Below are 115343 nucleotides of genomic sequence, written 5' to 3' on the forward strand. Positions count from 1 at the left end.
ATTTCTGCACAGGCAAAAAACGCCCCAAGAAGTATTATTAGCACAACAGCCTTAATCCGTAAATACCATGATCAGAAAGAACTAAGCGGTATGCAAAAAGGAGAACTTCTGGAACTATACATCGAACGTATTAAAGTTTTAGTAAAAACTCTGCCTTACATCGCTTTGGTTACTAAACCAGGTGTTACTATGGCCGACTTAGGAATTCCGGATGATGGAGTTCACAAGAAAATATTAGAGAACCAGGCACTTGGTACTACAACTTTCTTGGATACTACAGTAGAGTTTCAAAGAAAAATGATGCCATACTCAGACAAAGGAAATCTTGTTGCGGCAATTTTATTTTACGAAAACACATTAAAATCTTTACACGAGTTCAATGAATTGAACGAAATGTAATTTATAATTTTAAAGCAAAAAAAGTCTATACTGAGAAGTATAGACTTTTTTTTTGCCTTAAAGTGAGTTTCTTTATTCGCTACATTTATGTATAACCTTAAGTTTTGCTTTTTTTAATGCTGGCACTTTCTCGTTTTTAATATAAGATCATTTTCTTCTTCATTTAATACACTTTTCTAATAGTTTTTTTTGGATTAGTAACCGCTAGCAATAATTGGCAAAACAATCCAATTATCGTCATTAATTCTCTCGTAATGCTTTTTCTTGCAATTATATTAGATTTTAAAAACACTTAAAATTTCTATTTTATTTTTATTTGTTTTAGAAAAATTCCTACACGCTGTAAAAATTCCTAAACCGTTTAACTGTTTTGTTTTTAGTGTTTTAAAAATTCAACTTGATTTAATTAACATTTTTTTTTCAAAAAATTCGGTTAAAATTTTGGAACTAATAATTTTAATTTACCTTTGTTCTATCAATTTAGTAGAACTTATAGTAAAATAAGGCTTTAACAGTAATTTACGTAATTATTTTTAGAATATCAGAGCTTAATTTTTTGCATTAAAATCTTATAAGTCTAGCACAAATAATAGTAATCAAAAAAAATAAAAATGAAAAGACGAATGCATAGCTGAAAAAAAAAGGACCATTTCTGTTGCAGCAGAAATGGTGAAGCTTAAAGAAATTGTACATCTCTATAAGGAAGCAGGAGTAAAGTAAATCTTCCAGTGCTCACCTTATTTATTAAACTAAAACAAAGTAATGAAAAAAAAATTAAATAGATATGCATTTGTATGCATTTTGTTGATTTCCATAGGGATTAAAGCTCAAGAAACCAAGCCTTTAATTCAGTCTAAACTTGAAGGAATAGTAGTGGATGCTGTTACAAAAGAACCGGTAATTGGTGCTTCTATCAACATAAAAGGTACTACACACGGTGCTGTAACAGATTTTGATGGAAAATTTTATTTCCAGACAGGGCAGAAATTTCCTTATACACTTGTAGTAAGTTATATGGGGTATAAAAGAACAGAAGTAGTAGTTACTTCAAATCCTGTTACGGTTAGTATTACTCAGGAACAGAATGCATTGTCAGAAGTAGTGGTGACAGCGCTTGGTATCACTAAGGAAAAAAAATCTTTAGGATATACTACTCAGTCTGTAAAAGGTAAGGATTTGGAAACTACAAAGGAAACCAATTTTCTAAACGGTCTTAGCGGAAAATTAGCAGGAGTTCGTATCACTAATTCGCAGGGAGATATGGGGTCTTCACGTATCGTTATTCGTGGTGAAACCTCTATCGCAGGAAATAACCAGCCGCTATTTGTGGTAGACGGAATTCCGGTAGATAACTCGCAGTTAGGAAGCGTAGGCGGGGCTACACGTGATTTCAAAAATGCAATTGCCGATTTGAATCCACAGGATATTGAATCAATAAATGTACTAAAGGGGCCTAATGCTGCCGCGCTTTACGGATCGCGTGCTGCACATGGAGTTGTTCTTATTACTACAAAATCAGGAAAAGGTCAGCAAGGATTAGGTGTAACCGTTAATACTGGTATAACTATTACCGAAGTTTCGCTGTTACCTACTTATCAAAATACATTCGGACAAGGTTCAAACGGAAAATTCAGTTATGTTGATGGTAAAGGTGGCGGTATTAATGATCAAACGGATGAAAGCTGGGGGCCTAAAATGGACGGACGTCTTATTCCTCAATTTAATTCAAATGGTGTAGCAGTACCTTTTGTGGCTCATCCAAATAATGTAAAAGACTATTTTAATACTGGTCTTACTTATGATAATAGTATTTCTGTAGCAAAATCAGATGAAAAATCAGATTTCCGTTTGGGAGTAAACAATCAAAAACAAATAGGGACAGTTCCTAATAGTGAAGTTACCAAAACGAACTTTAGTGTAAATGCCAATTACAAATTGTCAGAAAGGGTTAAGGTAGGTGTAACCGGGAATTATATTGTTACAGATGCTCCAACATTACCTGGTGGGCCATCAGGTAATCGTGCAGCGGGTGTGATGCTTCAGTTTACATGGTTTGGACGCCAGGTCGATATGAATGCGCTTAGAAATAACAGAGACACGAACTGGAACAACAGTTATTACAGCAATCCGTATTGGACCGCTTATTACAATACAACAAGTCAGCAGCGTAACCGCTTAATAGGAGATATCCATTTGGATGTAAAACTTACAGACGACCTTAATTTTAGATTCCGTACTTCTGTTGACAATTATAACGACCGCAGAAAATACACGATAAAATATGGTACAAACGGAACTCCTTTTGGATCGTATGCTGAAGATGCTTATACGGTAAACGAACAAAATACAGAGGGTATTTTTACCTATACTAAAAAAATAAACGATGATTTTACTGTAGATGCTCTTGCCGGATTCAATATTCGTAACCATAGCGACGCAAACAATTATCAAAAAGCACCGCGTTTGGCTGTGCCGGATTTATATACATTGACGAATTCAAGAGATCCGTTAACTTCATCAAATACATTATCAAGATTAAGAGTATACAGTGCTTATGCTTCAGCGCAGTTTGGCTATAAAAATTATGCTTATTTAAACGTAACGGCCCGTAATGACTGGTCATCGACATTGCCAAGCAGTAACCGCTCTTATTTTTATCCTTCCTTTAATGGTAGTTTGATTTTATCCGAAGTCTTTAATCTAAAAGGTAGTACGCTTGATTTTTTAAAGCTTCGCGGTGGATGGTCTGAAGTGGGTAATGATGCAGATCCGTATCAATTGAATACAGTTTACGATTTTCAAACGGCATTCGACGGAAATCCAATTCAGACTTCGTCTAAGAGAAAACTTAATGAGAATTTGAAACCGGAAACAACCCGTTCTACTGAAGTTGGTTTAGAAGCTACTTTCTTTAAAAACAGACTTCATTTTGATGTTGCTTATTATAATACGAATAGTTTCGACCAGATTCTGGAAATCAAAACAACTGCGGGAAGTGGTTATACATCGCAATTGATCAACGCAGGTAAAGTAAACAATAGAGGTATCGAAATTCAATTGGATGGAACTCCTGTTCAAACTGAAAATTTCAAGTGGAATATTGCCGGAAATTATTCAAAGAATACAAGTAAAGTAGATATTCTTGATTATGATAAACAGATCCAAAATTATACAATTGGTTCTTCAGGTGGTGTTGATGTTTTGGCTTCTGTAGGACAAGCTTATGGAGCTCTTTACGGAATAGCTTATGAGCGTGATGCCAATGGGAATATCGTTGTAGGTTCTAATGGATTGCCACAAGCTGCAACGGATAAAAAAGTATTAGGACATTATACTCCGGATTATATAGCAGGTATTACAAATACATTAACCTATAAAAATCTTGAACTTTCGTTTCTTGTTGATGCCAGTGTAGGTGGAGAACTTTTTTCAGGAACGAACAGAGTAGGTAATTATACAGGTGTACTGGCTCAGACTCTTCCGGGTCGTGATGCCGCAAACGGCGGATTAAATTATTACATAACGACCGGCAGTGACGGAAAAGATGTGAAAAATTTGGTATCAGGAGGAAATGCCCCGGCCGGATTACCAGTATATGATGATGGAATGATCTTTAAAGGAGTATATGCAAACGGAACTCCAAATACTACCGTTCTTAGTGCGCAGGAATATTACAAGGCGTCATACAATATTAGTGAAGCGTATATCTACAGTTCTACTTTTGTAAAAATGAGAGAAATTAAGTTGACTTATAATGTAAACAAAAGCTTAGTAAGAAAACTGGGATTGCAATCAGCGAGTATTACTGCAGCAGGTCGTAACTTGTTTTTTATCTACAAAGAGGTACCTAATATTGATCCTGAAACGGCTTACAATACCGGAAATGCACAAGGATTAGAACAGTATTCCCTGCCATCTACGAGAAATTTCAGCCTTAATGTTAATCTTAAATTTTAAAACACACACTCATGCTAAAAAAAATAGCCTATATAACGCTTTTTGCATTGACATTTAGTTCTTGCAGCGATACATTGGATGATATAAATAAAAATCCAAATGCCACCGAAACTCCATTGGCGCCTTACCTGTTGACAGGATCACTAAAGCAGGGTGCTGATTTATATTGGGGTTCAACAAATAACTTTGACTCCTCATTATTATTTGTTCAGCATTGGGCAAAAATCCAATATACAGAACCGGACACATTTAATTTATCAAACAGTTCTTTTGTAACTTTATGGAATACAGGGTACTCAACTTTGATTACCGATTTAAATACTATTATTAATTTTCCGGAGGCTCAGGCAAATTCTAATTATAAAGGAATTGCACTTGCTTTGCGTTCATGGACTTTTTTATTGTTGACAGATGCTTACGGAAGTGTTCCTTATAAAGAAGCAGGCCTGAAAGTAAATCCGGCGTATAATACTCAAAAAGAAATATATACAGGATTATTGGAAGATTTGAAACAAGCTCAGTCTTTATTAGGTACAGCAAACGGAGCTGTAACTGGTGATTTGTCTTATAAAGGAGACATTACAAAATGGAAAAAACTGGTAAATTCGCTTCGTTTGCGTATAGCGTTGAGAATTTCAGACAGAGAGCCTGCATTGGCTAAACAAACTGCTATTGAGGCAACAACAGATGCCGGAGGGTTAATAAGCAGTACCAATGATATTTTTAAGTTTACTTACATCAGTTCACCACAGCAAAATCCGGCTTCGGCCTGGTTCGAAACACGTGATGATTACCGTATTTCGAAAACAATGGTCGATAAGTTATATGAGTTATCAGATCCGCGTTTGCCTGTTTACGCTCAATTACCAACAGATCCAAGCGTGGGTAAATATGTTGGAGGTGGAAACGGGTTATCAACTACTGCAGCCAATGCGCAGGGGCTTGCTAAAACATCAAGGCCAGGTACTTACTTCCTGACTTCTCAATCGCCTGCTGTATTTGCTTCCTATTCAGAAACATTGTTTAATGTTGCAGAAGCAGTTGCGCGTGGTTACATTGCCGGAGATGCAGAAGCACTTTATAAGAGCGCCATTACAGCATCATTCAACCAATTTGGTATTACAGATGCGACCATTATTGCTAATTATCTTAATCAGGCAACTGTAAAATACGATGCGACTAACTATGCCAAATCGATAGGTACTCAAAAATGGATTGCGTTTTACGGGCAAGGTCTTGATGCTTTTGCAGAGTGGAGAAGACTTGACTATCCCGTTTTGGTTGCTGGTCCAAATTCGCTTTTGGAAGGAAAAATTCCTTCACGTTTCTTTTATCCAGGTACAGAGCAATCGCTAAATGGAACTAGTTATAAAGCCGCAGTAGAGGTGCAGGGAAAAGATGTACTGACGACGAAACTATGGTTTGATGTGAAATAAGCCAAGTACTGAAAGAATATAAAGTTGATGCTTAAAAAATACAAATCAAAAATGATTTTTATAATTAATGAAGCAGTCTTATAAAACAAAAACCTCCAAAAATTTTGGAGGTTTTTTTGTAAAAAAGCATTTTCTATTTCCTTACGATTTTAAAAATTCTAAAATGTCTTTATTAATAGTATCTGCTTCTGTTGTTGGCATACCATGTGGAAATCCCGGATATGATATTAGTTTTCCGTTTTTTAATAATTTTGCAGCTTTAGGTGCTTGATTATAAGGTACAATTTGGTCATCTTCTCCGTGCAAAACAAGAACAGGAATATCTAAACTCTTCAAATCTTCTGTAAAATCCGATTCCGAGAACGCTTTTATTCCTTCATAATGAGCCAGTACAGAACCCATCATTCCCTGACGCCACCAGTTGTGTTTAATTCCTTCCTGAACAGTTTTTCCTTCGCGATTCCATCCGTAAAAGGCGATTGGAAAATCATAAAAATATTGCGCTCTGCTAAATCCCGTACCTTTTCTTATCTCATCAAAAACAGACAATGGAACACCATCAGGATTTGCTTCATTTTTTATCATTATTGGCGTTACGGCACTAATGATGATCGCTTTTGCAACGCGGGCTTTTCCGTATTTTGCTGCGTAGCGTATTACTTCTCCGCCACCTGTAGAATGCCCAATATGAATGGCATCTTTTAAATCCAAAGCTTCAGTCAATTCAGCTACATCTGCAGCATAGGTTTCCATATTGTTACCTTCTGAACTCTGACCGGAACGTCCATGTCCGCGTCTGTCATGTGCAATAACACGATATCCCTGTTGAAGGAAAAACATCATTTGTGCATCCCAATCATCAGCAGATAATGGCCATCCGTGATGAAAAACAATAGGTTGTCCTGTTCCCCAATCTTTGTAATAAATTTCTGTTCCGTCTTTAACTGTAATTGTACTCATCTTATTTTGGTTTTAGATTAATATATTTTAATTCAATCTAAGTTTTTGATCTTTTTATTTGACTTAGATTTCTTGTACAAATTTATATAGGATGAGAAGACCTATCCGTTAATCTAGATTAAGTAATGACATTCTCAAAATTAAATTACAACTAATGACGTAAATAGTGCTTGGTTTTTTGTCTTTCAAATTTAATTATATTTTTGTAATTATCTGTAAATTATGTAATTACAAAATTAATTAAATGTAAAATATTTTTTTGAGCATTCTGTTATATTTATCGCCTAAATAATAATCGTAGAAAATGAAACGATACTAAATCATAAAATTGCTGTTATGCTATGGCAACTTTAAATAATTAAACCAAATACTATGACTACAATAGAGGCAAGTAATTTCAGCAGACTTATTGGAATTTGGGTAACAAAAGGGACGATATTTAGCAAGAGTGATAATGTAGCATTAATTGGTATTGATACTTACGAATATATTTTAAACGAAAATTATATCCTGCACAAAGCTGATGTAATGATGGGTGATGAAAGAACTCAGACTTTTGAAATTTTTTCTTTGACCAATTCTAAAGAAAGGGCAAAAATGCAATATTATAATTCGAAAGGCGAAAGCGGGTCTATGACGAGTTATCTGGTCAAAAATGTCTTTAAAATTAAAAGCAGCACCATGAAATTTGAAGGTAAATTTAATGATGAAAATACAGAACTAATAGGGAAGTGGTTTGTAAAGGAAAGCGATAAATGGATCGATTTTATTGATCTTAAACTTAAAAAGCAAAAAAAAAGAGTCGATTTGAAAATTATTCAATAATAGTTATGTTTTGCTTTCAATCTATAGTTTTTCTCAAGCTATTTTTCTAAAATTTCTTTTCTAAAAATAACACCCCAATTCAGAATTTCATCTAATAGTTTTCGCATCGTCAAACCCAAAGGAGTAAGAGAATATTCTACCGTAACCGGCATGCTGTCATAAAGCGTGCGCGTAATAATTTTATTTGTTTCTAAAGCTTTTAGTTCCTGCGATAGCATTTTGGGCGAAATATCTGCGATATCCCGTTGAATTTCTCCAAAGCGTTTGTTGCCATGAGTTAATGAAATAATAATTGGCAAACGCCATTTTCCCTGAATTACTTCTAAAGTATCCCTGGCAACCAGCAATCTATATTGGCAAACATCCTCTTTTTGACTCATAATTATTTGATTTTAAAAAACATCCACTTACGTGAAGGTAACTACTTACTCAAAGGTAACTACTATATTTTGTATAGCAAATCTACATAATTTTGTCCTGATAATAAACATTAAAAAAATAATTATGACAAACAAAACCACTTGGGTAATAGACCCATTGCACTCCGAAGTTTTCTTTAAAATTAAACATTTAGCTATTTCTACTGTAACAGGTTCTTTCAGAAAATTTGAAGGAAATATAATTACAGATGGTACCGATTTTAGCAATGCAAAAGTAGCAATAGCCATCGATGTAAAAAGTATCGATACCAATCAGCCGCAACGTGATGAGCATTTAAAGAACGGTGATTTTTTTGATGCAGAAACTTACCCGAAAATTACTTTTGAGTCGACATCGTTTGTAAACACTGGAGGTACTTATTATAAAATGACTGGAAATCTAACATTGAAAGGTGTAACAAAGCCAATTGAATTAAAAGTAGAATATGGCGGATCAGAAAACGATGGGCATGGTAATATAAAGCATGGATTTGAAGTTCTTGGAATAGTAAATAGAAAAGAATTTGGAATGACATGGAACAAGATGACAGATTCCGGAGGCCTTGGATTAGGTGAAGACGTCAAACTTATCGGAAACATTCAGGTCAGTCAATTAGCTGAATAAACTAGACTTTTTTAATCTCGCAAAGACGCAGAGTCGCAAAGTTTTTAGCTTTATTTCTTAATTTCGCTACGATGCAAATCATCAGAAAGTAAACTTTGCGCCCTTGCGTCTTTGCGAGATTATTTCACTCCAATAAAAAATCTTTAAGCAGTTAAATTATCACAAACCACCTTACCCAAAGCTTTGTGAACTTTGTGTTTTTCAGACCTTCAAAATAACTTTGAGATCTCTGTGTTTAAATTATCCTCAACAACCTTACACAAAGCTTAGCGAACTTTCGCGTTTTCAAACCTTAAAAAATAAATTCTTGCTCCCGATAGCTATCGGGATTGCGTTTAAATTTAAGCAGCAATCTAAAATTTAAACTAATCTTCTATCTTTGAAAAAGTAAAACAAACTATGGAAAAGCTGAGAAAACATATTGAAGAAATAATACCTGTTACTGACGAGGAGTTTGAATCTATTAAACCCTTTTTTACAATAAGAAGAGTATTAAAAAATCAATATCTTGTTCAGCAAGGCGATGATGCGAAATATGAATATATCATTATGAGCGGAATTTTCAGGGTTTTTTATCTGGATGAAGACGGCAAAGAACACATCGTGCAATTTGCTACAGAAAACTGGTGGATGTCTGATTATATTGCCTATTTCAATCAAAAACAAGCCAATATGTATGTGGTTTGTATGGAGCCGGGCGAGGTTTTGTGCCTGACACTTGAGGGCAGGGAACAGCTCTCGGTTACGCTGCACAAAATGGAGCACTTTTTTAGAATAAAGCTTACCAAAGGTTTTATTGCGCTTCAGCAAAGGGTTATATCATTACTTTCTAATAATCCGCAGCAGCGATACAAAGAATTTGCAGATCTGTATCCCAATCTCATGCAAAAAATCCCCAAAAAATATATTGCAGAATATCTGGGAGTGAGCCGCGAAACCCTTAGCAGGCTTTACTCGAACAATAAATAATATAGCTGTTTAAACTCAAAGTGTGATTCCCGTCACACTTTTTTTGTGACTTTGCTCCTCGTATTGAGGAGTAGAGCCGGCATAAATTTGCCCTATAAATAATTCATAACAACTTAAAAATTTATAGCCATGAAAAAATTGATGATTCTAACAGCGGCACTTGCCTTTTTTTCTTCTTATGCCCAAAATCAAAAAGAAAACAAAGCAGTAAAACAAACCACAACTTCTAAAAACGAAACAAAAATGAACAAGAAAATTTTAATTATCGTGTCGAATGCCAATGCCATTGGACCAAACAACAGAAGAACAGGAACATTTCTTCCAGAAGTAGCGCATCCTTATGCTGCATTCGAAAAAGCAAATTACCAGATCGATTTTGCCAGCTTAACCGGAGATACGCCTTATTTAGACGCTCTTAATTTAGCAAGTGATCCTGAAAATCTGGCATTTCTAACAGGAAAAGGCTGGGAAACTATGCAAAAAGCCGTTAAGCTATCCACTGTAGATGTTACTAAATACGATGCCATTTTTGTACCAGGCGGACTAGCACCAATGGTCGATATGCCGGAAAATGAGTTGCTGAAAAAAGTAATTAAAGAAACCTACGAACGAAATGCAGTGGTAGGGGCAGTGTGTCACGGTCCGGTTTCTTTATTAAATGTAAAACTAAGCAACGGAACTTATTTAGTAAACGGTAAAAACATTACGTCTTTTACAGATGAAGAAGAAAGAGGTTACGCCATTGCAGATGTCCCTTTTTTATTAGAAACAGCTTTAACAAAACAAGGAGCAAAATTTCATTCTGCCGCAAATTGGTCTGCCCACAGTATTGCCGATGGTAATTTGGTTACAGGACAAAATCCTGCTTCTGCAAAGGGAGTGGCAGAAAAGATGATTGTTATTTTAGAATCTAAAAAATAATTATAAGCTAGTCTTTTCATTTCGAGGAACGAGAAATCACACAAGAAATTCCGTCCGGAATATCGCCAGTCTTTGTCGAGTTACTAACGGAGATCCCTCGTTCCTCTGGACAAGATTGTGTTAATTAAATAAAAAAACATATTAAAATATAAAAATGGAAAATCAAAATCCGGTTCATGTTTTTGCGACATGGAAAGTTAAAGAAGGTCAGATTGAAAACGTTTTAAATTTACTAAAAAAAGTACATGACGAAAGCGTTAAAGAAAAAGGAAATTTGTTTTACACCATTCATCAAAATAATTCAGATTTAAATAACATATTATTATTTGAAGGATATAGGAACGAAGATGCCGTAACAGCGCATCGAAATTCCACTTATTTTCAGGAAGTAGTTTTGGGACAGATTGTGCCATTATTAGAAAACAGGGAGATTGTATTAGCAACGCCTTTGGATTATTAATAAAGGAAATAAAAAAGTAACAGCACTGAGCTGTTACTTTTTTTTATTAATTCGTCAACGCGACATATTGGTAAAGTCTTGTTGGATCTTCGGCCTCCTTAATTAAATAATCAGCAACATCTGCTCTTGAAATTTTGCCCACTTTTATTCCTCTAGAAAGTCCCGTTATGGTTTTATAAGCCGAACTTTTATCTTTATTGGTAAGCATTCCCGGCCTGATAATTTCCCATCTTAGAGAACTATTAGTGATGATTTCTTCCATTTTTGTTTTATTATTATATTGATCTTTCAGGAATAATGAAATCACGGTTTTCATAAAAAAGCTTAAATACCTTTTACTTTCTCCCGCTCCAAAACCTGTAATTACTAAAACTGGTGAAGAGAAATTTAAATCGTCAACAACCTTTACCAAATTATTTGCAATATCAGAAAAAAGAGTTGTTGCTTTTTTATTTTTTGTGCCAACGGTTATGAGTACAGTATCGGCATCTTTTATGGCATTTTTTAAGTCTGTAGGCGAGGTAGCGCTTCCATTTATTTTAATGAGATTGGGATGATTTGGGATCTGATTTGTATTTGTTGACAAAGCTGTTACGTTATGTCCGTTTTTGAGTGCCTGCGATACCGCTTGTAATCCAATTCCGGCTCCGGCTCCTATAATGGCTATGTTCATTTTAATTTGTAGATTTAATTTGTAGATATTTCTCTGCAATATTTTTTGGTGCAGCCAATACACTTTCGCTTCCCCATTTCCATGGTTTTCCCGCTGCTGTCAGGATTGTTGCACCAGCTTCTTTAGCGATAAGCAGTCCGGCAATCCAATTATAAGTATCAAGATCTTCCTGAACAAACAAATCGATTCTTCCTGCACCAACATACGCCAATTGAAGACCGTGTGGCCCATAATTTCTAACTATTCCGTAATTGCGGATCAGTTTTGTAATTGTAGCACCAATTTTTTCATTTAAATTATTATCTGATTTATCCTGATGACCGTATTCAAAAACAGCAAGCATCACAGCCGGATCTGTTTTACGGCTAATTTTGAGTAATTTGCCATTCATAAAGGCACCTTCGCCTTTTTTTGCCCAAAATATTTCATTAGCCAAAGGATCAAAAATCACAGAAAAGTAAGGCTGTCCATCACGAATAAGTGCCAGATTGATTGTCCATCCTGCAATGTGCTGAAGATATTGAATAGCGCCATCCATCGCATCGCAAAGCCAGTATTCGTCTTGTTTGGCCGGATTTCTTTGTGAATTGGTATCAAATTCGTCTCCAATATGCCAGGGTGTGTTGGGAAATTCCGGAGATAAATCTTCTTTTAAAGAAGTCAGGCACAAAGTGTCGATGTCTTCTAATTGTTTCAAAAGCTCATCCATAGTTTGCGGGATAGCATTTCGCTTATAATCTTTTAAAAAGACGTTACCCACTTTTTGTACTGCGTCGAGTATGATGGGAATGTTGATTTCGTTTTGCATATCAGTTAAAGTATTAATTACAATGCAAAACTACTTGTAGGATGAGGTTTTAATGTAGTTTGAATGATGGGAAGAATAGTTCTAATCACGGAATTTTTTCCGAAACTCAAGAGGAGTGAGGCTGGTTACTTTTTTAAAAAGTTTTCCAAAATAAACAGGTTCTTCGTAACCAACTTCGTAAGCAATTTCCTTTACGCTATTAGCTGTAAAGTAGAGCAATCTTTTGGCTTCCATGATAGAGGCTTCCTGAATATGTACAGACACAGGACTTCCTGTTAATGATTTTACAGTATCATTTAAATGCGCTGTCGAAATAGAAAGTGCCGCCGCATATTGAGCAGGCTGTTTCCAGGTTTTGAAATGTTCTTTTGTTAGCTTCATGAACGATTCCTTAATGATAATGCTTCGGTTTTCTTTTGTTTTATCAAGAGCAAAATCAGAAACTATTTCTCCTGCAATTAAACTTAAAAGCCCATTTAACAAGGAATGAACAGTTTTTTGACTATACTGATTGGTATTTTGCTGTTGTACTTTTTCAATTAAATCCATCATGAGACAAAGCTGCTCAAAAAAAGGAGATTCGTGCTGAAGTAAAAAAGGATTATCAATTTTATTTTCTAAAAGGAGCAATACTTCTTTATTGACGAGCGACGGATCAAAACTAATCATCCATCCTTTTGGATTTTTTACTTCTATAATATGATGTACTTGCTCCGGAAAAATACAAATTAGGGCCGGCGCAGTAAATTCAATGTTTTTGAAATCAATATTGAATTGAAATGTTCCGTTTACTGCCAACATCAATTGGCAATGATTATCCCGGTGTGGCTTCGAGATATCATGTTCTTCAACATCCCGGTCTTCCATATTAACCATAATAATTCCTGCCTTTGCAAGAGGCGACAGTTCAAATTGTCTGATCGTATGGTTTTTATTTTTCAAGATTTAAAATGATAATGTAGCGTGATATCTTTATTTACAGACAAAAATAGCGAATAAAAATTTTACACTGTACTAATTTGTATTACCCCATTTATAAACGATTTAAAGTAATTTTCATTAAAAAAACATTTCTAAAATCGTACTATTTCACTTCCTGATTGCCATTATTAATAAACTCTGATGGCGACATCGAAAAGCTTTTCTGGAAGTTTCTGCTAAAACTGGACTGCGAATTGTACCCTACGATTTCTGAAATTTCATAGACCTTATATTTGCCGGAAAGCAGTAATTCTGCCGCTTTCTTTAAACGGGCATTATTGATAAGCTCGTTTGGACTTAAATTAGAAATGTCTTTTATTTTACGATACAAAGTCGAACGGCTCATGTGCAGAATATCGGCCAATGATTCAACACTTAGATTCGTATCTGCAATATTCTGGTCTATAATTTCATCTAGTTTTTTAATGAAATCTTCGTCAATTTTATTGTGGGCAATACTTTTTAAATGGGATAAAGGAGAACTCGCATAAAACTCCATAACATGGCGTCTATTGGATAATAAATTATCAATTTGCGCCAATATAAAATCAATCGAAAAAGGTTTGGAGATATAAGCATCAGCTCCTGATTCCAGACCTTTAATTCGGGATTGTATGGCGGTTAAAGCGGTCAACAGAATGACAGGAATATGACTCGTTTCGATATTAGATTTAATACGGTCACACAGTTCAATTCCGTCCATTACGGGCATTGTAATATCGCTGATAACAATGTGTATCGTTTGATTGTGAATTACTTTTAAGGCTTCTTCTCCGTTAGTCGCCTTGAAAATTTTATATTCTTTTCCAAGTTCCTTGCTCATAAAATTAAGGAGCTCTAAATTATCCTCGACAATAAGAATCTGCGTTTTTGTGTTTTTTGCAATAATCTCATTTTCCAGTTCTTCGTTATTGTCTTTTAAGGTGTTTTCAGCTGTGTCTTTATAAAGATGAAATTCACTTTGTTGGCGCAGCGGCAATCGCAACACAAAAGTATTCATAGCATCATCTACAAATTGCAGTTTTAAAGTTCCGTTATGCAATTCCGTCAAAGAATGCGCGAGCGACAAACCAATTCCGGTTCCGGTCTGTGTTTCAGATCCTAATATTCTAAAGAAAGGTTCAAAAATTTTGCTTTTAAGACCTTTCGGAATCAGATTACCATCATTCTTCACTATAAATTCCAGAGAATTTTCGTCTCTGAACAAAGTAATAATAACTTCCTTTTTGGCATATTTAACGGCATTACTAATTAAATTGCTTAGAATTTTGGTAATCGCTTCTTCATCAACAAAAGCATAAATATCCTTGTCTCCCAATTCTAATGCTAAGTGAATATTTCTTTCTTCAATAAGAGGTGTAAATTGCGACTGCAATTGTTTCACTAAAAGTGAGATATTGGTTTCAACAAATGTTAGTCCCAAACCTTCCATTTCGGTTTTTCTAAAATCCAGCAGTTCATTAACCAAATTCAATAATCTCGAAGTGTTTTTCTCCATGATGGATAAATTGGGAATGATTTCCGGAGATTCGTAAGTTCTTTTCAGCAGGCTTTCTAAAGGACTTTTTATCAGCGTTAAAGGTGTTCGTATTTCATGCGCCACATTGGTAAAAAACTCAATTTTAGCGTGGTATATTTCTTTCTCTTTTTCGTTATTAAGATTGGCAATTTTTTGGTTGTTTTCCTTGATATTCATGTGATGATACCTGCGTAAAAGCCAATACAGGCATCCCGCAATTACCAGAAAATAAAGGAAAAAAGCATAACCGCTTGCCCAAAATGGCGGTAAAATGGTAATTTCTACAACAGCTTCTTTACTCCAAATCCCGCTGGCGCTCAATGATTTTACCCTGAATTTGTAATTGCCTGAAGGAAGCTCTGTAAAGAACACCTTATTGTTTTTATTCAGATAAACCCAGTCGTCGCTAATCCCGTCGAGTTTGTACCAATATTGCGTAAGTTCAGGAGCTGTATAACTTAAAGCAGCAAAATCAATATTAAAATTAGACTGATAATTTTTTAAAGTGATTTTCCTGATATAGGAAACCGATTCGTCGAGCGGAGAATCTTCGTCATTTACAATTACATCCTGGTTGTTGATTTGAAGCCCCGTAATAAAAATGGGAGGATTGTATTTATAGGTACTAAAATTCTTTGGGTTAAAGCTAATCATCCCATTTAGGTTTCCAAAATACATGTCGCCATTAGCATCTTTAAAAGCCGAACTGTAATTAAACTGATCACTCAGTAATCCGTTTGCTGTGGTAAAAATTTTAACTGATTTTGTTTTATAATTAAATCTCACCAATCCTTTTGAAGTTGTAATACATAGATTTTGCTGATCATCCTGCAAAATAGAATAAATTACATTACTTGAAAATCCGTCTTTGGTGGTAAATTTTTTGAATTCCTTTTTTTCGGTATCAAACAAATTCAGACCATTTTCTGTTGCAATCCAAAGATTGTTTTGCTGATCCTGAAATATCGAAGTGATAAAATCATTACTAATGCTTTTATCATCTTTATAATCGTGCCTGTAAACAGCTTTTTCCTTGGTTTTCGGGTTATAATAAAAAAGTCCGTCACGATAAGATCCTGCCCATAAATTTCCCTTTTTGTCTTTGAACATGCAGGTATAATGGGTAGTTTCTGAAAAAATAGAACAAATTTCGAAACTATCTTTCTGATCATCATACAAATAAATGCCCACAGAAGTTACGACATATAATTTCTTTTCGGGAGTTTCATAAAACGTAACAATAAAATCACTTTTAAAATTACTGGTCGTGTGATCGTAATGTTTGATAACTTTTCCGGAGTTGGCATCCATAACATCCAGTCCGTGCTCAAAAGTTCCTATCCAGATTTTATTTCCTCTTGGCAAAACACCATGTATATTGTAAAAAGAAAGTCCGGATTTTGTTCCGTCAGGCAGGTAATTAACAAATTTCTTTGTGTGGAGGTTAAACTTATTAATTCCTGCATCTTCAGTACCAATCCAGAGATTGCCCTGATCGTCTTTCTGAATTTCGCGCACAGCACTTCCTACAATGGCGTTTTCGCTTTTTCGGGGAAAATATTTCTTAAACTGATCGTATTGTTTCTGATGATAATTTACGCCTCCAAAATAAGTTCCAATCCATACGCCATTTTCTTTATCAATAGTAATACAATAGGCGGCATTATCTGAAATCGCATAAGGATCACTCGGACTTTTACGTAAATTCCGAATCGTTTTATGCTGTAAATTATAGATATAAGCACCGGATTCACTGGCAATCCATAATTCATTTTTGTTTCTTTTAAATTGTCGTACAAAAACAGGTTTTTCTGCACCGTTAATAAACGGAGTAGTTTTACCGCTTGAAACGTCATATTTGTAAACGCCATGATCACGAGTTCCTATCAAAACCGAATTGGCATCTAATGCATATATGACAGATATTGAAAAAGTTGAGTTAGGCAGCTGCACCCTGATTTTCTCAAAACTCTGAGTAGCTTCAGAATAGCGGTATAAATCATCATAAGAAGAAACCCAGATGACACCATTTTTATCACACGAAATTGAAGTAGCATAAAAAGAATCTTTGCCATCGAACATGACAGTTTCTTTGGTATCAACATTGTATTTAATCAATGTCCCGATCGAGATAAACCAAAGATTGTTTTTTAAATCATTGTCGATATCATTAATACGATTCGTAATGGCTTCGTTGATAAAAGCAAACCTTTCTAATTTTTTGTCGTAAGAATACAATCCTTTATCGGTTCCTACCCAAATATAATTTCTGAATTCATGCAGCGATTGAATATAGTTACTACCTAATGATGTTTTAGGATCTCTTGCACTTCGAAATGTCTTGAAATGATATCCGTCAAAACGGTTCAGGCCATCTTTTGTACCCAGCCATAAAAAACCGTCTTTATCCTGAATCGAAGCCAAAACGGTATTGTTAGACATTCCGTTTTCGACTTTATAATGCTTAAAATAATATTCCTGGCTAAAAATTGTAGTCGACAAAAATAAGAGACAGACTAATATCCCAATTTTAAAGAAACGTTGCATGTATGTGTTTTTATTAATTTTTATATAAAAAAATAAATTTTCCGCTGGTGTCATAAGTGTTCATTTTGATTTTTCTAGCGTACTGACCAAGTAATAAAAGGGTATTTGAATCAATTGAACACAATTGTGAAACAAAATGAGATTAAAATAATGTGCTCAATATGCTACTTTGGCCAAAAATTAAAATGATATTTTTTTAATATATAAATTATTGTATTACTAAAAAATAAGCAAAATGTTTTAATAGTACTTAAAATATATAGCAAATGGACGCTTGCAATATTACTTATATTTTTAGTAATACAAAATGAAATTCTTAAAAGTTATTTTTTTAATCTTAAATGTATCACTTGTAACTATTGAGGATTTTATTTTCAAAATTTTAATGAACTGAAGCTTTAACTGAAGGAATAATATCATCAAAATCGCCAAGAAATGAAATTATAAAAATGGACTTGCAGATACACCTGAAGGTTGCCATTGCTTGATAATTAAATCTATTAAATATTATAATTATGAAAAAAATACTACTGTTTGCTGCAGTTGTTTTATTGGGAAGTACATCGATTGCCCAAAAAAAGAAATACTTATTATTTGAGTTTATGAAAGTTGCTCCAGGGCAGGAATCAGCCTACATTGAAACGGAAAGTTTTTGGAAAAAAATACACGTTCAACGTGTTAAAAACAGTGATATTGAGGGATGGCAGCTTTGGCATTTGGTTGGTGAGAATCAGGACTTTCAATATGTAACAGTTCAGGTTTTTAACGATTCAACAAAAATGATTCAAAATGGGAGTAGCGATAATTTTTTAAAAATGTCTAAAAAAGCATTTCCCGCTATGTCTGAAGCAATGTTATTATCAAAAAGAACAGAATCCCTTAGAACAAGAAATGTAGTAGAAACTTTTTATCTGGAACAAATTGACCAGACTAAAGAACAATTTAATGTGTCTTTAGGAGCTGTGATGGAGATTAATTTAATGAAAGTGACGCCGGAAAATTATGCAAAATATGAAAATGCAGAATCCAAAATATTTAAGCCGGAATGGCAAAAAAGAGTAGATGCGGGTAGATTTGGCAGCTGGAGTTTATTTAGAGTGGTAAATCTCAAAGAATATCGTTTAAATAGCGAAATCTCATACGTATCCCTGAATCAGTTTAAAGATTTTAATCAGCTATTTGGAGGGGCGGAAGATAAAAGTATTCTTGGCAAAGCGGATCAGGAAACATGGCAGGAAGCCTATAGCACGAGAGAAATAAACTCGTACAGAGTAGTTTTGATTAAGAAATCAGACAAAGGCTTATAAATTCACAACTATTTAATATTCTTTTCAATAGAAGGAAGCTGCAAGCGATTGTGACCAAAATACAACATAAAAACAATTAATGTTACTCATGAAAAAAAAATCCATTTTAAAACAAACACTTTTATTGATGCTGTTTTGCCTAATCAACAATATTGCATTGGCGCAGGAAATATTTACCAATCCAATTTTAGATTACGGGCCAGATCCTTACAGTACCTATCATAACGGTTATTATTACTACACGCATACCATGCAGGACCGCTTGGTTCTTTTAAAAACAAAAAGTTTAGCCGATTTAAAAAATGCTGAAAAGAAAACCATTTGGATTGCGCCTAAAAATACTGACTATTCCGCTGAAATCTGGGCACCTGAATTTCATTATATCAATGGCAAATGGTACGTTTATTTTGCTGCTGATAATGGTTCTAACAATACGCACAGAATGTATGTTTTAGAAAATGATTCGAAAGATCCAATGAAAGGCGAATGGATTTTTAGAGGAAAAATTGCCGCACAAACAGATAAATGGGCGATTGACGGTAATGTATTTACCTATAAGAAGCACTTGTACATGATTTGGTCCGGCTGGGAAGGGGATACCAATGGACAGCAAAATATTTATATCGCCAAAATGAAAACGCCTACTCAAATTGATGGAGACAGAGTTCGAATTTCAAGCCCGACAAAACCATGGGAATTATATGGCGCGCTGCACGACGATGTCAATCCGCCACAAGTAAATGTAAACGAAGGACCTCAGTTTTTAACGCATAAAGAAAAAGTGTTTATTGTTTTTTCGGCCAGCGGATGTTGGACGGATAATTATAGTTTAGGCCTTTTAACCTTTACAGGAAAAGAAAATTTACTGGATGCTGCAGCCTGGGTAAAATCAGATCAGCCAATTCTGGGACAATCAGATCAGACTAAAGTATATGCTCCGGGGCATAATTCCTTTTTTAAATCGCCAAATGGCAAAGAAGACTGGATTTTATATCACGCAAATTCAAAACCCGGAGAAGGATGCGGCATAAAAAGATCACCAAGAATGCAACAAATAAAATGGGATAAAAACGGAAATCCGGTTATTGGTGAACCCGTTTCCGAGGTTACTAAATTGGCTATTCCGGCATTGTAAAATACTGTATGTCTGGTTGAAAAAATATCGATAACAAGATATTGTTTTGACCATTTCATCAAAAAACACAAATTAAGTCAATATTTTTATAAATATACTAAAACGTTTTAGTATGTTTGCAATGATTGATATCGTTTAATAACATTTAAATTTTTAGCATGAATTTGAAATCAATTTTATTTTCAGCATTTTTTATTGCATTCGGAATATCAAATGCAACAGCTCAGGAAATTCCGTTACTCAAAACTTCATTAGTGGGTAACAGAATTGCAGAATTTATTCCCAAAGGTTTTGATCAAAACAAAACTCCCTCATTAATTCTTGCTGCTGAACCAAAATCCAAAGGGAAACTGCCATCAGACTGGTCATTGATTCCGCAATTCACATTCAAAAACAATAAAGCCGGCGCGATCTTAAACCTAAAAGGAGAAGTAAGCCTTTACGGAGGAGGAGAAGTAACCGGGCCGCTTTTGCGTAACGGACAATCTATAAAATTATGGAATACAGATACAGGAGCCTATAGCGTAGAAGGCGGTAAAAGATTGTATCAAACACATCCATGGGTTATGGGCGTACGTCCGGACGGTTCTGCTTTTGGAATTATTTTCGACAGTACATGGAAAGCAGAGTTAATTACCAACTCAGATCAGATTATTTATAACTCAGAAGGCGCATTGTTTAGAGTGTATATTATCGATAGAAAATCGCCTCAGGAAGTGATCAAAGGACTTTCTGAATTAACAGGAACCATAAAATTGCCTCCACGCTGGGCTCTGGGCTATCATCAATGCCGATTTTCTTATGACAGTGAAAAACGTGTTATGGAAATAGCAGATACTTTTAGAGAAAAGAAAATTCCTTGCGACGTAATCTGGATGGATATTGATTATATGCAGGGTTACCGTGTTTTTACTTTTGATAGTATTAGATTCCGAAACCCAAAAGTACTGAATGATAATTTGCATAAAAAAGGCTTTCGTGCAGTATATATGATCGATCCCGGAGTAAAAGTAGACAAAGAATATTCGGTTTATAAATCCGGTACACAAAGCGATGTTTGGGTGAAGAAAAATGACGGAGAAGAATACCACGGAAAAGTTTGGCCGGGCGATTGTGTTTTTCCTGATTTTACAAATCCACAAGCCAGAAATTGGTGGGGCGGACTTTACAAAGATTTCTTAAACACAGGTATCGATGGTGTTTGGAATGATGTGAACGAACCTGCTGTAAATGATAGTGATTTGCCCGAAGACAAACGCCTCGGAACAATGCCGTACGATACACCACACAAAGGCGGAGGTAATTTGCCTCAGGGTTCTCACTTGCTGTATCACAATGCTTACGGTCGTTTGATGGTAGAAGCTTCGTACGACGGGATTTTAAAAGTAAACCCAACAAAACGCCCTTTTCTTCTTACCCGTTCTAATTTATTAGGAGGTCAGCGTTACGCGGCCACCTGGACAGGAGATAATTATGCGAGCTGGGAACACTTAAAATTATCTGTACCCATGTCGCTTACTTTAGGACTATCAGGTCAGCCTTTTAACGGGCCGGATATTGGAGGTTTCCTTGGTAATACCGATGGCGATTTATGGGCGAACTGGCTTGGTTTTGGAGCTTTTATGCCTTTTGCACGCGGTCACGCCTGTGCAGGAACAAATGATAAAGAACCTTGGGCGTATGGCGCTGAAATAGAAAAAACGTCAAGAATTGCCTTAGAACGACGTTATCGTTTACTGCCTTATATATACACACTTTTTTACGAATCCTCTAAAACCGGAATGCCCGTTATGGCTCCTGTATTTTTTGCAGACAGTAAAGATTCGCGCCTTAGAGCCGAAGAACAGGCTTTTTTATTAGGAGAAAATCTTTTGGTAGTACCCGCATTTGCCAAAGATCCAATATTGCCTTCAGGAATATGGGAAGAATTAAATTTGGTTGAGGGAGAAAAGCAGGATAAATATCAGGCGAAACTGAAAATAAAAGGCGGAAGTATTATTCCGGCTGGTAAAATTATCCAGAATGCAGGCGAGAATTCATTCGATCCGTTAAGTCTTTTAGTTTGTCTGAATCAGTCTAATAAAGCAAAAGGAGAATTGTATCTGGATTCAGGCGATGGATTTGGATTCCAGAACGGAGATTATGCTTTAGTAACTTTTACTGCCGAAAAAAAGAACAATACCGTCATCATCAAAACCAACGGAAAACAAGGAAAAAGAAATATCGATCAGGAAATAAACAAAATAAAAGTACAATTGCTTTTGGATGGTAAAACATATGAAGGTTCCGGTACGCTTAAAGATGGAATTACAATTGCTTTAAAGTAACAACAAACAGGCAAATCGAATAATTATATAAATAGAAAAAAACGGAGGAGCGCTAAAATGAAAGTAGATGCGAAACCCGTAAATAGCTGGTCGAATTAATCCCAATGTTATGAAACAAGTTTTATTTTTTCTTTTCATTATTTTCTGCTCAAAAACAATGGCACAAACCGCCGTTTCTGCTGCAGCAAAAAATAATAATCCCATATTTAAAGGTTGGTACGCTGATCCTGAAGGAATTATTTTTGATAAAACGTATTGGGTGTATCCCACTTTTTCGGCTCCGTATGAAGATCAGGTTTTTTTGGATGCTTTTTCTTCAAAAGATCTCACAAACTGGACAAAACATTCCAGGATTCTCGATACAACAGCAGTAAAATGGGCAAAACGAGCGATATGGGCACCTTCGATCATTAAAAATAAAAAGAAATATTTTTTGTTTTTTGGCGCAAATGATATCCAGAATGACAATGAAATAGGCGGAATTGGCGTTGCCGTGGCTTCAAAACCTGAAGGACCTTATAAAGACTATTTAGGAAAACCGCTTGTAGATAAATTTCATAACGGAGCCCAGCCTATCGATCAGTTTGTATTTAGGGACAAAGACGGCCAGTGTTATTTAATTTATGGAGGATGGAGACATTGTAATATTGCGAAACTAAAAAGTGATTTTACCGGTTTCATTCCTTTTGAGGACAAAACCGTATTCAAAGAAATAACTCCCCAAAATTATGTCGAAGGACCTTTTATGTTCATTCGAAACAATAAATATTATTTTATGTGGTCAGAAGGCGGCTGGACCGGCCCTGATTATTGCGTGGCGTATGCTATTGCAGATTCTCCAATGGGACCCTTTAAAAGAATTGGAAAAATTTTGGAACAAGATGCTACAATTGCTGTTGGGGCGGGACATCATTCCGTCATTAAGGCACCGGATTCTGATCAATATTTTATTGTGTACCACAGAAGACCCATCAAAGAAACCCACGCCAACTCCAGAGAAACCTGCATAGAAGAAATGCATTTTGATGAGAATGGTTTGATCCAACCTGTTGTTATTACCAATGAGGGAGTACAACCGCATATCATTAAATAACTTTAGATGGCCGTAGATCGTGAAATAACTTAAAGTAAAAACTTATTTCACGCAGATTTTTAAAGATTTAGGCAGATAGAAGCAGATTATTTATTTTTCGGATTTAAAAATCTATTTAAATCTGCTTTGATCTGCTTTGATCTGCAGGATCTGCGTGAAATAATTTCAGCATAAGACTAATGATTTCACATAGAACTTAAAAGCTTAAAGCAGACATACCCAAATCTAACTTCAATAAAGAAACTTTGCAACTCTGCGTCTTTGCGAGATTATTACAAATACCTAATTTTCATATAATCTCTAATAAACTTCAATTCATTTAATCAATCAATAAAGTAAACTTTCATTATGGAATCTCATAAATGAGCTTTTTTGTTTCATATCGCTTAGTTTCAGTGTTTTCGGGGCTGTATGAAACATTTAAACATAATTATGAAACAAAATGGGATTAAAATTATGTGGTCATTATCCTAATTTGGTCAGAAATTTAAATGACGTTTTTTAAGAGATAAATTATAGTATCGATAAAAAATAATGAAATATTTTATGATGTATTTAAAAACAGTGTCAAAAACCAGTTGATTTATATTCATAGTATTATTCTGATTTTTTAAAATATTTAATAAAAACGATTAAAAAGAACATTTGAAAAAACTAACTAATAACCAACCAAAAAAATTAAACCAAAATGGAAATTAAACCGACCTGGAAAATGTCATCCATTGTTCTAAGCTTATTTACCTGGAGTAGATGTAAGTTTAGTAAAAGTGGATTGATTTGCTTATTCTTTGTAATGCTCAGTGCAGTAAATAGTTATGCACAAACGGGCAATTCGCAGAATGCTGTAAAAGTAACCGGAACCGTAAACGATTCAAAAGGATTGTCGTTACCCAGCGCTACCGTACTTGAAAAAGGAACAAAAAATGCCGTAACCACAGATTTCGACGGAACTTTTACGATCAATGTATCTTCTCCCAAGGCCATACTTGTATTTAGGTTTATCGGAATGAAAGAGCTCGAAAGACCTTTAAATAATGATAAAAAAATCATCGTAACAATGGCAGATGAAACGAGCGATCTTCAGGCCGTTGTAGTTGTGGGGTATGGTACGCAGAAAAAAGCATCAGTTGTAGGGGCGATTGGTACCATAAAGCCATCGTTATTACAAGTAGGAACTTCCCGTACATTAGGAAACAATCTGGCAGGGCAAATTACGGGTATTATGGCAGTTCAGCGATCCGGAGAACCTGGCTATGATCAATCGGATATTAAGATTCGTGGAATTTCTACTTTTAAAGGAGGAACAAATCCGTTGGTATTGGTAGACGGAATCGAACGAAACCTAAACGACCTTGATCCATCAGAAATTGAGTCTTTCTCTGTTTTAAAAGATGCGGCAGCAAGTGCTGTTTACGGCGTAAGAGGAGCAAATGGAGTAATTTTGATCAATACCAAAAGAGGTTTTGTTGGCGCGCCCAGAATACAGGTCAGAACCGAATATTCCATTCAGGAACCCACTAAATTACCTGAATTTATTGCCGCTGCCCCTTATATGACTTTATTGAATGAATTAGCTGCTGAGCAGGGCAAACCACTTTTGTTTTCAGAAGATCGTATTGCAAAAACAGCCAGTAAATACGATCCTGATTTATATCCGGATGTAAACTGGATCGATGCTATTACTAAAGATTATGCCTTTACTTCAAGATCTAATCTGAATGTTGCCGGAGGATCAGAAATCCTGAGATATGCATTAACAGCTTCTTATTATAGTGAAAAAGGGATGCTGGCAAGAGATCCCAACCAGACATACGATTCAGAAACCAAACTAAACAGGGCCAATGTTCGTACAAATGTCGATGTGAATGTTTCAAAAACGACTTTGTTGCGCGTCAATATTGGAGGTTTTTTACAAAATCTAAACAAAGGAAACAGCAGTACAGATACACTTTTTGGCACTGCTTTCGAAACAACTCCTTTTGTTCATCCTGCCATTTATTCAGACGGAACTATTCCCAGAGTTTTTGCACGTGAAAATCCATGGGCAATGAGTACACAGCAAGGATATTATAAGCAAGGAGGAAGCAAGATAGAAAGTTTAGTTTCATTAGAACAAGATCTTAAAGACCTTACACCGGGCTTAAAAGCAAAATTCACCTATTCGTTTGATTCCTATTCTGAAAACAGAGTTACACGTGGTAAATCACCTGACTATTATAATGTAGCGACCGAAAGAGATCTTGATGGAAGCTTAATACACGGAACTATACAGGCGTACGGACAGGAATATCTGGGATACGATAAAACAGCTGAGTTTGGTAACAGACGAGTTTATCTGGAAGCCAATACGACGTATAACCGCGCTTTTGGTAAACATGATTTAAGCGGACTATTATTATTCAATCAGGACAGTTATAACGACGGAACTGCGCCTCAGGCTTTTAAGCATCAGGGATTAGCAGGAAGAACTTCGTATACATTTGATAGAAAATATGTTGGGGAATTTAATTTTGGTTATAACGGATCAGAAAATTTTGCAAAAGGAAACCGATACGGCTTTTTTCCATCTGTAGCGATGGGCTGGATTGTCACCGAAGAAAAATTTATGGAACCTCTTAAAGATATCTTTAATAAAATCAAACTGCGTGGTTCTTATGGTTTGGTAGGAAATGATAATATTGGTGCCAACAGAAGATTTGCTTACCTCACTACCATTAGTGATACTAACGATTCAGACTATTGGTTTGGCACGGGACAAGGAGTAAAATTTGAAGGAATTGAAGAAGGGCAAATTGGAGTAAACGACCTGACCTGGGAAAAAGTGGCAAAAACAGACATCGGTATCGAATTGGGATTATTTAATATGATGGATTTGACCGTTGATATCTTTCAGGAAAAAAGAAAGGACATTTTTGTAGAAAGAAATACGGTTCCCACTCAGGCAGGTTTTATCAATGCACCATGGGCCAATTTTGGAAAAATGGAAAACAAAGGTATCGAAATAGGATTTAATCTCAACAAACAGGTAACTGCTGATTTCTTCATGAGCTGGCGTTTTAATTTTACTTACGTAGAAAATAAAGTGACAGAAAGAGACGAAGCCGCTGCTGTAAAAGGTACGTACCGTTCCGGAACTGGCATTCAAAACAATACATTATACGGTTATACTGCAACGGGCTTATATACCAGCGACGATTTTGTTGCGCCGGGTGTATTGGCACCGGGCATAGCGGTACCAACATTTGGAACATCTTTACGTCCTGGCGATATTAGATATCAGGATAGAAACAATGACGGAATCATAAGTGGTTTAGACGAAGGTTTTATAGGCGGTACAACAGATCCTCAAATTGTGTATGGTTTTGGAAATAACCTAAAATACAAACAATTCGATTTTAGCTTTTTCTTTCAGGGAGTAGGTAAATCAGAACGAATTATTGGAGGATCGAATTTTATACCAGGAAGCGGTACAGGTACTTTAGGAAATATTTATTCGAATTATAATGACCGTTGGACCGAAGAAAATCCAAGTCAGGATGTGTTTTGGCCAAGATTGAGTTACGGGCCTAATGTAAACAACTCTGTAGCCTCGACATGGTGGAAAAAAGACATGAGTTTTGGACGTTTAAAAACGATGGAAGTAGGCTATACTTTGACTAAAACCATGGCCGAAAAAATGTATTTGCAAGGTTTAAGGATTTACATCAGCGGAAACAATTTATGGTACATCTCTAATTTTAAACTTTGGGATCCCGAGTTGGCTACAGGAAATGGTTTGAAATACCCATCTACGAAATCAGTGCTGTTTGGATTATCAATAGCGTTATAATTTTAAAAAATAAATCAAAATGAAAAATATATACATTAGAGCAATATTCCTTTTTCTGGGACTATTATTATCGACTTCATGTTCTGATTATTTAGATAAAGAAAGCGATACCGAACTTACTCTCGATGGCGTTTTTGAGAGTAAAACAAAAACAGAAAACTGGCTGGCCGGATGCTACTCCAGAATTCCTGATCCTACCTGGGGATATACAAGAAGTTTAGGATGGGAAATTTTAGGAGATGACATGACGCCATCAGAAAGATGGCGCCAATACGACTGGCAGGTAATACCTTTTGTTCTGGGAGACTGGTCTGTAGGATCACAATGGAGTCCTGGGTATTGGAACAATCTTCCGCAAAGAATAAGAGAGTGCAACCTGCTTATCAAAAATATTAAACCATTACCGGAACAAAATCTAAATACCGATGAAGTCAGGCTAATGATTGCCGAATGCCGATTTTTAAAAGCGTATTATTATTCACTTTTAATAAATACTTACGGGCCAATTCCTTTTAGTCCGGATGAAATTACACCCGTAAACTATAATCTTTCAGACTTACAGGTAGGGCAAACACCATATGATGAAATTGTTGCCTGGATCAGTAAGGAACTAAAAGAGGTTGAAACAATTTTGCCTGCATCGTATTCTGATGGAAGAAAATTTGGTCGCGCCACCTCTATTATGTGTAAAGCTGTTAGAGCCAGAATGCTGCTTTTTGCAGCAAGTCCGCTTGTAAATGGTAATTCTGATTACTCGAATCATATGACCAAAGACGGGAAGGCTTTATTTAATTCTTCTTATGATGCCAACAAATGGAAAATTGCCGCAGATGCCAGTAAAGATTTAATCATGAGCGCAGAAGCAACAGGCCATAAATTGTATACGGAGATGAATGCTGCCGGAAAAATCGATCCTTTTTTATCGTGTCAGAACCTGCATCTTATCGAAGCCAGCAGAGGAAATACAGAAGTTTTGTTTGCCCGTCCTAATGTTGATTCTAAAGAATATGACAGACATACAGCGCCAACAGGAGCCGGAGGAGCTGGGGGATATGGCGTAACACAATCTTTGGTAGATGCATTTTTTACCGCAAACGGTTTACCTATAACCGATTCTAATTCGGGATATGTTGAGACTGGTTTTTCTTCTCAGGATGGTTTCTGGCCGAACGGACTAACAAAATTTAATGAAGCAAAAGCTCCGGGACTGGTAACTCTTGCAGGTACTTATAACATGTATTGCAACCGCGAACCAAGATTTTATCTGGCAGTAAATTTTGATGGTGTTTGGTACACTGATGGAGATAATGCAGGAAAAGATAAAGGTAGAAAGCTGGAATTTTTTAATGGAAAAAAAGACAATAACAATACACATGATGCTCCGCAAAATGGCTATCTAGCCAGAAAAAGAACCGATCCGACAAGAAACCCAACCATTGGTTATTTTGCACCGCGTCACGGAATTTTATACAGATTAGGAGAAGCCTATTTAAACTATGCAGAAGCGCTTAATGAATTTGATCCGGGCAATCCTGAAATCCTGCTTTATGTAAATAAAATTAGAGAAAGAGCAGGAGTAAGAACGTATACAACCGGAGGAACTGATGACCAGAATATTCATGTAGAAAGCAATCAGGAAAATATTAGAAAGATCATCAGAATGGAGCGTAGAGTCGAACTTTGTACAGAAGGAATACGTTATGATGATTTAAGAAGATGGAAACTGGCCGAAACAGTTTTAAACGGTCCTTTTTACGGAATGAACTTTAACGGTAAAAACGCGACTGAATTTTATCAAAGAACAGCGTATCAAAACAGAACATACAGAAAATCTTTTTACTGGTTTCCAATATATCTGGCAGAGATCGAAAAAAATCCTAACCTAATCCAGGCACCGTTCTGGGACAAATAACTAAAAATCAAAACAAAATGAAAAATATAAAAAATATTATCTCATTTATAATAATGAGTTTGGTTTTTGTCTCCTGTGAAGACAACGGACTGGAAAATGCAGGATGGCTTAAAGAACCTGATTTTGCCAATCCTTTAACGATGACTCTTTCGGGTAAAGAAATTGTATTGGTTAAAGAAAATGCAGCAGCAAATGCAATCACTTTTACATGGACAAAAGGAAATGACAGAGGAGCCGGAACGACCTTAACCTACTTTTTTCGAATGGATCTTGTAGGCAATAATTTTGGTGAAGGTGCAGCGCCGGGAACCAGCACAACAATTACAGAGCAAATTCCGGATGGTGTTTTTACGAAATCGTATACCGTAGGAGAGTTAAACGCTTTGTTGCTTAAAAACTTCAAACGTCCCGGGGATGTTATCACAAATCTTGAAGTGCAAATAATAGCAAGAGTAGATAATACCGCACAATACCAATTACCGGAAGTATCAACAACGAGTTTTGCTGTTACAAGTTATAGTCCGGGGCCATTACCGCTCTTTATGGTTGGTGATGCCATAAGTGGCGGCTGGGATTACAGTGCAGGAAAAATGCTGCCAGAAAAAACAGAGAGAACGATCTATAATTTTATTGGAAGTTTTACCACTGGTTCATTCAAAGTTATCGAAAAGCCCGGAAGCGATTTACCGTCTTACGATCCTGTAGAGGGAAATAAAATTATTTACAACGAGACGAATCCAAAAACAGACGATAATGTTTTTAAAGTAGCCGAAGCAGGCCGTCATTCCTTTTATTTGGATATCGATCAGAAAATCTATGCTTTTGGTTATGTGCCGTATGAAAATGTTTATATGGTAGGAAATGCGATCACAGGTATAGGATGGGATATCGGGAAAGCCAAGCCAATGATATGGGATGCTAAAAATCCTGAAGTATTTACTTTTAAAGGACAATTTGATGCAGGCGAATTTAAACTTGCTTTAGATCTGGGCAACTGGGGCGGCAGGTTCTTAATGCCTGCTGCAAACGGTACTGTAATTAAAGGCGAAGCGTCTGATAACAAGACAATACAATTAATGCCAAACGGTCAGCCGGATAATAAATGGGTTATTGAAACAGGAGGACAATATGAACTTACTGTTAATCCTGCAAAAATGACAATTGTATTAAAGAAACTGTAATTGTTTTTATAATGAGAAAGACAAAACTTTTCAATCATTTAGTATTGGAAAGTTTTGGATTTTTTTCTTCCATTAGAAGCTTGCTTTCTAAACAAAAATTACAAAGCGATTATTAAAAATAAGATTAAAAACCACAAATTATGATACAAATTAAAAGGCATAGTTATACTCTCAGGAATCAGTTGAGATTGCGTTTTGCAGTATTTTTAATGTTTATAGGTTTAGCCGTTCCTGCACAGGCACAGCTTAGTGGTAATCCTTTGTTTACCGGCGCAGATCCTGAAATTCATTACTTTAACAACAAATATTACATTTATACGACAGCCATTTACGGCACACAGTTTCACGCCTATTCTTCAAATGATCTTACCAATTGGCACGACGAAGGTCTTATTTTCGATCTTTTTCCCGATAGTCCATGGTCGCAATATAATGGCTGGGCGCCGGCAGTTGTTTTTCGAAACAATAAATATTACTTTTATTATACCGCCGAAACCAAAATAGGAGTAGCCGTTGGTAATACACCCATTGGCCCTTTTACAGATATTGGCGCACCGCTTATAGCAACAGATCCTTATACAGATGATATTATCGATGCCAACGTTTTTATTGATGACGACGGGCAAATCTATATTTATTATGGAGGATCAGGCAAAAGCCGAATGGTCGTACGCAAATTAAATCCGGATATGATTTCACTGGCTACCGGACCTACAGATATAACACCACAAAATTATACCGAAGCACCTTATATGGTAAAGCGTAAAGGCATTTATTATATGACGTATTCTAACGGATCCTGGTTTAATGATACGTATAACGTACAATATTCCACTTCAAATTCTCCTCTGGGACCATGGACATACAGAGGAAAAATATTAAGTTCTAATGCCGAAGACAAAGGTCCCGGACATCACGGAGTATTAAAAATGGGCAATTGCGATGAATATTATATCATTTACCATCGATATGAAAATGGCACTTCGGGAGACAGGAAAATTGCCATTGACAGAATGTATTTTAATGCAGCAGATTTAATTGAGCCTGTTAATATGACCAATTACGGTGTTGCTCCCAGAATACCGGATCAATCTTGTCCTACACAAAGTATCGTTTCTGGAGGTATTTATAAATTAACCCATAAAGGAACCAATCAATGCCTGGATGTTTTGAATAACGCAAGTCAGTCAGGAACAAACGTACAGCAAAGTACAGACAACGGCAGTGATGCGCAGCGATGGGTGGTAACACTCGAAGCAGATGGATTTTATAAACTCACCCACAAAGGAACGAATCAATGCCTGGATGTTTTTCAAAACAGCAGCGTTCAGGGAGCTAATGTCCAGCAGTCGGCAGATAGTGGTAATGATGCACAACGCTGGAAAATAGAAATGATGTCAGATGGTTATGCTAAACTCACCCACAAAGGAACCACTCAGTGTCTCGATGTAGACAATAACAGCAGTCAGTCAGGTGCCAATGTACAACAATGGGCAGATTTAGGAACAGATGCCCAAAGATGGAAAATGGATCTTATTGAAGTGCCAATTGTCTCCGGAGGAATTTACAAACTCACTCATAAAGGAACAAACCAATGTCTTGATGTAAGTGATGCAAGTACGCAGCAAGGCGCGAATGTGCAGCAATATACAAGTAACAACAGCGATGCGCAGCGTTGGGTGATTACAAAAGAATCTGATGGTTTTTATAAATTAACGCATAGAGGAACCAATCAATGTCTGGATGTGGATAATAATAGCAGTCAGGCTGGAGCCAATGTACAACAATGGGCAGATTTAGGAACAGATGCCCAAAGATGGAAAATTGAATTGATGAGTGACGGTTATTTTAAACTGACACACAAAAACACCAATTTGTGTCTTGATGTAGCAAATAATTCGGCAGAACCAAGAACAAATGTACAGCAGTGGACCGATAACGCCAACGATGCACAACGATGGAAACTCGATTTAGTAAAACCGATAACCACTTTGGGAACTGCAAAATTTGCGAATTCAGCATTAAATAGCGAAGGTGTTACAGCTGTTTTAAATGTATATCCAAATCCGGTCGGGAATACACTTTCTTTTACTTCAGAAATGACAAACATTCAGATTCGTGTTTTTTCTGAAACAGGAAGTTTAGTGAAGGAGCAAATACTAAAAAATAACAGTTTAGATGTTTCGGGTTTAGCAACGGGAATTTATTTTGCTGTTTTTGAAAAAGACGGAACAAAAATGACCAAAAGATTTATTAAAAAATAAAAGCAGAATAAGCATAAATACTTTCAATAAAATCATTCAGATTACATAAATTCATTGGTTTTAATGACAGCATTGAAAGTATTTATTTTAAGATTAATTTTAAAAGAGAATATGAAAACAAAAAAACTTTTAGTTACCATTTTTTGTCTCGCTTCTACAGTTTTAATGGCTCAGGAATACCAACCTGAAGCCAATCCAAAAGCAGTGGTAGTGTCAGGCAATGCCAGATTTACGGTGCTTTCGCCTCGTGTAATACGTATGGAATGGAGTTCAGATGGTAAGTTTACAGACAACGCTTCGCTAACATTTGTAAACAGAAACCTTCCGGTACCCAAGTTCACAAAAAAAGAGTCTAAAGGCGAACTGCAAATTGTAACTGATGTCTTAAAACTTAAATTTAAAACAGGTCAGGGTAAGTTTACCGATAAAAACTTAAGTGTCGATTTTATGGTGAACGGAAAAACGACTTCCTGGAAACCCGGATTGGCTAACACAAAAAACTTATTAGGAACAACCCGAACTCTTGATGGAGTTGACGGACCCGCGAAAGAACTGGAAAAAGGAATCATTTCCCGTGATGGCTGGTATTTGATAGACGACAGCGAACGCCCTCTTTTTGATAATTCAGACTGGCCTTGGGTAATGGCACGTCCCGGAGATAAACCTCAGGATTTATACTTATTTGCCTACGATTCTGATTATAAAACAGCCTTAAAAGATTATACTGATATTGCAGGTAAAATAGCCATGCCGCCACGATTTGCTTTTGGTGCCTGGTGGTCACGCTACAGAGAATATTCGGATACTGAATTTCGCGATCTTGTTGGCGAATTCAAAATGCATGACGTTCCTCTTGATGTATTTGTAATCGATATGGACTGGCACATAAAATCATTGCCGGAATTCTTCAAAAACGGACAAAGACAAAGAGATCAGGCTGGGGAAGATGCCGGATGGACGGGTTTTACATGGAATAAAAACTTGTTTCCTTCTCCTGAAAAATTCTTAAAATGGACAGATGAACAACATCTTAAAACTTGTCTTAATCTGCATCCTGCTTCGGGAATACAGCCTTTTGAAGAAGTATATCCTGAAATGGCAAAAGCAATGGGAATTGATCCGGCGACAAAAAAATATGTACCTTTTGATATTACCGATAAAAAGTTTGCTACAAATTATATGAATCTGGTATTGCATCCTATAGAAAAAGCAGGAGTAGATTTCTGGTGGCTTGACTGGCAACAATGGGGAAGTACCAATATTCCCGGAGTTAATCCTACCATTTATTTAAATTACGTGCATTACAGCGATATGGAGCGCCAAAACAAAGTACGTCCGCTTATTTTTCATCGTTGGGGAGGACTTGGCAATCACAGATACCAAATCGGGTTTTCAGGTGATACGCACGTATCCTGGGAATCATTGAATTATCAGCCTTATTTTACGGCAACTGCTGCCAACGTAGGATTTGGTTATTGGAGCCACGATATTGGCGGTCATCAGGGCGATGCCGGAACTGCCGAACTGTATACAAGATGGATTCAGTGGGGTGTTTTTAGTCCAATTTTTAGAACGCACGCTACCGCTGCACCACAACACGAAAGACGTATTTGGGCATACCCGCTTGATAATTTCCTGATCATGCGAGAAGCTTATCTTACGAGATATTCTTTGGTGCCGTATTTGTATAATGAAGCACGTAATACTTATGAAACAGGCGTTTCTACCGTTCACCCCATGTATTACGATTATCCGAAAGAAGAAAATGCCTATTCTATACCTAACCAATATATGTTTGGTCGCGACATGATTGTAAATACTATAACAAAACCTATTGAAAAAGGAAATATTGCCGTACAACACGAAACCTGGTTACCGGAAGGAAAATGGTACGAAACCAGCACAGGAAGTATCATAAAAGGCGGTAAAAAAATCACAATGCCATTTACTTTAGGTGATATTCCTGTTTTTGTAAAAGAAGGAGCAATTATTCCGATGCAGCCAAAAGTACAAAGAACAGACGAAAAGCCTTTAAATCCGTTGATTCTTTCCTTTTATCCGGGTAAAAAAGGCACTCTAAAATTGTATGAAGATGAAGGAAATAATAACAATTTTAAGAAAAATGCTTTTACTTTTACAACCATTACTTCAGCACAATCCGGTAATAAAACGAATATTGCAATAGGAGCAGCAGAGGGTTCATTCCCGGGAATGTTAACTTCAAGAGGGTACGAACTTCGTTTTCCTTGCTCTTTTCCGCCAACAGCTGTAACTGTAAACGGGCAAAATATTCCTTATAGTGCAGAGGCTAAAGCGGGAAGCTGGTCGTACGCCGGAAATGATTTCGAAACACATATATATGTATCAGAATTACCAACCAATAAAACCATTTTGGTTGAGGTACAATTTCCTGATTACGATCAACAGCTTTTGTCAGGTAAAAAAGGACAAATTAAATACATGAAAAATTTCGAAGCTTTCCGTTTATTACATGATTGGAATGACGGTTTGCATAGCCCTTTCGAAATAATGTCGCTTTCTCAATTTGGTCAAAGTCTGGAATACAACATTACAACTATTAAAAAAGAAATCGACGGATTTGGAGATCGCTGGAACAATGCACTCCTGACAATTCAGTCGGTTAGTGAAGCAAATAAAGCCTACAAACCGTATTATGAATTGCTTAAAACTTACGGAAGTATTGCAGAAAGACCAGATTTTAAGGAAGAAACAGAGTTGAAATCTGATACCAAAGCACAAGTTGAGTTTGTACAAAAAGGTTCCGATAAAATATATTACACAACAGATGGTTCAGTTCCAACACGCAATTCGCAATTGTACACAAAACCGTTTGAAGTTACAGTACCTGCGCGCGTAAATGCTATTGCATGTCTTGCGGGCGAAGGGTCTAGCAGTTCTGTTATTTCAAAAATATTTTACAATAAAAAAACAGGATTAAATTACAGTCTTTATAAAGGAAAATGGAGTAAAATGCCTGATTTTAGTACATTAACTCCGGTTGATAAAGGATTTGCACCGGATTTTGATTTAAACAAAATCAAACATGATGCTAATAATTACGGTTTGGTTTATAATGGTTTCATTAATATTCCGGCCGATGGAACATATACTTTTTACATCGCATCAGATGATGGCAGTAAATTGTACATCAACAATCAACTGCTAATTGATAACGACGGATTGCATGGTTTTGATGAAAAGAAATCTGAAATAACATTGAAAAAAGGACTTCTGCCAATTCGACTAGAATATTTTCAGGAAAGTTATGGCGAAGGTCTTTCTGTTGAGTTTTCATCAGAGAAAATGGCCAGAACCAGTCTTTTTCCTTCGATTTAATTTGGTGTTTTTTTTAGTTTAATTATAAAAATAAGGATGGGTTTTGGCTCATCCTTATTTTATGTTTTAAAGCCATTTAAATATTATAGGCGAATAAGCAGCTTTTTGCTAATTTTACTCGGAACGGATATTCAATTTATATCTAAAATGAACCATAACAAAACAACCATGAATTTACTGATCGAATTAAAAAATGAGTTTCAGTAAGTTTATACTAAATAGTAAAAAATGAAAAAAGTAATAATTGCAGTAGTGATTTTGTTTGCAGCACAAACGATTCAGGCACAGAAAGGTTTTAAACCTCTTTTTGATGGAAAAACAACAAAAGGCTGGCATTCTTACGGTAAAAATTTCGCCGGAGCAGGATGGAAGGCAGAAAATGGCGTATTGCATTTTGATCCCGATGCAGCAAAAGACGGACAAGGTGGAGATTTAGTAACCAATGTCGAATATGCAAATTTTCATTTAAAATTAGACTGGAAAATCGCTCCCAATGGCAATAGCGGCATTCTTTTTTATGTAAATGAAGATGCTGCAAAATATCCCAATACTTTTAGTACAGGCCTTGAAATGCAGGTTTTGGACAATGATGGTCACCCTGACGGAAAAATTACAAAACATCGTGCGGGAGATTTATACGATTTAATTCAAAGCAAATCAGAACCTGTAAAACCAGTTGGAGAATGGAATTCAGCCGAAATTATCAGCAAAAACGGAAAATTAACTCTTATTTTAAACGGAGTCGTAGTCGTTGAAACCGTACTTTGGGATGATAATTTTAAAAAATTAATTGATGGAAGTAAATTTGCGACCTGGCCTGGTTTCGGAACATTCAAAAAAGGAAAAATAGCGCTGCAGGATCACGGAAATAGTGTGTGGTATCGCAATATTGTATTAAAACAATTATAAGGAAAGAACCGGGAAAATTTATTTCTGATGTAAGTATAACGCAATCCAATAAATAATGAAGAAAAAGTTTTTTTTACTTTTTAGTTGTATCATAATGGCAAGCTGTCAAAAAGATAAAAGTAAACCTGCAATTGTTAGTCCTCCTTTAAAAGTGGAAAAGGAATTTCAAAAAACGACTGTATTAGAACACAATGTACAGGAAAATGACCATGAAATTTACAATCATTCATTGGTAGACTCTGTGCCTAAATATCCGGGAGGTATCAATAAGTTTCATGTTTTTTTAAAGAAGAATTATGTTGCACCAAAAGAAGCAGTCGAAAATGAAGCCTACGGAGGAGTCTTTGTCAATTTTGTAATTGAAAAAGACGGATCGTTGTCTAATATAAAAGTTCTTCGTGATTTTGGTTATAAATCGGGAGAAGAGTTGGTAAGAGTTTTAAAGTTATCGCCCAACTGGAAACCTGCGATAAAAAATGGATACCGGGTAAGATGTTTGTACAGCGTTTCTTATTATGTTCAGTAAATAAAATTTTAAAAATTAGCTATAAAAATAACTGCTAAACGAATGGTTTAGCAGTTATTTAGCTTACTCTTTACAAGATAATTACATCGTTTTTTATTTGTTCATCGCAATATATTCAGATGGCGTCATTGAAAAATGTTTTTGAAAGTTTCTGCCAAAACTTGTTTGCGATTTGTAGCCCACTTTTTCGGCAATTTCATACATTTTAAAATTCTCATTCAAAAGCAGTTCTGCTGCTCTTTTCAAGCGTACAATATTGATGAGTTCATTCGGGCTTAAATTCGAAATATCCTTGATTTTTCGGTATAAAGTCGATCGGCTCATATTCATGATTTCTGCCAGAGATTCAACACTTAAATCAGAATCAGTAATGTTTTTTAAAATTTCCTCGTCCAGTTTTTTAAGGAATTTTTCATCCGTTTTATTGTGTGCAATACTTTTAATATGCGAAAGAGGCGAACTCGCATAATAATTCATAATCTGTTTTCGGTTTTCGATCAGGTTATTGGCCTGAACTTTCAAATAATCCATCGAGAAAGGCTTAGCAATATAGGCATCGGCACCGGCTCCAAGGCCATCAATTTGAGATTTTAGCGAGTTTTTAGCCGTAAGCAAAATAACCGGAATATGACTCGTTTCCAGATTGGCTTTAATTTCTTTACACAAAGTAATCCCGTCCATAACAGGCATCGAAACATCACTTATGACCAACTGAATATTTTCATTGTGAATAATTTTCAGGGCATTTTCGCCATTATCTGCTTTTAAAACCGTGTAGACCGACGACATTTCTGCGGTAATAAAATTCAGTAAATCCTCATTATCTTCTACAATCAAAAGCTGAGGTTTCTCGTGTTTGTTTTCGATTTCGGTAGTTTCAGCTTCTGTTTCAATTTCTTCTTTTTCTGGTTCATTATAAAACATAAATTCTTCTTCCTGACGAAGCGGCACCACAAGTTCAAAAATATTCAGTTTAGAATCCGGAATTACCTGCAAACTTCCGTGATGCAATTGTGTGAGCGAATGTGCCAGCGAAAGTCCAATTCCGGTTCCGGAAGTTGCATCCATATTATCGACCCTGAAAAACGGCTCGAAAATTTTATCTTTCAAATGAAACGGAATCAAATTCCCGTCATTCTTTACAATCAAAGTCAGTTTCTTTTCGTCCCTAAAAAGTGAAATAGAGGCCTTTTCGTTGGCATATTTAATGGCATTACTCATCAAATTGCTCAGGATTTTTTTGAAAGCTTCTTTGTCTACAAAAGCAAAAATATCTTTATCGCCCAGTTCCAGTTCAAATTCAATGGCTCTTTCCTCAATCAGCTGACTGAATCTTAAATGAAAATTACGAACCATCGACGAAATATTCGCTTCGACAAAAGTCAGTTTCAATCCACCAATTTCCGACTTTCTAAAATCCAGTAATTCATTCACCAATTTCAACAATCGCGATGTGTTTTTTTTCATTATCGAAAGATTCTGAGGTACTTCAGGCAATTGATGCTCCATCACCAGAAGTTTTTCCAAAGGTCCTTTTATCAGCGTCAAAGGTGTTCTGATTTCGTGCGCTACATTGGTAAAAAAATCAATTTTAGCCTGATAAATTTCTTTCTCTTTTTCGTCGTTGAGATGCTTTATTTTTCGATTGTTTTTAATCTGGGTTAAGTTTTGTGAGTAGCGAATGATGTAGTAAAATGAGCCGCAAACCAGCAGAAAGTAAAATAAATAAGCATAAGAACTCGCCCAAAACGGCGGCAGAATCCTGATTTTTAATTCTATCTCTTTACTCCAAACCCCAAAACTATTCAGTGATTTTACTTTAAAAACATAATCTCCCGGTGCAAGTTCAGTAAAAAATACCTTATTGTTGCGCTCGAGATAAACCCAGTCATTATTTACGTTTTCCAATTTATACCAATATTCGGTAAGTTCCGGAGCGGTATAATTTAAAGAAGCAAATTCCAAATTAAACGAGGATTGATTGTTGTTGAGTTCCAGTTCATCAATATGCGAAATAGATTGCTGTATAGGAGAATCATCCTGGTTGGCATTAATATCTTTATTGTTGATTTGCAAATTGGTAATAAAGATAGACGGAGTGTATTTGTTTTTGGTGAAATTCTTTGGGTTGAAACTGATCATTCCGTTTAGGTTTCCAAAATACATATCACCGTTTGTATCTTTAAATGCCGATGCATAATTAAACTGATCGCTCAATAAACCGTTTGCCGTGGTATAAATCTTAATGCTTTTATGGTCAGGACCAAATTTCACCAAACCTTTAGAAGTGGTCAGCCATAAATTTTTAGCATCATCTTCTAAAATAGAATATACAACATTGCTGGGGAAACCATTTTTGGTAGTGAATTTTTTAAAAGTCCTTGTTTTTTTATCCAATAAATCCAGACCGTTTTCAGTGGCAAACCATAAGTTTTTCGAACTGTCTTCAAAAATATAATTGATAGAATTATTGCTAATGCCATTTGGATTTTTGTAATCATAAATAAAAACCTCTTTCTTTTTGGTTTTTGGATTATAATAAAACAAACCATCGCGATAACTTCCCGCCCATAAATTTCCGTCGCTGTCTTCTTTATAATTCGTGTAATGCGTGGTTTCCGGAAATATTTTTAAAATGTCGAAATTATCATTTTGCTCATTATATTTATAAAGCCCCATTGTTGTAATCACAATCAATTCATCTTTTTTGGTTTTATAAAAAGAAAAAATAAAATTACTTCGCAATCCGGATGATGGATTATTGGCAGTGTAATGTTTGATCACCGCACCCGTATTTCTGTCTAAAACATCTAAACCATGCTCAAAAGTTCCCACCCAAATCTTGTCTTTTCGGGGCATCAGGGCATGTATATTATAATACGAAACACCGTTTTTACTTCCGTTAGGTAAATAGGAGGTAAACTGCTGTTTTTTAGGATCAAATCGGTTTAATCCCGCATCTTCGGTTCCAATCCAGAGATCGCCTTTATCGTCTTTATGAATTTCCCTGACGGCGCTTCCGCTAATAGAGTTTTGTCCTTTTTGCGGGAAATATTTCTTGAATTGCGTGTATTGTTTTTGATGGTAATTAATACCGCCAAAATAGGTGCCAATCCAAATTCCGTTTTCCTTATCAATAGTGATCGAATACGCCGCATTGTCGGAAATGGCATAAGGATCATTGTAATTTTTTTTGAGATTTACATTCACTTTTGTTTTCAGGTTGTAAACATAAACGCCTGATTCGCTGGCAATCCAGAGTTCATCGTTGCCTTTCGTTTTAAACTGCCGAACATAAACCGGATTTTTACCTGAAAATTGTAAACCCGCAGTAGTTTTATTTGGGATATTATAAATCAAAACCCCATCTTCCTGTGTACCAATTGCAATATTATTTTTATCTAATGCATAAATAACGGTAATCCTAAAATTAGCCGAATTTGCCGGAGGCGTTATCGGAATATTTTCAAATGAAAGATTTTCTTCAGAATAACGGTAGATTCTGTTTAGGGAAGAAGCCCAAATCTGGCCATTAGCATCCCGCGAAATCGAAGTCACTATAAAATATTTATTCGGATTAAAAGTTTTGGTTTCCTTTTTTACCGTAGAATATTTGTACAGAATATTGCCTGAAATAAACCAGATATTTCCGTTTTTATCGTGGTTGATATCGTTGATCCTGTCATTAATAGCTTCATTTAAAACAGTAAACTCATCCGTCTTTTTATTGTACTGATACAAACCTTTATCTGTACCTACCCAAATTACACCTTTATATTCATGAAGAGACTGAATATAATTGCTTCCCAGACTATGAATCGGGTTGCCATTACTGCGATAGGTTTTAAACCTGTAACCATCAAACCGGTTCAGGCCATCTTTGGTTCCAAACCACATAAAACCATCTTCGTCCTGTAAAGAAGTCAAAACCGTGTTGTTGGAAAGTCCTTCCTCGACCTGAAAATGTTTAAAATAATATTCTTGTGCCTGAATAAAATTTATCGAAAAAATCAATAAAAATGAAAAAAGAAAGAATTTACGCATTGTTGTGTTATTTAAGATAAAATCATGTTGTAATCAAATCGTGTCAATGTTCAACAAAATGATGCAAACCGCTGTTTAATTGGATATAATTCTACAATTTGACTCATTTAAGAGAGAAATTGACACAAATGAATCATTTTATTTTGAATTAAAATCATCTACTTTGACTTTTTAAATAAATGATATTGATAATTTTTAACCTTAAAAAATAAGGCATCAATAAAATTAACTTTAAAAAACAATCACATTAACACTTTTGAATTAAAATGAACACATTATTATTAGTAACCAATTTTAAAATGGTACGTCGCCATCACACAGACGCTTAAAAACTTTACAAATTCAGTACAAAACCAACCAAAAAAATGAAAACTATCTAAAATGAAAAATCAATGAAAACAACGTTCACTCAAATTTTAAAGCAGAGATATTACCTCTTGTTTTTCTTTAGTTTATTAGTGCAGCAAGTGCAGGCACAACAGCAAATAACCATAACGGGAAAAGTGTCTTCTGCAACAGGAGAACCCATTCCGTTTGCAAATGTTGTGATCAAGAATACCAAAAACGGTGCAGTTACCGATTTCGACGGAAGATATAAAATTACGGCAGCTTCAAATCAAACCCTGATTTTTAGTTCGCAGGGATTCAAAACAATCGAAATTGCGATAAATAATGCCACAACAGTAGATGCTTCTTTACCTGAAGATGCAATGAAACTGGACGAAATTGTGGTGGTAGGTTATGGTTCTCAACAGAAAAAAGACCTTACAGGAGCTGTTTCTCTGGTAAAAGCCGGAGAAATTCAAAAACGTCAGGTTACAACTGTCGCAGACGGACTTCAGGGTTTAGTGACCGGAGTTAAAGTTCGTGGCGGCGGCCGCCCGGGACAGGAAGCCAATATTGAAATTCGTGGTTTAAAGAACCTTCAAAACACCAATCCGTTATATGTAATTGATGGTGTAATTACTTCTGCAAACAGGGATTTTAACCCAAATGATATCGAAACTATTCAGGTTTTAAAAGATGCATCTGCAGCAGCAATTTACGGTTCAAGAGCTGCAAATGGTGTAATCATCATTACAACCAAAAAAGGTAAAAAAGGACCGCTTAAGGTGGAAGCTTCTGTGAAATCAAGTATTACCACAATGCCAAGATATGATTTAATGGGAACTGAGGAGTTTGCAAAATTAAATAATCAGGCATATGATAATGCGGGATATCCAAGACAAAATCTTAACATGGCAGTTAATACAGACTGGCAGGATGCTGTTTTCAAAACCGGAATGATCAACGACTATAATGTAAGCGTTTCCGGAGGTGGAGAGAACTCAACCTTTTTTATGTCAGGAAATTATTTTGACAATAAAGGAACAGTTGTAGGAACTGATTTTGACAGAATTTCATTCCGTGTAAATTCAAGTGGAACCAAAGGTATTTTTAGTATTGGAGAAAACATTGCCATCAGCAATTCTAAAACAGATGAAATGTCTGGAAATCCAATTATTGATGTTTACAGAATGACGCCAACAATTCCGCTTTATGATGCTGGAAATCCTGGAGGATATGGTTACGGAAAGCAAGGAGTAGCAGATACTTTTGGTACAAATCCTTTAGCAATTGCTGATTTTTCGAATGCAATAAATGAAAATTTCAGAATCAGAGGAAATGTCTGGTCAGAATTAAAATTGGCATCGTGGTTAAAATACCGTTTCAATTTTGGATATGAAACTAGTTTTGATTCTTATAAATTTTTAAGAAAAATTGGAAACTGGACATTAAATCAACCGGTAGATCCTTCTATTATTGATCAAAATAAAGGAAGATCAGAAACGATGTTATTTGAAAACACATTGAATTTCAAAAAACAATTTGGAAAACATGATCTGACAATTTTAGTGGGACAGACTTTTCAAAAAGATAAATACGAACAAATTTATGGCACAAAGAGAAATATTCCGATAAACTCAGGAACGGGTCAATATTATCAGGTTCTAAATCAGGGAGATTCACCTGTAGTGGGTGGTTTTATTAATGAAGCTTCTCTGGCCTCTTATTTAGGAAGATTAGAGTACAATTATGATAATCGTTACTTATTTAATGCCGTTTTAAGACGCGACGGATCATCAAGATTTAGCGATGAAAACAAATGGGGAAATTTTCCTTCTGTTTCTGCTGGATGGAGAGTAAATAATGAATCTTTCTTTAAATCTGAATTTATTAAAGATTTGAAATTAAGAGCAAGTTACGGAGAATTAGGTTCTGGTAACATTGGAAATTACGAATACAAAAGTTTCGTGAATAATTTTGGACAAATTGTCTTAGGAACAGGACAGACTTTGTATCCATCTGCAACTCAGGTAAAATTATCTAATTCTCAGTTACGTTGGGAAAAGCTAAAACAAACCAATTTTGGATTAGATCTGGGAGTTTTAAATAATGATCTACGTTTTACCGCAGATTATTTTATTGCCCGTACAGAAGATGTATTATTTGGATTTCCCATTTTATTAACCACAGGAAATGACGGAGGAAATCCTATTTCTAATGCCGCAACGGTTGAAAATAAAGGTATTGAACTGGAATTGGCTTACAGCAAAAAAATTAATGAATTCTCATTTAATGCTTCTGTAAATTTTACCAAAGTAAATAACAAATTGGTGTCTTTAGGAAATGGTCAAAACGAAAACATCGTTGGAAATACAATGACAAGAGCAGGATCGCCTGTAGGAATGTGGTATGTATTGCAAACTGATGGATTGTTTCAAAATCAAGCTGAAATAGCCAACTATAAAAATGCTGACGGAAAAGTAATTATGCCAGGCGCAGTACCCGGAGATATCCGTTTTAAGGATGTTAACGGCGACGGGCAAATTACAAGTGATGACAAAGCAATTGTTGGAAGCCCGTGGCCTGAATTCGAAATGGGTTTAAATGCAGGAGCAGAATACAAAGGTTTTGATTTTTCGATGAACTGGATTGCTTCTCACGGAGCAACTGTTTATGACGGATTTAGAAGCGTTGTAGATCGTTTTGACGACAATAGTAATTACAGAGCAGGAATTCAGCCCTGGACACCTGAGAACCCAAATACGGATTTCCCTAGAGTAACAAAAGGTTCAACTTTAAACTCAAGAGGAGATAGTGACCGCTTCTTAGAAAATGGCGATTTTATCAGACTTAAATATATTGGGTTTGGTTATAATTTGCCGGAAAGTATCTTGAATAAATCCGGAATTGCAAGAGCAAGATTAACATTATCAGCACAAAATATTATTACAATTACAAAATACAAAGGTTTAGATCCTGAATTTTCAAACGGTAATATTTTTGAAAGAGGTGTAGATAACGGAGCTTTCCCAAATCTTAGAACATATTCTTTTGGAGTTGAATTTAGCTTTTAATTAAAAAAATAGGATAATGAAAAAAATAATAATAACAACCGTAGTTTTTCTAGGTCTCTTTTTTGCATCATCTTGTGAAAATGAATTAGATCTGAACAGCCCAAATGATATAACAGTAGATCAATATTGGAAAACTGAAAGTGATGCACAAGCCGGCGTTAACTCCATTTATGCCATGTTTTATAAAGATGGATTATGGGCAAGATGGATTTATTTCCGTCTTGACTTAACTTCTGATGAGGGATTTAGTAACAGCCCGTGGACAGAATTGGCAGACTGGACAAGATTCAATTATATCAATTATAATTTTTGGGAAGGAAATTCAGTAACATGGAGAGATACTTACAAAGCCGTTTTTAGATGCAATCAGGTTTTGGCAAATGTGCCCAATATTACATTTCAAAATGAAGACGATAAAAAGAAAATTTTGGCGCAGGCTAAATTTTTCAGAGCGTTACATTACTACTATGCCGGAATTATTTGGGAAAACATTCCTTTAGTGCTGGATCCTTCTACACCGGCTGATTTACCACAGCAAAAAAACGTGACCGAAGTTTGGGCACAGGTGGAAAAAGATTTAAATGAGGCTTTCGCCGATTTGCCTGCTTCATGGTCAGGTGACCAAACCGGACGTCCTGATAAAGGGGCTGCAAAAGCTTTTCTGGCAAAAGTATACATGCAACAGCATAAATGGGCAGAGGCAAAAGGGGCTCTGGAATATTTAATTACCGGTCCCGGTGCCAAGTATAATTTAGTAGCAAATTACAGAGACAACTTTACAGACGTAAATGAAAACAACATTGAGTCTGTGTTTGAAATTCAGTTTGGAGATCAAAGAAAAGGTGGAACAGGAGAAGATCAAAATGCTGCAGTTTCCAGTAATCGCAGTCAATTTTTTGCCCCAAGAGGAATTGGATGGTCAGACGGACAAGCTCGTTTCTGGTTAGTAAATGCTTTTAAACAAGAAAAAAATAAAGACGGAAATCTCGACGCAAGATTAAGATACACTTTATACTATCCGGGTTTACTAGCTGATTTTGGAGACAAAACATACGGCAAAAACTGGGAGTGGGGCAATGATGAAGCCTGGTTCAGAAAAGGAAGTCGTGATTATTACCGAAACAACGAAGATTATTACAATCAGGTAAATTACAGATTGGTTCGTTACGCAGACATATTGTTACGCTATGCCGAAGTGCTGAACGAATTAGGAAATACAGCTGGCGCTTACCAATATGTTGATTTAGTAAGAGCACGTTCAAACATGAACACACTAGCGGTCGCACATCCTGAAATTGGAAACGATCACGATAAATTTTTAGAAAGATTAAAAACAGAACGAGTTTTAGAATTGGCCGGTGAAAGTGTTCGCTGGGAAGATTTAAAACGCTGGGGAGATTTAAACACTCAGGCTTCTGTGGATAAAATTGCGCTTCGTGATCCTGATTTTAAAAACTTTACAGTAGGTAAAAACCAAAGATTACCAATTCCGCAGGTTGATGTGGATAATAATCCAAACCTGGATCAGCACGCTGAATATTAAAATAGTTAAAAGGGAATCAGATGCAGTAAATCTGATTCCCTTATAAAAAGAACGATTGTTCATAATAACAAAATTTATAATGAAAAAAGTAAAATTGTGTCTGACATTAATGTTGGCAGGACTAGTATTGCTTAGTTGCAACAACAAAAAAAAGAATCCCGAAGAAAGTAAAAGTGAAACCGCTGCAATCGAAAAAAGAGAAATCTGGACAAAAGATCAGGCCAATACATGGTATGCAGAACAACCCTGGTTAGTAGGAGCAAATTATTATCCTAGCACAGCTATAAATCAGTTAGAGATGTGGCAGGAAGATACTTTTGATCCCAAAAGAATCGATCAGGAATTGGGCTGGGCAGAAGGTATTGGTATGAATGTAATGCGCGTTTACCTGCACGATTTATTGCATGAGCAAGATGCCGAAGGTCTTTACAAAGGCATGAATACATTTTTGGAAATTGCAGATAAACACCACATTAAAACACTGTTTGTTTTATTTGATTCGTGCTGGGATCCTTTTCCTGCTTTAGGCAAACAACGTGCACCAAAACCCTACACACACAATTCAGGCTGGGTACAAAGTCCGGGACAAAAAGTATTACAGGACAAAACACAATATCCTCGTTTAGAAAAATATGTAAAAGAAACCGTTGCAAAGTTCAAAGACGACAAACGTATTTTGGGTTGGGATGTCTGGAACGAACCGGATAATATGACGGGACCATCGTATGAAAAAATCGAAATCAAAAACAAAGTCGATTTGATTTTGCCGCTTTTAAAAGATGTTTTTGTCTGGGCAAGAGAAAGCAATCCGTCGCAGCCTTTAACATCAGGTGTTTGGGTAGGAGACTGGAGTGATGAAGCAAAGATGAAACCAATGCACAAAATGCAGATCGAACAATCGGATGTGGTTTCTTTTCACAACTATAATACACCTGCAGATTTCGAAAAAGTGATCAAACAATTGCAGCGTTACGGAAAACCGTTATTGTGTACAGAATATATGGCAAGACCAAACGGAAGCACTTTTGAAGGATTTTTGCCAATTGCAAAAAAATACAATGTGGGCATGATCAACTGGGGTTTTGTTGACGGAAAAACACAAACCAAATATGCCTGGGACAGCTGGACTAAAAAATACGATGCAGAGCCAAAACTTTGGTTTCACGAAGTACTTAAAAACGACGGAACGCCTTATATAAAAGCAGAAACTGATTTGATTAAAAAGATGACTTCTGAGGCGAATAAAAAATAGATTGTTAGACTTCTTAGATTTTTAGAAAACTAGATTTTTTGCCACAGATTTCACTGATTTAAAGGATTTGTTTCATTATAAAATAGCCACGAATTCACGAATTTTTTCTATGTATTGTATACAATCATTCGTGGCAAAAAAAAAATAAACACATAGAAACATAGGTTTATTGTTTCTTTTTAAGATTGTTTAAAAAAATCTCGTTTTTCAACCATAGCTATGTGTTTTATTATAAGTGAAACGACTTTTAACCGTACCAAAAAGCTATGTTTCTATGTGTTTAAAAAAAATCATTTCGAATCATTTAATCTGTGGCAAAAAAAAACATTTTAATAGTAAGCAAAATGGGAAAATATAAAATAAAACAGCTCTTATTCATTATTATGCTAGCCGTAGGTTTTTCCGCGAAAGCGCAACAGCCCGATCCGCCGGGACAAGTAAAAGGAAATGAAAAACCTAAAAATGAAGCCTATCTTTTTGCGCATATGACGCACAACGATTACGGCAAATTGTATTATTCCGTTAGTCTTGATGGTTTGCATTGGGAAAACTTAAACAGCGGAAAAAGAGTTTTTGAAGATTATAAAGGACACCCCGATATCTGCAAAGGTCCGGACGGGAAATACTACATTGCAGGAAACACTGGCGACGATGCAAAAACAATCAATATCTGGGTTTCAGAGGATTTAATTACCTGGAAAAAACACTCAGATTATACGCCGGATTTAAAAAGTACGCCAGATTATTCGAATGCCTTACAACGAATTGGTGCTCCCAAATTATACTACGACAAAGACTCAGAAAAGTTTATCATGACCTGGCACACGCCGCATCTTGATGGTACAAAAGAAGATCCGGAACGTTATTGGGCAAGTCAGCGAACTTTATATGTTTTGTCTAAAGACTTAAAAACTTTCGAAGGAACTCCAAAACGTTTGTTCGACTGGGATATGGGAACCATAGATGTTTTTATTCGTAAAGTAGGTGATTCCTATTACGCTGTAATTAAAGATGAAACCTATCCCACTTTATACTGGACAACCGGAAAAACCATCCGAATTGCCAAATCAAAATCACTTTTAGGACCTTACTCTTTGCCCCAACAATCGATTAGTCCCAACTTTAGAGAAGCGCCAATGCTGATTCCTTCGCCTGATGATAAAATATGGTACATGTATTACGAGCAATATCCGGGAGTTTCTTACGGTTTATCAATTGCAGATAATCTCAACGGACCTTGGTTTCAGGCCTCAGGTTACACTTTTTTTGCCGATTGGGATAAATACAGTTTTCCTGAAAAAGTACGTCATGGCTGTATGATCACCATTTCAAAAAAAGAATATGATGGCTTGGTGAAGAAATTTGGCCTCGTTAAAAAGTTATGAAATTATGAATTATGAATTATGAGTTCTGAGTTATGAGTGAGGATTGGGGTCAATTCATAATTCATAACTCCAAACTCATAACTCAAAAAAATGGTTAGTTAAGTTAGTGTTTGAAATTACCAGACTATGTGGATATAGTCTGGTAATTTATTTAGTAAAGAAGAAATTGAAATGGCAATACTTTTTAAAAGCATTGCACAAAACAAGATATAATGAATAAAAAAACAACTGTTTTACTGGCGCTTTTTATAAGCTGTCTGGTTCATGCACAATGGAAACCACAGGGAGATAAAATCAAAACTAAATGGTCGGAGCAGGTTGATCCTAATAAAACATTACCGGAATATCCCCGTCCGATTATGGAGCGCAGCCAATGGAAAAATTTAAATGGTTTATGGAATTATGCCATTCAGGAATTTGGAAAAAAAGCACCTTCAAAATATGACGGGCAAATTTTGGTTCCGTTTGCGGTCGAATCCAGTTTGTCCGGAGTGATGAAAGATGTGGGAGCAAAAAATGAACTTTGGTATGAAACCCATTTTTCGCTTGAATCCAACTGGAACGGTAAAAATATTCTTTTGCATTTTGGAGCCGTAGACTGGAAAACAGAAGTATTTATTAATGATGTAAAAGTAGGTTCGCATACAGGAGGTTACACACCATTTTCGTTTGATATTACTCCTTTTATCCAAAAAGGAAAAAATCAAAAACTGGTGGTAAAAGTGTGGGATCCTTCAAATGATGGTCCACAGCCAAGAGGCAAACAAGTAAAAAATCCTGAAGGAATCTGGTACACGCCGGTAACCGGAATTTGGCAAACGGTTTGGATAGAACCGGTAAATGCTAAAAATATTACAACGCTCAAAACAACTCCAAATATTGATCAGAATACCATAAGTATCAAAGCAGATGTTGCGGGTGCGGAAGCTGGAGATTTAGTTGAAATTACTGTTTTTGATGGCGAGGCAGCAATTGCAAAAGAAAAAGCGGTTATTGGTGAAAGCAATGATATTGTATTAAATAACCCGAAATTATGGTCGCCGGAGAGTCCGTTTTTATATCAGACAAAAATTCGTTTAATCAGTAATAATAAAGTGGTTGACGAAGTGAAAAGCTATTTTGCGATGCGAAAAATTGCGTCAAAAAGAGATGAAAACGGCATCGTGAGAATGCAGTTAAATAACAAAGACTATTTTCAGTTTGGCCCGTTAGATCAGGGTTGGTGGCCAGACGGTTTGTATACGGCGCCAACAGACGAAGCTTTGAAATATGATATTATTAAAACAAAAGAATTAGGTTTTAATATGATTCGCAAGCACGTAAAAGTCGAACCGGAACGTTGGTACACACACTGCGATCAGTTAGGGATTTTGGTTTGGCAGGATATGCCAAGCGGAGACGAACAGCCGCTTTGGCAAAACAGAAAATATTTTGAAGGAACCGAATTACAGCGTTCAGCAAAATCAGAAGAAATCTACAGAAAAGAATGGCGGGAAATAATGGACCATTTGTATTCTTATCCAAGTATTGTGGTCTGGGTTCCGTTTAACGAAGCCTGGGGACAATTTAAAACGGTAGAAATTACCGAATGGACAAAAAATCACGACCCAAGCAGATTAACGAATTCATCAAGCGGCGGAAATCATTTTCAAACCGGAGATATTTTGGATTTACACAATTATCCTGGACCGGAAATGTATTTGTATGATGCCAGAAGAATCACTGTTTTAGGAGAATACGGCGGAATTGGTTTGCCACTCGAAGGCCATTTATGGAGAGCAAATGACAATTGGGGTTACGTTAAATTCAAAAATGAAAATGAAGTAACAGCCGAATACATCAAATATGCTAAAATCCTGAAAAACTATGTAAAAACAGGATTTTCGGCAGCAGTTTATACACAAACAACAGATGTCGAAGGCGAAGTAAACGGTTTCATGACCTACGACAGAAAAGTAGACAAAATGGATTTTAAAGCGGTGAATAAAATTAATACTGAAGTTATTGATGCTTTGAATCATTAAATAAGAGTTTTCTAGTATGAAGCAACTTTGTAGTTTCAAACTTTGACAAAGTTTACTTGAGAAAGTAAACAGCTCCAGTTTGTCATTTCGACGAAGGAGAAATCACACTCGGGATTCGACAAAAATTAGCGATTTGATTGCGGAATTTCTAGTGTGATTTCTCCTTCGTCGAAATGACAAAATTGTACCCTAATTTAATTTCGATCTTCAAACATTGCCCGTGGTTTCAACCACGGGATCGCAATAAAAGGTGTGATAATATTGCACCCCGTGGTTGAAACCACGGACAATGTTTGACAAGTTTAATCGACAAAAATTGCATTCTCGTTGCGGAGTTAATTGTGGGATTTTCTCTTTAGGAATGACAAAAATACGTTTATCAATTTGTGCTTAAAAATACACACAACAACAACAACAACAAATATAAAATGAAAAAATACATATTACTATTTTTACTGGCGATTGTTTCAACTGGATATTCACAGCAAAAAACATTCACAAATCCCATTTTACCATCGGGTGCAGATCCTTACAGCACGTATTACAAAGGATATTACTATTACACGAATACTTTGCAAAATCGATTGGAACTTTGGAAAACAAAAGATCTAGCTGATCTGAAAAATGCTGAAAGTAAAGTTATTTGGACGGCTCCAAAAGGAACCGATTATTCGGCAGATATCTGGGCACCTGAATTTCATATCATCAACGGAAAATGGTATTGTTATTTTGCAGCCGATAATGGCGACAACAACAATCACAGAATGTATGTTTTAGAAAATAAATCATCAGATCCGTTTAAAGGAAATTTTGTATTTAAAGGAAAAATCGCTGCCAAAACCGACAAATGGGCAATTGACGGAAATGTCTTTGAACATAAAAAACAATTGTACATGATCTGGGCAGGATGGGAAGGCGATACTAACGGACAGCAGAATATCTATATCGCCAAAATGAAAAATCCGCTTGAAATAGAAGGCGATCGTGTTATGATTTCTGCGCCAACAAACGATTGGGAAACACATGGAGCTTTGCATGATGATATTAATCCGGCACAGGTAAATGTAAACGAAGGACCTCAGTTTTTATCCAGAAACGGTAAAATATTCATAGTGTTTTCGGCGAGCGGCTGCTGGACCGATTTCTACGCTCTGGGTTTATTAACTTTTAATGGTGGAGATAACTTATTAGACCGATCGGCATGGAAAAAATCTCCTGAACCTATTTTCAAACAATCCGATAAAAACAAAGTCTATGCTCCGGGACACAATTCTTTCTTTAAATCTCCTGACGGAAAAGAGGACTGGATTTTATACCACGCCAATTCGAATCCGGGAGAAGGATGCGGCAATAAAAGATCACCAAGAATGCAGAAAATCGATTGGGATGCCAACGGATTTCCGGTTTTGGGAGAACCTGTAAGCGAGGCAACTAAATTGGCGCTGCCATCAAATTAGAAAACATCTTAAAAAATATAAAAATGAGAAATATTCAGATAGCGGCTGTTATCATGCTGGCACTTCTTCAATTTAATTGTAAAGACGCTAAAAAAGAAAATGCCCCATCAAAAGAAACTGCTGAAAAAATAGCAGATTCGGCAAAAACAGTTTTAGAAACTAAAAACTTCGATACGATAATTGATGGTAAAAAAGTGAATTTATTTTGGATAGAAAACCAAGGAATCAAAGCGGCTTTTACCAATTACGGAGGAAGATTAGTGGGACTTTGGGTGGCTGATAAAAACGGAAAACCAACCGATGTTGTCGTTGGAATGAACAGTGCAGCAGGCTTTAAAAACGCAACAGAACCTTATTTTGGAGCAACTATTGGAAGAGTTGGAAACCGAATTGCAAAAGGAAAATTTACATTGGAAGGAAAACAATATCAGGTGCCGCTCAACAATGGAAAAAATGCATTGCATGGTGGTGTGAAAGGGTTTCAGGATGTGGTTTGGGACGCTGTCAAAACGAACGAAAATACGTTGGTTTTTAGTTATGTTTCACCAGATGGAGAACAAGGTTTTCCGGGGAATTTAAAGGTAAAAGTAACTTACACAATTGCAGATGATAATTCGGTAAAAATGGAATATGAAGCGACAACTGATAAAACTACCGTTGTTAATTTAACCAATCACGCTTTTTTTAATTTGAATGGGGAAGGAAACGGAACGATTTTAAATCACGAATTACAAATTTATGCCAATGAATTTACACCGGTGGATGAAGGTTTAATTCCGAATGGAGAACTGAAAGAGGTAAAAAATACCCCATTTGATTTTACTTCAAAACATACGATTGGAGAACGCATTGAAACCAAAGACGAGCAGTTAAAATTCGGAAAAGGATACGATCACAATTATGTTCTCAACGGAACAAAGAAAAACGGACTGAATCATGCTGCAACAATTTCAGGAGACAAATCAGGGATTGTAATGGATATTTTTACCCAAGAACCTGGATTGCAATTTTACAGCGGAAATTTTATGAAGTCTAAAAACACCTTTAAATCAGGTTCGAAAGATGATTTTAGAACAGCATTTGCTTTAGAAACACAACATTTTCCGGATGCACCCAATCAGCCAAAATTTGCAACGATTGTTTTAAAACCGGGACAAAAATATCATACGGTTTCTTATTATCAGTTTTCTGTGAAATGAGAAAAGTTTAACCGCAAAGAGCGCTAAGAATTACGCAATGAACGCAAAGATTAGCGTGCTTTATGGTGAAAATTGTAAAGTTAAAAGTACGCGTTTAACCACAGAGAGCACAAAGATTTTCACAAAGCTCTCAAAGGTATTTCAAAGTACAGCTTTGTGAACTCTGTGTTTTTCAACATCATCTAAACGCAATTTAAAATAAAACTTTGCGCACTTTATGGTAAAAATTGTAAAGTTAAAAGAACGTGTTTAACCACAGAGAACACAAAGGTTTTCACAAAGCTCTCAAAGGTATTTCAAAGTACAGCTTTGTGAACTCTGTGTTTTTCAACATCATCTAAACGCAATTTAAAATAAAACTTTGCGCACTTTGTGGTAAAAATATAAAGTTAAAAGTACGGGTTTAACCACAGAGAGCACAAAGGTTTTCACAAAGCTCTCAAAGGTATTTCAAAGTACAGCTTTGTGAACTCTGTGTTTTTCAATATCATCTAAACGCAATTTAAAATAAAACTTTGCGCGCTTTGTGTAAAAAATTATAAAGTTAAAAGAACGCGTTTAACCACAGAGAGCACAAAGATTTTCGCAAAGCTCTCAAAGCCATTTCAAAATACAGCTTCGTGAACTCTGTGTTTTTCAACATCATCTAAACGCAATTTAAAATAAAACTTTGCGCGCTTTGTGTTAAAAATTATAAAGTTAAAAGTACGTTTAACCACAGAGAGCACAAAGATTTTCACAAAGCTCTCAAAGGTATTTCAAAGTACAGCTTTGTGAACTCTGTGTTTTTCAACATCATCTAAACGCAATTTGAAGTAAAAATTTGCGCGCTTTGTGTAAAAAATTATAAAGTTAAAAGAACGTTTAACCACAGAGAGCACAAAGATTTTCACAAAGCTCTCAAAGGTATTTCAAAGTACAGCTTTGTGAACTCTGTGTTTTTCAACATCATCTAAACGCAATTTAAAGTAAAACTTTGCGCACTTTGCGGTTAAAAAAAACTATAAAAACTAAAACCAAAAACTATGAAAAAAATATTAAGTTTAATGACATTACTCTGCTTTTTTACAGCCTGCTCGCAGGAAAAAAATACAGATAAACCCAAAGAAGAAATCCAAAAAAGTACTATTTTATTGGCAGATCCTACGATTTTTTATCATAGCGGGGTCTATTATTTATACGGCACTACATCGGGAAATATACCAAATGGCGAAGGTTTTCAGGTCTATACATCATCGGATTTAAAAGACTGGAAAGGACCGGTTGGAGCACAAAATGGCCTGGCTTTGAAAAAAGGAGATTCTTATGGAGATAAAGGCTTTTGGGCACCGCAGGTTCTTTCGTATAATAACAAATTTTATATGATTTATACGGCCAATGAAAATATTGCTACAGCAGTTAGTGACAGTCCGTTGGGACCATTTAAGAGTGAAACAAAAGAACCAATTATTAAAACCGGAAACCAGATTGATCCTTTTGTTTTTATCGATGAGGATGGCAAAAAATATTTATATTTTGTGAAATTAACGAACGGAAACCGAATTTTTGCAGCCGAAATCAATGATGATCTTCAAAGTATTAAACCAGAAACGTTAACCGAGTGTATCTCAGGAACTTTGCCTTGGGAAAACACTGAAAACACAAATTGGCCGGTTACAGAAGGACCAACAGTTTTAAAACACAACGGTTTGTATTATCTGATTTATTCGGCAAACGATTTTAGAAATATCGATTATGCAGTAGGTTATGCTACGAGTAAAAGTCCGTTTGGTCCTTGGGAAAAATCAAAAGACAGTCCGATTATTAGTCGAAAAAACACCAACCAGAACGGAATTGGTCACGGCGATATTTTTTGGGACAAAGACCAGAAAATGCATTATGTGTTGCATACGCATTTTAGTGCAAGCGCCGTTTCTCCGCGAAAAGCCGCCATTATTGATGTTGAGTTTGTAGGGAATGAATTAAAAGCAGTCAATAATAGTTTTAATTTTTTGAAAAACTAAAACTATTATGATCAGGCACTAATTATGACAGTTCGTAATTAGTGCTTTTTGTTTTCAAGCTGTACTTTAAATTTACCCCAAAAAGGATTATCAGCCATTTGCGAATGTCCAATTACAAGAATGTAGTTTCCTTTTTGTGTGAGAGGAATATTCAAATCCATTCCAAAAGGACCATCTGAGGCATTATCAGGAGAAATAATTTGGTTGAAACGAATGTTTCCTTTTCCCGTAGTAGGAACAATGTTAGCTTTTAGATCGCCTAAATCTTCGTTTTTAAATTTAACGTAAACTCTTGGATGAATAGAGTCTATTAAACCTTCGGCTGTAAAGAACCCCTTTTCGTTTTTAAAATTCATAAAGATGGTGTCGCCTGTTTGCAGGTTCTCTTTTTCATTTTCTTTCTCCTTTTCATTTTCATTTGTGGCAATGGAATCTGTAGCCGCAACAGGAGCTTTCTTATTTTCTTTTTGCTGACATGAAAAAAAGAAAACTGATAATAAAAGCATTAGTAAATTTTTCATAATAATATTTTTTTAGTAAAACATCTCAAAACTAGTTCATTTTTGAGTCGTTTTTGTTACATAATAGCATTTGTATTTTGTAATATCCGGATCAAATACATTATTTTATATGATGACGAATGTATTAATTTTCTTTAAAATAAAATAAAAGAGACAGTTTTAAATTACTTGTGGATTGATTTATTAGCTTTGTAGAACCACCACAAATTTTCTTATCATGCCAGTAATTGAACAATCAGAATATAATTTTCCTTCTATTATTCATCGGAACAGGCACGTTTCTACTATTTATGCTGCGTTGTTTAAAAAGTTTGACGCTCCGGGATACACTCGTGAGAAAATAGAGTTAAATGATGGAGATTTTATCAATATTGATTTTATCATCAATGATCCTAAAAAAGCAGTTATTTTATGCCATGGTCTGGAAGGGGATTCCCGTAGAACGTATAATAATAGTTGTGCCGTTTATTTTCAGCAGAAAGATTTTTCAGTTTTCGCCTGGAACAATCGTACTTGTGGCGGAGAAATGAATCGTTTACCCAGACTTTATCATCACGGTGCAGTAGATGATCTTGATGAAGTGGTTCAGTTTGTTTTGCAAAAAGGATTTGAAGATGTTTATTTGATTGGATATTCGATGGGAGGGGTGCAGCTTTTGAATTACTTTGGATGGACAAAAATCGATGAGCGCATAAAGGCAGGAGTCTGTATTTCGGTTCCTACGCATATTGCCACAAGTGCTGCTATTCTCAAACAAGGTTTCAACAGGGTGTATTTAAAGAATTTTACAATTGATATTAAGAAAAAGCTGAAATACAAAGCAGCACAATTTCCTGATTTTATCAACAGCGATCAAATTGACAGTATTACTTCTTTTGACGAAGTCGACCATTATTTTACCGCGCCGCTGCATGGTTTTGCCAGTCGGGATGATTATTATGAGCGTGTATCTCCTGAATTTTCGCTTAAAGATATTACTACTCCGGTCTTAATTCTTAATTCTCTTGATGATCCTTTTTTAGGAGAAAGATGTTATCCCAGAGCAATAGCGCAAGAAAGTGACTATGTGTATCTTGAAACGCCAAAATATGGGGGACATTGTGCTTTTCCGTTGCGAGATTCGATGTATTCTTATGCAGAGAAAAGAGCGTATGGTTTTTTTGAATCCTATAAATAACCACCAGATAACCGCTAAAACTCCATAATAAATTTTTACTATATTTGACCTCGATATTGGTTTATTTATTGAATTGAGTACATTGAATTTTAATGTTTTAATTCCTTTTTAAGCTGTCTTTTTTATTGAAAAAGCTGTATTTGAAACAGTATTTTCATGAAGAAAAAAGAAATCGAATGATCAAACCTCAATTTTAAAAATGAAAAAAACACTAATAACGCTTTTATTTGTATTTACGGTTGTTACTATGTTTGGGCAAACAGCAGCTGTATCAAAATCCGGTAAAACTAATTATTCTAACAATAAAATTTTAACCATCAATGATATGGTTACGAATAAGGTTATAAATCCGCTTAAAAAAGTGGCTTTAGATGGTCAATCGATCCTGATTTATGATTATGATGGTTCGCTTATGTCGTTTAATTTAGAATCGGAAGCCTTTAACTGGACGGTTAAAGCAAGCGATTCTCATACTGAAATGTGCGCCAATCAGGTAACGCTAAAAGACGGCGTAATTTATGTTCCTTTTATTAATGGTGAAATTTTTGCAATTGATAACAAAACCGGTCAAATTTTCTGGAAATCAAGATTAGGGAATATTACAGATCAAATTATACTAAAAAATCAAATCCCGGTCATTGATGAAGGAAAACTGTTTATAACCACCCAGGATCCCAATAACAACATTTATGCTCTTGACATAAAGGATGGCAATTTGATCTGGAACTACAAACTTGATGCAACAGACAATGACATTCCGGTGCTCTTTTTCGACAACAAAGTTTTTACCCAAAGCGGAACGAATTTTTATAGTTTTGAAGCCAATACAGGAAAACTTCTTGCACAAAAAAGTTTTGAGGAAGCCATACACGGAAAGGCTGTAACAGATGGTGAAAATGTTTTTGTAGCCAATGAAAAAAATGTGCTTTTTGCCCTAAATCCAAATAACCTGGATATTTTATGGCAATTTAAATTAGATGAAAATCAGCATAATATTAAAGACCGCATATTCAGCAAAGACAAAAAAGTATATTTTGCAGATCAGGGCCCGGAAGTTTCTTCAGTTTACGCTTTAGATTCAAAAACAGGAACTCAAATTTGGAAAACAGACTTTAAAGGTGACAATATCGAATATATTGTTGAGGAAAGTGATAATGCGTGGGGATATACCCGTAAAGGAAAATTGTTTCAGATAGATATGGCAAATGGTGAAATAGCATTCGAAATAAAACTATCCACTTTACCAATTTCGAATCTTGAATTTGCAGAGGATAATTACTTGTATTATTATTCTGATGCTGCCTTGATTCAATTTGAATTTAGTACAAAAGACGAAAACGAAGTCTATCTGAGAACTTCGATTAAGGACGACGTATATAGTGCTTATCTAAAAATATTGCGATAACAAAAACAAAAAGAAGCTGTTTCAGTACAAAATAGCTTCTTTTTTTTTTGGCATTTTTTTTTGGTCGATTTATTAATTTTACGATCGAATAACCTGATTTTAGGGAGAATAAATATGTTTTTCAAGTTGGTTTAGTTAAGCAATTCTAGTGCTAAAATAAAAAAATGCATTTTTTTTTAATCTAATTTACTCTTTTTCAGTATCGTAATGATAAATGTAGTACATTTATGACCAATATATGATCAATAAATAATATCAAGATGCAAGAAGGTACAGTAAAATTCTTTAATGAAGAAAAAGGTTTTGGATTTATTACTCCAAAAAACGGTGGAAGTGAAATTTTTGTTCACGTTTCAGGTTTATCAGAAAATATTCGTGAGAACGACGAAGTACGTTACGAAGTAGCAGATGGCAAAAAAGGGCCAAACGCTGTAAACGTAGTTGTCATCTAATATATGATGAGAAATGATTTAAAAGTACCTGCCAAAAGCAGGTACTTTTTTTTTGGATACTAAACACATCAAATCCGGATCTATAATGTTCGGATCATTTTGCAAAATAGTTAAGTATAAAAGATGATGGATAATAAAGCAATACTGGAAAAAGCAAATGCAGCCGTTAGCAGTGGTGATAATGAAGGTTTTTTATCCTTTTGCACTGATGATACAAAATGGACATTTGTTGGTGATCAAACCCTGCAAGGAAAGCAAGCAGTTCGCGAATATATGGCAGCAGAATATCTGGAACCTCCAAAATTCAGGGTTGAAAATCTAATCGCCGAAGGTGATTTTGTTACAGCAATAGGTACAATTAGTCTGAAAGACAAGAGCGGTAAATTGGTCAATTATGATTATAGCGACATCTGGCGATTTCGCGATGGTAAAATGGCCGAATTAAAAGCTTTTGTTATCGAAGTCAGTTCGAAATAATTTTTTCGATTGATTTTTTATATATAAAAATCTAGTTTTCTATTTTCGACTTAGTCTGTGATGTGGTAATGTCATTACTTTTTGTCTCATATGAATTGGAACATGGAGAAGTATTTTCCGAAAGGTCATCCCAGTGTCCCCAGTCTCCAGTATATTGTTTTCTGTATACCAAGTCGCTTTTATTACCGTAAATCAGACTTTCGTAAGGGCATTTTTTTAGATTTTTGTCGTTGTTTGGGGCTGAATTATTCATGACGTTTACTTTTAGATGTTTAAGGAACTCAAAATTAGACATATACAGGTATCTTTTTTTATATCAAAACGTTTATTTGTTGTAGAATTCTCACCTTTTAGAAATTAAACATTTCTAAACCAATATGCTACAGCTTTTATGGAAGCTAACACATATTGAAATTCCTTTTCCCAATAATTCTTCTATAATGATCTTATAATAGGTTGATTTTAATTGAAAAAAAATCAGCGTAGTAGTTTTACGTAACATTAATTTGATGATTCAATAAAGGCCTGTTAAAGATTTCTTAAAATCAAAAAGTTTACTAATAGTAAATATTTTTACACATTTGTGCTGTAAAAAATTACTAATAGTAACTATTTGATAAGCCAATGAAAAATTTTAAAACTTTAATGATTCTATTAATGATGTTGGTATCATCATTAATTGTTGCCCAGACTTCTACTTTTAAAGGAAAAGTAGTAGATGAACTAAATGAACCATTACCGGGAGTATCTGTTCTTGTAAAAGGAACAACTTCTGCAATTACAACAGATTTTAATGGAGGTTTTGAAATTGAATTGCCACAAGGTAACGAGCAGCTTGTTATTTCTTATATGGGATACATTACAGCTAATTTTAATCCGGGAAACAAAAAATCGGGTATCATTTCTTTAAAACCGGATTCTCAAAATTTAGATGAAGTGGTTGTAACTGCTCTTGGTATTAAAAAAGAGAAGAAAAAGTTAAGTTATTCAGTTCAGGAAGTTCAGGGCGATTTAACTAAAGGAAGAGATGCCAACGTGATGAACTCTCTGTCAGGAAAAGTTTCCGGATTAGTTGTAGCGGCATCGCCGGAGTTTTTTAGCAGTCCAAACTTATATTTAAGAGGAAAAAGACCTTTAATTGTAGTTGATGGTGTGCCTTTGGGAACCGATACATGGAATATAAGTCCTGATGATATTGAAAGTATAAATGTACTGAAAGGTGCCAATGCGGCTGCACTTTACGGATCTGTAGGAGGAAACGGAGCCATTCAGATTACGACAAAAAGAGGTACGCAAAATAAAAAATCGTATGTAGTAGAGTTCAATCACAATACGATGTTTCAGGGTGGTTATAATGCTTTGCCAAAAACGCAAAATGCGTATGGTCCGGGTTCTTACGGAAATTATGCTTTTGTTGATGGTAAAGGTGGCGGTATCAACGATGCAGATTACGATCAATGGGGACCAAGATTTGAAGGGCAGTTAATTACCCAATATGACAGCCCTTTAGATGCTAACGGAAAACTAATTGCAACTCCTTGGCTGGCACGAGGAAAAGACAATTTTAAAAATTTTATGGAAAACGGTCTTCTTACGACCAACAATTTAGCACTTGCTTCCAACTTTGAAAAAGGGAATATCAGATTCTCACTTTCAAATACGTATCAGGAAGGAATTAACCCTAATACAAAATTAAATATTTACAATTTTAATTTAAGCGGAAGATACAATCTTAGCGATAATACATGGGTTGATGCAAGCTCTAATTTTAGTTTTCAAACTTCTCCAAACAATCCAAATGTGCAATACGGACCCAATAGTTATATCTACAATATGCTAATCTGGGGTGGTGCTGATTATGATATTAGAGATTTAAGAGACTACTGGCAAAAAGGAAAAGAAGGGATACAGCAAAAGAATTTTGAATATACGCGTTACAACAATCCGTATTTCATGGCTTATGAATGGTTACGAGGGTACTACAAAAATGATTACTCAGGCCAAATAAGTCTTAATCACAAATTTAGCAGTGATTTTGATATGCTGGTAAGAACAAATATGGCCCTGACGAATTTGTTTAAAAATGAAAAATTTCCTTATTCTATGACGACTTATGACAGAGATAAAGGGCAGGGAGATTATAAGGAAGAATACAACTACGGATTCAAAAGTTATTCCGATTTAATGGTAAATTACCATAAAACAATCAGTAATTTCGAGGTAAAAGCTACTCTTGGAGCCAATATCAATATTGATAAAGCCCGTAATTCTTTTGCCTCTACAAATTATTTAATCATACCGGGATTATACACTTTAAGCAACTCTCAAACGCCGGTTCAGCCTACTAATTTCAACAGTCATTTTCAGACTTACAGCTGGTACGGATCTATGGATTTGTCTTATAAATCCTTTTTATTCTTAGGTGCAACAGGAAGGTTCGATACAGATTCGAGACTTCCGGAACAAAACAATACCTTCTTTTATCCATCAGTGGGTTTAAGTGCTGTTTTGAGTGAAGTAGTAAAAATTCCGCTGGTAGATTTCTTAAAAGTTAGAACCTCTTATGCAAAAGTGGGCGGATCACTGGATATCTATAGCAATTTAGATACGTACAGACTTAGGGATCCTTTTACAGTAGGGGGAAAAACGTATAATGCAGCTTATGTTTCTGAAATTTTATCGAATAAAGATTTAGAGCCTGCCTTTAACTCGTCGATTGAATTTGGGATGGAAACCAGAATGTTTAAAAACAGATTTGGTTTTGATGTTACGTACTACGAAAATACAAACGGACCGCAGATTTTTGATTTAAAATATTCAGAAACTTCAGGATATCAAGGAAGTAAACAAAACGGAATTACCACAAAAACAAAAGGTGTAGAAGTTTCTCTATTTGTAAAACCTATCAAAAGCAAAGATTTTAACTGGGATTTTAATGTGAACTGGTCTACTTACAAAGAGTATTTAAAAGAAGTGTATGCCGGAATCGAAAATAACGGAAGAATTAAAGTAGGAGAGCGCGTAGATGCTTTTTATATTAATGATTTTATGAGAACAAATGATGGTAAACTTATCGTAGGAAATGACGGAAAACCACTTATCAATCCGTACCAGACAAAGGTGGGGTATAAAGCTCCGGACTGGTCAATGGGTATTACCAACAATGTGAGTTATAAAAATATAGCATTGAATTTTACTTTTGACGGAAGATACGGAGGAAAAATAGAAAACTATGTCAACCAAAAAATGTGGCAAAGCGGTAGACATGCAGATAGTAATACTCCGGAACGTGCCAATGATGTTATTGGTGTAAAATCATATGTAACTGACGCAGTGGTAATAACAGGTGGAGAATTAATCACAGACGGACAAGGAAATACGATTACTGATACCAGAACCTTTGCTCAAAACACGACTAAAATGTATTATCAGGATTATGCCAAATCATATCATGGTAATTATGCAGCCAATATTATAGATAAAACTTTCTTTAAACTGCGAGAAATAAGCGTAACGTATACTTTGCCAGCTTCTTTTACAAAAAGATCGTTTATAGAAAATGCTTCTATCTCATTAGTCGGCAGGGATTTACTTTATTTCTCTAAACACAAAAACATCGATTTAGATCAGTTTTTAAATGAAAGCGATTCACCGCTTCAAACTCCAACCGTAAAAAGTTATGGTATCAACTTAAACTTAAAATTTTAATACCAGTAAAAATGAAAACAATACAACTATATAAATCCATGTTGATTATGGCAATGGTTTTGCTTGCAGGATCTTGTACGAATTTTGAAGATTTAGCCGATGATCCAAACAAGGCGACAAGCGTTCCTCCTTCGATGCTGTTAACAGAGGTTTTAAGAGTCATGAATAATGTTGATGACGAAGGCCCTTGGTCGGGTGCACAAAGAGACAATCAGTTTTGGGCAATTTCCTTTGATTATTACGGAGAACAGGATTACAATTGGGGATCAGGACCTATGCGGTATACTACCTTATCGAATGTTACGGCAATGGAAAAAGAAGCCTCAAAACTGGATTCAAGGAATAAATACGGTGCATTAGCCAAATTTTTCAAGGCGTATTTCTTTGATTATATGTCCAAAAGAATGGGTGATATTCCAATGTCAGAAGCATTACAGGCAAATGGCAGCCAGCCCATTACACAACCTAAATACGATACTCAAAAAGAAGTGTATATCGAAGTTTTGAAACTTTTAAATGAGGCAAACGATCAAATTACGGCAGCAAAGGCCGAAGTAGGAACAGGTAATGTAGACGGAGATTTTTTATACAACGGAGATTTAGACAAATGGCAAAAAGCAATCAATGTTTTTCACCTAAGAGTATTAATTAGCTTAAGCAAAAAAACAGCAGATATAAACGTTGCCGATGAGTTGAAGAAAATGATCGAAAATCCGTCTAAATATCCTTTAATGACAGGAATTGAGGACAATATGAAGCGCAATTTCTCGGATGAAAACCTAAACAATTTCCCTTTAAATCCCGGAAACTTTGGTCGTAACCGAAACAGAAATGTCATGGCTGGCACATATTTGAATATTCTAAAAGCCACTAATGATCCAAGAATATATAAAGTGGCCGATCCTGCTGCTTTTTATTTTAACAGCGCAGATCCTTTCAATATGAATGCGTATGTAGCTGCCAATACAGGAGATGAGCAAGGCCCTATGCAGGTGGCTTCAGATCAGGGTAAATTGTCTTATCCTAATGAAAAAAGATATTACAGCTCGTATGTAGGAGAAGCCTATACTTTAATTGGTTACGCTGAGCAGCAGTTTATCATTGCAGAAGCCATAAACAGAGGATGGATTGCCGGTGATGCAGCAGATTTTTATACTAAAGGAATAAAAGCTTCAATGGATTTTTACGCCGTGAGCAGCTCAGATATTACCACTTTCTTAGCCAGTACCAATGTGGTTTATAAAGGAAACAATGCAAATGGATTAGAACAAATCTTAACGCAAAAGTATGTCGCATTTTTTCAAAATTCTGAAAGAGAGGCTTACTTCAATTTCAGAAGAACCGGAATTCCTGCTTTTAATGTGGGACCTGCTAATAAAAACGGAGGAAAAATTCCGTTGAGATGGAAATATCCTCAAGGAGAATTTGATAATAATGCTGCAAACGTAAAAGCCGCATTAAACAGCCAGTACGGAGGAACAGATGATATTAATGCTGTCATGTGGCTTTTAAAATAACATTAAAATGAAACACACCAAAAATACCATCATGATCATAGCGATATTCTCGCTATGGTCTTGTTTTTCTCAAAATAAAAAAGAGTTTCAGGCAGTAAAACATGTCGTAGTCATTGGTTTTGACGGTTTAAGTCCTAACGGAATTGAAAATGCGAAAACACCCAATTTTCATAAACTAATGAAAGAAGGTGCTTCTACAATGCATGCAAGGGCGGTACTGCCATCAAGTTCCAGTACCAATTGGGCAACAATGATTATGGGCGCGGGGCCGGAACAGCACGGAATAACATCTAACGATTGGGAGAAAAATAATTTTGTTCTTCCTACAGTGGTACAAGGCGAGGATTTTCTTTTTCCAACCATTTTTAAACTGATTCACGATCAGAAAAAAAATGCCGAAATAGGAGCGATTTATCATTGGTCAGGTTTTGGAAGACTATTCGAAAAAAGTGCTGTTAATTATGATATTAATCCTGAAACAGAAGGCGAAACTGCTCTTAAAGCCAGCAATTATATACAGTCAAAACAGCCCGTTTTTACGTTCGTACATTTTGATCATGTTGACCATGCCGGACACGAATACGGTCATGGCAGTCCTGAGTATTACAAATCAGTAGAAAAAGCAGACGTTTTATTGGGCGAGGTTTTGCAGGCAATAGCAAGTTCAGCAATGGCCAATGAAACGGTAGTAATTGTAAGTGCTGATCACGGAGGTTTAGGCAAAGGTCATGGCGGAGAATCGTTGCAGGAAGTCGAGATTCCGTTTATTGTCTGGGGAAAATCAGTGAAGAAAAATTATACGATAGAATTTCCGGTTTACCAATATGATAATGCTGCAACTGTGGCTTTTGCTTTAGGTTTGAAAATGCCAATGGCTTGTATTGGCAGACCCGTTAAAAATGCTTTTGAGGGATACAGCGAAAAAGACCATTATCCGCTTACTAAAAGAGTCAAACAACCTGTAATTCAGCCACAAGCCGTTTTAAGCAAAAGGGCTGGCGGTTTATTTACCAGTCAGGCCGATGTCGTAATCGAAAACCCGGGCGGAGAAGGTGAAATCAGATATACAACTGATGGTGCAATGCCTACAGGGAAATCTCAATTGTATCAGGCTCCTTTTAAAACAGCTAAAAATACAGTGGTAAAAAGTGCCATTTTTAAGAACGGAAGTATTGCCAGTTTGGTAAGTGAAGCTTTTTTCAGAGTGATTCCTGCTGGTTTTCGGCCTCCGGTTTCTTACGAAATATTCTATTTGTCTAATTTAAACAGTATTCCTTTTTTAGACAATCTGACTCCGAATGAAAAAGGAAATTGTTTCGAAATAGGTTCCGAAGAAATCAATCAGAAAATCAAGGATAATACTGTGGTAAGATTTAAAACCACAATTACTATCGAAAAAGAAGGAACTTATAAGTTTTATACCAGATCAGATGATGGAAGCATTCTAAAGCTTAATAATGAGGTTGTTGCCAACAATGACGGTGATCACGGTATAATAGAAAAATCAGGAGAAATTAAGCTAAAACCAGGAAAATATCCTTTGGAAGTACTTTGGTTTAATGGAAGCGGAGGAGGCTGGCTGGATGTTTATTATGAAACAGCCGGAATGCCAAAACAAATTATCCCTTCTTCGATTTTTAAGCTAAAATATTAATAAGTCGTTGATTGTGATTTCTTAATGCATATGAATTGGAGCGAAAAGCCGCAAATTTTATTAATAATTAGGATGCGGACTCAGGATATGCCTTTAGGCACCAAACATTGGTAGAAAACAGGAACAGGAATAAATTTAGCGTGCCGTAGGTACGCAATAGTTATCGTTTGTAGCGTACCTATGGCACGCTAACATATTTAAGAACTTAATTATTTCTACCAATATTTAATGCCTGGCGGCATAAATGGAAAACTTTCAACCGTTGATTGAAACTAATAGTTCAAAATATAAAAAGAGAATTAAATGAATAATCTCAATACCAATAAAAAGACAGAAGGTGATATTAATCTAACGCCGCAAAGAGCGCTTTGGAATACCTCTGAGACTGATGAGCTAACAAAGAGTCTCTTAGAAAAAGACGCGCGTTATTTTTTGCATCAGGCCATGTCTACTCCGTGTTTAGACGTTTTAGAATCTTGTGAAGGACCTTTTATTAAAAACATTAAAGGGAAAACCTATCTGGATTTTCACGGAAACAACGTGCACCAAATTGGATATGCAAACCCCAAATTGATCGAAAATCTGATTGCTCAGTTACAAACACTTCCTTTTTCTCCAAGGCGTTTTACGAATAAACCCGCAATTGATTTTGCCGAAAAATTAGCATCATTATGTCCGTCAGATTTAAATCGCGTACTCTTGACTCCTAACGGAAGTTCTGCCATAGGAATTGCGCTTAAACTGGCCAGAGCGGTAACCAAAAAATTTAAGGTAGTTTCTTTTTGGGATTCTTTTCACGGAGCTTCGCTAGATGCCGTAAGCGTTGGCGGGGAATCTGTTTTCAGGGATTACATGGGACCAATGATGCCCGGCGTCGAACGCATTCCTCCGCCAACAAGTTATCGTGGTATTTTCGAAAATAACGAACAAAAGTGTTTAGAATATTTAGAATATGTTTTTTCTAAAGAAAATGATATTGGTGCTTTTATCGCCGAAACGATTCGGAATACAGATGTTCAGATTCCATCAAAAAACTTCTGGAAAGAAGCCAGAAGACTCTGTTCTCAATATGGTGTTGTACTCATTTTAGACGAAATCCCGATTGCATTAGGCAGAACCGGTAAAATGTTTGCCTTTGAGCATTATGATATCGAGCCTGATATTTTATGCATTGGCAAAGGTTTAGGAGGTGGTATTATACCACAGGCGGCAATTGTTACCAGAGATGATTATAATGTTTTTGGCGACATTTCTTTAGGACATTATACGCATGAAAAAAGTCCGCTTGGAGCAATTGCAGGCTTAACAACTATCAATTTTATTGAAGATCACGATCTTTTAAACAAAGTAAATCAAGATGCTTTGTTTATGGAAGAATCACTTCGAAAATTAAAAGAAAACTATGCTGTTATTGGCGATATAAGAGGAAAAGGCCTTTTGTGGGCTGTAGAATTGGTCAAAGACAGAACAACCAAAAAAAAAGCGCTTGAAGAAGCAGAAAAAGTAATGTACAGCTGTATGAAGAAAGGGTTAAGTTTTAAAGTATCAGCAGGAAATGTTTTGCAATTATCACCAGCTTTGATGATTACGAGAGAAGAATTGCAAACGGCCTTAAATATACTCGAAGAAAGTCTGAACGAACTTTCATTAGAAGCTTAAAAAAAAAACGATTAAACGATTTAAAATAAACAAAATGAAAAAACTAATTGTAACGGCATTATGTGTTTTTAGTGTTTTAGGAGCAGGGGCACAGCAAAAAAAAGCGGCAAAAAATCCAAGAGTAGTACTTATTACTTTAGATGGTTTTCGCTGGCAGGAATTATTTAGCGGAGCTGACAGCAAATTAATTATAAAAAAATATGCAGAAGATACCACAGCGGTAAAAGAAAGATTTTGGAGGAATACGCCTCAGGAAAGAAGAGCAGCCCTGATGCCTTTTTTCTGGAATCAGGTTACCAAAATGGGACAATTGCACGGTAATAGAACTTTAGGCAGCAATGTAAACCTGACCAATACCATGTGGTTTTCTTATCCGGGTTACAACGAGATTTTGACCGGAGCTGCTGATGATAAACAAATTAACAGCAATGATAAATTCGACAATCCTAATACTACGGTTTTAGAGAAAATCAATACGCTTTCTAAGTATAAAGGTAAAGTTGCTGCTTTTGGGAGTTGGGATGTTTTTCCGTTTATTATCAATCAAAAACGTTCCGGAATACCTGTAAATGCAGGTTTTGAAACCGTAAAAGGAAATAAACTTTCAGAGAGAGAAAAGTTTTTAAATGAACTGCAGCCAAAAGTGCCATCACCTTGGGATTCTGTTCGATTTGATGCTTTTACTTCAAATTATGCTTTAGAATATATGAAACGAGAACATCCGGAATTGGTTTACATTTCTTACGGAGAAACAGATGATTTTGCGCACGATGGCAATTATCAGGCTTATTTAAAATCAGCAAATGCAGCTGATGGACTAATTGAAGATTTATGGAAGTTTACCCAAAAAGATTCTTTTTATAAAGACAATACCATTTTTATTATTTCGACAGATCACGGCCGCGGAACAGAACCATTAGAACAATGGAGAGATCACGGATCTAAAGTTGCCGGAGCTGATCAGGTTTGGTTAGTTGTGTTTGGAAATAGTGTGGAGGCGACAGGAGAAGCAACAGCAAAAGAACAATTATACAGCAATCAAATTGCACCCACGATATTACAATTATTTGATGCTGCGAAAGATGCTCAAATGAAAGGGCAATCATTACAAATCCTTAAAAAATAATTCAGATGCAAGGTAAAAAATCAAACCTGCCTTTTGTTTTGAATGCATCTGTAGCTTCTTTTGGAGTGTATTTTTGTATGTATGCTTTTAGAAAGCCTTTTACAGTTGCTACTTTCGAAGGTTTAGAGGTATTTCATATCGATTATAAAATACTTTTAATAATTGCTCAGGTTATTGGTTATGTGATTTCTAAGTTCATCGGAATCAAAATCATATCAGAACTAAAAGCAAATCAGCGAATATTTTATTTGTTGGGCTTAATAGGCATTTCAGAGATCGCTTTGGTGTTTTTTGCTTTGGTTCCAAAACCTTATAATATCTTTTTTATGTTGCTTAACGGCGTACCGTTAGGAATGATTTGGGGAATTGTCTTTTCGTATCTCGAAGGAAGAAAATTTACAGAGATATTAGGCGTTGCGCTAAGTACCAGTTTTATTGTGTCGAGCGGAGTTGTAAAATCAGTAGGATTTTTTGTGATGGATTCGTTGCATTTTTCAGCGTTTTGGATGCCGGCAATTACAGGTCTTTTATTTGTGGGCCCGTTATTGTTTTTTGCCTGGATGTTAGAAAGAATCCCAAAACCATCGGCAGAAGACATTGCTTTGCGCTCAGAACGTATTCCGATGACCAATAAAGACAGGAAAAAGGTAGTGCTGCAATTTTTATTTCCTATCACAATTTGGGTTTTGTTTTATACGTATCTCACTGCTTTTAGGGATTTCAGGGATAATTTTGCCCGCGAATTATGGGACAGTATTGGTTATAAAGATGATATTGGGGTGTATACCAGTTCAGAAATAATAGTAGCTTTCATTGTACTGTTGGTTCTGGGAGCTGCATTCTATTTTAGAGACAATATGAAAGCCTTGTTCTTTTATCAGATATTGCTTTTATTGGGTTCAGTCTCTATTGGAGTTTCTACTTTTTTATTTCATACACAAAACATTAGTCCGTTTAGCTGGATGGTGGTATCAGGTTTTGGTCTGTACATTTGTTATGTTCCTTTTAATTGTTTGTTTTTTGACCGCTTTATTGCTGCTTTTAAAATAAAAGGAAATGCAGGATTTTTTATTTACATCGCCGATGCATTTGGATATCTGGGAAGCGTTGCCGTACTGCTGTACAAAAACTTTGGGCAGCCCAATTTATCCTGGTTGGATTTTTTTATGGATGGTGCGTACCTAATTGCCCTCATGGGAATCGTTGTTACCATAAGTTCCATGATTTACCTGAACAGAAAAAAGAAAAAAATTAAAAAACAAAATATAAATTATCAATTCGTTTTACATGAAAACACAATATGATTTAATCGTTGTAGGTGGCGGTGTTTTAGGAACTTTTCATGCCTATCATGCATTAAAAGCGGGAATGAAAGTGGCCATTATCGAAAAAGACAAAATGCCTAAAAGCGCTACAATTCAAAATTTCGGACAAGTAGTACCTTCGGGAATGGATTCGAAATGGCAAACTTACGGAAGAGAAAGTTTAGCTATTTATAAAGAAATACAAAGTCAGTTTGATATTTCTGTGAGACAAAACGGATCGGTTTATCTGGCTTCAAATGATGAAGAAGTACAGCTTATTGAAGAATTGTTCCAGATTAACAAAGCCAATAATTATGCTTCGGTTTTATGGAATAAAAAAGAATGCCTGGATAAATATCCTGGTTTGAATAGTACTTATGTAAAAGCAGGATTGTTTTTTCCCGACGAAGTTACGGTAGAACCCAGAACGATGATCTACAGACTTCAGGACTATATGATGGAGTATTTAGGATTAAAATTAATTACCAATACCGCTATTGTAAACTGCGAAAATGTAGCTGATGGGGTTGTTTTAGAAAGTGCATCAAAAGAAAATTATTTTGCCAAAAAAGTAATTATCTGCAACGGAAGCGAATTTAAAAATTTATATCCCGAATTGTTTTTCAAAAGTGATTTAGAGGTTTCAAAATTGCAAATGTTACAAACCAAGCCTCAGAAAAACTATAAACTAGACGGATCAATTTTGACAGGATTGTCCATCAGGCGTTATGAATCTTTTTATGAGTGTCCTTCTTTCAAAGAAATTAAAGCAAAAGAAGATCCAAATTCTTTAGAAAAAAAATGGGGCGTACATATTCTCTTTAAACAAGCAGCAGACGGATCTGTTATTTTAGGAGATTCGCATCAATATGCATCGGCAGAAAATATAGACGATTTAGGTTTTAATCTGGATATGGACATCGATAATTTTATGATCGCAGAAGCCAAAAAAATCATCGATTTGCCTACTTACGAAATCCAAAACAGATGGTTTGGTATGTATTCCCAATGCAAAACCAAAGATATTTTTGAGCATACAATAGGCAAAAATATTCATATAATAACGGGAATAGGAGGAAAGGGAATGACCGGAAGTGCCGGTTTTTCAAAAGAAAATATATTTAAAATTTTTAATCAATAAGAATGAAGCAAGAAATACAACTGGTAGTGTTTGATATGGCCGGAACAACTGTAGATGAAGGAAATGTAGTGTATAAAACAGTTCAACAAGTGATTAATGATGAAGGGTATAACATATCATTAGACGATGTTTTGCATTATGGTGCAGGTAAAGAAAAATATCAGGCCATTTTTGATGTGCTGACAAATTGTACCGATTCTGATACTGTTGAAGTAACGGCTCAAAAAGCATTTTCTAATTTTAAACCGGCATTGGCAACAGCATATGCGAATTTAGAGGTAAAAAGCTTTGAGGGCACTGAAACATTGTTTGCTGATTTAAGAAACAAGCACATTAAAGTAGTTTTAAATACAGGATATGATTTTGCTACAGCTCAAAATTTACTCACAAAATTAGGATGGTCAGTAGGAGAAACCATCGACGCTATGGTAACTTCTGACGATGTAGAAAACGGACGACCTGACGGCGATATGATTTTGAAAGCAATGGAAATAACAGGAATAAAAGATCCTGAAAAAGTCCTAAAAGTAGGCGATTCTGCTATTGATATCGAAGAAGGAAAAAGTGCCAATTGCGGTATGACGGCTGGAGTTTTGACAGGTGCGCAAACCAGAGAACAAATTCAGCATGCAAATCCTACTATTATAGTAAACAGTCTGACAGAATTAAGAGCGATACTCTTGTAAATTAGTTGTTGTTTTTTTTTGCTCCTCCTTGTTACCCTTGATGAGGAGGAGTTTTTTTAATCAATAAGTAAGGACCGAAAATAAAGAATTAAAACAATGCAATTCAAAAACTTTGCGCCTTTGCGTCGTTGCGAGATTAAATAATAAGCTTCTTTTTTTAGCCGCTGGAAATTTGCGCGCAAAGGCGTAAAGTTTTTATTAATCAAGCTATAAAAGTTATACGGAGTTTATTCGGTTTGGGTATTAAAGAAGAAATATAATACCAGCATTTTAGCGGTGGTTTTGCTTCTGTTTATGGGAACATGCGGAATTCTTCCGTCAAAAAATATCGAGTCACCTTCTTTTATCAGTACTTCATCATCACCAATAATATAAACGCATTCTCCAGAAAGCATGTATTTGTATTCAAAAGCGTCCGTTTCGACTTTTTCTCTTTTAGAATCAGGTTTTACTTCCAGCAAAACGGCTTCAAAACCAATTGATGAAAGCTGTTTTCCAAAAATATACTGATAGGTAAATCCTTTTGCATCGTCTTCTTTTTCTATAATAGAATTATCTTCAGCGCGGGAAACGATATAATTTTCTCCGGTAGGTTTTGGCATTCCTTCAAAAAAATCAGAAACCTCAATTTCTAAAGCGTTGATAATATTCAATAAAACAGGAAGCGATGGTATGGTTCTTCCATTTTCAATTCGGGATATTAAACCATTACTCACATTGGCAGCATTTGCAACGGTACTGATTGTTTTTTTATTTTTTTTTCGAATATCCTTTATTCTTTTTCCTATTCCAATTAAGTAGTCGTTCATTCCAAATTGTATTTGTTACGAATATGCAAATTTAACTTGATATAAAAAAGAAGTTTTTTTATCAAAAGCAGATAAAAAAGTTTGCTTTTTGGTGTACTGACGAATATTATTAAAAAGACATAAAAAAAGCCCGTTTCCGCAAGAAAAAGGGCTTTTAAGCTAAATAACTCTTAGTACTATTTGCTATAATTAATCATTACGCACAAGAAACCTGTAAATAGTTTGAGAAGTAAATGTTTCCTTAGGTCGTAAAACTGTATTGGGAAAAGCAGGTGTGTTGATGGAATTTGGGTAATGCTGTGTTTCGAGACAGAATGCACCATTTTTAGTATAAGGAATTCCGTTGCGTCCCTTTACTTTTTCGCTTAACCAGTTTCCTGAATAAAATACAACTCCCGGTTCGGTTGTATAAACTTCTAATTCCCTGCCGCTTATTGGTTCAAAAGCTTTTGCTGCCAAAGCTAATTTACCCGTTTGGTTTCGCAAAGCAAAAGTCACATCGTAGCCGTTTGTGTATTGCTGTACTTTTTCGATGTCTTTGCCAATTGTTTTAGGCGAAGTAAAATCAAACGGTGTGTTTTTTACATTCAGAATCTTCCCGGTTACCATACTGCCATCTCCATATTCCAGAAATTGGTCGGCAAAAATAGTTAATTCGGTATTTAATGCTTTAGGATTTCTTCCGCCCGAAAGATTAAAATAGGTATGGTTGGTCAGCACAAGCGGAGTGGCTTTGTCTGTAGTGGCTTTGTAATCAATAACGACATCATTATTATTTTTGAGTGTAAAAGTTACCGTAACCGATAAATTTCCGGGAAAACCTTCATCGCCATCTTTACTTAAATAGGTCATTTCAACTGTAGGCTCATTCTTTTTTGTTATTTCTTTGGCTTTCCAAATGTGTTTATCAAAACCATTAACACCTCCGTGAATATCAGACGACAGCGTATATTCTTGTCCGTCAAGTGTGAATTTTCTGTTTGAAATTCGATTAGCAACACGACCAACCGTAGAACCCATCAATGAGTTTTCCTTCCCCGCATAATGAGAAAGCGAGTCAAGACCCAATACCACACTGCTCATTTTACCATACTTGTCCGGCGTTACAATATTCGTAATTGCCGCGCCATAAGTAAGCAGCTGAACCTGCATTCCTGTTTTATTTTGTAAAGTATACTCGAAAACATCCTGTCCCTGAACCTGTCCCATTTTCTTTTTACTAATAATAGATTTCTTAGCTACAGCAGCGTTTTGAGAAAATACATTCTCAGTTGCCAGCAATGCGAGACATAAAAAAGAGAAGCAAACAGCTAACGTTAATTTGTTCATGATGTTTTTTTATTTTGTTATTGTAGTAAAAGGTTTGGTCTAATTACTATTAACCAATGTTTTATCGCTAAGTAAATTACTTTTTATTTGCCAAATTATAGTGATCTTCAAGATAAGAGAAGCGGGCCAATATTTCTAGCATTCCGCCATGTTCTACTAAATTGTACACACCATCGCTTGCGGAAAATAATCCTTTTTCGTTTTTGTTTTCCTTCAAAGTATTATCCAGACATTTTTTAAATCCTGAAATGTATTTCAGGTCTTTATCGTATTTTAAAAGATGCTGATAGCCGCGCAATAAAACGGCATTAAACCAATAACCATCTCTAAATTTGTCTCCTCCGTAAAAATAAAGTAAAGAACTATCTGCTATTTCGATTGCTTTTTTAAGATACTTTTTATCACCTGTTAGTTCGTATAAATACACATTAGACTGAAGCATTGTTCCTGTATTATAGGAATAGATAGTTTTACCAATACTTCCATCTGTCACCTTTATATTATCATAAAACAAGCCGGTTGGTGTTTGCAGTTTTTCATTTGTCCAGTTGTAGATCTTCAATGCATTATCAAGATATACTTGTTCCTTTGTTGCTTTGTACATTTTAAGGGCAACAATAATTCCTGGTCCGTTTGAACAGGTATTTTTAGTTTCAAAATCATTTTCGCGCCAGTACAATCCGCCACCTAGTTTTGAATCTGATGCTGTCATCATAAAATCGTACATCGATTTTCCTAAATCGAAATACGCTTTCTTTCCGTTTCTTTCATAAATATCTAAGGCAGTTATTCCAATCCATTGGTTATCATCGTAATATCTTTGTCCTTTGCTCAGCTGCACAATATATTCACCATATCCGGGTTTAGGTGGTGCAGGATCGTAGTAAGGCTGCATACTTTTGACAATGCCGTCAACTAAATTCGCTTTTTTATCTACTTTTTCAATTTCATTTGTGGCTTCAAACATAGCGCAAAGTGCCCACAACCAGCTATATTCCCTTTTATGTCCAAATTTTGTTTCTCTTTTGACAGGATCTAAATCAACAAAATAATAACCTGAAACACTATCATGAAAATTTTTCTCAATTGCTGAGTGAAGTTGCTCCATCTCATCTTTGTAAAAATTGTTTTTTGAGTTAGTGTTTCTTTTTATTTCTGAAAAACTTGAAAACAGTACCATAACTGCAATAAGTAATAAACTCTTTTTTTGATTGTTCATAACGGGTAACTATTTGTGGTTATTTATTTTATTTGAATTGAATAGTTTTAAAAGTAATATCACAAATCTACTAAAACGTTTTAGTATTTTAAAACTAAAAATGGCCATTGCTATTATTTTTGTTGATAATAGCTCTAAATCGTTTTTTTGGTTTTTATTTTTTAATGAAGTGAGTGATTATCGATCGAACATTAAACATTTGCAATCCATTACGATGTTAAATATCACTATTGTAATAACAAAAAAGCCTTTTAGAACTTGAATCTAAAAGGCTTTGTATTGATATAAAAGTTTGAAATTAAACTTCTGAGTTAGGATTCGGGATATAATTTAAGGTTTTTGATATCATCCTGTAAGATTTTCTCAAATCAATCTGTTGCAAAATTTTCAGATTCACTGTAATTTTCATCAAAGTTTTCTTCGGGATTATTGGCCTCATCTTCTTCCTGAGTGTCCTCATTTAGATCAGTCTCAGATAGTGGTTCTCTGTCAGAAGCATCATCAGAAGTAAAATTGGTATTTTGATAAGAGATTGATTCCACAGTTGGGTCATCTCCGTTATTAAAATTTTCAGGTTGCAACTGATTTTGTAAATCCTGCATTAAATTACGATCTCCCGGATTGTAATTTTTGTTGTCGTCTGTTATCATATCAGTGTGTTTAAAATGAATTAATTTTGAGATTACTATTTGTAGTGCCAAGTGATTAGAAATTATTATTTATAGATCTTATGGCCTTATCCAAAATTAAGGACAACAGTATTATTTGTTCTTATAGAATTTTAAGTAAGAGTTCTTTAATTATGAGTGATTTATAAAGAGACATATTAGAAAGAAAAAAAAGCGATCTAAAAAAAACTGCCCTCAAATAGTATCTAACTTTTTGAAGACAGTTTCAAGAAATGGAATTTTTAACTATTGATCTTAGGACTAATTTTGCAACTATTTATTGAGCATCCCAAGAGGCACTAGCATAATAAATAGAACTTGTTACCGGAGCTGTCCAGTAACTTTGACTACCGCCACGGAAGGTATGAAGACTTACTGCATTGACATTTCGTTTAGAATCGTTAGTTACCCAACGAATGGTCTGATTAAGTATTTCTGTACCATTTACATAATATTTGACATATCCGTTCGTATTTGATCCGGTATTTAATTTCACAGATATCTGACAGTTATATGTTACTCCTTCTTGTATATAATATTTTTTCCCAAAATCGTTACCAAATTGTCCGGGCTGATCTTTATAATAAACGTAGGGTTGGAGGTAAGCCCCGCTTCCTTTGGCAGTGTTTGATCCGCTTGGGCAATACCACATAAATCTGGCACTACCGCCGTTGCCATCCCATCCTGGATCGCCACCGGTGTTCTGGTCGCCAATTAGTATACCGTATCCGCATTTACCACCTCTGCTCCAATAAAATCCGGAATTAAATTTCATCTGGAACCAAACGGTATAAACACCACCTGACCAAACGCCGTAAGATGTACACAAACCACCGGGACATGATAGTGTATTGGTTTGCAATGTAATCGTTCTGGCTCCGGCACCACCGCCTGCTAAGGCAGCAGCAGCTTTGTTAGTGTTTTGCTGCGCATCTGTAGCACTTTGTAATGTTTCTTTGTTAGTGGCTTGCGGCTCATTTAGATCTTGTTCCTTTTCACAGGAATTAAACACTAATGCCATAATAAATAGCAAACTTGTCAATTTGAAGAATTTTTTCATTTTTAAAACTTTAAGGTTAGTAAACAATTAATGGTTAGTAAAACAATAGATTCTAATTACATCAAATGATATTAAAGAGAAGCCTTTTTTTATCGGTATCAGTAATTAAGCAACTAAAAAACAGTGTTTTATAATTGATATAGCAAAGTTGACTAATAAGAATTTGAAAGTGGAGTAAAAAAGTACGATTTTAGGTACGTAAAAATCTTGTACGTAAATTTTGTATACTTTTTTGGGTATTATAAAATGATATCGTTAAATAAAATGATAAAAAATTATGTAGTATTTAAATAATTAAGAATTAGATGTGCTTGCGTTGTAAGCAGAATTATATACTATAAATATTGACAAAAAAGTATTAAAAAAAAGAAATGTCATGCAAAAAGGTAGATTCAAGATATGATACTATTTTTATCGTGTAAAAATGAGATGGATTATTAATTAAAAAGAGGATATACTTTTCAGTATATCCTCTTTTTAAAATTTGTTTTTTCACCTGTTATAACAAAACCGTGAATCCTGTTTTAATTTTAGCAGTAAGAGCGGTGGTCCTTCCTGATTCCTATTATTTGGCCTTGGGATTATCATCTGATTCTTCTTCTTCCCAGTCATTTTCGTCATATTCCGAATCAAAATCATCTTCTAAATCCTCTTTCAGGTCTCCAAGTTCTAAGTTGTAATGGTTACTGGCAGCTAATTTAGCCTGAAAAGCATCAAGATAATCATCATAATTTAATAACAGCTGCTCTTCGTAGTAAGTCATATCGCCTGAAAATTCTTCAGTGCTATAAGAGTAATTTTCGTAGTTCATATAAATCGGTTTAAAATTAATAGCATAAATAATGTTCTAATAGTTCTAATTAGAATTATTTAAAATTAAATTTTTTACCGCAGTAGAATTTATACAATTTTCAGGAAGGATTGTTAAATTCTCACCTAACAAATGGAATACTATTCATTTTGAAATAAAAGGGATATTACTATTATTAAATGAAAAATTTATTTTTCATTTAATGATTTTTACTTTATTGTTTGCAAGTTTCCAGGCATCCTTATTTACAAAGAATTGAAATCAAATAGATGTAAAGAAAACAACTTTTGATCGTAAATAACCATGAAAGCAGGTATTGTTTTTTGTATCTGCCTTCAGTAATTTTGGCTGTCATAAAAAAAACTTTTTTTATTATATTTGATTAATAAATTGACCCATAAGGCAATTTGTTTCTCGTTAACTTTAGCATTATTTATATGAAATTTTATGCGCTTGTTTTAGCAGTTAGTCTGTTTCCATTTGCTGCATTATGTCAAAAGGCAGTTGCACCCGGCAGTAAGGATATCAATACCAAATACATTAAACCCGGAAAGTCGGTATTTACCGTATATTATGTTAAGGATACAAGCTGGGTAAAGCAGGGAACAGTAACTTATGATATTGTGGCAGCCAACAACCAATTGAGTCTGACTAATTCCTATACTCCAAAAGACAACTCATTTATTACAGCCCGCACCAGTGTAGCGGATGCTCAAACTCTTAAACCTATCACCTATATTAGTGATGCTAAGGAAACAAAAGTTGATCTTAACTTTGGTGAAAAGGTTACAGGAAATTATTATACCAAGAAAACCAAAAAGAATAAAAAGCTGAATTTGAATCCCAAAGAGGTATTTTTTGACTGGTTATGGACGGATAATATGATTTTAACACTACCGTTAGATGTAGGTTATAAAGCCCGTTTCCCTCAGTTCTATTATAGTGATGATGCTACTGTTCCTGTAGAATACTACACAATCAAGGAAGTAAAAAGTTTCATTTATAACTCTCCAAGGACTGGTAAGCACGAAGCATGGCTGGTTACTGTTTTGGAAGAAAATACAAATGCCATTTATAATTATATTGTAGACAAAAAGGACCATCGTCTCTGGCAACGCGAAATGTCTATGGGTAAAGGAATGTGGGAAATTACGACCAACGAGGAGCTGGATTATCAGCCTATTAAAAACAAATTCGATAAAGAAAAAGTCGCTCAGCAGATTTCTAAAGGCAGCAGTGTTATTACTGGTACAGCCTATGCACGATCTGATGCTGGTAAGAAATTGGGTGGTTTGGTGAATACCGCCAAGAAACAATTTGCACCAAAAGGTACAGAGATCACACTTTTCCCTAGTTCGGCCTATTATGACGAATGGGTTGAAGTCAACAAGAAAATTCGAAAACAGAAAAAAATGCCAGAGGTTCCTTTGAATTCTGATTTTGGATATGGTGTCAAAAAAGCCAAAGTTTATGATGATCAGGGGCATTTTGAATTCGCAGATCTTATGCCGGGCACGTATGTGGTTATGGCCAGTTTTGATTTTTCTAACTCTTATAATTATTCATATGTATCTGGCTATACCAATTATTATAATTATTGGGGGTATACAGGGTCTTCAACAAATTATGCTACGGCCAGACAAGGCTATATAGATAAGGCCAATATTGAAAAGCGAGTAACCATAGATAAGGATGGCGAGAAAAAAGAAGTGAACTTAAAAGAGTAATTCGATAAAGATCTTTTTTTCAAAAGAAGTCTATAATTATCCATATTTTAAGTTCTAAATAACCTAAATCATTGGATATTGGTTTATTTCGTTATAATTATTTTCCGATCTTTTCAAAAATAAGCTGCATCATTTCAGGATCTAAGGCAGTCATGTCTACCAATTTTAAAGATTTTACCATTTTTAAAGTTGCAGTTTTATAATGCTGAAAATGGGGTGTCTGCAAATGAGATTTATAGGCTTTTTGATTGGCATATATTTCTATTATCCTAATCTGTGCTGGATTTTCTTTTTGAAACATCGGATAAATGGCAATAACTCCTGCTTCAAGTTTTACTGATTCTGATGATTCTTTTTTAAGTATCTCTTTGTATTCTTCCAGATATTCCGGAATAATTTCGATTTCAGAAATTCTCACCATCATATCTGGTTCGATAATTGGCGTAACAGGTTCACCAATAGCGTTTCTTAAAACATTGGCTTGTGTTTTTCCTGCTGTTTTTTCGATAATAAAAGTAAGCTCCAAAAGCTGTGCATCTGTGATTCCGGTATTTTTACCCATATTAAGATGCGCCTTTAGTTGTGGTTTGACTCCGGGCATTGCGGCTAATGCTGAAATGGTTACAAATTCTCGCTGACGGAAATTCAAAACATCGCGATTAAAAATATCGGCAAACAAATGTTCTTTTAAAAAAGTATCTATCGCAGGAGCAAAAGCAGCGGCACCTGTCTTAGGTCCGGTTTCTTCTTTCCCCGTTAATTTTTGAAGATTCTCTTTTCCTGATTGGTATTTGTCTTTTACAGTTACTTCAGAAGCTTGTTTGCCTTCAGTATCTTTTATTCCACGAGATTTTCTTTCTTCCAAAACCGCCATTAGCGTGTTGATCGCATTTAAGCTTCGGGGAAATCCGCAATAGGCATAAAGCTGTACCAAAGCTTCTTTTATTTCATTTACGGTAAGTCCGGTGTCAAGACCTTTATTTATTACAGGTTTTAATTGGTCTAAATTTCCTGTGGCAGTAAGTGCGGCAATAGCCGCCATGCTTTGTTGGTGTGTATTTAACGCCTGTTCATTTTTATCTTTTTGCTGTGCAGTCATTGTATTTATAATTATCAAAAAAGTGAATATACTTATAGAGTTCAGAAATTTTTTATAGCTCATGATGTAAAAATTAATGTTTAGGCAATTTCAATAAGAAAAGACTTTTAGCTCTTACAAATTTCGGAATTGTAACGCATCTTTTTGTATACATACTACAGATGTACTTACCATTTTTACTGATTTTGCAGTAAAATGGTCAGCTGCAGCACTCTGTTTGCTAAATTTGTAACAAACTTTTGGTTATGGAACGAATTGATAGGATTGAAACCGTTAAGCAATACAATGATGCAGTAGGAGCAGAGACTTTACATCCTCTTGTTAGTATTGTCGATTTTGATGAAATACCAACTTACCAGTATTTTAAAAGACATATGAGCGTTTATGCTGTTTTTTTGAAATACATTAAATGCGGAGATATGCGTTACGGATGCCAGTCTTATGATTATGAAGATGGTACGCTGGTTTTTATTTCACCAGGTCAGATTTACGGGATTGATGGCAGAAACGAAATTATTAAGCCTTGGGGCAAAGCGCTCGTTTTTCATCCTGATTTGCTTGCCGGGACAGCTCTTGCACGTCAAATAAAGGACTATTCATTTTTTTCTTATGAAGTAAATGAAGCATTGCATTTGTCTAAAAAAGAAAGAAAAGTGATCAACGATTGTTTCGAAAAAATCCTGGCTGAAATTGATCAGAATATCGACAAGCATAGTAAAACGCTTATTGTTTCTACTATCGAACTTTTATTGAATTACTGCATGAGGTATTATGACAGGCAATTTATCACCAGAACTCATGTCAATAAAGATATTCTCATTCGTTTTGAAAATCTGCTGAACGATTATTTTACGTCAGGCAAGTCTAAAACTTTAGGACTTCCTTCAGTAAGTTATTGTGCAGAACAATTATTTCTCTCCGCTAATTATTTTGGAGATCTCATAAAAAAAGAAACCGGAAGCACCGCTTTAGATTATATTCAGTCAAAATTAATTGATGAGGCAAAGACAATATTATTCGATCACGAAAAATCGGTGAGCGATATTGCTTATGAATTAGGTTTTAAATACCAACAGCATTTTACCCGATTATTTAAGCAGAAGACGGGAATTACACCATTGCAATATCGTGTAAATGTATAATTTAAAACAAAAAAAAAACTCTCGCCTTATTTGTAAAAAGTCGTTTAAGGAAGTATTTTTATGAATTAACTTGCTTTAAATCATATTTTTAGTAAATTTAAAAGGAGCACTAAAAAATAAAATTGAGGAACAATATGTGTTTTAAATATACTTTTTAGTATATTTGCGATCTAATAATTACAGAAATGCTTACTAAGGCCGAAAGAACAAAACAATTTATACTGGAAACTGCAGTGCCGCTTTATAATGAAAAAGGCATTTCGGGGGTTAATATTGATGATGTACTCGAAGCTACCAAGCTTACAAAGGGATGTCTGTATGGTCATTTTGAGAATAAAGAAGACTTATCAGAACAGGTTATTGATTTGTCGTTAAAATTGGTTTCAGACAGAATCAGAGCTGCGGTTTATCAGGCAAAAACAATAAAAGGTAAAGTGTTTGCCTTTTTAGATTTTTATAAAAACCCAATAGAAACTTATATTTCAGGCGGTTGCCCTATATTTAATACTGCTGTAGAAGCAGATGATAATTATCCTCTTATAAAAGAGAAAGTAGCAAAAGTATTTAGAAACGGGCAGCAGGAATTAGCGGCTTTACTTCAGGAGGGAATAAATACAGGTGAATTTTCAGCTCAACTGGATCCCGTTGTTTTTGCGTTCAAATTAACAGCATCGGTCGAAGGAGGTATTGTAATGTGCCGAGTTATGGGCACAGCAAAACCTATGCAGGGACTTGTAAAAAGTTTAAAATCTGAATTAGAACAATACGTCATATAATTTTTTTTTGCTTTAAAATAGACTAAAAAGTATATTTTAGAATAATCTGAATTCAAAAAAAAGGAAAGCGAAGGTAGACTTTGTAGATGATTTTTTTGGTTCTTGAAAAATAAGTTTGATGTTCCTGTTGGTGAGTATAAACAATTCTTTAAATAAAGTATAATGAATATAAAAGGTAAAACGATATTAATTACCGGAGGTGCTTCCGGTATTGGCTTAGAATCGGCAAAGCAATTTTTAGCCGAAGGTGCGCGTGTCATCATCACAGGAAGGAATCAAGAGAAACTAGAGGATGCAAAAAAAAGGCTTCCATCCGTAATTATTATCAAAAGTGATGTTGAAAATCCTGAGGATGCAAAAGCACTTTATGAGCAAGCTGTTGCTCTTGGCGGAATAGATATTTTGTATAATAATGCAGGTGTTGGAACTCCTGCACTAAATTTCGCCATTGCAAGTGAGCAAATTTTAAAAAATGCGATTTACGAAATGAATATCAATTATTTTGGTGTTATAAGACTCAACACACTTTTTATAGAGATGTTAAAATCAAGACCAGAAAGCGCGATCATAAATACAACCTCTATTTTGAGTATGGTGCCGGCTTTAGAAGAGCCTACTTATGCGGCAACAAAGGCCGCCTTAAGCTTTTATACCCGAATACTGAGAAAGAATTTAGAGATTTTAAACAGTAATGTAAAAGTATTCGAACTGCTTCCTCCCGTTGTAGCAACAGCCATGACTGCGAAAAGAAACGACAAGAAAATGACTCCTGAAAAATTGGTAAAAGCCCTTATTTCAGGAATTAAAAAAGATCAGTTTACTATTCGTGTAGGAGACAGCAAATTGTTGTACATCGTTAGCCGGTTTTTTCCGCAGTTGGCTTTTAATTTGGTGAATCCTAAAAAAATATACGCAGACCTTAAGCAGTAACGAGAATTTAAAAGATATAAAATGAAAGCATTTATAATAAATAAATATAGCAAGAAAGAAATTTTGCAGTTGGCAGATGTACCAGTTCCGGAAGTACGAGACAATGATGTTCTGGTTGAAGTTTATGCAGCCGGAATCAATCTTTTAGATTCAAAAATAAAAACCGGAGAGTTTAAACTTATTTTGCCCTATAAACTTCCGTTGATATTGGGGCACGATGTGGCAGGAATTATTACTCAGGTGGGTAAAAATGTAAAAAGATTTAAAGTAGGTGATGCAATTTATGCAAGAGCGGCAGATCATCGGATAGGAACATTTGCAGAGTTTATCGCCATTGATGAAAGAGATGTTGCACTTAAACCAAAGAATCTTTCTATGGAAGAAGCAGCATCGATTCCGTTAGTAGCTTTGACTGCCTGGCAGGTTTTGGTAGAAAATGCAAAAGTAAAACAAGGACAAAAAGTATTTATTCAGGCGGGTTCCGGCGGTGTTGGTACAATTTCTATTCAGCTCGCAAAATATTTAGGAGCAACGGTGGCTACAACAGCAAGTGCCAAAAGTTTCGATTTTCTGGATAAACTTGGAGCAGATCTTACTATTGATTACAAAAACAGTGATTTTGAAAATAGGCTGAGTAATTATGATGTTGTATTAAATAGCCAGGATAAAAAAACACTCGAAAAATCCTTAAGAATATTAAAACCCGGTGGAAAACTAATTTCTATTTCAGGTCCTCCAACACCTGCATTTGCAAAAGAAATAGAAGCACCCTGGCTGGTAAGAATCATTTTAGCATTATTAAGTGCCGGTATTCGTAAAAAAGCAAAAGCAAAAAATGTTGATTATTCTTTTTTATTTATGAAAGCTAATGGTGAGCAGTTAAGTAAAATTTCAAAACTTATTGAGTCAGGAGCAATCAAGCCAGTTCTGGATAAAGTTTTTTCTTTTGAAAAAACCAATGAAGCCCTAAATTATGTCGAAAGCGGACGTACAAAAGGTAAAGTAGTGCTTAAAATGAAATAAATATTTCAATCCACACTTTTCAATTTAAAAAAAGTCCATAGCCTTACCAAATAGTTATGAATGTGTCTTTCTTTTTCATGCATTCATTGTGGCCCTATAAGGTAATAATATGAAGAATCAATTATGATTTTTAACTGGTAATGGTATTAACTGATTTGTACCAAAATCAAAGACTAATTTTGAATTGGAAGTGTGCGATGAAATAACCTGACAAGACAAAAATCATCAAAATTTAGAAGATATTCCATTTATAATAAGACATTTATACGGGTTCTGTTTTCCTTTTCTGCTATTAAATCTCTGTTAAAAGTATTCCTGCATTTTAATATTAATTTGAACTTTGTAAAACTGTTTAATTAATAAATGATGGATTATGGAAACGCAAATTATTGAACTGGAAAAAGAATATTGGAAAGGAATGGAAAATCACGATTATGAAACGGTAAAAAAGCTTACTCGCTTTCCTTGCATAATCGCCGGTAAAAATGGAGTACAAAGTGTAGATCAGGCTACTTTTAAAAAAATGTTCGAATCAGGCGATGGTGATAAAATACAAGTATTGAATATTTCTGATGTTGAATCGCAATTAATTACTGAAAATACCGCAATAATAGGATATTTGATAACATTAGCAATAGCAGATGATCAACAAAAGACTCCTGTAAAATGCGCCTGCACTTCGACATGGATAAAAGAACAAGACAATTGGGTCTGCGCACTGCATACTGAAATTGAATTGTCGCAACAGTAAACCGCAATACATTTGATACTTATGAGCCCGATATTATTCGGGCTCTTTTTATATATACCAAAATAAAGTAATGGTTTAATATACTGGGAATTGTGTAACATCCTGATGAAATTAAGTACTTTTTAATCTCTTGTCATTTGTACCTTTAAATAGTATTTTAAAAAATATTAATAATCAAAAAAAAAGTAAGTTATGGCAGAAATTAAAATTGAGAAAAAGAAACCTGTATGGCCTTGGATCGTAGCAATATTAATCATTGCAGCACTTATATACTATGTCTTTGTACAAGATCATGAAGCTAACAGTGAAAGTACTATAGAGGTAGAAAACACTACAGGTGCACAATAATAGTACGCAATAAAAGGAAAAAAGAAACCAATATTGTGGCTTCTCGAAGTAAGGAAATTAGAAAATTGATACTCTCGAACTTGTAAACAGGAATGAGATGTAAGATTAAAAATTTATTGTGGCAGTAGAGTTAAAGCTAATAACCGCTTTAGATCTCAATTGCTGCAGTTATACTTGGAAGAAAAACAATATATAACAATAAAAAATTATGGAAAATAAAGACAAAAACTTATACAGGCTAGACGAACTATCTAATTATAAAATTGCTTCAGACTATTCTGATGTAAGAGGATGGAAGATTGTAGACTCTGAGAACCATACCATTGGTAAAATTGATAATCTTTGGGTAAATAAAGATATGCAGCGTGTTGTTTATCTTGATGTAAAATTGGATAAAGGATTAATAGAAGACAACCGTAATGAAGTACGTGATGTTATAGCAAACGACAGCGGAAAAGAATTTATTTATAAAGAAGGAGACAGCCATATTATCATACCAATAGGATCTGTAAACATAAATAAAGACACGAAAATTGTTATGGCCAATAGTATTGGATATGACACTTTTAGAAATACAAGCAGATACAACACACAACAAAATTTTGACAGAGAGTACGAACGAAGAGTAATGAAGTCGTATTATCCTGAAAATGATCCGGGTTCTGGTTATGATAGTGATGATGACGCTTTTTACAACCGCAGAGAATTTGAGAATCGCTAATATTAAGGGTATTGATTAGAATATCTTACATTAGAATTTTCTCCAACGTTAATACGCTTTTGAAGCACAGCGACAAACAGTAAATAAAAAAATGCTAAATCATTTGATTTAGCATTTTTTATATCATCTATTTTGGTTATTTATTAGATGGTGATGAATTTATTTTAGCGCATAATTGATATAACCACCATCTGCTAACAGCTCAGTTCCGGTAATAAAACTTGCATCATCCGAAGCAAGAAACAATACCGTTTTCGCGATTTCTGCGGGGTCTCCTAATCGTTGCATTGCAGTGGCACCTGAAAGAAATGCCTTTGCTTCTTCTGGTACAGCTTTATGAAGTCCCGGTGTAGAAACAGGGCCAGGGCTCACAATATTGACACGAATTTTTCTGCCGGCCAATTCGTTTGCAGCGATTTGAGCGATTTTATTTAAAGCTCCTTTTGTGGCCGAATAGACACTGCTTCCTAAATTGGCTGCAGTTGCAACGGTTGACGAAGTAAATATTACCGATGAACCAGCTGCTAAATGAGGAAGTAGTTTTTGAAGCGTAAAGAAATGACCTTTAACATTGGTATTAAACTGCGCATCAAAATCAGCTTCTGTCACTTCTTCGATTGCGCTAAAAGTTGCAATTCCCGCATTTAAAAAAAGCGTGTCTAATGTATTCCCGGTTTCGGCAAAAGCTTTTTCTAATAGTGAAAGATCAGACAAATTTGCAGTATCAGCTACTATAGTTTTCAATTTTGGACTGTTAATTTCGTCAGCAGCCTTTTTTAGGTTTTCGCTGTTTCTTCCGGTGATCCAAACGTTCGCGCCTGATTTTATGAATTCTTTTGCTGTTGCTAATCCTATTCCTGTAGTTCCTCCTGTAATCAGAACATTTTTGTTTGTGAAATTCATTTTGTTATATTTTAAATTTATACCCGCAAAGTTAATTCAGTTAAGTTTATTTTTGTTACTTTGTAACCAAAAGTAACAGTAACGTTTGAGTAACAAAGTAACTTATGAGTAACGAATGTCAGGTGGAACACAGCAAAGAGATAATGGCCGTTCACGATACAATGGATATATTGAATGGGAAATGGAAGATTTCTATCATTTCTTCTATCTGTTATCATAATAAAAGAAGATTTACAGATATTTTAAATGATGTAAACGGAATTTCCAATAAAATGTTAAGCAAGGAATTAAAGGATCTTGAAATCAATAAACTCATTAAACGGACAGTTCTAGATACGCAGCCTGTTACAATTCATTATCAGCTCACGGAATATGGATTGACATTAAAAACGATCATAAACGATCTGGCCGAATGGGGAATAAAACACCGAAAAGTAATTATTGACGGCTAACGGAGTATTTCTAATATAAAAGAAAAATGCCCTGGATAATTATTATCTAAGGCATTTTTTTTAAACTGTTGTAAGATCTAGTTAAAATGTTCTGCAATGTATGCAGTAAAATTTTCATCACTCATTTCATTAGAGGTGCTTTCACTTGTTATTGCATTTTTATACTGTGGAGTTTCTGCTAGAAATTTTATGAACTGTTCCTGAATTTGTCCGGTTCCGGTAATGTGAATTTGATCAACATTAGGCATCTTACTGGCAATTTCCTTGAAAAATTTTTGCGTTAGCGTAATTTCCTGATTGTTGGCAGCATTTTCACTCGAATTGTTATCTGGTCCTGCATTTTTCACATGTCCCAATACAATGAATTCTCCATTATCTACATTTTCTTTTCCAACTATTGTGGCTTGATGAGCATCCATCCAAACTCCAAACGACTTCTTGTTTTTATCTGACATAATTTTATATTTTATTAAAGATAAACTTATGAAAATCAATAAAATGCAAATTGGCTTAAGATTGTGATATTATTTATGAGATAATGAAACTGTCGTTTTTTTTACTATAATAATTACCTCACTTACTTTTTAGGAGTATAGCAAAGTGTCACTTTGAGATTCAAATTTATAGGCTTTTTACTTTTAAAACTTTCTCCGGCTCCGTTAATGCTTTGGATTAAATGAGAGATGATTTCCGCAATGGATTCTGCAGATTCTTGAAAACCACCAAGTACCCAATCTTTCATTAATGCTATCGTACCCTGTTCTCCAAATAAATAGAGTTTATCTTGCAAAGATTGCTGCAATGTTGCACCGCTATTCATCTGTGCAGTAATATCAGTTTTTCTAAAGGATGACAACGCCTTCGAAAGCAGACTGCTGGAATCCGTTTCAGAAAAAATAATGACACTCATTTTTTTATCACGTTCCATCGTTCTGCAGGAGGCCAAAATAATATCGTTTACGTTATCAAAATCTTTAATGGAATCCATCAGCGAAGTAAACATTTCGTCCTCCATTTCCCGTATTATTTCATACGGCGTATTATAATGCTTATAAAAAGTATTTCTGTTAAGGTCAGCAGCTTTGCACAATTCGGTGATCGAAATTTCATTGAGGGACTTATTTCTAAGCAAGTCCAACATGGAGTCACGTAAAACCATTTTAGTATAACGGACACGTCTGTCAATAGTTACTTTCATCTTTGGAATTATTTTTCTCAGGTTATAATTAAATACTTATCGAACAATTTAATGTCCGTTTGCTCATTAAAAAGCAATCTAATAAATATTGAAAATGTATTTGTTGATTCTGGCTTTGAATTTGCAGCCTGTATCAAAAGTAGCACATTGTATATTTATAAGCAAACTGTTCACAATCTTCTTTTTCGAAATTATAAGTTTAATCTCTATTTTTTTGAAAGCCTGATTAGACTTCGCTTATTTTTTCAAAATTAGGAAGGCATCATTTGTTGTGATGTTTCGTAAAAGTACTTATTGCTTTAAAATTTAACCTTTTAACTATTTTATTATGAAAACAAGAAAGAGATTATGGATGAAATTGTGCCTGAGTGCATTATTGCTTATTGCAGGAAGTTTTTATGTCCATGCCCAGGATCTGGCTGGTATTTGGCTTACTAAAGATGGTATTAGTAAAATTGAAATTTACAAGGCAAAAGATGGCTTGTACTACGGAAAATTAATATGGACAAAAGACCAGAGCGCGGATGCTAAAAAATTCCATGGAGAACTAATTCTGACAGGTCTTAACAAAGAAAGTGATAAGGAATATCAGGGAAAAGCGCATGATCCGGAACAAGATAAAACGTATAGCTGCACTATCAAAGTAAAAGACATCAATCACCTTGACCTGAGAGGTTATATTGGTATTTCAATTATTGGAAGAACAGAACGTTGGATACGCGTCTCCAGATAAATCCGGAAATATGGCTCCATGTTTTCAAACGGGTAATAGCTGCCGATTTTAACTAAATACTTTCAATCATTTTTTTTTTATTAAAAGCAAACAACAATTATGAATAGAACAAAAACGAGTCTTGCCGCTATACTTTCCGAAGGCAGATTATATTTTTCAAAATCAAAACTCCCCAATTCAGAAGCGTCGCCAATCAAAAAGAAGATAGAATTAAGCAGACCTATTGTTATAATCGGTTCCGGATATGGTGCTGCTGTTGCTGCTTTACGGCTTTGTGAAGCAGGGAAAAAAGTCTTAATTCTGGAAATGGGAATCAACTGGAAAGAATCAGGGATTCCATACTCCGGTTTATTAAGACCCGGGCGAAGTGCGGCCTGGCTTAAAAGGAAAACGATTGCCCCATTCATGAATATTTTTCCCTTAATACCTTTTACGGGAGCTTTAGACAAATTTAATTTTAAAAATATAGATGTTTGGGTGGGCAGAGGAGTAGGCGGCGGCTCAATAGTAAATGGCGGGATGGCCGTTATTCCTAAAGAGAGTTATTTTAAAGAAGTTTTTCCGGACCTTGATGCCGAAAAATTTTATAGCTTTTATTTTCCTCTCGCTAGCAAAGAGCTAAAAGTAAATGGTATTGATGAGCAATTTGTAAAAGATTGTCCTTATTATAAATTTACCCGCGTAGGAGAATCTGAAGCACATAAAGCCGGTTTTAAGACTGTACGTGTACCCAATGTATATGACTTTAAATACATGGAAAGAGAATATAAAAACGAAGTGCCGCGTTCTGCATTAAATACCGAAGTAATTTATGGTAACAATCATGGTAAAAATAGCCTTGATAAAACGTATCTGAAAAAAGCATTGGCAACCGGAAACCTCGAAATCCTTGATTTGCATTGCGTTGATGTCATAAAAAGTAATGATGACAATAGTTATAATCTGGAGGTAAGACAGATTAACACCTCAGGGAAAACTATTGCCGATAAGATTGTTCACTGCAATAAATTAATTCTGGGTGCCGGCACTATGGGAACCTTAAAACTGCTGCTGGGCTCACAAAGCAATAATTTTTCTCTTGATCACACGGTAGGAAAAAATTGGGGAAACAACGGTAATTTTATGACAGGCAGAAACTGGGTCAGACCGCTATCCGGAGGAACGGGAGCGCTGCAATCGACCATTCCTGTAGGTGCGGTTGATAATTGGGAGGATAGTGAGCATTCGTTTTTTACTGAAATTGCACCTTTGCCGATGGGCGTAGATGTTGCGACGGCACTTTATCTGCTTATCAATCGGGTTGATAAAAAGGGATCTGTAACTTATGATAAAAAACAGAGTCGCCTTATATTAGACTGGAATGAAAGCCACACACTAAAGATGAAAGCCAATGCAAACTATTTCGTCAAGAAAATGAACCGTGCAAATGGCGGGACAAGAAGCCATTTGCTGTTTAAAAATGGTTTTGGCGCCAATATTTGTTATCATCCTTTGGGCGGTTGTGTTTTAGGAGAATCTACCCATTTATTTGGCAAACTGAAAGAGCATGATAATCTTTATGTAATGGATGGATCATTAATTCCGGGAACTATTGGCGTTAATCCGTTCATGACCATTACCGCAATTGCTGAATATTGTATTGAAAACCTTATTGAACAGGGAGAGTTTACGCAGGTTTCTTAATTTTTTACGGAAAAAAAAGCAGCACCTGACTACTAATACATATTTTTGTAATTAATAAAGCAACTGGCTTTTTTCTATTAAACTATGAGTACTATATTTTCTGACAGCCCCCAAATTGGATTAGTGTCTACTTTTTCGGATCTTGTACATACCGATTTTAAGGGAGAAATGAATGCGTTATGCTGGTACAGAAATTTGGATGGCGATTTTAACGAGATTGTTGCTCAGTTACGTTTAAAAGAAAATATAACAGAAATTTATCCTGAAGATTTAATTGCACTTCAACTATCAGAAAAGGGGAATATAGCAAGAGCGATAATCTTAGATGATATACAATTATTAGCTGATTTTGGAGCTTCTCCGTCTCTTAATTTACTAAAGTGTTATGAGCGTGACGATGAATTTGATTTCATCTCGACTAATGTTTATTCCTTTCATGTTGATCGTTCGCCCATTGCAACAGATACTTTTTTATGTACCTATCACGGAGCAGCAAGTGATATTATTGCTAATTCGCAGGCAGAGCAAAAAATTCTAATTCCCGAAATCCAAACAAAGCTTAAAGAGTTGCACGATGGACCATTAGAAGAATTCGAAACCTTTTTGGAGGAAAATTATTTTGATTTGCATTATCAGGTCCACGCGGATGCAAAACCTACTAATTTAGGATTAGGACATCTTTGGCGACTTGCCGTAGATCATCCTAAACAACAAGTACTGCCTTGCATCCATAGAGCACCAATAGAAAATGAAGGAGAATATCGATTATTGTTGATATGTTAAGAACATTAATCCCTTCATCAAGCCAATTATAATTTATAATTGGCTGATTATGAATGTTGCAAATTAGCCTAATTTGTTTCATTTTATAAAACGCAACATAATAATTCGTTATTTTTCCTACAATTTTTATTTCTTTGTATCATCAAATATTATAAGCGTATATTATTAGATTACTATCCGCACTTTAGATGAAATTATTCAAAAATATCTTCCTGTTATTTTAAATAACGGCTCTTTTTTGTTTTTAATATACTCCTTTTTTCAGTTGTTGAATGGGCCAATAATCACCTAATTGAAATGATAATGGTTTTGCTTTTAGCGAAGCAGATAAAAACAATCAATTATGAAAACAAAATTATTTTCCTATATTTTCCTATTTTCATGTATTGTAGTTTATGCACAACAGGATGCACAGTTTACTCAGTATATGTACAATACTATAAACATAAATCCTGCTTATGCCGGTTCTCGTGGGGCTTTAAGTATTTTTGGTTTATACCGTACACAATGGGTTGGTCTCGACGGCGCTCCTGAAACAAGCAGTTTTTCGATCAATACACCAATCAACAATAGTAATCTGGGAATTGGGGCTTCAGTGCTAAACGATAAAATTGGACCAACGAACGAGAATAATATTTCTCTCGATCTTTCTTATACCGTTCAGACATCGGCCAATTTTAAACTTTCGTTTGGTGTTAAGGGAACCGTTAATATCTTTAATCTGGATGTGAGCAAGCTGAATCCCGAAGATCAGGGAGATCCTCAGTTTCAGGATCTCGACAATAAAATATCTCCAAACGTGGGTGCCGGGGTATATTGGCATTCTGACAAAGCATACATTGGTTTTTCTGTTCCCAATTTCATCGAGACCAATAAATATGATGATAATGATGTGGCGATTTACAAAGATAAAATCAATTATTATTTAATGGCAGGTTATGTATTTGATCTCGATAAATACCAATACATCAAATTCAAACCTGCTGCACTCGCGAAAATGGTGGGAGGTGCACCACTTCAGGTAGATGTTTCGGCTAATTTTATGTTCTATGACAAATTTGTAATTGGCGTTGCTTACAGATGGAGCGCCTCAGTGAGTGCGATGGCTGGATTTCAGATTACCGACGGACTTTATTTGGGATATGGATATGACCGCGAAACCACAAAACTGAATAATTACAATTCAGGATCGCATGAAATATTTCTTCGATACGAATTCTTCAGGAACAATAGCAAGATGACAACACCTCGTTTCTTTTAAAATTTAGATTATGAAAAAATCTATACTCTTCTATATCGTCTTTTTAAGTTTTTGCGGATCAGCGCTGTATGCCCAAAAAGCTACAATAAAACGGGCTGATAAAAAGTACGACAGCTATGCTTATATTGATGTCATACAGACTTATGAAAAAGTGGCCCTTAAAGGATACAAGTCAGAAGATATGTTTAAAAAAATGGGCAACTCGTATTATTTCAATGCTAATTACGAAAGTGCTTCAAAATGGTATGGAGAACTGTTTGCCATGAATCCCAATGTTGAATCTGAATATTATTTTAGATACGCACAATCCTTAAAAAGTACCGGAGAGTTGAAAAAATCTAACCAACTTATGGCTGAATTTTACACTAAATCTCAAAATGATTCCCGCGGAAAACTCTACAATAAAACTTCCAATTATTTAGATGAAATAAAAGCCAACTCAGGCCGCTATAATATTGAAGATGCCCGAATTAATTCTAAATATTCAGATTACGGAACCTTTGTTTATGACAACAAAATTTATTTTGCATCAGCAAGAGATACAGGAAATTTTTCGCAGAGAAAACATACCTGGACAGGCGAATATTTTACCAATCTGTATTTTTCATCTGTTGATTCTGTCAAAGTTAAAAAGATAAAAAACGGCTTAAACTCTAAATTTCACGAAGCTACTCCTGTTTTTACCAAAGACGGCAAAACAGTTTATTTTACACGCAATAATTATGTAAACGGAAAAAAAGGAAAGAGTGACAAAAAAATTAATTTTATAAAATTATACCAGGCAACTCTTCAAAATAACAAATGGACAAATATAACGGCTCTTCCTTTTGCAAGCGATAATTATAGTACGGCGCATCCTGCACTTAGTCCTGACGAAAGAACCTTGTATTTTGCATCTGACATGCCCGGAACGTTCGGACAATCCGATCTTTATAAAGTAAGTATAAATGACAATGGCGGATTTGGAACTCCGGAAAATCTCGGAAAAACTATCAATACAGAAGGAAAAGAAACCTTTCCTTTTGTAACCGATGAAAACGAAATTTACTTTGCCTCAGACGGTCATCCGGGACTTGGCGGATTGGATGTCTTTGCAGGAAAACTCAATAAAGACGGGACGATAAGCGATATTCAAAACCTTGGCAATGACATCAATTCGCCACAAGATGATTTTGCTTATGTCATTGACCCGGTTTCCAGAATAGGTTATTTCAGCTCTAATAAGGACGGCGGACAAGGATCTGATGATATTTATAAATTTGTAGAAAACAAAGCACTACGATGTGTCCAGCAACTAAGCGGACAAATAACCGATGCGGTAACAGGAGCTATTTTACCGGAATCAAAAGTAACACTTTACGAAAATAGGACTGAAAAAAATACCACAATTACGGATAGTAATGGTGCTTACAAGTTTGAAGTTGATTGTGGTAAAACTTATAATGTAAGGGCTGAAAAAGTAGAGTACGCAACCCAGGAAATTAGTATAACTATAGGAAAACTATCTGGGAAAACCAGTTTACCCATCGCTTTACATCCTGCAACTTGTAAAGTAACTGTTGGAGATGATTTAGGAAAATGCTTCGGAATAAAGATGATTTATTTTGATCTGGATAAATCCAATATAGGACCAAAAGCTGCACTGGATCTTGAAAAAATACTTCAGGTTTTAAATAACAATCCTACAATGAAACTCGACATTCGTTCCTTTACAGATAGTCGCCAGACACATCAATACAATCAGGCACTTTCTGACAGAAGGGCCAAATCTACTGTAAATTGGCTCATAAAAAATGGAGTTACTGCCAACAGATTAACCGCTAAAGGTTATGGCGAAACAGCTCTTTTAAATGGCTGTTCTGATGGTGTGGATTGCACTGAAGCAGAACACCAAATGAACAGAAGAAGTGAGTTTGTTATCACTGCAATATAATTTCAATTAATACTACAAGACAAATTATTTAGATGATAAGGAAATATAAGATAGCCTTACGGAGATCTTTTATATGGGTTTAAGACATAAAAAATGTTGTTCCCTCATTTAATTATTCTTTCAATTAAAGAAGTTTAAAAAGTTTAAATAATAGAACATTGAAGATTTAATCCTGTAATAAAATTTGCTTTCTTTTTCTCATATTTATCATATAATTTTTTATAATTTTTTCTGCATCAAGGGTTTAATGTGAATTTATGTTTAATTAAAAAGTATTATTATGAAAATACCTAAAGAAATAATCAATGGTTCTTTTATATTTTTGGGAATCGCATCTTTTTTTATTTTAATGGAAATTTTAAATCTGTCACACTTATTTTATTTACGTTTATTAAACGTTCTTTTTATTTTTTATGGTGTAAACAGAACATTAAAAATGAATCTTGAAGAAGGTAATAACAGTTTTGTACCCAATGCGATATCCGCAATGGTCACTTCATTTACAGGAGTTGTACTTAGTATCGTGGCGCTTCTTATTTACAGCTATGCAAAAGGTGGCGACACATATGTAAAAACACTATCTTCAGCTTTTATGTTTGGAGGAGAACCTTCTGTACCCACATATTGTCTCTGTTTATTTTTTGAAGGAACTGCTTCTTGTATCATTGTAACATTACTGTTAATGTTATACTGGAATAATAAATATGCAGCAGATTAATTTGAAGAAAATGAGTGTTTTTCTGGTTGACAAAAGCTGAAAAAGAAGCCCATATACGGAGCTTCTTTTTTTTTTGAATTAAGAACTGTACTTTAATTCCAATCGTTGTTAAGATCTTTAAAAAAAACCGTTAGAAATTTTAATCTCTAACGGTTCATAATTAAAACCTTTGAGGGGCAAAAGGATCCGGATCATTAATATTTGGGTTTTCAGGTTCTAAATTTTCACGCGAAGAGTCGTCCTCGTTTTCGTCATCAAAATTTCTCTCACGCAAATCAGACCTGTCGCTTCGATCAAAATCCTCATCATTATCTTCCAAATCTTCATCCAAATCCTCTTCGTCGTCAGGATCATTATCATTTTTAAGCTCATTATCAAGATCCTGGGCTATTTCGGCATTTTTTTGAAAATAAGGATCTGTTTCCTCATTATCATCCGCATCTTCATTTTGGCTGCGATCAATATCGTATTGATTTCCGCTGTTTTGATTTCTGTTTAAGGAATCATCGTGATGTTGATTTATTGCAGGATCTTTTTTTTCGATTGTTTCAGATGTAATCTCTTCATTCTCTGATTGAAAATTACGGCCATTTTGACCATAATTTTCGTTGTTGTCATGTATCATAGTAAATAGTTTGTAAAGTTTGACTTATTTCTTAGAGGAGCCTGATTGTTTATCAGTACTTGACTTTTCATTTTTTCCTGATGACTTTGCGCCATCTTTTGATGCTCCTGATTTAGGATCTGTACTTTTGGTACTTGTTTTTTTATCAGTACTACTTTTTGTAGTGTCTGAAGCTGTATTTTTTGTGTTCATAATTAAAGGTTTTTATAGTTAATAAAATCTAATGTTAATACAACAAATTTAGGATCATTATATTATTTTTTATTATAAAATTAAAATCACTAATTGTATAATTATCAGTGATTTACGTATGTTTTATACACCAGAAAAGTGCGAAAAAATAGTATTTTAAGCGATTTGTGTTTTTATGAAAAAATAAGTGTGGAAATCATGAAAAAAAATGATCTGTAAGTATAAAAAAAGCTCGTTTTTATTACTAAAATTTGTAATGTTTATTAACAGATAGAACGCCTATCGTTCTTATAATCAATTTATTAATTAAAAAACAACTATTGTGAAAAATTTATTTTTATCATGTGCTATGTTGATGATTTTTGGAACAGCTGTAGCGGTTGCTCAGGAGACTCCCAAAAAAACAACGCAAAAAACAGACACCATTACGAAGAAGAAAAGTACAAAAGGTACCAAGCATTCATCAACCCACAAAACGGATACGGTGAATAAGCAACAAATGAATAAAAAGAAATCATCTACGACTACTACGCCACGTAAAGATTCGACGGCGACAAGACCTTAACTTATTTTCTTTTTAATTGGATAATTAAAGCAAAAAATATCTTGTTTTAATTGATCAAAAAGCCACTTGAATAGTAGTACATTCAAGTGGCTTTTTAATTTTCTATAATGAACCTAAAGTGATTTATGGCTGCATCAAACTGGTATTTCCCCCACAATAAGACAGCCTTTTTTTGCTTTGCGAAGTGTCTGCCCATATTTGATTGACAGCATTTATAAAGTTTGAAAAGTAAAAGGATAAGCAGCAGCAATTAAATAAGCAATTATGATAATACTCATAACAAAAATAACCACAGTTAGAATCGTTAATAATAATGTTGAATATAGATATTCGCCTTTTTGAAGCAGCTTATGCGTTTGTTTGTATTTGTAATAGGATAAAAAAATGGTAAGCGCACCTGTAAATACCAGACTAATCCCAATAAAAATGGTAAAGCCATTTTTTGGAATATTAGAATCCTGAAAAAAACTTGCCGGAAGCTGATTGACAAACAATGAAAATTTAACAATTACAAAGCCAAATACCATAATACCAATACCGGTTCTTACCCAGGAAAGAAATGTTCTTTCGTTGGACATGTGCTCGTTGATCCTCTTTTTATTATCTATTTCCATTTGTTTAACTATAATGATTATCAATTTCTTTATTTCCTTTTCCTTCAACCCAGTTCATAGCTTCATGAAAAGCATCTTTTTTAAATCCTTTAAAGGAAACTACATTTTGTGGCGATTCTATTTTTTGTATCATGTGTAATTATTTAAAAATATTTCAGTGTATTATAAAATGTTCATTATCAAAATTATAATGAGATATTTAAATTTATTTATACAATTAATATTTTTATTTTATAGAATCTCAATTCTGTTTTTTATGGGATTAAAAACAATGTAATGTTTTGTAAAAATGTAAGAGATGATCTTCAAATATATTTCGCTGATAATCTGTTTATTTAAAAAAAGCCTGCTTATATAAGGTGTGTAGTATATAATTTTTTGAAATAATTGTATAAGTAAAAACTCACTTTTTAGATTATTTTTAAATATTATGAACTATAACAATTACAATTATGAAAACCCTATTCAAGACCAAAGCGGCATTACTTATTCTCATTGCCGGACTTGCATTTTCGTGCAAAAAAAATGAGACTGCTCCGGCAGATAATTATACGAATGAAGCTGACACAACGCAGGCAACTGTTGATACTATAAATTCTAAGAGCGACACCACAAAAGTAAACTCTGCTGGTACTACAGGTGCAACCGGCGAAGGTTCTACAGGTTCCGGATCAGACGGAACCACTCAAAAAGGAAATACATCTGTACGAACAGATTCGACTGCGACGACTCCAAAGCGATAATAAAATGTTGAGGAAAATAAAAAACCTGTAATGCTGCCATTACAGGTTTTTTGCTCTCTTAGAAATTTAATTATTTGAAGATTGCATAACGACGTGCATTCTCTGAACATACAAAATTCAAAAAGCCTGTAACAAATACAGGCTTTCCTTTTTAAGAGAAAAAAGTATCTGCAATCAAGTGTTAGCGAGACTCCAAATAAGTTTTAAAATTCATAATATCGTCTTTTACCAATTTCTCAAAATACGGATTAAGGAGTTTTGCGGCACTTTCACCGGCAACTCCTAAAGGTGCATGATAGGAAATGGTTACAATAATTTCGGTTCCTTTTCCGCTTGGTCTAAAAATAACTTTTCCTGCATTTTTAATGGTGGCATCAGGAAGCGAACTCCAGCTTATCAGTCTTTCTTTTTCATCTTTTAAAATTTCAGCTTTCCATGTTAATTTGCCAATTCCTGCGGGACCTTTAGCTGTCCATTGCGAGGTTGTGTAACTAATGGGTTTGACAGATTCAAGATGATTCATGAATTTTGGCAAATTTTCAAAGTCACGCCAGAAAGAATATACTTCGCTAATTGGTTTATCAATAACACTGTTTATCCTGATGTTTACATTTGATGATTTGTCATTTTTAAGATGATCTACAGCATCATAAACGGGACAATAACCCGAAATTCCTCGTAAAAGCATTGCTCCGCCAGAACCAATCTTGGCAATACTTTTATCATTTTTAGATAAGCCTTTGTATAAAAGGTAACCGCCGCTTGTAATCATAAGGATTCTTTCAAGAGCCGAAACATTGGTTTTTGTTTTAAAAGTTCCTGAATTAGAAACTTGTTGTGGAGATGTTGTGTCCATGATTATTTTTTTTATTGTTATTAAATTAGTGCTAATAAAATGCACTCCCAAGCCTTAAATCCTGAATAATGGTTTATCAATAAAACATTAACTATCAGCAAGATGAACAAGATTCAAAAACAAGGAAGTACATTATTTTATATGGTATTTTTGATTAATGCTAATGCGTAAATAAGAGATTTCAATAATTATCAAAGTTATAAGGATAGATTGTCTTATTCTTATAGAATTAAGATGTACAATTATATAATTATCAGCGTTTTATGGCGTATGATCAGCTTTTTATTTGCTTGCTTTCTTTAATGATTCTGCCATTGCCTGAGCATCTTTTGCATAATTATTTTTATAATATTTCAGAATTTGAGCTTTTGTTTTTTTTGAGTTTTTGGCGTGACCTTCCCAAATAACGCCAAGCGATGTATATGGAGGCACTGTAACACCTATGCTACAGAAAAAATTGGCAATATTTCCCGTAATATGCTCCACACCATCTGAATCTCCTGTTGCAATCACACCACCAATTTTTCCGTCAAGCGGAGAATCTTTTCCTGCCAGAATAACATCATATACTTCATCCAGTCGTTCTATACAACGTTGCAATTCAGATGAATGACTATTCCACCAGATGGGTGTTGCAAATAATAGTATTTTAGCTTCAATTATTTTATTGTATATATCTGGCCAGTCATCTTTCACATTCATGTGTGTATAAGTCCCCGGAACAATAGTATGATTAGCAAGCCTGATAATCTCAAAATCAATATTTTGTTCCTTGAGATATTCACCTAGAAACTCTACAAGTATTTCTGTATTCGATCGGCCTTTATTCTTTAAAGTTCCTAAAAGTATAATCGCTTTCATAATGGTTTTATTTAATATGAATTTTATTCAAATCACTTTGGGCAGGTCCATTGATAACCGTTCCGTCCGTTGTAAATCGTGAACCGTGGCACGGACAATCAAATGATTTTTCGTCACTATTCCATTGTACAATACAGCCCAAATGCGGACAAACGGCAGAGAAAGCCTTTAGCGAATTATCATAATCACGATAAACGGCAATTTTTTTTAACCCCGACGAAAGTATAGAGCCTTCTCCCGGTGGTAAATCGGATGTATTTTTTAAGTCAGATCCGCTGATCCAATCCAGATATTGAGACGCCATATTAGTCGCTTCCTTAACAAAATCTTTTGCCGTATTCAAGGATATTCTTGAAGGATTATATAAATCCTCCCATTTGTTTTTGATGCCCATTATACTATCACAGATAATCATGGCACCAATTGTACTATGCGTCATACCATTACCTGAGTCTCCTGTAATGATATAAATTGTATCATCGCCGGGATTTTTCCCCATAAAACCCAAAGAATCTACAGGTTCTATCACCTGACCAGACCAACGGTAGGTGAGATCATTTTCTAACATCGGGAAATAATTTCGGGTCCAGGCTTCCAGTCGATCATAACGTGATGTTTCCGGAATTCCTTCTTCATCGGCCTGACCGGTTTTGTGATCTTCGCCACCGGAAATAAGCAAATCGTATTTTTCGTTGTAATTTTCTACACGTACATAATGATAAGGCTGGGATACCCATTTAGATTCCTGATCGCCGGTATCCCACCAAAGCGAGTAGGGAAGCTGTCCTTTAGGAATTTTGCCTGCAATGACATAAGTTCTGTACGCATGCTGTTTAGTATGCATTGTAACCACATCATTTATTGGAGTATTTGTTGCCACAACGATATGCTCTGCAGAAAAAGTATAACCGTTTACTTTTGCGCCTTTTTTGGTAATATTTTCTGCATGGGCTTCTGTATAAATAATTCCGCCAAGCGAATCAACGGCTTTTGCAAGTCCTTTTAAATAATGAAGAATATGAAATTGAGCCTGATTACTGAAAGCCAGACACCGTTGCTTTTCGGCATTGGCCAATGCAGGAATTCCTTTTAAAATTGTAGTTCGTAAACCTGCTTTTTGCGTAGCCTGAAGTTCTTTGTCGAGGTTTTCTTCTTTATCACTTTCGTGAAGGAATAAATATCCGTTAACTCTTTTAAAAGCACAATCAATATTTAAATCTGTTACTATTTTCTCAATTTCGTCAATTGCTGCGGCATGACTTTCGGCGGCTAATTTTGCAGCTTCTTCTCCAAATTTATTTTCAAGATAATAATAACGATCGTCAAGAGCGCAGGTTAAATGTGCTGTTGTGCGTCCGCTTTCACCGCTGCCAATAAAACCATCTTCTACAAGCACCACTTTTTTACCAGCTTTAAGTAATTTATAGGCTGTTGTAAGACCGGCAATTCCGCCGCCTATGATAAGTACTTCAGTTTGTATATCCTGATTGGGTGTATTGTATGAAATAATTGAGGTGGTATCTATCCAAAATGAAACATTCTCGCCAGAAGTAATACTGGCACTGTTTGCAGTATCGTTTGATTTGTTCATGATCTAATTTTTAAGAAGTTTTGGTGATGTACAGAAAATGAAGAATATTCTGTAAAATACTGATATCAAAGCTAATAAGTTATAGCCTGCAATGTTTACAGTTTTAATTACAAAATTTATATGATTGCCAGTTGTATCTGAGCAGCATTAAATCTTTGTAAGTGATTTATTTTTAATTGATTAAGTTTTTAGCTGATCGCATAAAAAGGAGGATAGTGGAGTTAAGATTATTCTGGATTCTTGCAAAAATTCCTTTTTTAAATAAAATCCTAAATAACAATATCTTATTTAGGATTTTAGTAGAAGTATAAATTGAGCAAAGAACCTTCTGCTTTATATAATTTGAAGATGCGGACGTATCTGCATCGTTACAATATCGCATCTTTTGGGTTGTGATAAACAAAATAATACACTCATGGCAATATCTTCTGCCTCAAGCATTTCCATTTTTTCAATTTTCTTTTGTTGTTCTTCTTTAGAGTCGGTTTGCATATCACTTGTTACTGCTCCGGGTTCAATAAGAGAAACCTTAATGCCAAGCGGATTTAATTCTTTGCGCAATGAAGTGCTAAATCCTCTGATGGCTGATTTTGTGGCAACATATATAGTGCTTTCTCCGGTACGGCTTTCAGCGCTCATAGATCCGATATTGATAATATGTCCTGACTTTTGAGTTCTCATTCTTACCGTTGCTTCTTCGCTAAATGCAAGATAACCGGTGATATTGGTTTCTATTATGTATTTGTAATTTTCAAAAGTTTCTTTAGTAATACCAGGTGCTCCCAATGCTGCATTGTTGATAAGAATATCTATTCCGCCCAATTTAGTATCCACTATTTCTAAAATCTTGTCAATGTCTTCTTTTATCGTTACATCGGCAGGAGTGCCATAAATTTCTGCATCAGGGAAATTTTCTTTGATATCATTAATAGCATTTTTAAAATCTTCGTGATGTCTGCCAAAAATCACTACCCGTCCGCCAAGGGATATTAATAAGTCTGCAATTGCTTTTCCTATTCCGGTTGTTCCGCCTGTAATTACAATTCTTTTTCCTTCAATGTTTTGTCCAAAATAATCGGTTAACTTTTTCATATTGTTTTTTTATGTGTGATTAAAATTTAAGTGATACAAGTCTGATTAATAAATGCTTTAGGTTCGTCAAAATACTACCATTGTACTTTTACTAAACCCTGGCCTGAAATTTTATATTCATGCATTTTTGCCGTTTTTTTGAAAGGTTTAAGTATTGCTTTCTTATAAATTACTTTCATGTTAATGCTGGATTTATTCAGTTTTATAATTTTCAAATTACAGCTCATATCTTTATTGCCATCTAATTTTAGCGTAATTAATTTTTCTTTTTTGTTGTATTGATTAGGATAATCGATAAAGACGAGAAAATCTTCATTGATTTTGATGTATTGTCTGGGTACAATTCCAAAAGCCATTCCGGCGCCATAGACTTCCTGACCAACCTGTCCGCTTTTTTCCCAGCCATTGTATAAATCTTCCAAAGGAACCCACAAATCAGGCTGTAATTCACCGGTTTTTACTTCTGTAGAAAGCATTTCTTTAGGCAGTTTGGGCGGATAATAATAAGCAATTCGATTTACGGCATATTTTATAAACTCCGGAATTAAGGTTTTTAACGATGGTAAAATTTCAACATTTTTAGCCTGAATAAAATATTCTGACAAAGCAGCATATACTTCTAATTCTTCGTATGCTGCGGTATAAGGCGCATCATTAAGGGGAAATATGGAAAAGAAATTAGTGTAGTTTTTGCCATAACCGTATTTGCAATCGTAAAGTTGTACATTTTTGAATAATCCGGCGAGGCAGGTATAACTTATATCCAGATACAGCTTATTTTGGGTAATTTTATACAATTCTAATAATGCACCGGCTGCAAAGGCAGTATTATTGGCCTGATACAAAATCTCGATGCCTAATGCTTCTAATTTCTTTGCGGCTTTTTCTGCTTCATTCAAATAGCGTTTTTCTTTGGTTAATTTATAAATAAGCAGCATTAAGTGTGCATAAGCACCAGGAACATCCCTTTCTCCACCTGCGCCTGGAGCTGTTTCTTTTTTGATTATATCAAGAGTTTGCATATCATAAAATACAGGCCAGGTATACTTAAAATGATGTGCCACTTTTATAACATAATCAATAGAATCCAGTACGAGTTTGCGGGCTTTTTTGTCTCCATGTAAAGCCAGTCTTGCCAAATTCATTAAAGGATGATGCAAGTACCAGGAATCCATTACCATTTCCTTTTTTTGTTCTTCAGACTGGTCAAGTGTATCGGCAAGCGCAGGAAGCCATCTGTTGATACAGTTTATTTTTGAATCATAAAAGGCAGGTAATCCATTCATTAGATCATCATAAATAGAATATTTTTTGCCACTCCATTTTTCAAATTCCTTAAATGGTGATAGAACAGCAAGCTGAACCATACTTTCAGCAGGTGTATCATAATCACATAAATAGGCATTTAGATAAGGAAATCCATTTGTTTGCGTCCATGCGCCTTTATTTCGGTTTAAATCGTCGACAGCTTTTTCCGCTATCTCCGGCCAGTTATGATATTCAATGGCCGGCTGTTGCAGCACATTATAAATCTTGACAAGATTATTTAAAAAGTGTTCACAAATAGGCGCTGTTTCCACGAATATTTCATTTTCAAGAACTATATAAGCATCTGATATCGTGAATTTTTTACCTGCCGGAAGCGGTAATTTATCTGTAATTGGAAGTTGGAAACCAATTTCAGGCCAGTTTCCCCCAACCGTATTTTTTGACTCGGTTTGTGTCACTTCACAATATTCAGACAATGAAGTAAGATTCTGAAAATAAAAAAACGATCCTGTTTGAGGTTTTGTAATGCTTGCAAATAGCAATCCGGATCGGGATCCAAATTGTTCCATATGAATTTTACCGTAAATATTTTCTATACTGCCATTTTGAGTTAAAGGCATAATATCTCTCGGCCAAAACGGAATCATTAATGCCGTATTTGCAGTAAAAGTGGTACTATAATGTAATAATGCTGTTGTTGGATCCGGAAAATCAATACGGACTTCATAATTGCCAAGTCTGGAATTTAGTACAATAGTAATGGTTTCATTGTCCTCAAAAAGATTCGAAACTTCAAAACAACTGTTCATTGCAAATGCTGCCCTAAAAGCTATTTTTCCATTGTCAGGCAGTAAAGCCACAATCCAGAGAGAATCACCTGTATTGTAGCATTGATAAGTATAATCAAGAATTTTTCTTTCTAAAAGTATTTCACTATTTTCAATGTCTTCCTGAGCTGTTGCGCCCCAAGGTGTAACTTTATGCATAATGATAAATTTTAAATTGATAAAATATTCTTTTTTCTAATATTGTAAAGAGTAAAAAAATCTGAAAATTTCTATTGAAAGAATCCCTCCTTCAAAATGAAAAATAAAAGGATCGATAATAAAATAGATGTTATTAAATCCTTTAAAACAAATTTCATCATCCTAACACACAAAAGATTATATAATTAAACCAATGATTTACATGATTTTACTTTAGCTTTAGTTTCTTGGATATTCAGATAATAAATCCTAGGCAGCATTTAATTTATACCAAAAAAGATAATATCCAAAGCATTAATAATAGCCCTGTAAGTAGATTGAACATAACTATTAATGGACCTCATGAGAGTCAATTTTCGAATATTTTAATTTTAAATAAAGAATTAATACAAAAACCATAAAGGAGCGTTGTAGTGGAGCGGGTTTAGTGAATAGCGAATACCGTACATAATGTCGCCGCTTATCAAAATGGTATGTATTGGTAATGCTTTGGCATCTGTTAGCACTATTGTAAGTTTTAATTTTGTCCCATATAATTTTAAAGAAAAACTAAAATGAATAAGGCATTATTATTAATTGATATACAGAAAGAATATTTTGAAAACGGAGCATTAGAACTTGTAAATCCTGTTGTGGCAAGTGAAAACGCTAAGAAACTGCTAGAGCATTTTAGAACACAAAATGGAACGATTATTCATGTGCAGCATATATCAGCAGAAGGTGTTCCCTTTTTTGTTTCGGGAACAAAAGGAGTAGATATTCATGAGAATGTGAAACCGCTGTCAGGAGAGAAAGTCATCACGAAACAGTTTCCTAATAGTTTCAGGGGCACGGATCTATTAGAATATCTTCAGTCAAATGAAATTACACATTTGGTAATCGCGGGAATGATGACTCACATGTGCATTGACGCAGGTACAAGGGCTGCTGTTGACTTTGGTTTTGAATGTACAGTAATTGGAGATGCCTGCGCTACAAGAGATTTAGAAATTGATGGTAAAACGGTAAAGGCAGAAGATGTTCATAATGCATTTTTGGCAGCCTTAGAATTCTTTTATGCAAAAATTACAACAACACAAGAGTATTTGCTGTCATAAATAAGTGTAAGTAAGGAAACCCCTTTTTTAAGATGAGCTGTAAATTATTATGGCTCATTTTTTTGTTTTGAAGGTAATTTGTAAATGAAGTTGTAAATTTGCCGTAATTATACTATTCAATCCTTCCTTAAAGAACGTAAATAAAACGGATTTTAATTCGTTTACGATTAAACAAAATGCAAACAGTCAAATTTCATAAAACAGAATGCGGTGTTGAAGTGCTTCTTAATGTATTGCACAGCGATAAGCTGAGTGAGAGGTATTTGGAGCGTGATACTTTCAATACCGATTTTTTTGAAATATTGCTTTTTAAAACTGCCAAAGGAACCCTGATTTTAAATCAGCAGAAAATCAATATAACGGACAATACAATCGTTTTTATTTCACCTTTTCAAAAAAGGAAATGGGCTTTAGAGAAAGAGGGATTGGATTTTACAGTTCTGGTTTTTCAGGAAAATTTTCTTAATGACTTTTTCTCAGACAAATTCTTTACGTACCGCCTTTTGTATTTCTATCAATTGAGTTATCCTTTACAAATTAGTATCGAAAGGGAAGAACTTCAAAAAGCACTTGATCAGCTGATGGAAATTAAATATGAACTTGTTAACAGCAAAACAGACAGCATTCATATCATTCGGTCACTTACATACTACCTGCTTTTGAAGTTTAACAGAATATACGCTGAGACACACAATCTTTCGATTGACAGGACAGAAAATAACTTTGCTTACCAGTTTAAACAGTTACTGGAAATACATATTAGGCAACAGCAGCGAATTGATCATTATGCAGATTTATTGAATGTGAGCAGAATTACAATTAATACTTGCGTGAAAAAGCAGTTTAATGTTACCGCGACGGAGCTCTTGAAACAAAGGCTGCTTTTTGAGATAAAAAACGACCTGATACATTCCGGAAAGACTATTGCTGAGATTGCCTATGATCTTCATTTTTCAGAACCCGCACATATGATGCGATTTTTTAAAACTCAGACAGGAATAACCAGCAGCCAGTTCCTCTCAGATTACCAAAATGGTATATTTTCGTAGTATTTTTAAGGTTGTTATAGAATAAGAAAAATCCAAAACAAAAGAATTGCTTACTTTAAATGAAACTTTAGACCACAGCAGTTGCATTACATTTCAATCTGCCTCAGGGCAGTAAAATTTTTAATATGATCAAAAAATACAAATCCAATAAGATATATTACCAAAGTACAATAGCACTTGCAGGACCTGTTGTAATTTCCCAGTTGGGTCATACCCTTGTACAGACTCTTGATACAGTTATCATTGGCCATTATGCAGGAACGATATCATTAGCTGCAGTCTCGCTGGTTCATTCTGTTTTCATGGTAGTATTAGTCATTGGATTAGGGATTGCTTACGGATTAACACCATTAATTGCACAAGAAAATGGAAAATCAAATTTTAAGGAATGTGCTGAGCTTCTGTCAAACAGCTTATGGCTGAATGTCGCGGCTGCAGTTCTTCTTTTTTTAGCAGTGTATTATGGTTCTATGTTTGCCATACAGCACACAGACCAGGATCCTCAGGTGGTAAAAACGGCAAAACCTTATTTACTTATTTTAAGTTTGTCGATTCTGCCTTTAATGATATTTCAAACTTTCAAGCAGTTTGCAGAAGGACTGGGTTTTACAAAACAAGCTATGTCTGTAACGATATGGGGAAATGTACTTAACGTAATTATCGCAGTGATTTTGGTAAAGGGAATGTTTGGTATAGAACCAATGGGAGTTCGCGGGGTAGGAATTGCAACATTGATAGATAGGGTTTTAATGATGCTGGTGATGATGTGGTATGTACTTCGATCAAAGAATTTTAGCGTTTATCTAAAGCATTTCTCCGTTAAGTTTGTTGATTTTTCAAAAATGGCAAAAGTGGTAAAAATAGGATTGCCTGTAGCGATGCAGTATGTATTTGAAATTGGAGTATTTGCCGTTGCTGCTTTAATGGCCGGTCATATAGGCGCTATGGAACAGGCTGCGCATCAGACAGCAATAACACTTGCCGCAATGACGTATATGATGGCAGGTGGAATTGCATCAGCTGCTACTATTAAAGTTGGAAATAGCTTTGGCAATCAAAACTACAAAAGGCTCCAGAGTTTTGCTTATGCATCCTATCATTTAGTAATTATTTTCATGCTGTTTTTTGCTGTAATTTTCACACTCTTTAATCAATATCTGCCTTATTTAATAACAAATGATACAAATGTTGTGGCGCTTGCTTCTCAATTATTGATAATTGCCGCACTATTCCAGCTCTTTGATGGTACACAGGTTGTTGGACTAGGCACATTAAGAGGAATGGGGGATGTTAATATTCCCACTTTCATAACCTTTGTCGCTTACTGGGTTATTGGGCTGCCCGCAGCCTATTTTTTAGGAATTTATTTTGACGCAGGAGTAAAGGGAATCTGGTATGGCCTGACTCTGGGATTGTTAACATCATCTGGTTTACTATATTTAAGATTCAGATATGTAATGAATAAAACCCTGGAAAACCAATGGAAAAAATCTGAAACTAAGAATTAATATTAGAAAGTTATTGCACATAATTTTCTAATATTTAAAAGGAGAGAAGGGAGCAAATCTTAAGTTTGAGACCCTTAATTTCCTATGTTTTTTTTCTAGCTATTTTACACGATTTCGTTTCGAGATAAAAATTCTGATTTTTGATCTCTTTTAGGAATAGTAACTAGTTTTAAATGATTAATATAATTTATTTTAATTCTTCTTAAACTTTAATATAAATAAAACTATTTGACGTAAAAAAAGTTGAGTTTAATTGGCAACTGGAAGATTTCTGAACTTCAATGAACTCTCTTAATTATTAATTAAAACTATTATCATAAATCTTATTGAAAAACCCAGCTCTAAATCAGAATTGAAAATATAAACTTATGTAGTTCAATTTCAATATGTTAAAATTATAATATTTTTATTCTGTAAATTTAAATTGAAGTGAGTTTCCTGTTAAAAGTATTAAAATATCGGTTTTTTTATATTACTTTGTAATATTCAAAAGAACACATATCATCTACAAGCACTTTTTCTGTCATTGTACTACATCCACCAATTTTATTTAATTAAAATTTTAAAAATTAAATAGAAAGTTACACGCTTTTTCAACAATACCATTTTAACAAAAATTACTTTAAAGCAGTTTGTTAAGTTTTATAATCATTAATTAAATTTTGATTGACTATGAAAAGACTACTACTATTAAGCGGTTTATTATTTTTACTATTTTTTATAAAGGCTGAAGCTCAGGTTGGAATAGGAACACCAGCTCCTCATTTATCTTCACAATTGGATATTGTAGCCAACAATAAAGGAATATTGATTCCACGAGTTGCCTTAAATGGCACTTCAGATATAACGACAATTTCTAATGGCAATGTAAATAGTCTTTTAGTTTTTAATACTCAAACCAACTCAGATGTTACGCCTGGATATTACTATTGGTATAGTAATAAATGGATAAGATTGGGTACGTCTGAAACTATAACTAATCTTGTTGATAATGGCAATGGAACCATAACTTATACTAATGAATCTGCTATTCCGGTTACAATTGATATTGCAAAAATTGTTTATGATTATCAGACCGTGACTTCGGCATCATTTGATCCTGTAACCAATATTTTTACTTATATCGATGAAAGAGGGCAGGCAACAAATTTAAATTTATCCTCAATAGTTCCATTTGTAGAAACTCTTACTTTTATTTCTCAGGATGTTGCAGCAGGAACTATTACTTATATTGATGAAAAGGGCATTTCGACAGTTTTAAATACTGCAGCGTTGATTAAACAGCATGAGACACTAACCTCAGCTTCTTTTGATGCGACAACTGGAATTCTGACTTATAATGACGAAGCCGGAATAGCAAATACTTTGAATCTCTCTACGATGATTCCGAATTTCGAAACCCTGACTTCTATTTCCCAGGACATCCCAGCGGGAACAATAACTTATGTTAATGAAAAAGGAGCTTCGACAGTTTTGGATATTCTAACATTAATCAAGCAAAATGAAACCCTGACATCTGCTTCTTTTGATGCTACAACAGGAATCCTGACCTATAATGATGAAGCCGGAACAGCCAATGCACTGAATCTTTCCTCCATGATTCCGAATTTTGAGACTTTGACCTCAATTTCTCAGGATGTTGCGGCAGGAACCATTACTTATGTAGATGAAGATGGAGCTTCGACAGTTTTGGATATCCTGACGTTAATCAAGCAAAACGAAACTCTGACTTCAGCTGTTTTTGATGCGGCAACCGGAATTTTGACTTATAATGATGAAGCGGGAACTGCTAATGCATTGAATCTGTCGACAATGATTCCGAATTTTGAGACTCTGACCTCAATATCTCAGGATGTTGCAGCCGGAACTATTACATATGTTGATGAAAACGGTGGTTCAACTGTTTTGGATATCCTGACGTTAATCAAGCAAAATGAAACCCTGACTTCAGCTGTTTTTGATGCCACAACTGGAATCCTGACTTATAATGATGAAGCGGGAACCGCTAATGTATTGAATCTGTCGACAATGATTCCGAATTTTGAGACTCTGACCTCAATATCTCAGGATGTTGCGGCAGGAACCATTACTTATGTAGATGAAGATGGAGCTTCGACAGTTTTGGATATCCTGACGTTAATCAAGCAAAACGAAACTCTGACTTCAGCTGTTTTTGATGCGGCAACCGGAATTTTGACTTATAATGATGAAGCGGGAACTGCTAATGCATTGAATCTGTCGACAATGATTCCGAATTTTGAGACTCTGACCTCAATATCTCAGGATGTTGCAGCCGGAACTATTACATATGTTGATGAAAACGGTGGTTCAACTGTTTTGGATATCCTGACGTTAATCAAGCAAAATGAAACCCTGACTTCAGCTGTTTTTGATGCCACAACTGGAATTCTGACTTATAATGACGAAGCCGGAATAGCAAATACTTTGAATCTCTCTACGATGATTCCGAATTTCGAAACCCTGACTTCTATTTCCCAGGACATTCCAGCGGGAACAATAACTTATGTTGACGAAAAAGGAGCTTCGACAGTTTTGGATATTCTAACATTAATCAAGCAAAATGAAACTCTGACCTCAGCAACTTTTGATGCCACAACTGGAATTCTGACTTATAATGACGAAGCCGGAATAGCAAATACTTTGAATCTCTCTACGATGATTCCGAATTTTGAGACTCTGACCTCAATATCTCAGGATGTTGCAGCCGGAACTATTACATATGTTGATGAAAACGGTGGTTCAACTGTTTTGGATATCCTGACGTTAATCAAGCAAAACGAAACTCTGACTTCAGCTGTTTTTGATGCGGCAACCGGAATTTTGACTTATAATGATGAAGCGGGAACTGCTAATGCATTGAATCTGTCGACAATGATTCCAAATTTCGAAACCCTGACTTCAATTTCCCAGAACATTCCAGCAGGAACCATTACGTATGTTGATGAAAACGGTGGTTCAACTGTTTTGGATATCCTGACGTTAATCAAGCAAAACGAAACACTGACCTCAACTCTTTTTGACGCAACAACAGGAATACTGACGTATAATGATGAAGACGGTGTTGCCAATGCATTGAATCTTTCAACGATGATTCCGAATTTTGAGACTTTGACCAGTATTTCTCAGGATATAACAGCGGGAACAATAACTTATGTTGACGAAAAAGGAGCTTCGACAGTTTTGGATATTCTAACATTAATCAAGCAAAATGAAACCCTGACCTCTGCAACTTTTGATGCCACAACCGGAATCCTGACTTATAATGATGAAGCGGGAACGGCCAATACTTTGAATCTCTCTACGATGATTCCGAATTTCGAAACCCTGACTTCAATTTCTCAGGACATTCCAGCGGGAACAATAACTTATGTTGATGAAAAAGGTGTTTCAACTGTTTTGGATATTCTAACATTAATCAAGCAAAACGAAACTCTGACTTCAGCTGTTTTTGACGCAACAACAGGAATACTGACGTATAATGATGAAGACGGTGTTGCCAATGCATTGAATCTTTCAACGATGATTCCGAATTTTGAGACTTTGACCAGTATTTCTCAGGATATAACAGCGGGAACTATTACCTATGTTGATGAAAATGGATCTTCGACAGTTTTGGATATTCTAACATTAATCAAGCAAAATGAAACCCTGACCTCAACTCTTTTTGATGCAACAACAGGAATACTGACGTATAATGATGAAGACGGTGTTGCCAATGCATTGAATCTTTCAACGATGATTCCGAATTTTGAGACTTTGACCAGTATTTCTCAGGATACAATTGCCGGAACTATTACTTATTTTGATGAAAACGGAGTTTCAACTGTTCTGGACATTCTAACATTGATCAAGCAACACGAAACTTTGACCTCGGCAACTTTTGATGCGACAACAGGAATCCTGACTTATACTGATGAAGCCGGAACAGCAAATGCCTTGAATCTCTCTACGATGATTCCGAATTTCGAAACCCTGACTTCAATTTCACAAGATGTTCCAGCGGGAACTATTACTTATGTTGATGAAAGTGGAACGGCAACCGTTTTGAATATTGCAACAATAATTGCCCAACATGAAACCCTGACTTCAGCGGCCTTTGATGCTGCAACTGGAATCCTGACTTATACTGATGAAGCCGGAACAGCAAATGCCTTGAATCTCTCTACGATGATTCCGAATTTTGAGACTTTGACTTCCATCTCTCAAGATACAAGTGCGGGAACCATTACATATGTTGATGAAAACGGAGGTTCAACTGTTTTGGATATCCTGACGTTAATCAAACAACATGAAACGCTGACTTCAGCAACTTTTGATGCCGCCACGGGAATCCTGACTTATACTGATGAAGCCGGAACAGCAAATGCCTTGAATCTCTCTACGATGATTCCGAATTTCGAAACCCTGACTTCAATTTCACAAGATGTTCCAGCGGGAACTATTACTTATGTTGATGAAAGTGGAACGGCAACCGTTTTGAATATTGCAACATTAATTGCCCAACATGAAACCCTGACCTCAGCAACTTTTGATGCCGCCACGGGAATCCTGACTTATAATGATGAAGACGGAACAGCAAATGCTTTGAATCTTTCTACGATGATTTCCAATTTCGAAACCCTGACTTCAATTTCTCAGGATGTTCCAGCAGGAACCATTACGTATGTTGATGAGAACGGAGGTTCAACTGTTTTGAATATTGCAACATTAATTGCCCAACATGAAACCCTGACTTCAGCAACTTTTGATGCCGCCACGGGAATCCTGACTTATACTGATGAAGACGGAACAGCAAATGCTTTGAATATCTCTACCATGATTCCGAATTTTGAGACTTTGACTTCAATTTCGCAAGATACAATTGCCGGAACTATTACTTATGTTGATGAGAACGGAGGTTCAACGGTTTTGGATGTTGCAGCTTTAATAAAACAGCACGAAACTATCACAACATTAGGACTTTCAAACGGTACGCTGTCCTACGCCAATGAAAATGCTACAAATCTTCCTGTAAATTTAGTTTCAATGGATACTAATAATGCCATTGTAGCAGGAACCGATGGTGCTCTTTTTGCAGATAAAACAGGTTTGACAATTGAACCCTGGTTTAGTCAGACAACTTTAGACAAAGCAACATTAAATACGGAAGATATTTATCAAATGGGTCGGGTAGCAGTAAATAAGCAAACTTCAGATAAACAACTGGATGTAAATGGGGATTTCCGATCCACAATTCTTGCCCCTGATGGAAAAATCCATAGCTTAGAGGTTAATAGTGCTATTCTTGGCGGACCATCAACACATCTGTCAGTAGCGAATCAGGATCCTACTTTGGACCTTAGTGTTATAGCGGTCGAAGATAGAGCTGCAACAATATATACTAAAGGTATAACTGGTCAAAGTGCATCCATTTTAACGACATCTAATTTAGGAGTACATTTTATATTTGCTAATACAAGTGGTCTTTTTGAAGGAGGCTATGTTTTTCCCAGAAATAGTGGTTTTCCTAATCAAATACTAATGACCAATGGAAATGGTATTAATACTCAATTGCAATGGGCCGATCCTCAAACATTGTTTAATGTAAATGCACATAATGGCCTTCAGGGAGCAGGAGGTGGAGATGTCGTATTGGGAGGACCATTAGAGACGCCAACAATTATTACTACAAATGCTAGTAATACTTTGGCTGTTGCAGGTTTACAGTCCTCAACAACAGTTAC

The 115343-nt window shown here is 35.2% G+C and carries 88 protein-coding genes (2 of these 88 only partly in view); 60 read left to right on the top strand and 28 right to left on the bottom strand.

The window, feature by feature from the left end; all coding sequences use genetic code 11:
- The 3 genes from FLP_RS12685 to FLP_RS12695 all read left to right on the top strand — a co-directional run.
- A protein-coding gene (locus FLP_RS12685) for a hypothetical protein (protein WP_065449857.1) crosses the window boundary here: on the top strand, positions 1–399 show its 3' portion. 57 nt of this gene lie to the left of the window's left edge; 399 of the gene's 456 nt are visible here — the last part of the coding sequence; the start codon falls outside the window, past its left edge; the stop codon is at positions 397–399.
- A 762-nt stretch (positions 400–1161) separates the two neighbouring features.
- A complete protein-coding gene (locus FLP_RS12690; RefSeq protein WP_065449858.1) occupies positions 1162–4356 on the top strand; it encodes a SusC/RagA family TonB-linked outer membrane protein in 3195 nt (1064 codons plus the stop codon).
- An 11-nt stretch (positions 4357–4367) separates the two neighbouring features.
- Complete coding sequence (locus tag FLP_RS12695; RefSeq protein ID WP_065449859.1) at positions 4368–5792, top strand: SusD/RagB family nutrient-binding outer membrane lipoprotein; 1425 nt, start codon at positions 4368–4370, stop codon at positions 5790–5792.
- A 141-nt stretch (positions 5793–5933) separates the two neighbouring features.
- Here FLP_RS12695 and FLP_RS12700 read toward each other — a convergent pair whose 3' ends face one another.
- On the bottom strand, positions 5934–6752 hold the full coding sequence (locus tag FLP_RS12700) for an alpha/beta fold hydrolase (RefSeq protein WP_065449860.1): 819 nt from the start codon (positions 6750–6752) through the stop codon (positions 5934–5936).
- A gap of 372 nt (positions 6753–7124) precedes the next feature.
- Here FLP_RS12700 and FLP_RS12705 point away from each other — a divergent pair, with 372 nt between their 5' ends.
- The gene (locus FLP_RS12705) at positions 7125–7577 is read left to right on the top strand and encodes a hypothetical protein (RefSeq protein ID WP_065449861.1); all 453 of its coding nucleotides are present in this window, start codon (positions 7125–7127) and stop codon (positions 7575–7577) included.
- A 38-nt stretch (positions 7578–7615) separates the two neighbouring features.
- On the opposite strand, the gene FLP_RS12710 is transcribed toward FLP_RS12705, so the two are convergent.
- Positions 7616–7957 (bottom strand): winged helix-turn-helix transcriptional regulator, encoded by a 342-nt coding sequence (locus tag FLP_RS12710; RefSeq protein WP_065449862.1) that lies wholly within the window; start codon positions 7955–7957, stop codon positions 7616–7618.
- Positions 7958–8081: 124 nt separating this feature from the next.
- On the opposite strand from FLP_RS12710, the gene FLP_RS12715 reads away from it, so the two are divergent.
- The 4 genes from FLP_RS12715 (at position 8082) to FLP_RS12730 (ending at position 10971) form a co-directional block, all read left to right on the top strand.
- Entirely contained in the window at positions 8082–8621 is a 540-nt protein-coding gene (locus FLP_RS12715; RefSeq protein WP_065449863.1) for a YceI family protein, read from the top strand.
- 399 nt (positions 8622–9020) lie between these two features.
- Positions 9021–9590, top strand: a complete 570-nt coding sequence (locus FLP_RS12720; RefSeq protein WP_065449864.1) for a Crp/Fnr family transcriptional regulator — start codon at positions 9021–9023, stop codon at positions 9588–9590.
- A 129-nt stretch (positions 9591–9719) separates the two neighbouring features.
- Positions 9720–10511 carry a type 1 glutamine amidotransferase domain-containing protein gene (locus FLP_RS12725; RefSeq protein WP_207797836.1) on the top strand — a complete coding sequence of 264 codons (792 nt, stop codon included), beginning with the start codon at positions 9720–9722 and terminating at the stop codon, positions 10509–10511.
- Positions 10512–10665: 154 nt separating this feature from the next.
- Positions 10666–10971: a putative quinol monooxygenase gene (locus tag FLP_RS12730; protein WP_065449865.1), complete on the top strand. Its 306-nt coding sequence runs from the start codon at positions 10666–10668 to the stop codon at positions 10969–10971.
- A gap of 46 nt (positions 10972–11017) precedes the next feature.
- Here FLP_RS12730 and FLP_RS12735 read toward each other — a convergent pair whose 3' ends face one another.
- The 4 genes from FLP_RS12735 to FLP_RS12750 form a co-directional block, all read right to left on the bottom strand.
- Positions 11018–11644: an NAD(P)-dependent oxidoreductase gene (locus FLP_RS12735; RefSeq protein WP_065449866.1), complete on the bottom strand. Its 627-nt coding sequence runs from the start codon at positions 11642–11644 to the stop codon at positions 11018–11020.
- Position 11645: 1 nt separating this feature from the next.
- Positions 11646–12452: an inositol monophosphatase family protein gene (locus tag FLP_RS12740; protein ID WP_065449867.1), complete on the bottom strand. Its 807-nt coding sequence runs from the start codon at positions 12450–12452 to the stop codon at positions 11646–11648.
- Positions 12453–12533: 81 nt separating this feature from the next.
- Entirely contained in the window at positions 12534–13394 is an 861-nt protein-coding gene (locus FLP_RS12745) for an AraC family transcriptional regulator (RefSeq protein ID WP_065449868.1), read from the bottom strand.
- A gap of 142 nt (positions 13395–13536) precedes the next feature.
- Positions 13537–17553 (bottom strand): hybrid sensor histidine kinase/response regulator transcription factor, encoded by a 4017-nt coding sequence (locus tag FLP_RS12750; RefSeq protein WP_243397587.1) that lies wholly within the window; start codon positions 17551–17553, stop codon positions 13537–13539.
- A 461-nt stretch (positions 17554–18014) separates the two neighbouring features.
- Between FLP_RS12750 and FLP_RS12755 the strand changes: the two genes are divergently transcribed.
- The 11 genes from FLP_RS12755 to FLP_RS12805 all read left to right on the top strand — a co-directional run bounded on the left by FLP_RS12755 (position 18015) and on the right by FLP_RS12805 (position 37339).
- Positions 18015–18806: a hypothetical protein gene (locus FLP_RS12755; protein ID WP_065449869.1), complete on the top strand. Its 792-nt coding sequence runs from the start codon at positions 18015–18017 to the stop codon at positions 18804–18806.
- A gap of 88 nt (positions 18807–18894) precedes the next feature.
- The gene (locus FLP_RS12760) at positions 18895–19941 is read left to right on the top strand and encodes a glycoside hydrolase family 43 protein (RefSeq protein WP_065450288.1); all 1047 of its coding nucleotides are present in this window, start codon (positions 18895–18897) and stop codon (positions 19939–19941) included.
- 158 nt (positions 19942–20099) lie between these two features.
- Positions 20100–22268 carry a TIM-barrel domain-containing protein gene (locus tag FLP_RS12765; RefSeq protein WP_065449870.1) on the top strand — a complete coding sequence of 723 codons (2169 nt, stop codon included), beginning with the start codon at positions 20100–20102 and terminating at the stop codon, positions 22266–22268.
- A 157-nt stretch (positions 22269–22425) separates the two neighbouring features.
- Entirely contained in the window at positions 22426–23361 is a 936-nt protein-coding gene (locus FLP_RS12770; RefSeq protein WP_207797837.1) for a glycoside hydrolase family 43 protein, read from the top strand.
- A 688-nt stretch (positions 23362–24049) separates the two neighbouring features.
- A complete protein-coding gene (locus FLP_RS12775) occupies positions 24050–27190 on the top strand; it encodes a SusC/RagA family TonB-linked outer membrane protein (RefSeq protein ID WP_243397588.1) in 3141 nt (1046 codons plus the stop codon).
- 19 nt (positions 27191–27209) lie between these two features.
- Positions 27210–29102, top strand: a complete 1893-nt coding sequence (locus FLP_RS12780; RefSeq protein WP_065449873.1) for a RagB/SusD family nutrient uptake outer membrane protein — start codon at positions 27210–27212, stop codon at positions 29100–29102.
- 17 nt (positions 29103–29119) lie between these two features.
- The gene (locus FLP_RS12785; RefSeq protein WP_083195859.1) at positions 29120–30283 is read left to right on the top strand and encodes a SusF/SusE family carbohydrate-binding protein; all 1164 of its coding nucleotides are present in this window, start codon (positions 29120–29122) and stop codon (positions 30281–30283) included.
- 140 nt (positions 30284–30423) lie between these two features.
- Positions 30424–32547 (top strand): RICIN domain-containing protein, encoded by a 2124-nt coding sequence (locus FLP_RS12790; protein WP_083195860.1) that lies wholly within the window; start codon positions 30424–30426, stop codon positions 32545–32547.
- Between the two features lie 111 nt (positions 32548–32658).
- Positions 32659–35904, top strand: a complete 3246-nt coding sequence (locus FLP_RS12795; RefSeq protein ID WP_165606672.1) for a TIM-barrel domain-containing protein — start codon at positions 32659–32661, stop codon at positions 35902–35904.
- A gap of 228 nt (positions 35905–36132) precedes the next feature.
- Complete coding sequence (locus FLP_RS12800; protein WP_065449877.1) at positions 36133–36813, top strand: 3-keto-disaccharide hydrolase; 681 nt, start codon at positions 36133–36135, stop codon at positions 36811–36813.
- Positions 36814–36868: 55 nt separating this feature from the next.
- Positions 36869–37339 carry an energy transducer TonB gene (locus tag FLP_RS12805; protein ID WP_083195861.1) on the top strand — a complete coding sequence of 157 codons (471 nt, stop codon included), beginning with the start codon at positions 36869–36871 and terminating at the stop codon, positions 37337–37339.
- Positions 37340–37432: 93 nt separating this feature from the next.
- Here FLP_RS12805 and FLP_RS12810 read toward each other — a convergent pair whose 3' ends face one another.
- The gene (locus FLP_RS12810) at positions 37433–41383 is read right to left on the bottom strand and encodes a hybrid sensor histidine kinase/response regulator transcription factor (RefSeq protein WP_065449879.1); all 3951 of its coding nucleotides are present in this window, start codon (positions 41381–41383) and stop codon (positions 37433–37435) included.
- Between the two features lie 392 nt (positions 41384–41775).
- On the opposite strand from FLP_RS12810, the gene FLP_RS12815 reads away from it, so the two are divergent.
- The 8 genes from FLP_RS12815 (at position 41776) to FLP_RS12850 (ending at position 55647) form a co-directional block, all read left to right on the top strand.
- Positions 41776–44784 carry a SusC/RagA family TonB-linked outer membrane protein gene (locus FLP_RS12815; RefSeq protein ID WP_065449880.1) on the top strand — a complete coding sequence of 1003 codons (3009 nt, stop codon included), beginning with the start codon at positions 41776–41778 and terminating at the stop codon, positions 44782–44784.
- A 16-nt stretch (positions 44785–44800) separates the two neighbouring features.
- The gene (locus tag FLP_RS12820; RefSeq protein WP_065449881.1) at positions 44801–46327 is read left to right on the top strand and encodes a RagB/SusD family nutrient uptake outer membrane protein; all 1527 of its coding nucleotides are present in this window, start codon (positions 44801–44803) and stop codon (positions 46325–46327) included.
- 79 nt (positions 46328–46406) lie between these two features.
- On the top strand, positions 46407–47579 hold the full coding sequence (locus FLP_RS12825; RefSeq protein ID WP_065449882.1) for a glycoside hydrolase 5 family protein: 1173 nt from the start codon (positions 46407–46409) through the stop codon (positions 47577–47579).
- Positions 47580–47923: 344 nt separating this feature from the next.
- A complete protein-coding gene (locus FLP_RS12830) occupies positions 47924–48964 on the top strand; it encodes a glycoside hydrolase family 43 protein (protein ID WP_065449883.1) in 1041 nt (346 codons plus the stop codon).
- 212 nt (positions 48965–49176) lie between these two features.
- The gene (locus FLP_RS12835; protein WP_065449884.1) at positions 49177–50988 is read left to right on the top strand and encodes a glycoside hydrolase family 2 protein; all 1812 of its coding nucleotides are present in this window, start codon (positions 49177–49179) and stop codon (positions 50986–50988) included.
- A 428-nt stretch (positions 50989–51416) separates the two neighbouring features.
- Positions 51417–52445, top strand: a complete 1029-nt coding sequence (locus tag FLP_RS12840; RefSeq protein ID WP_065450289.1) for a glycoside hydrolase family 43 protein — start codon at positions 51417–51419, stop codon at positions 52443–52445.
- A gap of 23 nt (positions 52446–52468) precedes the next feature.
- Complete coding sequence (locus FLP_RS12845) at positions 52469–53644, top strand: aldose epimerase family protein (RefSeq protein WP_065449885.1); 1176 nt, start codon at positions 52469–52471, stop codon at positions 53642–53644.
- Positions 53645–54669: 1025 nt separating this feature from the next.
- Positions 54670–55647: a glycoside hydrolase family 43 protein gene (locus FLP_RS12850; RefSeq protein WP_065449886.1), complete on the top strand. Its 978-nt coding sequence runs from the start codon at positions 54670–54672 to the stop codon at positions 55645–55647.
- Positions 55648–55685: 38 nt separating this feature from the next.
- On the opposite strand, the gene FLP_RS12855 is transcribed toward FLP_RS12850, so the two are convergent.
- Positions 55686–56168, bottom strand: coding sequence for a hypothetical protein (locus tag FLP_RS12855; RefSeq protein WP_065449887.1), 483 nt, complete (start codon positions 56166–56168; stop codon positions 55686–55688).
- Positions 56169–56385: 217 nt separating this feature from the next.
- On the opposite strand from FLP_RS12855, the gene FLP_RS12860 reads away from it, so the two are divergent.
- The 4 genes from FLP_RS12860 to FLP_RS12875 all read left to right on the top strand — a co-directional run bounded on the left by FLP_RS12860 (position 56386) and on the right by FLP_RS12875 (position 59679).
- Positions 56386–57345 (top strand): YheT family hydrolase, encoded by a 960-nt coding sequence (locus FLP_RS12860; RefSeq protein ID WP_065449888.1) that lies wholly within the window; start codon positions 56386–56388, stop codon positions 57343–57345.
- 199 nt (positions 57346–57544) lie between these two features.
- A complete protein-coding gene (locus tag FLP_RS12865) occupies positions 57545–58750 on the top strand; it encodes an outer membrane protein assembly factor BamB (RefSeq protein WP_065449889.1) in 1206 nt (401 codons plus the stop codon).
- Between the two features lie 260 nt (positions 58751–59010).
- Entirely contained in the window at positions 59011–59202 is a 192-nt protein-coding gene (locus FLP_RS12870) for a cold-shock protein (protein ID WP_065449890.1), read from the top strand.
- A 123-nt stretch (positions 59203–59325) separates the two neighbouring features.
- On the top strand, positions 59326–59679 hold the full coding sequence (locus FLP_RS12875; RefSeq protein ID WP_243397589.1) for a nuclear transport factor 2 family protein: 354 nt from the start codon (positions 59326–59328) through the stop codon (positions 59677–59679).
- A gap of 31 nt (positions 59680–59710) precedes the next feature.
- On the opposite strand, the gene FLP_RS12880 is transcribed toward FLP_RS12875, so the two are convergent.
- Complete coding sequence (locus tag FLP_RS12880; protein WP_065449892.1) at positions 59711–59932, bottom strand: hypothetical protein; 222 nt, start codon at positions 59930–59932, stop codon at positions 59711–59713.
- A gap of 371 nt (positions 59933–60303) precedes the next feature.
- On the opposite strand from FLP_RS12880, the gene FLP_RS12885 reads away from it, so the two are divergent.
- The 8 genes from FLP_RS12885 to FLP_RS12920 all read left to right on the top strand — a co-directional run bounded on the left by FLP_RS12885 (position 60304) and on the right by FLP_RS12920 (position 72474).
- Positions 60304–63387: a SusC/RagA family TonB-linked outer membrane protein gene (locus FLP_RS12885; RefSeq protein WP_083195862.1), complete on the top strand. Its 3084-nt coding sequence runs from the start codon at positions 60304–60306 to the stop codon at positions 63385–63387.
- 11 nt (positions 63388–63398) lie between these two features.
- On the top strand, positions 63399–64904 hold the full coding sequence (locus FLP_RS12890; protein WP_065449893.1) for a SusD/RagB family nutrient-binding outer membrane lipoprotein: 1506 nt from the start codon (positions 63399–63401) through the stop codon (positions 64902–64904).
- Between the two features lie 7 nt (positions 64905–64911).
- Complete coding sequence (locus FLP_RS12895) at positions 64912–66558, top strand: alkaline phosphatase family protein (RefSeq protein WP_065449894.1); 1647 nt, start codon at positions 64912–64914, stop codon at positions 66556–66558.
- A 303-nt stretch (positions 66559–66861) separates the two neighbouring features.
- A complete protein-coding gene (pbfA, locus tag FLP_RS12900; protein WP_065449895.1) occupies positions 66862–68217 on the top strand; it encodes a (R)-1-hydroxy-2-aminoethylphosphonate ammonia-lyase in 1356 nt (451 codons plus the stop codon).
- A gap of 34 nt (positions 68218–68251) precedes the next feature.
- Positions 68252–69343 (top strand): sulfatase-like hydrolase/transferase, encoded by a 1092-nt coding sequence (locus FLP_RS12905; protein ID WP_065449896.1) that lies wholly within the window; start codon positions 68252–68254, stop codon positions 69341–69343.
- Between the two features lie 5 nt (positions 69344–69348).
- A complete protein-coding gene (locus tag FLP_RS12910; RefSeq protein ID WP_174548793.1) occupies positions 69349–70647 on the top strand; it encodes a DUF5690 family protein in 1299 nt (432 codons plus the stop codon).
- Entirely contained in the window at positions 70631–71788 is a 1158-nt protein-coding gene (locus tag FLP_RS12915; protein ID WP_065449897.1) for a TIGR03364 family FAD-dependent oxidoreductase, read from the top strand. The genes FLP_RS12910 and FLP_RS12915 overlap by 17 nt, the downstream gene beginning before the upstream one ends.
- A 2-nt stretch (positions 71789–71790) precedes the next feature.
- Positions 71791–72474 carry a phosphonatase-like hydrolase gene (locus FLP_RS12920; protein ID WP_065449898.1) on the top strand — a complete coding sequence of 228 codons (684 nt, stop codon included), beginning with the start codon at positions 71791–71793 and terminating at the stop codon, positions 72472–72474.
- 227 nt (positions 72475–72701) lie between these two features.
- On the opposite strand, the gene FLP_RS12925 is transcribed toward FLP_RS12920, so the two are convergent.
- From FLP_RS12925 to FLP_RS12950, 6 genes are all read right to left on the bottom strand, one after another.
- Entirely contained in the window at positions 72702–73283 is a 582-nt protein-coding gene (locus FLP_RS12925) for a helix-turn-helix domain-containing protein (RefSeq protein WP_065449899.1), read from the bottom strand.
- Positions 73284–73472: 189 nt separating this feature from the next.
- Positions 73473–74612, bottom strand: coding sequence for an aldose epimerase family protein (locus tag FLP_RS12930; RefSeq protein WP_065449900.1), 1140 nt, complete (start codon positions 74610–74612; stop codon positions 73473–73475).
- Between the two features lie 76 nt (positions 74613–74688).
- Positions 74689–75831, bottom strand: a complete 1143-nt coding sequence (locus tag FLP_RS12935) for a glycoside hydrolase family 76 protein (protein ID WP_065449901.1) — start codon at positions 75829–75831, stop codon at positions 74689–74691.
- Between the two features lie 368 nt (positions 75832–76199).
- The gene (locus FLP_RS12940) at positions 76200–76481 is read right to left on the bottom strand and encodes a hypothetical protein (protein WP_065449902.1); all 282 of its coding nucleotides are present in this window, start codon (positions 76479–76481) and stop codon (positions 76200–76202) included.
- A 295-nt stretch (positions 76482–76776) separates the two neighbouring features.
- A complete protein-coding gene (locus FLP_RS12945; RefSeq protein WP_065449903.1) occupies positions 76777–77559 on the bottom strand; it encodes a polysaccharide lyase in 783 nt (260 codons plus the stop codon).
- Between the two features lie 565 nt (positions 77560–78124).
- Entirely contained in the window at positions 78125–78370 is a 246-nt protein-coding gene (locus tag FLP_RS12950) for a hypothetical protein (RefSeq protein WP_065449904.1), read from the bottom strand.
- Between the two features lie 437 nt (positions 78371–78807).
- On the opposite strand from FLP_RS12950, the gene FLP_RS12955 reads away from it, so the two are divergent.
- Complete coding sequence (locus FLP_RS12955; RefSeq protein WP_065449905.1) at positions 78808–80097, top strand: DUF3108 domain-containing protein; 1290 nt, start codon at positions 78808–78810, stop codon at positions 80095–80097.
- Between the two features lie 97 nt (positions 80098–80194).
- Here the strand turns inward: FLP_RS12955 and FLP_RS25765 are convergent, their stop codons facing one another.
- Positions 80195–81196 carry a carboxymuconolactone decarboxylase family protein gene (locus FLP_RS25765; protein WP_065449906.1) on the bottom strand — a complete coding sequence of 334 codons (1002 nt, stop codon included), beginning with the start codon at positions 81194–81196 and terminating at the stop codon, positions 80195–80197.
- A 245-nt stretch (positions 81197–81441) separates the two neighbouring features.
- Between FLP_RS25765 and FLP_RS12965 the strand changes: the two genes are divergently transcribed.
- From FLP_RS12965 to FLP_RS12990, 7 genes are all read left to right on the top strand, one after another.
- Entirely contained in the window at positions 81442–82338 is an 897-nt protein-coding gene (locus tag FLP_RS12965; protein WP_065449907.1) for a helix-turn-helix domain-containing protein, read from the top strand.
- Positions 82339–82523: 185 nt separating this feature from the next.
- Positions 82524–83114, top strand: a complete 591-nt coding sequence (locus FLP_RS12970; RefSeq protein ID WP_065449908.1) for a TetR/AcrR family transcriptional regulator — start codon at positions 82524–82526, stop codon at positions 83112–83114.
- A gap of 162 nt (positions 83115–83276) precedes the next feature.
- Entirely contained in the window at positions 83277–84044 is a 768-nt protein-coding gene (locus tag FLP_RS12975; RefSeq protein WP_065449909.1) for an SDR family oxidoreductase, read from the top strand.
- Positions 84045–84065: 21 nt separating this feature from the next.
- Complete coding sequence (locus tag FLP_RS12980; RefSeq protein ID WP_065449910.1) at positions 84066–85067, top strand: NADP-dependent oxidoreductase; 1002 nt, start codon at positions 84066–84068, stop codon at positions 85065–85067.
- 373 nt (positions 85068–85440) lie between these two features.
- Positions 85441–85818 (top strand): nuclear transport factor 2 family protein, encoded by a 378-nt coding sequence (locus FLP_RS12985; RefSeq protein ID WP_065449911.1) that lies wholly within the window; start codon positions 85441–85443, stop codon positions 85816–85818.
- A 192-nt stretch (positions 85819–86010) separates the two neighbouring features.
- The gene (locus tag FLP_RS25495) at positions 86011–86166 is read left to right on the top strand and encodes a hypothetical protein (RefSeq protein ID WP_165606673.1); all 156 of its coding nucleotides are present in this window, start codon (positions 86011–86013) and stop codon (positions 86164–86166) included.
- Between the two features lie 208 nt (positions 86167–86374).
- Positions 86375–86887: a PRC-barrel domain-containing protein gene (locus FLP_RS12990; protein WP_065449912.1), complete on the top strand. Its 513-nt coding sequence runs from the start codon at positions 86375–86377 to the stop codon at positions 86885–86887.
- 159 nt (positions 86888–87046) lie between these two features.
- Here FLP_RS12990 and FLP_RS12995 read toward each other — a convergent pair whose 3' ends face one another.
- Positions 87047–87790, bottom strand: a complete 744-nt coding sequence (locus tag FLP_RS12995) for an SDR family oxidoreductase (protein WP_065449913.1) — start codon at positions 87788–87790, stop codon at positions 87047–87049.
- A gap of 104 nt (positions 87791–87894) precedes the next feature.
- Between FLP_RS12995 and FLP_RS13000 the strand changes: the two genes are divergently transcribed.
- A complete protein-coding gene (locus tag FLP_RS13000) occupies positions 87895–88242 on the top strand; it encodes a winged helix-turn-helix transcriptional regulator (protein WP_065449914.1) in 348 nt (115 codons plus the stop codon).
- A 77-nt stretch (positions 88243–88319) separates the two neighbouring features.
- Here the strand turns inward: FLP_RS13000 and FLP_RS13005 are convergent, their stop codons facing one another.
- Entirely contained in the window at positions 88320–88697 is a 378-nt protein-coding gene (locus FLP_RS13005) for a hypothetical protein (RefSeq protein WP_065449915.1), read from the bottom strand.
- Positions 88698–88819: 122 nt separating this feature from the next.
- A complete protein-coding gene (locus FLP_RS13010) occupies positions 88820–89440 on the bottom strand; it encodes a TetR/AcrR family transcriptional regulator (RefSeq protein WP_065449916.1) in 621 nt (206 codons plus the stop codon).
- A gap of 328 nt (positions 89441–89768) precedes the next feature.
- Between FLP_RS13010 and FLP_RS13015 the strand changes: the two genes are divergently transcribed.
- The 6 genes from FLP_RS13015 to FLP_RS13040 all read left to right on the top strand — a co-directional run bounded on the left by FLP_RS13015 (position 89769) and on the right by FLP_RS13040 (position 96551).
- Complete coding sequence (locus FLP_RS13015; RefSeq protein ID WP_083195864.1) at positions 89769–90173, top strand: DUF2147 domain-containing protein; 405 nt, start codon at positions 89769–89771, stop codon at positions 90171–90173.
- Between the two features lie 99 nt (positions 90174–90272).
- Positions 90273–91856 carry a GMC oxidoreductase gene (locus FLP_RS13020; protein ID WP_065449918.1) on the top strand — a complete coding sequence of 528 codons (1584 nt, stop codon included), beginning with the start codon at positions 90273–90275 and terminating at the stop codon, positions 91854–91856.
- 84 nt (positions 91857–91940) lie between these two features.
- Positions 91941–92639, top strand: coding sequence for a DUF1826 domain-containing protein (locus tag FLP_RS13025; protein WP_065449919.1), 699 nt, complete (start codon positions 91941–91943; stop codon positions 92637–92639).
- 343 nt (positions 92640–92982) lie between these two features.
- Complete coding sequence (locus FLP_RS13030) at positions 92983–93900, top strand: PorP/SprF family type IX secretion system membrane protein (protein WP_065449920.1); 918 nt, start codon at positions 92983–92985, stop codon at positions 93898–93900.
- Positions 93901–93910: 10 nt separating this feature from the next.
- Complete coding sequence (locus FLP_RS13035) at positions 93911–95833, top strand: OmpA family protein (protein ID WP_065449921.1); 1923 nt, start codon at positions 93911–93913, stop codon at positions 95831–95833.
- Positions 95834–96113: 280 nt separating this feature from the next.
- Positions 96114–96551, top strand: a complete 438-nt coding sequence (locus tag FLP_RS13040; protein WP_065449922.1) for a hypothetical protein — start codon at positions 96114–96116, stop codon at positions 96549–96551.
- Between the two features lie 160 nt (positions 96552–96711).
- Here the strand turns inward: FLP_RS13040 and FLP_RS13045 are convergent, their stop codons facing one another.
- Positions 96712–97176, bottom strand: a complete 465-nt coding sequence (locus FLP_RS13045) for a hypothetical protein (protein WP_065449923.1) — start codon at positions 97174–97176, stop codon at positions 96712–96714.
- Between the two features lie 24 nt (positions 97177–97200).
- Positions 97201–97368 (bottom strand): hypothetical protein, encoded by a 168-nt coding sequence (locus FLP_RS25500; protein ID WP_165606674.1) that lies wholly within the window; start codon positions 97366–97368, stop codon positions 97201–97203.
- Between the two features lie 322 nt (positions 97369–97690).
- Between FLP_RS25500 and FLP_RS13050 the strand changes: the two genes are divergently transcribed.
- Positions 97691–97933: a hypothetical protein gene (locus FLP_RS13050; protein ID WP_123921670.1), complete on the top strand. Its 243-nt coding sequence runs from the start codon at positions 97691–97693 to the stop codon at positions 97931–97933.
- Between the two features lie 212 nt (positions 97934–98145).
- Here FLP_RS13050 and FLP_RS13055 read toward each other — a convergent pair whose 3' ends face one another.
- Together FLP_RS13055 and FLP_RS25845 are read right to left on the bottom strand one after the other, a co-directional pair.
- Positions 98146–98547, bottom strand: a complete 402-nt coding sequence (locus FLP_RS13055; RefSeq protein ID WP_065449925.1) for a YidH family protein — start codon at positions 98545–98547, stop codon at positions 98146–98148.
- A 4-nt stretch (positions 98548–98551) separates the two neighbouring features.
- Positions 98552–98680: a hypothetical protein gene (locus tag FLP_RS25845; RefSeq protein WP_262496260.1), complete on the bottom strand. Its 129-nt coding sequence runs from the start codon at positions 98678–98680 to the stop codon at positions 98552–98554.
- A 319-nt stretch (positions 98681–98999) separates the two neighbouring features.
- On the opposite strand from FLP_RS25845, the gene FLP_RS13060 reads away from it, so the two are divergent.
- Positions 99000–99290 (top strand): hypothetical protein, encoded by a 291-nt coding sequence (locus FLP_RS13060; RefSeq protein WP_065449926.1) that lies wholly within the window; start codon positions 99000–99002, stop codon positions 99288–99290.
- A 181-nt stretch (positions 99291–99471) separates the two neighbouring features.
- Here FLP_RS13060 and FLP_RS13065 read toward each other — a convergent pair whose 3' ends face one another.
- The 5 genes from FLP_RS13065 to FLP_RS13085 all read right to left on the bottom strand — a co-directional run bounded on the left by FLP_RS13065 (position 99472) and on the right by FLP_RS13085 (position 105945).
- Positions 99472–100146 (bottom strand): SRPBCC family protein, encoded by a 675-nt coding sequence (locus FLP_RS13065; protein ID WP_065449927.1) that lies wholly within the window; start codon positions 100144–100146, stop codon positions 99472–99474.
- Between the two features lie 282 nt (positions 100147–100428).
- Positions 100429–101007: a flavodoxin family protein gene (locus FLP_RS13070; RefSeq protein ID WP_065449928.1), complete on the bottom strand. Its 579-nt coding sequence runs from the start codon at positions 101005–101007 to the stop codon at positions 100429–100431.
- Between the two features lie 7 nt (positions 101008–101014).
- A complete protein-coding gene (locus FLP_RS13075) occupies positions 101015–102598 on the bottom strand; it encodes an FAD-dependent oxidoreductase (RefSeq protein ID WP_065449929.1) in 1584 nt (527 codons plus the stop codon).
- 333 nt (positions 102599–102931) lie between these two features.
- Positions 102932–103690, bottom strand: a complete 759-nt coding sequence (locus tag FLP_RS13080; RefSeq protein ID WP_065449930.1) for an SDR family oxidoreductase — start codon at positions 103688–103690, stop codon at positions 102932–102934.
- Positions 103691–103764: 74 nt separating this feature from the next.
- Positions 103765–105945 (bottom strand): glycoside hydrolase family protein, encoded by a 2181-nt coding sequence (locus tag FLP_RS13085; protein ID WP_065449931.1) that lies wholly within the window; start codon positions 105943–105945, stop codon positions 103765–103767.
- Between the two features lie 554 nt (positions 105946–106499).
- Here FLP_RS13085 and FLP_RS13090 point away from each other — a divergent pair.
- The 4 genes from FLP_RS13090 to FLP_RS13105 form a co-directional block, all read left to right on the top strand.
- On the top strand, positions 106500–107042 hold the full coding sequence (locus tag FLP_RS13090; protein WP_065449932.1) for a cysteine hydrolase family protein: 543 nt from the start codon (positions 106500–106502) through the stop codon (positions 107040–107042).
- Positions 107043–107218: 176 nt separating this feature from the next.
- Positions 107219–108091: an AraC family transcriptional regulator gene (locus FLP_RS13095; RefSeq protein WP_065449933.1), complete on the top strand. Its 873-nt coding sequence runs from the start codon at positions 107219–107221 to the stop codon at positions 108089–108091.
- 125 nt (positions 108092–108216) lie between these two features.
- Entirely contained in the window at positions 108217–109599 is a 1383-nt protein-coding gene (locus tag FLP_RS13100) for an MATE family efflux transporter (RefSeq protein WP_065449934.1), read from the top strand.
- Between the two features lie 672 nt (positions 109600–110271).
- Positions 110272–115343 carry the 5' portion of a beta strand repeat-containing protein gene (locus FLP_RS13105; RefSeq protein ID WP_065449935.1) on the top strand. It continues 358 nt past the right edge of the window, so the window shows 5072 of its 5430 coding nt (coding positions 1–5072); the start codon lies at positions 110272–110274; its stop codon lies off the right edge, out of view.

The organism is Flavobacterium piscis, from assembly GCF_001686925.1.
In the GTDB taxonomy this organism is placed as follows: Bacteria; Bacteroidota; Bacteroidia; order Flavobacteriales; family Flavobacteriaceae; genus Flavobacterium; species Flavobacterium piscis.

Excerpts from the sequence above, each read along its gene's own strand:
- FLP_RS12690 (WP_065449858.1), top strand. The coding sequence starts at position 1,162 with ATGAAAAAAAAATTAAATAGATATGCATTTGTATGCATTTTGTTGATT.
- FLP_RS12695 (WP_065449859.1), top strand. The coding sequence starts at position 4,368 with ATGCTAAAAAAAATAGCCTATATAACGCTTTTTGCATTGACATTTAGT.
- FLP_RS12700 (WP_065449860.1), bottom strand. The coding sequence starts at position 6,752 with ATGAGTACAATTACAGTTAAAGACGGAACAGAAATTTATTACAAAGAT.
- FLP_RS12705 (WP_065449861.1), top strand. The coding sequence starts at position 7,125 with ATGACTACAATAGAGGCAAGTAATTTCAGCAGACTTATTGGAATTTGG.
- FLP_RS12710 (WP_065449862.1), bottom strand. The coding sequence starts at position 7,957 with ATGAGTCAAAAAGAGGATGTTTGCCAATATAGATTGCTGGTTGCCAGG.
- FLP_RS12715 (WP_065449863.1), top strand. The coding sequence starts at position 8,082 with ATGACAAACAAAACCACTTGGGTAATAGACCCATTGCACTCCGAAGTT.
- FLP_RS12720 (WP_065449864.1), top strand. The coding sequence starts at position 9,021 with ATGGAAAAGCTGAGAAAACATATTGAAGAAATAATACCTGTTACTGAC.
- FLP_RS12725 (WP_207797836.1), top strand. The coding sequence starts at position 9,720 with ATGAAAAAATTGATGATTCTAACAGCGGCACTTGCCTTTTTTTCTTCT.
- FLP_RS12730 (WP_065449865.1), top strand. The coding sequence starts at position 10,666 with ATGGAAAATCAAAATCCGGTTCATGTTTTTGCGACATGGAAAGTTAAA.
- FLP_RS12735 (WP_065449866.1), bottom strand. The coding sequence starts at position 11,644 with ATGAACATAGCCATTATAGGAGCCGGAGCCGGAATTGGATTACAAGCG.
- FLP_RS12740 (WP_065449867.1), bottom strand. The coding sequence starts at position 12,452 with ATGCAAAACGAAATCAACATTCCCATCATACTCGACGCAGTACAAAAA.
- FLP_RS12750 (WP_243397587.1), bottom strand. The coding sequence starts at position 17,553 with ATGACACCAGCGGAAAATTTATTTTTTTATATAAAAATTAATAAAAAC.
- FLP_RS12755 (WP_065449869.1), top strand. The coding sequence starts at position 18,015 with ATGAAAAAAATACTACTGTTTGCTGCAGTTGTTTTATTGGGAAGTACA.
- FLP_RS12760 (WP_065450288.1), top strand. The coding sequence starts at position 18,895 with ATGAAAAAAAAATCCATTTTAAAACAAACACTTTTATTGATGCTGTTT.
- FLP_RS12765 (WP_065449870.1), top strand. The coding sequence starts at position 20,100 with ATGAATTTGAAATCAATTTTATTTTCAGCATTTTTTATTGCATTCGGA.
- FLP_RS12770 (WP_207797837.1), top strand. The coding sequence starts at position 22,426 with ATGGCACAAACCGCCGTTTCTGCTGCAGCAAAAAATAATAATCCCATA.
- FLP_RS12775 (WP_243397588.1), top strand. The coding sequence starts at position 24,050 with ATGGAAATTAAACCGACCTGGAAAATGTCATCCATTGTTCTAAGCTTA.
- FLP_RS12780 (WP_065449873.1), top strand. The coding sequence starts at position 27,210 with ATGAAAAATATATACATTAGAGCAATATTCCTTTTTCTGGGACTATTA.
- FLP_RS12785 (WP_083195859.1), top strand. The coding sequence starts at position 29,120 with ATGAAAAATATAAAAAATATTATCTCATTTATAATAATGAGTTTGGTT.
- FLP_RS12790 (WP_083195860.1), top strand. The coding sequence starts at position 30,424 with ATGATACAAATTAAAAGGCATAGTTATACTCTCAGGAATCAGTTGAGA.
- FLP_RS12795 (WP_165606672.1), top strand. The coding sequence starts at position 32,659 with ATGAAAACAAAAAAACTTTTAGTTACCATTTTTTGTCTCGCTTCTACA.
- FLP_RS12800 (WP_065449877.1), top strand. The coding sequence starts at position 36,133 with ATGAAAAAAGTAATAATTGCAGTAGTGATTTTGTTTGCAGCACAAACG.
- FLP_RS12805 (WP_083195861.1), top strand. The coding sequence starts at position 36,869 with ATGAAGAAAAAGTTTTTTTTACTTTTTAGTTGTATCATAATGGCAAGC.
- FLP_RS12810 (WP_065449879.1), bottom strand. The coding sequence starts at position 41,383 with ATGCGTAAATTCTTTCTTTTTTCATTTTTATTGATTTTTTCGATAAAT.
- FLP_RS12815 (WP_065449880.1), top strand. The coding sequence starts at position 41,776 with ATGAAAACAACGTTCACTCAAATTTTAAAGCAGAGATATTACCTCTTG.
- FLP_RS12820 (WP_065449881.1), top strand. The coding sequence starts at position 44,801 with ATGAAAAAAATAATAATAACAACCGTAGTTTTTCTAGGTCTCTTTTTT.
- FLP_RS12825 (WP_065449882.1), top strand. The coding sequence starts at position 46,407 with ATGAAAAAAGTAAAATTGTGTCTGACATTAATGTTGGCAGGACTAGTA.
- FLP_RS12830 (WP_065449883.1), top strand. The coding sequence starts at position 47,924 with ATGGGAAAATATAAAATAAAACAGCTCTTATTCATTATTATGCTAGCC.
- FLP_RS12835 (WP_065449884.1), top strand. The coding sequence starts at position 49,177 with ATGAATAAAAAAACAACTGTTTTACTGGCGCTTTTTATAAGCTGTCTG.
- FLP_RS12840 (WP_065450289.1), top strand. The coding sequence starts at position 51,417 with ATGAAAAAATACATATTACTATTTTTACTGGCGATTGTTTCAACTGGA.
- FLP_RS12845 (WP_065449885.1), top strand. The coding sequence starts at position 52,469 with ATGAGAAATATTCAGATAGCGGCTGTTATCATGCTGGCACTTCTTCAA.
- FLP_RS12850 (WP_065449886.1), top strand. The coding sequence starts at position 54,670 with ATGAAAAAAATATTAAGTTTAATGACATTACTCTGCTTTTTTACAGCC.
- FLP_RS12855 (WP_065449887.1), bottom strand. The coding sequence starts at position 56,168 with ATGAAAAATTTACTAATGCTTTTATTATCAGTTTTCTTTTTTTCATGT.
- FLP_RS12860 (WP_065449888.1), top strand. The coding sequence starts at position 56,386 with ATGCCAGTAATTGAACAATCAGAATATAATTTTCCTTCTATTATTCAT.
- FLP_RS12865 (WP_065449889.1), top strand. The coding sequence starts at position 57,545 with ATGAAAAAAACACTAATAACGCTTTTATTTGTATTTACGGTTGTTACT.
- FLP_RS12870 (WP_065449890.1), top strand. The coding sequence starts at position 59,011 with ATGCAAGAAGGTACAGTAAAATTCTTTAATGAAGAAAAAGGTTTTGGA.
- FLP_RS12875 (WP_243397589.1), top strand. The coding sequence starts at position 59,326 with ATGATGGATAATAAAGCAATACTGGAAAAAGCAAATGCAGCCGTTAGC.
- FLP_RS12880 (WP_065449892.1), bottom strand. The coding sequence starts at position 59,932 with ATGAATAATTCAGCCCCAAACAACGACAAAAATCTAAAAAAATGCCCT.
- FLP_RS12885 (WP_083195862.1), top strand. The coding sequence starts at position 60,304 with ATGAAAAATTTTAAAACTTTAATGATTCTATTAATGATGTTGGTATCA.
- FLP_RS12890 (WP_065449893.1), top strand. The coding sequence starts at position 63,399 with ATGAAAACAATACAACTATATAAATCCATGTTGATTATGGCAATGGTT.
- FLP_RS12895 (WP_065449894.1), top strand. The coding sequence starts at position 64,912 with ATGAAACACACCAAAAATACCATCATGATCATAGCGATATTCTCGCTA.
- pbfA (WP_065449895.1), top strand. The coding sequence starts at position 66,862 with ATGAATAATCTCAATACCAATAAAAAGACAGAAGGTGATATTAATCTA.
- FLP_RS12905 (WP_065449896.1), top strand. The coding sequence starts at position 68,252 with ATGAAAAAACTAATTGTAACGGCATTATGTGTTTTTAGTGTTTTAGGA.
- FLP_RS12910 (WP_174548793.1), top strand. The coding sequence starts at position 69,349 with ATGCAAGGTAAAAAATCAAACCTGCCTTTTGTTTTGAATGCATCTGTA.
- FLP_RS12915 (WP_065449897.1), top strand. The coding sequence starts at position 70,631 with ATGAAAACACAATATGATTTAATCGTTGTAGGTGGCGGTGTTTTAGGA.
- FLP_RS12920 (WP_065449898.1), top strand. The coding sequence starts at position 71,791 with ATGAAGCAAGAAATACAACTGGTAGTGTTTGATATGGCCGGAACAACT.
- FLP_RS12925 (WP_065449899.1), bottom strand. The coding sequence starts at position 73,283 with ATGAACGACTACTTAATTGGAATAGGAAAAAGAATAAAGGATATTCGA.
- FLP_RS12930 (WP_065449900.1), bottom strand. The coding sequence starts at position 74,612 with ATGAACAAATTAACGTTAGCTGTTTGCTTCTCTTTTTTATGTCTCGCA.
- FLP_RS12935 (WP_065449901.1), bottom strand. The coding sequence starts at position 75,831 with ATGAACAATCAAAAAAAGAGTTTATTACTTATTGCAGTTATGGTACTG.
- FLP_RS12940 (WP_065449902.1), bottom strand. The coding sequence starts at position 76,481 with ATGATAACAGACGACAACAAAAATTACAATCCGGGAGATCGTAATTTA.
- FLP_RS12945 (WP_065449903.1), bottom strand. The coding sequence starts at position 77,559 with ATGAAAAAATTCTTCAAATTGACAAGTTTGCTATTTATTATGGCATTA.
- FLP_RS12950 (WP_065449904.1), bottom strand. The coding sequence starts at position 78,370 with ATGAACTACGAAAATTACTCTTATAGCACTGAAGAATTTTCAGGCGAT.
- FLP_RS12955 (WP_065449905.1), top strand. The coding sequence starts at position 78,808 with ATGAAATTTTATGCGCTTGTTTTAGCAGTTAGTCTGTTTCCATTTGCT.
- FLP_RS25765 (WP_065449906.1), bottom strand. The coding sequence starts at position 81,196 with ATGACTGCACAGCAAAAAGATAAAAATGAACAGGCGTTAAATACACAC.
- FLP_RS12965 (WP_065449907.1), top strand. The coding sequence starts at position 81,442 with ATGGAACGAATTGATAGGATTGAAACCGTTAAGCAATACAATGATGCA.
- FLP_RS12970 (WP_065449908.1), top strand. The coding sequence starts at position 82,524 with ATGCTTACTAAGGCCGAAAGAACAAAACAATTTATACTGGAAACTGCA.
- FLP_RS12975 (WP_065449909.1), top strand. The coding sequence starts at position 83,277 with ATGAATATAAAAGGTAAAACGATATTAATTACCGGAGGTGCTTCCGGT.
- FLP_RS12980 (WP_065449910.1), top strand. The coding sequence starts at position 84,066 with ATGAAAGCATTTATAATAAATAAATATAGCAAGAAAGAAATTTTGCAG.
- FLP_RS12985 (WP_065449911.1), top strand. The coding sequence starts at position 85,441 with ATGGAAACGCAAATTATTGAACTGGAAAAAGAATATTGGAAAGGAATG.
- FLP_RS25495 (WP_165606673.1), top strand. The coding sequence starts at position 86,011 with ATGGCAGAAATTAAAATTGAGAAAAAGAAACCTGTATGGCCTTGGATC.
- FLP_RS12990 (WP_065449912.1), top strand. The coding sequence starts at position 86,375 with ATGGAAAATAAAGACAAAAACTTATACAGGCTAGACGAACTATCTAAT.
- FLP_RS12995 (WP_065449913.1), bottom strand. The coding sequence starts at position 87,790 with ATGAATTTCACAAACAAAAATGTTCTGATTACAGGAGGAACTACAGGA.
- FLP_RS13000 (WP_065449914.1), top strand. The coding sequence starts at position 87,895 with ATGAGTAACGAATGTCAGGTGGAACACAGCAAAGAGATAATGGCCGTT.
- FLP_RS13005 (WP_065449915.1), bottom strand. The coding sequence starts at position 88,697 with ATGTCAGATAAAAACAAGAAGTCGTTTGGAGTTTGGATGGATGCTCAT.
- FLP_RS13010 (WP_065449916.1), bottom strand. The coding sequence starts at position 89,440 with ATGAAAGTAACTATTGACAGACGTGTCCGTTATACTAAAATGGTTTTA.
- FLP_RS13015 (WP_083195864.1), top strand. The coding sequence starts at position 89,769 with ATGAAAACAAGAAAGAGATTATGGATGAAATTGTGCCTGAGTGCATTA.
- FLP_RS13020 (WP_065449918.1), top strand. The coding sequence starts at position 90,273 with ATGAATAGAACAAAAACGAGTCTTGCCGCTATACTTTCCGAAGGCAGA.
- FLP_RS13025 (WP_065449919.1), top strand. The coding sequence starts at position 91,941 with ATGAGTACTATATTTTCTGACAGCCCCCAAATTGGATTAGTGTCTACT.
- FLP_RS13030 (WP_065449920.1), top strand. The coding sequence starts at position 92,983 with ATGAAAACAAAATTATTTTCCTATATTTTCCTATTTTCATGTATTGTA.
- FLP_RS13035 (WP_065449921.1), top strand. The coding sequence starts at position 93,911 with ATGAAAAAATCTATACTCTTCTATATCGTCTTTTTAAGTTTTTGCGGA.
- FLP_RS13040 (WP_065449922.1), top strand. The coding sequence starts at position 96,114 with ATGAAAATACCTAAAGAAATAATCAATGGTTCTTTTATATTTTTGGGA.
- FLP_RS13045 (WP_065449923.1), bottom strand. The coding sequence starts at position 97,176 with ATGATACATGACAACAACGAAAATTATGGTCAAAATGGCCGTAATTTT.
- FLP_RS25500 (WP_165606674.1), bottom strand. The coding sequence starts at position 97,368 with ATGAACACAAAAAATACAGCTTCAGACACTACAAAAAGTAGTACTGAT.
- FLP_RS13055 (WP_065449925.1), bottom strand. The coding sequence starts at position 98,547 with ATGGAAATAGATAATAAAAAGAGGATCAACGAGCACATGTCCAACGAA.
- FLP_RS25845 (WP_262496260.1), bottom strand. The coding sequence starts at position 98,680 with ATGATACAAAAAATAGAATCGCCACAAAATGTAGTTTCCTTTAAAGGA.
- FLP_RS13060 (WP_065449926.1), top strand. The coding sequence starts at position 99,000 with ATGAAAACCCTATTCAAGACCAAAGCGGCATTACTTATTCTCATTGCC.
- FLP_RS13065 (WP_065449927.1), bottom strand. The coding sequence starts at position 100,146 with ATGGACACAACATCTCCACAACAAGTTTCTAATTCAGGAACTTTTAAA.
- FLP_RS13070 (WP_065449928.1), bottom strand. The coding sequence starts at position 101,007 with ATGAAAGCGATTATACTTTTAGGAACTTTAAAGAATAAAGGCCGATCG.
- FLP_RS13075 (WP_065449929.1), bottom strand. The coding sequence starts at position 102,598 with ATGAACAAATCAAACGATACTGCAAACAGTGCCAGTATTACTTCTGGC.
- FLP_RS13080 (WP_065449930.1), bottom strand. The coding sequence starts at position 103,690 with ATGAAAAAGTTAACCGATTATTTTGGACAAAACATTGAAGGAAAAAGA.
- FLP_RS13085 (WP_065449931.1), bottom strand. The coding sequence starts at position 105,945 with ATGCATAAAGTTACACCTTGGGGCGCAACAGCTCAGGAAGACATTGAA.
- FLP_RS13090 (WP_065449932.1), top strand. The coding sequence starts at position 106,500 with ATGAATAAGGCATTATTATTAATTGATATACAGAAAGAATATTTTGAA.
- FLP_RS13095 (WP_065449933.1), top strand. The coding sequence starts at position 107,219 with ATGCAAACAGTCAAATTTCATAAAACAGAATGCGGTGTTGAAGTGCTT.
- FLP_RS13100 (WP_065449934.1), top strand. The coding sequence starts at position 108,217 with ATGATCAAAAAATACAAATCCAATAAGATATATTACCAAAGTACAATA.